Annotated in this window: 101 protein-coding genes, 3 tRNA genes, 1 other RNA gene, 2 pseudogenes and 1 CRISPR repeat array (1 of these 108 running past the window's edge); of the genes and pseudogenes, 81 read left to right on the top strand and 26 right to left on the bottom strand. The window is 46.1% G+C overall.

The window, feature by feature from the left end; all coding sequences use genetic code 11:
- From yidC to msrB, 22 genes are all read left to right on the top strand, one after another.
- On the top strand, positions 1 to 999 hold the 3' portion of the coding sequence (gene yidC, locus Q0380_RS07995; protein ID WP_298962395.1) for a membrane protein insertase YidC. The gene continues 645 nt to the left of window position 1, outside the view; 999 of the gene's 1,644 nt are visible here — the last part of the coding sequence; its start codon lies beyond the left edge, outside the window; it ends in the stop codon at positions 997 to 999.
- On the top strand, positions 996 to 1,751 hold the full coding sequence (locus Q0380_RS07990; protein WP_298962393.1) for a Jag N-terminal domain-containing protein: 756 nt from the start codon (positions 996 to 998) through the stop codon (positions 1,749 to 1,751). Before yidC ends, Q0380_RS07990 begins: the two co-directional genes overlap by 4 nt.
- A gap of 2 nt (positions 1,752 to 1,753) precedes the next feature.
- Complete coding sequence (gene mnmE / locus Q0380_RS07985) at positions 1,754 to 3,502, top strand: tRNA uridine-5-carboxymethylaminomethyl(34) synthesis GTPase MnmE (protein ID WP_298962391.1); 1,749 nt, start codon at positions 1,754 to 1,756, stop codon at positions 3,500 to 3,502.
- A 59-nt stretch (positions 3,503 to 3,561) separates the two neighbouring features.
- Positions 3,562 to 4,443, top strand: coding sequence for a lysophospholipid acyltransferase family protein (locus Q0380_RS07980; RefSeq protein WP_298962389.1), 882 nt, complete (start codon positions 3,562 to 3,564; stop codon positions 4,441 to 4,443).
- Positions 4,444 to 4,445: 2 nt separating this feature from the next.
- On the top strand, positions 4,446 to 5,822 hold the full coding sequence (locus tag Q0380_RS07975; RefSeq protein WP_298962387.1) for an ELM1/GtrOC1 family putative glycosyltransferase: 1,377 nt from the start codon (positions 4,446 to 4,448) through the stop codon (positions 5,820 to 5,822).
- Complete coding sequence (locus Q0380_RS07970) at positions 5,819 to 6,895, top strand: glycosyltransferase family 4 protein (RefSeq protein WP_298962385.1); 1,077 nt, start codon at positions 5,819 to 5,821, stop codon at positions 6,893 to 6,895. Before Q0380_RS07975 ends, Q0380_RS07970 begins: the two co-directional genes overlap by 4 nt.
- The gene (locus Q0380_RS07965; RefSeq protein ID WP_298962383.1) at positions 6,892 to 8,079 is read left to right on the top strand and encodes an O-antigen ligase family protein; all 1,188 of its coding nucleotides are present in this window, start codon (positions 6,892 to 6,894) and stop codon (positions 8,077 to 8,079) included. The genes Q0380_RS07970 and Q0380_RS07965 overlap by 4 nt, the downstream gene beginning before the upstream one ends.
- Entirely contained in the window at positions 8,076 to 8,891 is an 816-nt protein-coding gene (locus tag Q0380_RS07960; protein WP_298962381.1) for a polysaccharide deacetylase family protein, read from the top strand. Before Q0380_RS07965 ends, Q0380_RS07960 begins: the two co-directional genes overlap by 4 nt.
- Positions 8,888 to 10,120, top strand: coding sequence for a glycosyltransferase (locus Q0380_RS07955; protein WP_298962379.1), 1,233 nt, complete (start codon positions 8,888 to 8,890; stop codon positions 10,118 to 10,120). The genes Q0380_RS07960 and Q0380_RS07955 overlap by 4 nt, the downstream gene beginning before the upstream one ends.
- Complete coding sequence (locus tag Q0380_RS07950; protein WP_298962377.1) at positions 10,108 to 11,436, top strand: glycosyltransferase; 1,329 nt, start codon at positions 10,108 to 10,110, stop codon at positions 11,434 to 11,436. The genes Q0380_RS07955 and Q0380_RS07950 overlap by 13 nt, the downstream gene beginning before the upstream one ends.
- Positions 11,433 to 12,431, top strand: coding sequence for a glycosyltransferase (locus tag Q0380_RS07945; protein WP_298962375.1), 999 nt, complete (start codon positions 11,433 to 11,435; stop codon positions 12,429 to 12,431). The genes Q0380_RS07950 and Q0380_RS07945 overlap by 4 nt, the downstream gene beginning before the upstream one ends.
- Positions 12,428 to 13,219, top strand: a complete 792-nt coding sequence (locus tag Q0380_RS07940) for a polysaccharide deacetylase family protein (RefSeq protein ID WP_298962370.1) — start codon at positions 12,428 to 12,430, stop codon at positions 13,217 to 13,219. Before Q0380_RS07945 ends, Q0380_RS07940 begins: the two co-directional genes overlap by 4 nt.
- Complete coding sequence (locus Q0380_RS07935) at positions 13,216 to 13,971, top strand: glycosyltransferase family 2 protein (protein WP_298962367.1); 756 nt, start codon at positions 13,216 to 13,218, stop codon at positions 13,969 to 13,971. Before Q0380_RS07940 ends, Q0380_RS07935 begins: the two co-directional genes overlap by 4 nt.
- A 64-nt stretch (positions 13,972 to 14,035) precedes the next feature.
- On the top strand, positions 14,036 to 16,231 hold the full coding sequence (purL, locus tag Q0380_RS07930; protein ID WP_298962364.1) for a phosphoribosylformylglycinamidine synthase subunit PurL: 2,196 nt from the start codon (positions 14,036 to 14,038) through the stop codon (positions 16,229 to 16,231).
- 3 nt (positions 16,232 to 16,234) lie between these two features.
- Positions 16,235 to 17,212, top strand: coding sequence for a DnaJ domain-containing protein (locus tag Q0380_RS07925; protein WP_298962361.1), 978 nt, complete (start codon positions 16,235 to 16,237; stop codon positions 17,210 to 17,212).
- Between the two features lie 335 nt (positions 17,213 to 17,547).
- Positions 17,548 to 18,159 (top strand): hypothetical protein, encoded by a 612-nt coding sequence (locus Q0380_RS07920; protein ID WP_298962358.1) that lies wholly within the window; start codon positions 17,548 to 17,550, stop codon positions 18,157 to 18,159.
- A gap of 14 nt (positions 18,160 to 18,173) precedes the next feature.
- Positions 18,174 to 18,797: a hypothetical protein gene (locus Q0380_RS07915; protein ID WP_298962355.1), complete on the top strand. Its 624-nt coding sequence runs from the start codon at positions 18,174 to 18,176 to the stop codon at positions 18,795 to 18,797.
- Positions 18,798 to 18,823: 26 nt separating this feature from the next.
- Positions 18,824 to 19,855 (top strand): hypothetical protein, encoded by a 1,032-nt coding sequence (locus Q0380_RS07910; RefSeq protein WP_297882141.1) that lies wholly within the window; start codon positions 18,824 to 18,826, stop codon positions 19,853 to 19,855.
- A gap of 389 nt (positions 19,856 to 20,244) precedes the next feature.
- Entirely contained in the window at positions 20,245 to 20,835 is a 591-nt protein-coding gene (locus tag Q0380_RS07905) for a hypothetical protein (protein ID WP_298962352.1), read from the top strand.
- A 16-nt stretch (positions 20,836 to 20,851) separates the two neighbouring features.
- A complete protein-coding gene (gene purH / locus Q0380_RS07900; protein ID WP_298962349.1) occupies positions 20,852 to 22,390 on the top strand; it encodes a bifunctional phosphoribosylaminoimidazolecarboxamide formyltransferase/IMP cyclohydrolase in 1,539 nt (512 codons plus the stop codon).
- Positions 22,391 to 23,382: 992 nt separating this feature from the next.
- The gene (locus Q0380_RS07895) at positions 23,383 to 23,550 is read left to right on the top strand and encodes a hypothetical protein (RefSeq protein WP_298962346.1); all 168 of its coding nucleotides are present in this window, start codon (positions 23,383 to 23,385) and stop codon (positions 23,548 to 23,550) included.
- Positions 23,551 to 23,917: 367 nt separating this feature from the next.
- Complete coding sequence (gene msrB / locus Q0380_RS07890) at positions 23,918 to 24,985, top strand: peptide-methionine (R)-S-oxide reductase MsrB (RefSeq protein WP_298962343.1); 1,068 nt, start codon at positions 23,918 to 23,920, stop codon at positions 24,983 to 24,985.
- Between the two features lie 1,263 nt (positions 24,986 to 26,248).
- Here the strand turns inward: msrB and Q0380_RS07885 are convergent.
- The 4 genes from Q0380_RS07885 to Q0380_RS07870 all read right to left on the bottom strand — a co-directional run bounded on the left by Q0380_RS07885 (position 26,249) and on the right by Q0380_RS07870 (position 28,615).
- Positions 26,249 to 26,443 carry a hypothetical protein gene (locus Q0380_RS07885; RefSeq protein ID WP_298962341.1) on the bottom strand — a complete coding sequence of 65 codons (195 nt, stop codon included), beginning with the start codon at positions 26,441 to 26,443 and terminating at the stop codon, positions 26,249 to 26,251.
- The gene (locus Q0380_RS07880) at positions 26,421 to 26,600 is read right to left on the bottom strand and encodes a hypothetical protein (protein WP_298962338.1); all 180 of its coding nucleotides are present in this window, start codon (positions 26,598 to 26,600) and stop codon (positions 26,421 to 26,423) included. The genes Q0380_RS07885 and Q0380_RS07880 overlap by 23 nt, the downstream gene beginning before the upstream one ends.
- 228 nt (positions 26,601 to 26,828) lie before the next feature.
- Positions 26,829 to 27,236, bottom strand: coding sequence for a hypothetical protein (locus tag Q0380_RS07875; RefSeq protein ID WP_298962335.1), 408 nt, complete (start codon positions 27,234 to 27,236; stop codon positions 26,829 to 26,831).
- 65 nt (positions 27,237 to 27,301) lie between these two features.
- Positions 27,302 to 28,615, bottom strand: a complete 1,314-nt coding sequence (locus Q0380_RS07870) for a sodium-dependent transporter (RefSeq protein ID WP_298962332.1) — start codon at positions 28,613 to 28,615, stop codon at positions 27,302 to 27,304.
- Positions 28,616 to 29,387: 772 nt separating this feature from the next.
- Between Q0380_RS07870 and Q0380_RS07865 the strand changes: the two genes are divergently transcribed.
- From Q0380_RS07865 to Q0380_RS07840, 6 genes are all read left to right on the top strand, one after another.
- Positions 29,388 to 29,464, top strand: a tRNA-Arg gene (locus Q0380_RS07865).
- A gap of 53 nt (positions 29,465 to 29,517) precedes the next feature.
- Positions 29,518 to 30,510: an agmatine deiminase family protein gene (locus Q0380_RS07860; RefSeq protein WP_298962329.1), complete on the top strand. Its 993-nt coding sequence runs from the start codon at positions 29,518 to 29,520 to the stop codon at positions 30,508 to 30,510.
- 20 nt (positions 30,511 to 30,530) lie between these two features.
- Positions 30,531 to 31,703: a carbon-nitrogen hydrolase gene (locus Q0380_RS07855; protein WP_298962326.1), complete on the top strand. Its 1,173-nt coding sequence runs from the start codon at positions 30,531 to 30,533 to the stop codon at positions 31,701 to 31,703.
- Positions 31,704 to 31,979: 276 nt separating this feature from the next.
- On the top strand, positions 31,980 to 32,390 hold the full coding sequence (locus tag Q0380_RS07850; RefSeq protein WP_298962323.1) for a type II secretion system protein: 411 nt from the start codon (positions 31,980 to 31,982) through the stop codon (positions 32,388 to 32,390).
- Between the two features lie 172 nt (positions 32,391 to 32,562).
- Positions 32,563 to 32,637 (top strand) — tRNA-Gln (locus Q0380_RS07845).
- A 42-nt stretch (positions 32,638 to 32,679) separates the two neighbouring features.
- A tRNA-Met gene (locus Q0380_RS07840) sits at positions 32,680 to 32,754 on the top strand.
- Positions 32,755 to 33,160: 406 nt separating this feature from the next.
- Here the strand turns inward: Q0380_RS07840 and Q0380_RS07835 are convergent.
- The 4 genes from Q0380_RS07835 to ssrA form a co-directional block, all read right to left on the bottom strand.
- Complete coding sequence (locus Q0380_RS07835; protein WP_298962320.1) at positions 33,161 to 33,496, bottom strand: DUF3969 family protein; 336 nt, start codon at positions 33,494 to 33,496, stop codon at positions 33,161 to 33,163.
- On the bottom strand, positions 33,474 to 33,857 hold the full coding sequence (locus tag Q0380_RS07830; RefSeq protein WP_298962317.1) for a hypothetical protein: 384 nt from the start codon (positions 33,855 to 33,857) through the stop codon (positions 33,474 to 33,476). The genes Q0380_RS07835 and Q0380_RS07830 overlap by 23 nt, the downstream gene beginning before the upstream one ends.
- Before the next feature lie 211 nt (positions 33,858 to 34,068).
- Positions 34,069 to 34,413 (bottom strand): Imm40 family immunity protein, encoded by a 345-nt coding sequence (gene imm40, locus Q0380_RS07825; RefSeq protein ID WP_298962314.1) that lies wholly within the window; start codon positions 34,411 to 34,413, stop codon positions 34,069 to 34,071.
- A 225-nt stretch (positions 34,414 to 34,638) separates the two neighbouring features.
- Positions 34,639 to 35,000, bottom strand: a transfer-messenger RNA (tmRNA) gene (gene ssrA, locus Q0380_RS07820).
- 98 nt (positions 35,001 to 35,098) lie between these two features.
- Here ssrA and panB point away from each other — a divergent pair.
- The 3 genes from panB (at position 35,099) to Q0380_RS07805 (ending at position 36,972) form a co-directional block, all read left to right on the top strand.
- Positions 35,099 to 35,896 carry a 3-methyl-2-oxobutanoate hydroxymethyltransferase gene (gene panB / locus Q0380_RS07815; protein ID WP_298962311.1) on the top strand — a complete coding sequence of 266 codons (798 nt, stop codon included), beginning with the start codon at positions 35,099 to 35,101 and terminating at the stop codon, positions 35,894 to 35,896.
- A gap of 402 nt (positions 35,897 to 36,298) precedes the next feature.
- Positions 36,299 to 36,523, top strand: a complete 225-nt coding sequence (locus tag Q0380_RS07810) for a hypothetical protein (RefSeq protein ID WP_298962308.1) — start codon at positions 36,299 to 36,301, stop codon at positions 36,521 to 36,523.
- A complete protein-coding gene (locus Q0380_RS07805; protein WP_298962305.1) occupies positions 36,520 to 36,972 on the top strand; it encodes a hypothetical protein in 453 nt (150 codons plus the stop codon). Before Q0380_RS07810 ends, Q0380_RS07805 begins: the two co-directional genes overlap by 4 nt.
- Positions 36,973 to 37,545: 573 nt before the next feature.
- Here Q0380_RS07805 and Q0380_RS07800 read toward each other — a convergent pair.
- A complete protein-coding gene (locus tag Q0380_RS07800) occupies positions 37,546 to 37,785 on the bottom strand; it encodes a hypothetical protein (protein ID WP_298962302.1) in 240 nt (79 codons plus the stop codon).
- 57 nt (positions 37,786 to 37,842) lie between these two features.
- Here Q0380_RS07800 and ruvB point away from each other — a divergent pair, with 57 nt between their 5' ends.
- Positions 37,843 to 38,859 carry a Holliday junction branch migration DNA helicase RuvB gene (gene ruvB, locus Q0380_RS07795; RefSeq protein ID WP_298962299.1) on the top strand — a complete coding sequence of 339 codons (1,017 nt, stop codon included), beginning with the start codon at positions 37,843 to 37,845 and terminating at the stop codon, positions 38,857 to 38,859.
- Positions 38,860 to 39,067: 208 nt separating this feature from the next.
- Entirely contained in the window at positions 39,068 to 39,670 is a 603-nt protein-coding gene (locus tag Q0380_RS07790) for a hypothetical protein (protein ID WP_298962296.1), read from the top strand.
- Positions 39,671 to 40,158: 488 nt separating this feature from the next.
- Here the strand turns inward: Q0380_RS07790 and Q0380_RS07785 are convergent, their stop codons facing one another.
- A complete protein-coding gene (locus Q0380_RS07785; protein WP_366806666.1) occupies positions 40,159 to 40,311 on the bottom strand; it encodes a hypothetical protein in 153 nt (50 codons plus the stop codon).
- A 185-nt stretch (positions 40,312 to 40,496) separates the two neighbouring features.
- Here Q0380_RS07785 and Q0380_RS07780 point away from each other — a divergent pair, with 185 nt between their 5' ends.
- Positions 40,497 to 41,951, top strand: coding sequence for an AI-2E family transporter (locus Q0380_RS07780; RefSeq protein ID WP_298962293.1), 1,455 nt, complete (start codon positions 40,497 to 40,499; stop codon positions 41,949 to 41,951).
- A gap of 890 nt (positions 41,952 to 42,841) precedes the next feature.
- Here Q0380_RS07780 and Q0380_RS07775 read toward each other — a convergent pair.
- The 6 genes from Q0380_RS07775 to napA are packed head-to-tail and all read right to left on the bottom strand — an operon-like array spanning position 42,842 to position 49,279.
- Positions 42,842 to 43,177, bottom strand: coding sequence for a chaperone NapD (locus Q0380_RS07775; protein ID WP_298962290.1), 336 nt, complete (start codon positions 43,175 to 43,177; stop codon positions 42,842 to 42,844).
- Positions 43,174 to 44,388 carry a hypothetical protein gene (locus tag Q0380_RS07770; RefSeq protein ID WP_298962255.1) on the bottom strand — a complete coding sequence of 405 codons (1,215 nt, stop codon included), beginning with the start codon at positions 44,386 to 44,388 and terminating at the stop codon, positions 43,174 to 43,176. Before Q0380_RS07770 ends, Q0380_RS07775 begins: the two co-directional genes overlap by 4 nt.
- A 9-nt stretch (positions 44,389 to 44,397) precedes the next feature.
- Positions 44,398 to 44,931: a nitrate reductase cytochrome c-type subunit gene (locus tag Q0380_RS07765; RefSeq protein ID WP_297942089.1), complete on the bottom strand. Its 534-nt coding sequence runs from the start codon at positions 44,929 to 44,931 to the stop codon at positions 44,398 to 44,400.
- Entirely contained in the window at positions 44,928 to 45,737 is an 810-nt protein-coding gene (gene napH, locus Q0380_RS07760) for a quinol dehydrogenase ferredoxin subunit NapH (RefSeq protein ID WP_298962252.1), read from the bottom strand. Before napH ends, Q0380_RS07765 begins: the two co-directional genes overlap by 4 nt.
- The gene (gene napG, locus Q0380_RS07755) at positions 45,734 to 46,492 is read right to left on the bottom strand and encodes a ferredoxin-type protein NapG (protein ID WP_298962249.1); all 759 of its coding nucleotides are present in this window, start codon (positions 46,490 to 46,492) and stop codon (positions 45,734 to 45,736) included. Before napG ends, napH begins: the two co-directional genes overlap by 4 nt.
- Before the next feature lie 3 nt (positions 46,493 to 46,495).
- Complete coding sequence (napA, locus tag Q0380_RS07750; protein ID WP_298962247.1) at positions 46,496 to 49,279, bottom strand: nitrate reductase catalytic subunit NapA; 2,784 nt, start codon at positions 49,277 to 49,279, stop codon at positions 46,496 to 46,498.
- A gap of 533 nt (positions 49,280 to 49,812) precedes the next feature.
- Between napA and Q0380_RS07745 the strand changes: the two genes are divergently transcribed.
- From Q0380_RS07745 to Q0380_RS07720, 6 genes are all read left to right on the top strand, one after another.
- On the top strand, positions 49,813 to 52,065 hold the full coding sequence (locus Q0380_RS07745) for a molybdopterin-dependent oxidoreductase (protein ID WP_298962243.1): 2,253 nt from the start codon (positions 49,813 to 49,815) through the stop codon (positions 52,063 to 52,065).
- A gap of 274 nt (positions 52,066 to 52,339) precedes the next feature.
- Positions 52,340 to 53,122, top strand: a complete 783-nt coding sequence (gene fdhD, locus Q0380_RS07740; protein ID WP_298962241.1) for a formate dehydrogenase accessory sulfurtransferase FdhD — start codon at positions 52,340 to 52,342, stop codon at positions 53,120 to 53,122.
- Positions 53,123 to 53,131: 9 nt separating this feature from the next.
- A complete protein-coding gene (locus Q0380_RS07735; protein ID WP_298962238.1) occupies positions 53,132 to 53,923 on the top strand; it encodes a LysR family transcriptional regulator in 792 nt (263 codons plus the stop codon).
- 18 nt (positions 53,924 to 53,941) lie between these two features.
- Positions 53,942 to 54,130: a sodium-dependent tyrosine transporter gene (locus Q0380_RS07730; protein WP_177388229.1), complete on the top strand. Its 189-nt coding sequence runs from the start codon at positions 53,942 to 53,944 to the stop codon at positions 54,128 to 54,130.
- 389 nt (positions 54,131 to 54,519) lie between these two features.
- Positions 54,520 to 55,977, top strand: coding sequence for an ankyrin repeat domain-containing protein (locus Q0380_RS07725; protein WP_298962234.1), 1,458 nt, complete (start codon positions 54,520 to 54,522; stop codon positions 55,975 to 55,977).
- 156 nt (positions 55,978 to 56,133) lie between these two features.
- Positions 56,134 to 57,459, top strand: a complete 1,326-nt coding sequence (locus tag Q0380_RS07720) for an aminotransferase class V-fold PLP-dependent enzyme (protein WP_298962232.1) — start codon at positions 56,134 to 56,136, stop codon at positions 57,457 to 57,459.
- A 485-nt stretch (positions 57,460 to 57,944) separates the two neighbouring features.
- Here the strand turns inward: Q0380_RS07720 and tupC are convergent, their stop codons facing one another.
- Both tupC and tupB read right to left on the bottom strand, forming a co-directional pair.
- Positions 57,945 to 59,174, bottom strand: a complete 1,230-nt coding sequence (tupC, locus tag Q0380_RS07715) for a tungstate ABC transporter ATP-binding protein TupC (RefSeq protein ID WP_298962230.1) — start codon at positions 59,172 to 59,174, stop codon at positions 57,945 to 57,947.
- Positions 59,171 to 59,863, bottom strand: coding sequence for a tungstate ABC transporter permease TupB (tupB, locus tag Q0380_RS07710; RefSeq protein WP_298962227.1), 693 nt, complete (start codon positions 59,861 to 59,863; stop codon positions 59,171 to 59,173). Before tupB ends, tupC begins: the two co-directional genes overlap by 4 nt.
- A 70-nt stretch (positions 59,864 to 59,933) precedes the next feature.
- Between tupB and tupA the strand changes: the two genes are divergently transcribed.
- On the top strand, positions 59,934 to 60,752 hold the full coding sequence (tupA, locus tag Q0380_RS07705; RefSeq protein WP_298962224.1) for a tungstate ABC transporter substrate-binding protein TupA: 819 nt from the start codon (positions 59,934 to 59,936) through the stop codon (positions 60,750 to 60,752).
- 524 nt (positions 60,753 to 61,276) lie between these two features.
- Here tupA and dnaK read toward each other — a convergent pair.
- The 3 genes from dnaK to Q0380_RS07690 are packed head-to-tail and all read right to left on the bottom strand — an operon-like array spanning position 61,277 to position 64,559.
- Complete coding sequence (gene dnaK / locus Q0380_RS07700) at positions 61,277 to 63,154, bottom strand: molecular chaperone DnaK (protein WP_298962221.1); 1,878 nt, start codon at positions 63,152 to 63,154, stop codon at positions 61,277 to 61,279.
- 44 nt (positions 63,155 to 63,198) lie between these two features.
- Complete coding sequence (grpE, locus tag Q0380_RS07695; protein ID WP_298962218.1) at positions 63,199 to 63,774, bottom strand: nucleotide exchange factor GrpE; 576 nt, start codon at positions 63,772 to 63,774, stop codon at positions 63,199 to 63,201.
- Positions 63,771 to 64,559, bottom strand: a complete 789-nt coding sequence (locus Q0380_RS07690; RefSeq protein WP_298832548.1) for an HrcA family transcriptional regulator — start codon at positions 64,557 to 64,559, stop codon at positions 63,771 to 63,773. The genes grpE and Q0380_RS07690 overlap by 4 nt, the downstream gene beginning before the upstream one ends.
- A gap of 576 nt (positions 64,560 to 65,135) precedes the next feature.
- On the opposite strand from Q0380_RS07690, the gene Q0380_RS07685 reads away from it, so the two are divergent.
- The 4 genes from Q0380_RS07685 to Q0380_RS07670 all read left to right on the top strand — a co-directional run bounded on the left by Q0380_RS07685 (position 65,136) and on the right by Q0380_RS07670 (position 69,448).
- The gene (locus Q0380_RS07685; RefSeq protein ID WP_177387592.1) at positions 65,136 to 65,816 is read left to right on the top strand and encodes a F0F1 ATP synthase subunit A; all 681 of its coding nucleotides are present in this window, start codon (positions 65,136 to 65,138) and stop codon (positions 65,814 to 65,816) included.
- On the top strand, positions 65,806 to 66,030 hold the full coding sequence (locus tag Q0380_RS07680; RefSeq protein WP_297896069.1) for a hypothetical protein: 225 nt from the start codon (positions 65,806 to 65,808) through the stop codon (positions 66,028 to 66,030). The genes Q0380_RS07685 and Q0380_RS07680 overlap by 11 nt, the downstream gene beginning before the upstream one ends.
- 112 nt (positions 66,031 to 66,142) lie before the next feature.
- A complete protein-coding gene (gatB, locus tag Q0380_RS07675; RefSeq protein WP_298962213.1) occupies positions 66,143 to 67,564 on the top strand; it encodes an Asp-tRNA(Asn)/Glu-tRNA(Gln) amidotransferase subunit GatB in 1,422 nt (473 codons plus the stop codon).
- 990 nt (positions 67,565 to 68,554) lie between these two features.
- Positions 68,555 to 69,448: an NAD(P)H-dependent glycerol-3-phosphate dehydrogenase gene (locus tag Q0380_RS07670; protein WP_298962707.1), complete on the top strand. Its 894-nt coding sequence runs from the start codon at positions 68,555 to 68,557 to the stop codon at positions 69,446 to 69,448.
- A 61-nt stretch (positions 69,449 to 69,509) separates the two neighbouring features.
- On the opposite strand, the gene Q0380_RS07665 is transcribed toward Q0380_RS07670, so the two are convergent.
- Entirely contained in the window at positions 69,510 to 69,875 is a 366-nt protein-coding gene (locus tag Q0380_RS07665; protein WP_298962210.1) for a hypothetical protein, read from the bottom strand.
- Positions 69,876 to 70,333: 458 nt separating this feature from the next.
- Between Q0380_RS07665 and Q0380_RS07660 the strand changes: the two genes are divergently transcribed.
- On the top strand, positions 70,334 to 71,575 hold the full coding sequence (locus Q0380_RS07660; RefSeq protein ID WP_298962207.1) for a uracil-xanthine permease family protein: 1,242 nt from the start codon (positions 70,334 to 70,336) through the stop codon (positions 71,573 to 71,575).
- Positions 71,576 to 71,758: 183 nt separating this feature from the next.
- Positions 71,759 to 73,207, top strand: coding sequence for a DKNYY domain-containing protein (locus Q0380_RS07655; RefSeq protein ID WP_298962204.1), 1,449 nt, complete (start codon positions 71,759 to 71,761; stop codon positions 73,205 to 73,207).
- Positions 73,208 to 74,281: 1,074 nt separating this feature from the next.
- Here Q0380_RS07655 and rpoD read toward each other — a convergent pair.
- Complete coding sequence (gene rpoD, locus Q0380_RS07650; RefSeq protein ID WP_298962202.1) at positions 74,282 to 76,162, bottom strand: RNA polymerase sigma factor RpoD; 1,881 nt, start codon at positions 76,160 to 76,162, stop codon at positions 74,282 to 74,284.
- Between the two features lie 406 nt (positions 76,163 to 76,568).
- Between rpoD and Q0380_RS07645 the strand changes: the two genes are divergently transcribed.
- From Q0380_RS07645 to cas1, 18 genes are all read left to right on the top strand, one after another.
- Positions 76,569 to 77,051 carry a 3-isopropylmalate dehydratase small subunit gene (locus Q0380_RS07645; RefSeq protein ID WP_297913507.1) on the top strand — a complete coding sequence of 161 codons (483 nt, stop codon included), beginning with the start codon at positions 76,569 to 76,571 and terminating at the stop codon, positions 77,049 to 77,051.
- Between the two features lie 9 nt (positions 77,052 to 77,060).
- On the top strand, positions 77,061 to 78,131 hold the full coding sequence (gene leuB / locus Q0380_RS07640) for a 3-isopropylmalate dehydrogenase (protein WP_298962195.1): 1,071 nt from the start codon (positions 77,061 to 77,063) through the stop codon (positions 78,129 to 78,131).
- 9 nt (positions 78,132 to 78,140) lie between these two features.
- On the top strand, positions 78,141 to 78,383 hold the full coding sequence (locus Q0380_RS07635; RefSeq protein ID WP_298962191.1) for a hypothetical protein: 243 nt from the start codon (positions 78,141 to 78,143) through the stop codon (positions 78,381 to 78,383).
- Positions 78,376 to 79,725 (top strand): hypothetical protein, encoded by a 1,350-nt coding sequence (locus tag Q0380_RS07630; RefSeq protein ID WP_298962189.1) that lies wholly within the window; start codon positions 78,376 to 78,378, stop codon positions 79,723 to 79,725. Before Q0380_RS07635 ends, Q0380_RS07630 begins: the two co-directional genes overlap by 8 nt.
- The gene (locus Q0380_RS07625; RefSeq protein WP_298962186.1) at positions 79,685 to 80,806 is read left to right on the top strand and encodes a CCA tRNA nucleotidyltransferase; all 1,122 of its coding nucleotides are present in this window, start codon (positions 79,685 to 79,687) and stop codon (positions 80,804 to 80,806) included. Before Q0380_RS07630 ends, Q0380_RS07625 begins: the two co-directional genes overlap by 41 nt.
- 49 nt (positions 80,807 to 80,855) lie before the next feature.
- Positions 80,856 to 81,614 (top strand): hypothetical protein, encoded by a 759-nt coding sequence (locus Q0380_RS07620; protein ID WP_298962182.1) that lies wholly within the window; start codon positions 80,856 to 80,858, stop codon positions 81,612 to 81,614.
- Positions 81,607 to 82,095 carry a tRNA (cytidine(34)-2'-O)-methyltransferase gene (locus Q0380_RS07615; protein WP_298962704.1) on the top strand — a complete coding sequence of 163 codons (489 nt, stop codon included), beginning with the start codon at positions 81,607 to 81,609 and terminating at the stop codon, positions 82,093 to 82,095. Before Q0380_RS07620 ends, Q0380_RS07615 begins: the two co-directional genes overlap by 8 nt.
- Positions 82,083 to 83,444 (top strand): endonuclease/exonuclease/phosphatase family protein, encoded by a 1,362-nt coding sequence (locus tag Q0380_RS07610; protein WP_298962179.1) that lies wholly within the window; start codon positions 82,083 to 82,085, stop codon positions 83,442 to 83,444. The genes Q0380_RS07615 and Q0380_RS07610 overlap by 13 nt, the downstream gene beginning before the upstream one ends.
- Complete coding sequence (locus tag Q0380_RS07605; RefSeq protein ID WP_298962176.1) at positions 83,441 to 83,575, top strand: hypothetical protein; 135 nt, start codon at positions 83,441 to 83,443, stop codon at positions 83,573 to 83,575. The genes Q0380_RS07610 and Q0380_RS07605 overlap by 4 nt, the downstream gene beginning before the upstream one ends.
- Complete coding sequence (glyS, locus tag Q0380_RS07600) at positions 83,559 to 85,586, top strand: glycine--tRNA ligase subunit beta (RefSeq protein ID WP_298962173.1); 2,028 nt, start codon at positions 83,559 to 83,561, stop codon at positions 85,584 to 85,586. Before Q0380_RS07605 ends, glyS begins: the two co-directional genes overlap by 17 nt.
- Before the next feature lie 71 nt (positions 85,587 to 85,657).
- Positions 85,658 to 86,389, top strand: coding sequence for a CRISPR-associated endoribonuclease Cas6 (locus Q0380_RS07595; protein WP_298962170.1), 732 nt, complete (start codon positions 85,658 to 85,660; stop codon positions 86,387 to 86,389).
- A gap of 117 nt (positions 86,390 to 86,506) precedes the next feature.
- Positions 86,507 to 88,300, top strand: a complete 1,794-nt coding sequence (locus Q0380_RS07590) for a TM1802 family CRISPR-associated protein (protein WP_298962167.1) — start codon at positions 86,507 to 86,509, stop codon at positions 88,298 to 88,300.
- Positions 88,300 to 89,217: a type I-B CRISPR-associated protein Cas7/Csh2 gene (gene cas7b, locus Q0380_RS07585; RefSeq protein WP_298962163.1), complete on the top strand. Its 918-nt coding sequence runs from the start codon at positions 88,300 to 88,302 to the stop codon at positions 89,215 to 89,217. Before Q0380_RS07590 ends, cas7b begins: the two co-directional genes overlap by 1 nt.
- A complete protein-coding gene (gene cas5, locus Q0380_RS07580; RefSeq protein WP_298962160.1) occupies positions 89,218 to 89,931 on the top strand; it encodes a CRISPR-associated protein Cas5 in 714 nt (237 codons plus the stop codon).
- Between the two features lie 46 nt (positions 89,932 to 89,977).
- Positions 89,978 to 92,098 carry a CRISPR-associated helicase Cas3' gene (gene cas3 / locus Q0380_RS07575; protein WP_298962157.1) on the top strand — a complete coding sequence of 707 codons (2,121 nt, stop codon included), beginning with the start codon at positions 89,978 to 89,980 and terminating at the stop codon, positions 92,096 to 92,098.
- The gene (locus Q0380_RS07570) at positions 92,098 to 92,595 is read left to right on the top strand and encodes a CRISPR-associated protein Cas4 (protein ID WP_298962154.1); all 498 of its coding nucleotides are present in this window, start codon (positions 92,098 to 92,100) and stop codon (positions 92,593 to 92,595) included. The genes cas3 and Q0380_RS07570 overlap by 1 nt, the downstream gene beginning before the upstream one ends.
- Positions 92,596 to 92,603: 8 nt before the next feature.
- A complete protein-coding gene (cas2, locus tag Q0380_RS07565) occupies positions 92,604 to 92,882 on the top strand; it encodes a CRISPR-associated endonuclease Cas2 (protein WP_298027918.1) in 279 nt (92 codons plus the stop codon).
- Positions 92,883 to 92,898: 16 nt separating this feature from the next.
- Positions 92,899 to 93,897 carry a CRISPR-associated endonuclease Cas1 gene (gene cas1 / locus Q0380_RS07560; RefSeq protein WP_298962150.1) on the top strand — a complete coding sequence of 333 codons (999 nt, stop codon included), beginning with the start codon at positions 92,899 to 92,901 and terminating at the stop codon, positions 93,895 to 93,897.
- A 391-nt stretch (positions 93,898 to 94,288) separates the two neighbouring features.
- Positions 94,289 to 100,199: direct repeats of the CRISPR family, unit length 30 nt; unit sequence GTAGAATTCCATCCCGTTGGGAATTGAAAC.
- Between the two features lie 634 nt (positions 100,200 to 100,833).
- Here the strand turns inward: cas1 and Q0380_RS07555 are convergent.
- From Q0380_RS07555 to ppk2, 3 genes are all read right to left on the bottom strand, one after another.
- Complete coding sequence (locus Q0380_RS07555; protein ID WP_297881635.1) at positions 100,834 to 100,968, bottom strand: hypothetical protein; 135 nt, start codon at positions 100,966 to 100,968, stop codon at positions 100,834 to 100,836.
- A 1-nt stretch (position 100,969) separates the two neighbouring features.
- Positions 100,970 to 101,215 carry a helix-turn-helix transcriptional regulator gene (locus tag Q0380_RS07550; RefSeq protein ID WP_040303199.1) on the bottom strand — a complete coding sequence of 82 codons (246 nt, stop codon included), beginning with the start codon at positions 101,213 to 101,215 and terminating at the stop codon, positions 100,970 to 100,972.
- A 762-nt stretch (positions 101,216 to 101,977) separates the two neighbouring features.
- The gene (gene ppk2, locus Q0380_RS07545) at positions 101,978 to 102,880 is read right to left on the bottom strand and encodes a polyphosphate kinase 2 (protein WP_298962146.1); all 903 of its coding nucleotides are present in this window, start codon (positions 102,878 to 102,880) and stop codon (positions 101,978 to 101,980) included.
- 108 nt (positions 102,881 to 102,988) lie between these two features.
- On the opposite strand from ppk2, the gene dsbD reads away from it, so the two are divergent.
- From dsbD to Q0380_RS07465, 16 genes and pseudogenes are all read left to right on the top strand, one after another.
- A complete protein-coding gene (dsbD, locus tag Q0380_RS07540) occupies positions 102,989 to 104,959 on the top strand; it encodes a protein-disulfide reductase DsbD (RefSeq protein WP_298962143.1) in 1,971 nt (656 codons plus the stop codon).
- A gap of 48 nt (positions 104,960 to 105,007) precedes the next feature.
- Positions 105,008 to 105,586: an imidazoleglycerol-phosphate dehydratase HisB gene (gene hisB, locus Q0380_RS07535; RefSeq protein ID WP_298962140.1), complete on the top strand. Its 579-nt coding sequence runs from the start codon at positions 105,008 to 105,010 to the stop codon at positions 105,584 to 105,586.
- Positions 105,587 to 105,831: 245 nt separating this feature from the next.
- Positions 105,832 to 106,254, top strand: coding sequence for a hypothetical protein (locus Q0380_RS07530; RefSeq protein WP_298962137.1), 423 nt, complete (start codon positions 105,832 to 105,834; stop codon positions 106,252 to 106,254).
- A gap of 8 nt (positions 106,255 to 106,262) precedes the next feature.
- Positions 106,263 to 106,400 carry a hypothetical protein gene (locus Q0380_RS07525; protein WP_297881384.1) on the top strand — a complete coding sequence of 46 codons (138 nt, stop codon included), beginning with the start codon at positions 106,263 to 106,265 and terminating at the stop codon, positions 106,398 to 106,400.
- A 1-nt stretch (position 106,401) separates the two neighbouring features.
- Positions 106,402 to 107,349 (top strand): substrate-binding domain-containing protein, encoded by a 948-nt coding sequence (locus tag Q0380_RS07520; RefSeq protein ID WP_298962134.1) that lies wholly within the window; start codon positions 106,402 to 106,404, stop codon positions 107,347 to 107,349.
- Between the two features lie 86 nt (positions 107,350 to 107,435).
- On the top strand, positions 107,436 to 107,924 hold the full coding sequence (locus Q0380_RS07515; protein ID WP_298962131.1) for an HAD-IIIA family hydrolase: 489 nt from the start codon (positions 107,436 to 107,438) through the stop codon (positions 107,922 to 107,924).
- 67 nt (positions 107,925 to 107,991) lie between these two features.
- The gene (gene lptC, locus Q0380_RS07510; RefSeq protein WP_177389114.1) at positions 107,992 to 108,525 is read left to right on the top strand and encodes an LPS export ABC transporter periplasmic protein LptC; all 534 of its coding nucleotides are present in this window, start codon (positions 107,992 to 107,994) and stop codon (positions 108,523 to 108,525) included.
- Complete coding sequence (gene lptA, locus Q0380_RS07505) at positions 108,489 to 109,004, top strand: lipopolysaccharide transport periplasmic protein LptA (protein WP_298962126.1); 516 nt, start codon at positions 108,489 to 108,491, stop codon at positions 109,002 to 109,004. Before lptC ends, lptA begins: the two co-directional genes overlap by 37 nt.
- A pseudogene (locus tag Q0380_RS10505) lies at positions 109,001 to 109,300 on the top strand (GTPase); the annotation flags it as partial. The gene lptA and the pseudogene Q0380_RS10505, both read left to right, overlap by 4 nt.
- 237 nt (positions 109,301 to 109,537) lie before the next feature.
- Positions 109,538 to 109,900 (top strand): annotated as a pseudogene (locus Q0380_RS10500) (YihA family ribosome biogenesis GTP-binding protein); the annotation flags it as partial.
- Positions 109,901 to 110,012: 112 nt separating this feature from the next.
- A complete protein-coding gene (locus tag Q0380_RS07490; protein WP_366806662.1) occupies positions 110,013 to 110,852 on the top strand; it encodes a GNAT family N-acetyltransferase in 840 nt (279 codons plus the stop codon).
- Positions 110,819 to 111,307 carry a hypothetical protein gene (locus tag Q0380_RS07485; protein ID WP_298962120.1) on the top strand — a complete coding sequence of 163 codons (489 nt, stop codon included), beginning with the start codon at positions 110,819 to 110,821 and terminating at the stop codon, positions 111,305 to 111,307. The genes Q0380_RS07490 and Q0380_RS07485 overlap by 34 nt, the downstream gene beginning before the upstream one ends.
- Entirely contained in the window at positions 111,304 to 113,124 is a 1,821-nt protein-coding gene (gene mrdA, locus Q0380_RS07480) for a penicillin-binding protein 2 (protein WP_298962117.1), read from the top strand. Before Q0380_RS07485 ends, mrdA begins: the two co-directional genes overlap by 4 nt.
- Positions 113,125 to 113,544: 420 nt before the next feature.
- Complete coding sequence (locus Q0380_RS07475; RefSeq protein WP_298962114.1) at positions 113,545 to 114,003, top strand: hypothetical protein; 459 nt, start codon at positions 113,545 to 113,547, stop codon at positions 114,001 to 114,003.
- 1 nt (position 114,004) lies between these two features.
- A complete protein-coding gene (locus Q0380_RS07470; RefSeq protein WP_298962111.1) occupies positions 114,005 to 114,232 on the top strand; it encodes a hypothetical protein in 228 nt (75 codons plus the stop codon).
- Between the two features lie 409 nt (positions 114,233 to 114,641).
- Positions 114,642 to 115,343, top strand: a 702-nt coding sequence (locus Q0380_RS07465; protein WP_298962108.1) for a hypothetical protein, incomplete at its 3' end; no start/stop codon positions are given.

The following is a 115,343-nucleotide window of genomic DNA, read 5'->3' as shown; positions in this document are numbered from 1 at the left end:
GGCGTCATCGTAGGAAAACCTGGCGAAGCTGGAATTTCAGATAAAATCGCTTCATTTTTTACAGGCTCGCAGGCTATAAGCGAAAGCGTAGAAATTTTTAAAGATGGTGATGTGGATAAAAACGAGCGAATAAGTGGCGCAAATATCGCTGCGAGCTCCGATCGCTATTATACGACGCTATTTTATGGCAACAATATGGATGTGACCGTGACCGACGCGGATAAAATTTCGCAAGTTTTTATAGGCTCAGACGGCGATCTTAGTCTTACGGGCTATATCGGCGCGAAAGATCACGCAACGCTAAGCTCGATAAATCCTGCTCTTACGCACATTATCGAATACGGCTGGTTTACCTTCATCGCCCGCCCGATGTTTAAATTTCTAAACTGGTTGCACGGCTATATCGGTAACTGGGGCTGGTCGATCGTCGTGCTTACGCTCATCATCCGCCTAATCTTATTCCCGCTAAGCTACAAGGGAATGCTATCGATGAATAAGCTAAAAGATCTGGCGCCTAAGATGAAGGAGCTTCAGGAAAAATATAAGGACGATAAGCAAAAGCTGCAGATGCATATGATGGATCTGTATAAGAAAAACGGCGCCAACCCAATGGGTGGCTGCTTGCCGATCCTGCTTCAGATACCCGTATTTCTTGCGATCTATCGCGTGCTACTTAACGCGATCGAGCTAAAGGGCGCGGAATGGGCGCTTTGGATCCACGATCTGTCGCTTAAAGATCCATATTACATCCTGCCGATTACGATGGGAATTTTGATGTTTTTGCAGCAAAAGATCACGCCGACTACATTTACCGATCCGATGCAAGAGAAGATGATGAAATTCTTGCCTCTTATTTTTACGGTATTTTTCGTAATGTTTCCTGCGGGTCTTACGTTATACTGGACGGTAAATAATTTCTGCTCCATTATCCAGCAATACGTCATTAATAAAGCCTTTGCTAGGCATAAACAAGCTCAAATAGCGGAGAAAAAATCATGATAATTGAAGCAGAAAATTTAAAAGACGCATATAATAAAGCAGCAGCTGAGCTGGGATGCTCAGTAACGCAGCTTAACGTGCGCGTGCTGCAGCATCCAAGCGGTGGATTTTTGGGCTTTTTTAAAAAAAATGCCGTAATAGAAGCGGTTTTGGAGGGGGAAAAATTTAGCGAAAATCCGGAATTTAGCGCCTCTCAAAACAAAACCGGCAAAGCAGAAAAAAAGCAGGGCGACAAATCAGAGTCTCAAAGTCCGCGCACCACGCATTCTAAACATCGCAAAGAAAAGCAAAAGGGCGTTGTGACGGATGAAATTCTATCCGATATCAAAGAGAAGCTATCTGCACTTTTCAGATCAAGTGAGTTTAATATCGAAGTTAGCGATGTTAGCAAAATCGACGAAGATACCGTTTATATCAAGCTGCAAGGCGAGGATAGCGCGCTGCTTATCGGCAAAGAAGGACACCGCTACAAGGCACTTTCGTATATGATTTACAACTGGATCAGCATCAGATATGATCTTGCTGTGGTTTTTGAAATCGCGGAATTTTTACAAAATCAAGAACGATTTATCGAGTCTTACGTAAATGCGCTCGTAGAGCGCTCTGGAAATGAGCGTATCGTCACGAAAGCTTTTGACGGCGCATTTATCAAAATCGTAGCCGACAAGCTAAAACAAGCATATCCAGATCGTTTCGTAGGCATCAAATCCACGCGTAGCGGCAAAATCGTCATCGTAGACGAAAAAAGCTAATCGTGAGCGAGACTATCGCCGCTATCGCTACGGCTCACGGCATCGGCGGAATTTGCATAATTAGAATTTCAGGCGAGGAAGCGCTATCTATCGCTCTAAGCCTTTCACGTCGCAGTTCTTTGCGACCTCGCTATGCTACGCTTGTAAATCTTTTTGACGCGAGTGGCGAAGCGTTCGGCGAGGCGATTTTGATATATTTTAAAGCTCCGCATAGCTTTACCGGCGAGGATGTCATAGAAGTGCAAACTCACGGCGGCTTTACGGCTTCATCCTTGGCATTAGATGCCGTGCTAGCTCTGGGTGCGCGCATAGCAAATCCGGGCGAGTTCAGTAAGCGAGCGTTTTTAAACGGTAAAATGGATCTTAGTAAAGCCGAAGCCATAAGCGATCTGATTAATTCTCGCTCACAAAGTGCGGCTAAAATTTTAGCTAGAAACCTGCGCGGCGAGCTGGCAGACTTCGTCGCAAATCTGCGCGCAGCTCTGGTTAAGACGCTAGCTTTTGTCGAGGTTTGCATCGACTACGCGGAGGATGATCTGCCTTCTGATGTGCTGCAAAACTCGCAAGAAATGCTTAGCCAAAATATCGCTTCGCTAGAAAAAATCACTCACATCAGCCGCAGTCGCAAAGGGCTAATCGAGGGCTTTAAGGTGGCGATCGTAGGCAGGCCCAACGTCGGCAAATCAAGTATACTAAACGCGCTTTTAAATTTCGAGCGCGCCATCGTGAGCGACGAAGCGGGCACTACGCGCGATCTCATCGAAGAAAGCTTGCAAATAGGTACTCATCTAATCCGTATAGTCGATACCGCAGGTATCAGACACAGCGGCTCAAAGCTCGAAAGTATCGGCATTTCATATTCGCTTCGCGCTGCAAGCGAGGCAGACGTGATTTTGGCGGTGTTTGACGCAAGTCGCGAATGGGATGCTGAGGACGCGCAGATCCTAAAAATATTGCGCGAACAAAAAGACAAAAAAATCATCTACGTTTTAAATAAATGTGACCTGCCGCGTAAATTTCATCCTAGCGCGGAGGATCTTGACGAGGATTTAGAGGCTTTTTCTGCAGAGAATTTCGCAGCCGAAAATCCCATATCAGAGAATTTCACAGCCGAAAATTTAAAGCAAAGTCGGACCTGCGATGTTTTTTTAAATTCCTGCGCGCAGAATTTAAAAGCTAAAAATTTAAAGCGTGACTTAAGCGCGCAAAATTCTACTTCCACAAATTCCGCGCCTACAAGCCAAATAGCCCTTGCGAATTCCATAAATCTGATGGAACAGAATTCCACTGCAAAAGCCGGGCTAGCGTCGCCAAATACCGAGCGCACTACTGCAAGCTGTGCTGCGGAGAATTTCACGCAGGATGATTCCAAACAAAATTCTGCAAATTCCATCGCGCCTAATAGCTCTGCAATAAATTCCGCTAAGCAAAATACCCAAGCAAATTCCATTTTTACGCCACTTGAAATTTCTGCAAATGAGGGCGTAGATAAAATTTTAACCGCACTTGAGAGCTACTTAAATTCTCAAAATTTTGATGGTCTTATGCTAAGCAATGAGCGGCAAATTCTATCTTGCGAGAGCGCGCTTGCGGCTCTTAAAAATGCAAGCGAGCGCCTAGCTTGCGGCGAGCTTGAGCTTTTTGCATTTGAGATAAATCGCGCGATTGAGGCGATTGCACGTATTTCGCGTCCATTTGAGCGAGATGAAATTTTAGACGAAATGTTTAGCAATTTTTGCCTCGGCAAATAGCGTTTTAGCTACTAATTAGCCAAAATTCAATATAATCTCGCATTTAAAACGAGGTCTTTATGAAGGAAAAAATCCAATATTTTTTGGCGCTGGGTTTGATAAAATTTGCAAAATTCGCGCCGAAAAGCTTCATATTCGCATTTTTCGACAAGCTCGCACTTTTTGCATCGTGGAAGCTTAGTAGGCGCGTTAAAGTTGCGCAGGATAACCTTCGCGCCGCCTATCCGCAAAAAAGCGAAAGTGAGCTTCACGCTCTTGCGATCGAGAATTTTCGCAGTATCGCTAGGACGCTTACCGACACGCTTTTATTTTACAATGGTAGACTAAAATTTGATGATCTGATTTCAAACGGCGAGCAGGTGCTAGAGCGCGTCCGAGAGCTAAAAGGTGATAATCCGCACGGGATTTTATTTTTTACTGCGCATTTTGGAAATTGGGAAATTCTAGCTAATTTTTTCGGCGCCAATGGCTTTCCCGTCTCGGTAGTCGGGCGTCGCAGCGATAATGAGTTGATCGAGGAGCGGCTAGTGGCGCCGTTTCGCGAGCGCTACGGCAACGACCTCATTTACAAGGACGATGCGATGCGCAGGCTCGTGCAGGCGCTAAAGCAGGGGCGCAACGTAGGCATTTTGCCCGATCAAAAGCCAGGTCCTAAAAACAGCCTGATTACGACCTTTTTTGGACGACAGTGCTACACCACGAAGACTATCGCGTCGCTTTATTTGAAATTTCGCCCCGTGCTGATACCCATTTTTGCGCGCCGCGGAGAGGATGATCGCTACGAGATCGTGATCAAGGATTTCCCGCCGCTACCTGAGGGGTTAGATAAGGACGAGGCCGAGTTATTTATCACGCAAAAGTGCAACGACATTTTCGAAGAAGTCGTGCGAACCGCGCCGCAGCAGTGGTTTTGGATACATAAACGATGGAAGATGGACTAGCTATGGCGCGGCAAATTTCAAGAGGCGAGAACAAACACAGAGTCGTTGGGAATTTATCCGCGCTGCAGGGCTCGCGCTTTTTTGCAAAAGAGCAAAACGTCGTAAATTTAGGTAGTGCCGCGCGAGAAGGTAAAATTTTAAATCGCGAAAATTTCGTAGCGATCGCCGCCGCGCGAGCGAGCAAAAATTCGGATTTCAAAAATTTTATATCGTTTTGCGGCGGCTCCTCTTGTGCTTTGCGGCGTGAAAATTTTAAAGGTAAAAATTTAAGATCGGGTGCCTCAAGCTGCGTATGTCACGCAGATGGTGGGCCGCTAAATTTTAATGGCGAAAACTCCGCTGCAAATCCGTCCGCCCCAAAAAATCCACATCGAAAAGCGCTCATCTTAAGCGATGGCCGCAAGGGGCACGAGAATCAAAGCATCGCATTTTGCGAGCTAAGAGGGCTTGAGTTTTGCATTTGTAGGATCGCTTACGCAAACAAGTTTCTTAAACTCTGCTCCTACGTGCTTGATTTTTTAGGGCTTTATTTTAAAATTTTTAAGTGCGATCTCGGCGGGAGCGGCACGGCGGCGGATCCAAAAAACGGATCAAATTTAAATAGTTCCGCTCTAAACAGCTCCGCCTCGCAAAATAGCGCAAATTTAGATGCTCCGGCAGATCGCAATTTAAATTTCGCAGATTTCGATCTGTTCGTAGGCGCGGGCTCTACGACCTATTACGCGCTAAAATTTTACGCGCGCAGATACGCTAAGCCGAGTATAGCGCTAATGTATCCGAAGGGCTACCGCAAGGATTTTAGCGTCATCATCGCAGGCGCGCACGATCGCCCAAAGCCGCGCGCAAATCTTAAAATTTCGCCAGTCTCGCTTAGCTTTTCGCGCCCGCAGGGGCTGTACCGGCCGCAGCGCAAGGCGGTAGGATTTATCATCGGCGGGCCGAATTCCTGCTTTGAGATGGGGGATGAAATTTTAAAGCAGATCGAGGGCGTAAGAGCGCAGTTTGCGGACTGGGAGTTTGCGCTAACGACCTCTCCGCGCACGCCGAGGGCTACCGAGAGTGCGCTAGAAAAGCTCAGCTGGGATTACAGCGTGATTTATAGCCGCGAGCCCGTAAATCCGATCGGCGATTTTTTGGCGCAGTGCGAGTGGGTCTTTATCAGCGAGGACAGCGTCTCGATGATAAGCGAGGCCGTATCTAACGGGAGTGCGAGCGTAGCCATTTTGAGTTTAAAACGCAAAGTCGCTCATAATAAATTTAACGATTTTATAAGCGCTCTCGTTTCTACTGGGCATGCTAGGCGCTACAGCGAGGGCGTGAAGCCAAAAAAGACTGCGAAGTACAATCTTAAGGCGTTTGTGAGGGAGATAAAAATATGAGGGTCGTGCAAATCCTGCCCGAGCTGAACGAAGGCGGCGTCGAGCGCGGCGTAGTCGAGCTAAATAGGGAGTTCGCACGGCGCGGCATCGAAAATTTCGTCATCAGTAACGGCGGCAAATTGGCGCCAAAGATAGAAAAAGATGGCGGCGTGCACGTACAGCTCGACGTTTGCTCCAAAAATATCCTAAGCGTTGCGGCGCGCGTTTTAAAGCTGCGTAAAATTTTAAGCGAAATTTCTCCCGACATAGTGCATGTCCGCTCCCGCGTGCCGGCGTGGCTGGTTAAATTTGCCCGCCCGCGTGCAAAGATCGTAAGCACCGTGCACGGGATAAATTCCGTAAATTTCTACAGCAAAATCATGACGGATGCGGACGCGATCATCTGCCCAAGCGGCTATACGCGCGATCACGTGGTGCGAAGCTACGGCGCGGATGCGGCCAAGATCACGATTATTCCGCGCGGCATCGATCTAGAAAAATTTAATCCCAAAAATTTAGACGAGCGCTTCATCGCGGAATTTCGGCAGAATTTTAACCTCGCGCAAGATGATTTCATCGTCTCCGGCGTTGGGCGCATCACGCAGATTAAGGATTACAAAACCCTAATCCGCGCCGCGGCTTTAGCAAGCGAACAAAAGCTTAAAATTTTGATCGTAGGCGGCGTGGGGGCGGGTCGCGACGAGTATTTTTCGGAGCTAAAATCGCTCGTAGAGGGGCTTGGCCTCTGCGAGCGCGTAATTTTTGCAGGCTCGCAGAGCAAGGTGGCCGAGATTTACTCGCTCTCGTCGGTCACGGTAAGCGCTTCAAGCAAGCCCGAGAGCTTCGGGCGCTCGATGGCCGAGGCGATAGCGCTAAATTGCCCGGTGATCGCGACCCGCCACGGCGGCGCGCTGGATATTGTAAGAGAGGGCGAAAACGGTTATTTTTTTGACGTGGGCGACGCACAGGCGCTGGCGGGGCTGTTTGCCTCCGCGCGCGAGCTGAAATTTGACGGCTACGGCTACGTTTCGCAAAACTTCAGCCTAAAGCAGATGGTAGAAAAAACGATAAAGGTTTATGAGAGTTTAATATGAAAAAATTTTTTTATGAAAACGGCGCGCCTAACGGCTGGAGGATCACATTTTTAACGCTGCTACTTCTTTGGTGCGCGTCGCTGTTTTTTAAAAACGCGGTCTATCAGATCTCCTTTGCAGCGCTAAATTTATTCTTTTTGGCGCATCTATTGTATTTTAAAAGCTACGCAATCCTAAGCGAAATTTTGAAAAAAACGCGATTTATTGCGATCTGCTTTGTCTGTTTAGTGGCGACGCTAGCGATCTCAAACCTCCTAAACGAGGCGGTTATCTCAAAAAAAGCATGGCAGAGCACCATATTTTTCGTCCTTCGATACGGTGCTATATTTTTGGTGCTTTGTTATTTTTACAAGCTTAAATTTTTTGATCAAAACGCCGTTTTTGCCTTTCTGTTCGTGGGGCTTGGAATTTTATCGGTGAGCGTGGTCTATCAGCTTGTAAGTAGTCCCGATGCGATCGTCTTTTCAAGCAATTCCGCTCGCGGCGGTCTTAGCGGATCGCTTTCGAACCGCAATATCTTAGGGCTTTTTATGGGCTTTGGGCTCTGCCTTAGCGCGGCGGCGATACGGCGGCCTTTAGCGCTTAAATTTGCGGCTCTGCTTTTGTTTGCCTTTTTTATGATCTTTTCATTTTCCAGAGCGGCGTGGGTCGGTGCGTTTTGTGCGCTCGCGTTTTACGGCACGCTAAATTTAAAGAGCTTAAACAAAAAATACCTGCTTTTCACGGTAGGTTTCATCGCGCTTTTTGCCATTTTGCTTGCGCTTTCGCAGTCGTTTGAGCAAAGGCTAGCAGCGCTATTTAGCGGAGATTCTTCGGGTAGGACTGTGATTTGGAGCTATATTTTAGAGATGGCGCAAAAAAAGCCTATCTTGGGCTACGGACTGGGCTCATATATAAATTTGCCGGGCTCCCCGGTCCTTGAGCATCCTGAATATAACGCGCCGCATAATTTATTTTTAGAAATTTTGCTTTATAGCGGCGCGCTCGGTCTCATCTTTTATGGCGCGATCCTATTTAGCGTTTTTAAAGAGTGCATTCAAAGCAGGCAGTTTGGGGTTCTTGCGCTTCTGATCTATCTTTTGATAGATTGCCAGTTCGATCATGGCGCATATCTGTCGAAAGAAGCGCTAAGTCTGGCTACGATTTTGAGCTTTTTAGCTTATCGCATGAGGATCGAGCGATGATCTACGCAGCGGTTTTGGCTTTTGCGGCGGCGCTTTTTGCGTGGTTTTGCCTGCGCTTTGCGTGGTGGGCGAAGGATCTGCCTTACGAGTATCCGCGCGTGCTGATGTATCATATGATCCGCGAGCATCTGCCAAAGTGCGCCTCTAAATTTAACCGTCTGCGCGTAACCCCCGCCGCGTTTGAGAAACAGCTTGCATGGCTGAAGCGAAACGGTTTTACGAGCTACACTCTAAGCGAGCTTGCAAGCTTGGATAAAAAGCCCGCAAAGGCGGTTTGTATTACCTTTGACGACGGATACCGCGATAATCTCACAGGCGCTCTGCCGATACTTCAAAAATACGGCTTTAAGGCGACGATTTTCATCGTGAACCGGCGCTTTGACGGGGATTGGGCGACCGATAAGGATCTGAAAAAATCAAGCGATGAGCTAAATCGCGAGGAGATGCTAAGCGACGATGAGGTTCGCGAGCTTTTGCAAAACGGGCTTATCGAGATCGGCTCGCATACGCTCGATCACGCAAACTTGCCTAGCTTGGATGCGCAAGAGCAGCTGCGCCAGATGAGAGAATCAAAGCGCGAAATAGAGGCGAAATTTGACATCTCTTGCAGCGCTTTTGCCTATCCGTTCGGCTTTTACGACGAGATTAGCGTGCGCTGCGCGCGCGAGGCGGGCTTTAGCTGCGCGGTTACGACGCAAAACGACGTGTTGCGCCCGCACTACTCAAACTTTGAAATTCCGCGCATCATGGTTAGCGGCAGGCAGGGGCTTTTTAGCTTCATTTTGAAGATGAAGAAGGGCAGAAATAGATGAAAATCGCCTATCTTTGCTGCTCCAGATTTTACGGCGGCGTCGAAAAGATCGTGATCGACTCGCTAAATGAGCTTTGCAAAAGCGAGCAGGCGGCGCTCATCGTGCCCGATAAATGCGAGTTTTTGCAGCGCCTGGATGCGCGCGTGCAAATTTATCAGTACAAAAGCCGCGACAAGCGCTACAATCCGTTTTTGTTCGCTGAAATTTATCGGTTTTTACGCTCGGGTGGATTTGAAATTTTACATTCGCACGGCGCCAAAGCCGCACAGATCGGCTTTGTGGTCGAAAAATTTTTAAGCCTTAAGCTTGTCGCGACCAAACACAACGACCGCAAGGCGCCCGTTTTTGATCGCGTGCCAAACGTCATCGCAGCCTCTCGCAAGGTCGCAACCACGATAAATCACGCCGCGAAGGTGATATATTTCGGCATAGAGCCGCGGCTGGAGTTTGCAAATCATGAAATTTGCGCGCGCTGCAAGGACGCGGAGGGTGCCGCAAACGAAGCGCTCAAGGAAACAAAGGATGCGCGCGGCGACTCGGCTGGCGCTGCGGACACGTCGCAAAATATGACCGGCGTTGCATTTGCGTCGCAAGATACGCCTGATGGGGCAAGTGTATCGCAAGATAGGGCTTTTGATGCGGACGCATCGCAAAATAAAACTAGCAGCGTATTCGTATCGCAACAGGGCGCAAACGCGGCGGCAGGAAATTTTAAATTTAGTATCGTTGCAGTCGGCAGACTCGATAAGATCAAGGGTTTTGATCTTTTGATCCGCGCCGTAAGCGAGCTGAAATTTGATTTCGAGCTTAAAATTTACGGTCAGGGCGGCGAGAGGCAAAATTTACAAAATTTAATCGATTCGCTAAAATTGCAGGACTGCGTGCAGTTGTGCGGCTTTTGCGACGACGTTGCGGCAGCTCTGAGCGCATCGCACCTGCACGTCATCAGCTCGCGCAAGGAGGGCTTTCCGGTGATTTTGATCGAAGGTATTTTTTATTCGCCCGTGCTGATCTCTACCCGCGTGGGCGGAATTTCTGAAATTTTAAGCGAGGAGTTTTTATACGAGGCGGCGGATCTGGGCGCTAAAATCGATGAAATTTACCGCACTTACGGCAAATACGCCCGGGCTTTTGCGCAAAAACACGCTAAGTTCAAGCAAACTTTGACGCTGCAAAATTATATTAGCTCGCTTAAAAATTACTACGAGGAGCTGTTATGCAAAGCCTAAAGATCGTGCATTGCGGTATTTTCAACGAATACGACGACGGCAGTTTTTTCTATGGCATGGAGCGCAAGATCAGCCACGGGCTCATCCGCGGCGGGCACTTCGTCTATGATTTTAGCTACCGCGATTGGGAACGGAGCCTGCGCTTTTGCGGGCTGAAAAACAGCGGGCTAGCTAAAATGAACGCCAAGCTCGTGCGTATCTGCGAAAATATCGGCGCCGATCTGCTTCTAATCGGTAAGGGCGAAAAGATCAGTCTTGATGTGCTGCGGGCGATAAAATCGGCGCTTCCTAAGATCAAAATCGCGATCTGGTACGTCGATCATCTGCAAGAAAAACGGGAATTTTTCGAAAAATTAAGCTTCATCGACGTGTTTTTTTGGGCGAATGCGCTGAGGCTGCGCGATCTTTCAACGAGATACGGCGCGAAATTCGCCTTTTTCCCAAACATCTCCGACGCGGCGTTTGATAGATGCCTAGACGCCGCTAAAACGACCGATGTGATCTACATAGCGCGCGATTATCAAGAGGACGTGAGGTATAAATTTGCGCTTTTGTTGCGCGATTTTTGCGAAAAAGAAGGGCTTAGGCTTAAAATTTTTGCGAGCCTCGGCGCGCCTGCCGTATTCGGCGATAAATTTCATCGCGAGATCGCGGCTGCGAAGATTGCGATAAATTTTAATCGCGACGACGAGCTTGAGTGCGCGCACGCTCATAAATTGCTCGGCGCGAGCGACCGCATGGCGCAGTTTTTGGGCTGTGGCGTCTGCACTTTTAGCCCTAAGATCGCGGGGTTTGAGCGGCTTTACGAGGACGGCTCGGAGATAGTTTATTTTGACAGTCCTGCGGATTGCTTTTCAAAGATCAAATGCCTTCTTTCTAGCGGCGAATACGCGCGCATCGCGCGGCGCGGCAGAGCTAAGACGCTAAGGATCGCAAACGCCGCCCGAGTGGCAAAATTTATGCTTGAGACGATCTTTGAAGAGAGCTTCGGCACGGATTTAAAAAATGCGGATAGCGACGACTGCAGTAAAGTTGGTGGCGAGCTTGGAGAGAGATATGATAGCCGTAGCGAAGGCGGAAAAATTTACGGTAAAAAGGGCGATGAAAAACTAAAATTTAATGACGAGGCTCACGCAGTAGGTTGCGAAGACAATGATAAGGACGATAAAATTGGTGCCAAAATTTGCGATGAAATTTACGGAGACGGCAAATATCGCGACGGCCGCGGCGAAAAGGATAAAAGCGATCGGAACGATTTTTACAGCGAGCCTTACGAATGGCGTGAGTTTATTTATAAGAAAGGGCGAGCGATATGAAAATTCTACATACGCTACAATGGAAGCAGTTCGCTGGAACAGAGAAAGTCTGCGTCGATCTGTGTAATGAAATGGCAAAAACTAATGAGGTATTTTTGCTAAGCGACGAAAAGATTGCACCATATTTGAGTGAACGCGTAAATTTAATCAAATTTAATTTCGAGCATAATAGATATAATCCATTGTTTTTACTACAGACAGCACAGCTTTTAATTAAAATTTCACCAGACATAATTCATTGTCACAATACAAAAGAAATTGAAATAATGTATCGCGCACGGAATTTAGCACGATTTTTAGGCTCTAGAAGAATCGGAGTGGTGGCTACGAAGCATACTTTGCAGGTGAAGAAAAATTATAAACTAGCTGATCTATGCGTGGCGGTGTTAGAGGATACGAAAGAAATTTTGCCTGCAAACTCCATAATCATCAAAAATGCGATGGCGTATAAAAAACCAAAGGAGGGAGAATATAGAAGTAATAAATTTAGTATCATTTCAGCCGCCAGATTATCTGCGCCCAAGGGTATGGATATAATAATAAAGGCTTTAGCGGACGTAAATTTTGACTTTGAATGCACAATATTCGGTAGTGGTGAAGAAGAGGAGAATTTAAAGGATTTAATAAAAGAATTAGGCTTGGAAGAAAAGATAAATATTGCAGGCTTTACGGATCATTTACAAGATTATTTAAGTGCTTGTAATCTACAAATCATTGCGTCTGCATTTGAGGCTTATGGGTTAACGGCAATCGATGACGTATATTATTCGCCACTTTTAATCTCTACTGCAGTGGGTATTTGCACCGAAATTTTACCCAAAGAGCTGCTATTTGAAAGAGATATTTTGTCACTACGGCGTAAACTAAACGAAGTATATGAGAATTATGAAGAATTTAAGGCGATTTTTTCTAAAGTAAAGGAAAAATGCAAAGGAGAATTCGATATGTCTAACGTCGTAAATCAATACATCAAAGCTTACAAGAGCTTGCTATGACCTATTTTGCGGTTTTTCTGATCTTTGCCGCCGCGGCGGGCGTTTCGCTGCGGTATAACTGGTGGCGGATCCCGCAGGGCTGGCATAAGGCGCGGGTGCTGATGTATCATAGCGTAGAGGAGCATAAGGGCGATAAATTCGACAAATGGCGGCTAAGACCCGCTGATTTTGAAAGACAGATCGCGTGGCTTGCGAAAAACGGCTTTAAAAGCTTTAAGCTTAGCGAGCTTATCGCGCTAGAGCGGCTGCCTAAAAAGGCGGTTTGCATCACATTCGACGATGGGTTTGAAAATAACTTTACCGACGCCTTTGAAATTTTGAAAAAATACGATTTTAAAGCGAGCATATTTTTGGTGCCGGACGCCGTGCAAAACGACTGGGAGCGCGCCAACACCGCTCATCTTGCACGGATGCTAAACGAGGAGCAAATTTTAAAAATGCAAGCAAGCGGGCTGGTGGAGTTTGGCGCGCATACGATGCACCACGTAAATTTAGACCTTACCTACGCGAGCGATCCGCAGCTCGCAGCAGATGAGATCATCGCGTCCAAAGCTCGCGTAGCAGGTATTTGCGGACAGCCTTGCGAGGTGTTTGCCTACCCCTACGGTAAATTTAACGACGAAATTTTAAATATCGCTAGATCAAATTTTAAAGGCGCGGTGGTCGTCAAGCGTGGACTTTACGAGGTAGGCGACGACAAATACGCCGTAAAGCGCATCGGCATTTTGGGTACGGAGGGGTTTTTTGATTTTTGGCTGAAATTTACGAGGATAAGGAATAAACTATGATTAAAGCATCCGTTTATGCGATAGTGATGAATGAGGAGCGCCACATCGAGCGTATGCTGCGTAGCGTGGCGGATTTCGCCGAGATCATAATCGTCGATAGCGGCAGCACCGATGCCACGCTGCAAATAGCGCGTAAATTTACCGATAAAATTTACCATCACGACTGGCAGGGCGAGGGGGTGCAGAAAAACTACGCGTTTTCGCTATGTAGCAACGAATGGGCGCTCAATCTCGACGGCGACGAGGAGGTAAGTCCTGAGCTAAAGGGCGAGATAGAGAAGTTTATGAGCCGGAGCGATTACTCGGCGCTGGATATTAAATTTCACGAATACTCGCTAGGGCGCAAGTGCTCGGATCTAGTGCGCAAAAATACTCACATCCGCTTCTTTCGTAAGGAGTGCGGCGAGTATAAAAATATGGGCGTGCACGCGCAAATTTCGATCGTAAAGGGCGCTGTAAAAAAGAGCAAATTTTGCATCAACCATTTTAGCGAAAAGCCGATCGCCGAGCTCGTTACGAAAAACAACAACTACTCCACGCTGCGCGCGCAGGGGGATTTTGAGAAGGGCAAGAAGCCGAGCCTTGCGAAGCTTCTGCTGATCTATCCGTTTGCGTTTTTTAAATCATACATTTTGCGCAGATCGCTTTTTGACGGGCGCAAGGGATTTATCACGGCAAACATTAACGCATTTTACGCGTTTTTAAAAGAGGCGAAACTTTACGAGAAGTATCTTAAAAAGGGCGAAGATTAATCGAAATGATAGAAAATTTTAGCTATCATAAGGGCCTAAATTTAACGGCGAAAAGGGCGAAAAAATGGACAAAAAAGTAGTAGCGGCACATAAAATTTCAGACGAAGAATATGAAAAAATTTTAAAAATTTTAGGTCGCGAGCCGAATCTGCTCGAGCTTGGGATTTTTAGCGCGATGTGGAGCGAGCACTGCAGTTACAAATCGAGCAAAAAATACTTAAGCGGCTTTCCGACCAAGGCGCCTTGGGTTATCCAAGGTCCGGGCGAAAACGCAGGCGTCATCGACATCGGCGGCGGCATGGCTGCGGTTTTTAAGATGGAAAGCCACAATCACCCTAGCTTCATCGAGCCGTTTCAGGGCGCTGCGACCGGCGTGGGTGGGATACTGCGCGATATCTTTACGATGGGCGCGCGCGTCGAGGCCAATATGAACTCGCTTCGTTTCGGCGATGTACGAGGAAGAAGCGAGAATGCGCGAAAACAGCGCTATCTACTAAAAGGAGCGGTCGCAGGCATCGCGCACTACGGCAACTGCATGGGTATCCCTACGATAGGCGGCGAGACGACGTTCGACGCTAGCTTTGACGGCAACATTTTAGTTAATGCTTTTGCTCTGGGTATAGTTAAAAAGGATGAAATTTTCTACGGCAGAGCCGAAGGCGTGGGCAATAGTGTGATCTACGTGGGCTCTAAGACGGGCCGTGACGGGCTCGGAGGAGCCGTGATGGCGAGCGATAGCTTTAATGACGCGAACAAATCCCTGCGCCCGACCGTGCAGGTGGGCGATCCGTTCGCCGAAAAGCTGCTGATGGAAGCGTGCTTGGAGCTTTTTAAGACAGACTACGTCGTGGGTATCCAGGATATGGGCGCGGCGGGGCTTACTTCAAGCAGCTTTGAGATGGCGGGGCGCAGCGGCAGCGGCATGAGGTTAAATTTGGATCGCGTACCGATGCGCGAGGCAGGGATGAGCCCGTATGAGCTGATGCTAAGCGAGAGTCAGGAGCGTATGCTGATCTGCGCCAAAAAGGGCTGCGAGGAGAAAATCAAAGAAATTTTTGCCAAATGGGATCTCGACGCCGCCGTCATCGGCGAGGTGACGGATAGCGGCAAGATGGAGCTTTTTTGGCACGGCGAGCTGGCGGGCGTCATTCCGATCGAGCCGCTTAGCGAGGCTGCGCCCGTGCTGGATCGTCCGATAAAAGAGCCTGCATATATGGCGCAGATCGCGCGGCAAAATTTATGCGGCTGTGGTGCGAGCGAGCGCGAGCTGGACGCGGCGTTTGATAAAATTTTTGGGGACCCCGAAGTGCTAAATAAATCCTACATCTACGATCAATACGACGCCAACGTAGGGTTAAACTCCGCCAAGCGTCCCGGCATGCTGGGCGCTGCGGTGATGCGCGTTAAAGAAAACGGCGTAAAGCTCGCGATGGCTGCGGATTGCAACACGCGGATGAATTACGTCCATCCTCGCATAGGCGCGGCGCTCGCGGTAGCGTCGGCGGGACGAAAGGTCGCTATGAGCGGCGCGACGCCTTTAGCCATCACCGATTGCCTAAACTACGGCAATCCGCAAAATCCCGAGGTTATGTGGCAGTTCGCGCAGGGCTGCGAGGGAATCAAGCAGGCTTGCGCCGCGCTAAATACCCCAGTCATCAGCGGCAACGTAAGCCTTTATAACGAAACGGGCGGCGTTAGCATTCAGCCCACTCCCGCGATCGTGTGCGTGGGTACAAACGAGGGCGAGATCATCCCTAGCGATTTTTGCGCTAGCGGCGTGAGCGTCTATTTGGTAGGCGATACGAAGGGCGTTTTTGCGGGCTCGCTTTATATGAAAGCGGTGGAAAATCGCGTCGCAGGCAGCCTGCCTGAGTTAAATTTAAAGGCAGAGCGCGCGCTGTGGGACTTCGCGATAGAGGCGGGCAAGAGCGGGATTTTGGAATTTGCAAATTCCGTAGGAATCGGCGGCGTGGCGATCACGCTTGCGAAGATGGCGTGCGTGGGCGGCGTAGGCGGCGAGTTTGAGATGAGCTGCGACGATAGCAGAGATATTTTCGACGAGAGCTTTTCGCGCGCGATTTTCGGCGTCCGCGACGAGGCAAAATTTAAAGAGCTGGCCGCAAAATACGGGCTAAGCTTAATGCGCCTAGGCATCAGCGGCGGCGAAGTGTTTCGCATAAATTCCGTCCGTAAAAATCTAAAGGCGCTAAAAGAAATTTACTTCGGCGAGTTTGCCAAGATCGTAAAGAGCGAAGACTAGCGCGTGCTTAGCATCATATTTCTTTTAATCGCGCTGTATATTTTCGCGCAGATCGGCGGGGCTCTCGGCAACTCCGGCTATCGCGGCAAGGCGCAAATGCAGCTAGCAGAGGCTAAAATTTTAGTAGCGCTTCTGGCCAAGGTCGCCAAAAGCGACGGGTACGTAAGCGAGTCCGAAGCCGCGATGATAAGCGAAATTTTAGACGATTTGGTGCGCCAAATGGGCGCCGGTGAACGTGAACGCCAGGCGCTGAAGCTCGTTTATAAGCTCGAAAAAGAAAGCCTCGCAAATGTGCGCGAGCTCGCCGAAAAATATAACCAAACCTACCGTCCGAGTCCGAGTCGCAAAACGGGGCTAATCTATTTCTTTTTAAATTTAGCCTACGTCGATCGCGGTTTTAGCGCGGCAGAGCGGCGCACGATCTCGCAGATCTGCGACGGATTGGGCATTGCAGAGCATATCCAAAGCCAGATTTTCGCGACCTTTGAGCGCAGCTTTTACGGCACATATTACGAAAACGGCGGCGCTCAAAGCGATACGGCTTACGACGAATACGACGACTATAGCACAAGAAGCGGCGGGTATTGGGACAAATACGGCGGCAGAAGCACTGGCGGCTACGGAAGCAGCAGTTACGGCGGCGGCACCGGCTATGGATATGGCGGCACGGCGGGTTCGGACTATGGAGGCTCGCAAAGCTCAGGCGCTTACGGCGGGTATTCGAGTGGATATGGCGGCTATTCGGGCGGCTCGCAAGGCTCCGCCAAAAGCAAAAGAGATCCGCATGAAATTTTGGGGCTCTCCAAGGACGCTACGTTTAACGAGATCAAGAAAAAATATCGCGAGCTCGTGAAAAAATACCATCCCGACATTCTGATGGGCAAGGGCGCGGACGAGGAGATCATCCAAGAGGGCACGAAGAAGCTTCAGGAGATCAACGAGGCGTATAAAATTTTAAAGGAGCGCTTCGGCGAGAAGTAGGGCGAAATTTTAAAATTTGAGGGCGCAAAACGCCTTGAAATTTTGAGGTAGGGCTCGCGATACGGCGACAAGGTGCGGCAAAGGAATTTTAAGGCGTGATATCGCAATATGCGCGGCGTGCGAAAATTTCAGGTCGCGAGAGATTGGGTGCGGCGCGGCAGTGAAATGTCAAAGCGTGCTATACGGAAATTTAAGGTGCAGGCGTGCTAAGGTCGCTTCGCTAAAATTTCAATGTGCTGCGGCGAGCGTGGTAAAATTTCACGCTAGAGCTTTAAGGCGCGTGGATGAAACCAGATAAAATTTACGGCGTCGGATTAGAATTTAAGGAGTAATAAATGAAAAATTTTATAATTTTTGCCGTTTTGGCGGCACTACTTGGAGGATGCGGGATATTGCGTCCGGCTAAGAGCGACAAGGAGTTTAAATTTTACGACGGCAACAAAACCATGATCTATAAATTTGTCGGCGAGGATCTGTATGAAAACGGCAGAAATTTAGGCTCCTATTCTATGGATAGAGGCGAGTTTAGGATGCTTGTGCTCGACGAGGCGGGCAAGTCTTACGGCAACAATTACAAGTCCGCGCTGAATGCCAAGAGGATGAAATTTTATCTTTTTAACGACGAAAGGGCAATGGTATTTAGCATTTGGCACAAAGATGGGATTTGCAGCGTCTATAATGCAGGCAGATACGTAAATTTCGACTATACTTCAAATATGTTTAAAGACGGCGATTGGCTTTATGCGGACGGTAGAATTTCAAAAAGCGAGAGCTCGGTGCAAAATATGAGCTCGAAAGGACTAAGCGCATATAAAAATATGAATTTTGAAAAAGCGGTCGATCGCAAAGATACGAAATATATCGCGGAGGACTTGGCTGTGGCTGGTTTTTTCAAAAAGACGATCGATGGCCTTAAAACCATGATCTTAGATGATTTTTGCAGATAAACTTCGGGGGAGTTATGGATAAAATTAAAATTTTAGTGCTGCTTGCGGCGGTCGCGCTGCTTGCGGGTTGTATGAAGGTAAAGTATTCGCAAGCCGAGCTACATCCGGAAAATTCCGTGATGATGAGCTACGACGGGCAGACCGTCACCGAGTATAAAATTTCAGGCGGCATGCTTTTTAAAGATGACGCGATCTTAGGAAGATATGAAGAGGAGGGCTCCAATCTCTATCTATTTACGGACGAAAGAGGAGTCGGCGTAGCTAAGGATCAAATTTCGCAAAGAGCTCTAAATAAATTTACGATCTACGTTTTTACGCCCAATAAAGAGCTGCGAATCGCCGAGTATTCCGCAAGCGGCGGCGTTTGCAAGGCATTTGCGGAGGACAAATTCGTAAGCCTGAAAGAGCACTTTAGCGGCTACGCTTCCTCTGCGCCGCTTTATTCATACTCATTTTTGGCTTCGGTGTCGCAAAGCGCCAGTGCAAACGTGATCTCACGCTATGAATACGTGGGCTCAAGTCTAAAAAATAGTAGAGCGTTTTTGCAAAGCCCGCATACGGCTCTAGGCAATACGGTTAAAGAGAGCATTGAGTGGCACCGGGACAGATTGCGCGATATTTGTAAGTTAAAATTTTAAAACCAAACCAACACGAAAGGAAAAACATGGGATTTTTATCCAAAGACGAAGAGCCGCAGAAGCAGGGTGCCAAAAAGGCGGCGAAGCAACCGCCGATCTTGATGAAGCAAACGCAAGAGGTGATCACCAATATCGAGAAATATCTGGGCGCGCCGCTGCTTACCTATTTTAACTCGGGCGCGGGCAGCGTCTGCGGCAACGACGCGATCAGTATCAACGACCACCTCAAGGGCAAGCATTTCGAAAAGCTCTACCTTTACATCAAAAGCGACGGCGGCAGCGGCATCGCCTCGCTTAAGATCGTCTCGATCCTACGCAACCACTGCGACGAGCTGATCGCGCTGGTGCCTGCAAACTGCGCTTCGGCGGCTACGATGATGGCGCTTGGGGCGAATAAAATTTTAATGGGGCCGCTAGGTTATCTCACGTCGGTCGATACTTCGCTGCGCCACGAGCTTTCGCCGGTTACGAACACAAACGATCAAGCCAACGTTTCGATGGACGAGCTAAGTCGCGTGGTGAAGCTTTGGAAAAATAACGAGCGCCCGAACGACGAGAACCCGTACAAGGAGCTTTACAAATATATCCATCCGCTCGTTTTTGGCGCCGTCGATCGCGCAAGCAGCCTGTCGCTTAAAATTTGCCGCGAAATTCTGCGCTATCACTTCGACGATGAGCAAAAGATCGCCTTTATCAGCGACAAGCTAAACAGCGGCTATCCGTCGCACGACTATCCGATCTTATTCAGAGAGGCTAACGAGCTTGGGCTTCAGGTCGAGAAGATGGATACGCGCCTAAGCGAGATGCTTCAAATTTTAAACGAGCTCTACGCCGAGATGGGGCAGCGCACATTCACCGACTTCGACGAGAACAACTACCACGACAATAACATCGCCAACATCATCGAAATTTCGGGATGTCAGATCTACTATCAGATCGACAAGGACTGGTTTTATCGCGAGGAGGAGAAGCGCTGGATTGTGCTAAACGACGAGAGCTCGTGGCGCAAAAACGAGATCGACGGCAAAAATATCAAAAACAGCATCTATTATATTTAGTGCTGTTTGGATTTCGTGCCGCTTTAAATTTACGGCTTGTAAAATTTAAAGCGGCGCGTAAAATTTAAACAGGTTGCGGCGGCAAGAGTAAGCGTAACCTAGCTTGGGGTAAAAGCTGCGCCGTGAAATTTTAAATTTAGCCGGTTCGCGCCGATCTTTTCGGCTAAGCTTACGCTGCGGTTTAAATTTACGTTTTGCGCGCGGCTTTTAATTTAGCCTTTGCAAGCGGCGCAAAATTTTAAAATTTGCGTCCGCGCGAGCAAAGCGGCGGCATTTGAGAAGCAAAATTAAAATTTGCGCGCGGTAAATGCGGTAAATTTAGCAAATTTCGCTTTGCCGATCCCGCTTCATAAATTCGGCAAAATTTTAAAATTTAAAGGGTTATTGCGATGAAATTTTTTATCTCGTCTCTGTTTTTGGCTCTGTCGCTGCTCGGCTGCGCAGGCAAAAACTCGCTCGCAACCGATAAAACCTACATTCTTTCGGACGAGCTTAGGGGTACGAAATACGCTTTTTACGGCGGTAATCTCTACGAAAACGGCGCGATTTTAGGTCCTTACGAAACGCGAGGCGATGCGAAGCTTGCGATTTTAGGCGGTAGCGGCGCAAATTTAGACAAAAACGCAAAGCTCATAAAACTATATTTTTTCGAGCGTAGATACGGCGCGATCTACGCCGTAAGCCACAAAAACGGGGTCTGCGCCGAGTACAATAAGGGAAATTTCGTAGATTTTCAAATTTTATTTAATATTTTTCAAAGCAAAGAGTGGTTTAATTATAGCGGCGGTATTTCCCTGGGCGGCGAGAAGCTAAAAGAGCTGGGTTCGGCGCGTATGGCGAAATTTAAAGACGCAAAGCTCGGCGCGGCAGATGAAAAGACGAGGCGCGAGTATCAAAAGGCTCGCCGCGAGGCGATTTTGTATTTTCAGCTTAACGCAAACGACATGCGCGAGCTGATTTTTAAAAAACTATGCGAATAAATTAAAAGGAGAAAAGATGAGAGCGTTAATCAGCGTAAGCGATAAAGAGGGTGTCGTAGAGTTTGCTCGCGGGCTACAGAAGCTCGGATTTGAAATTTTAAGCACGGGCGGCACGTTTAAGCTTTTGCGCGAAAACGGCGTCGCGGTGCTCGAGGTTAGCCAATACTCGGGCTCGCCCGAGATGTTTGAGGGGCGGGTTAAGACCCTGCATCCAAAGATCCACGGCGGAATTTTGTATAAGCGAAACGATGCAAATCACGTAAGCCAAGCCGCGCAGCACGGCATCAGTGGCATCGATCTCGTGTGCGTAAATTTATATCCTTTTAAAGCGACCGTAGCCCGCACCGACGATTTTTCCGAGATCATCGAAAATATCGACATTGGCGGACCTGCGATGGTTCGAAGCGCGGCTAAGAATTTTGAGAGCGTCTATATCGTTACCAGCCCGCTTGATTACGACGCGGTTTTGCAAAATTTAAGCAGCGCGGACGAGGGCGAGAAGCTGAAATTTAGGCAAAATTTAATGATTAAAGCTTATGAACACACCGCAGTCTACGACGCGATGATCGCAAACTATATGAACGAGCGCTTTAACGGCGGCTTCGGCGCGAAAAAATTTATCACGGGCAGCAAGGTCTTCGATACTCGCTACGGTGAAAATCCGCACCAAAAGGGCGCGCTGTACGAGTTCGAGGAGTTTTTTAGCAACCATTTTAAGAGCCTAAAGGGAGAGGCGAGCTTTAACAATATGACCGATATGCACGGCGCGCTGATGCTCGCTAGCAGCTTCGGAGAGGCGCCTGCGGTAGCGATCTGCAAGCACGCCAATCCATGCGGTTTTGCCGTGAAATATAGCCTGCTTGAAAGCTACGTAGAGGCGCTAAAATGCGACCCAGTCTCGGCATACGGCGGCGTCGTGGCGATAAACGGCGTTTTGGACGAGGAGCTAGCAAATAAAATTAACGAAATTTTTGTCGAGGTTATCCTTGCCGCTCGCGTTACGCCTGCGGCGCTTGCGGTATTTGAAAAGAAAAAGCGTATTAAAATTTTCGAGCAGGGCGGGGAGTTTTTAATTCGCGAAAACGACAAATATGATTTTAAATTCATTGACGGCGGCTTCGTATATCAGCAGCGCGACTACGTGGGCGCGGACGAGGTCGCAAACGCCCGCTGCGTCACTAAACGCGCGGCTAGCGAGAGCGAGCTTGATGATCTAAAAATCGCGTGGCAGATCGCCGCACTTACGAAGAGCAACTGCGTGGTTTACGTCAAAGCTCGCGCGATGGTCGCGATCGGCATGGGTATGACGAGCCGCGTGGACGCCGCACGTGCGGCAGTAGCGAAGGCTCGCGACGTGGGCGTCGATCTGCGCGGCTGCGCGCTTGCTAGCGAGGCGTTTTTCCCGTTTAAAGACAGCATCGAGATCGCCGATGCTGCGGGCGTCGCGGCGGTGGTGCAGCCGGGCGGCAGCATTCGCGACGATGAGGTGATCGCAAGCGCCGACGAGTTCGGCATGGCGATGTATTTTACGGGAGTGCGCCACTTTTTGCACTAAATTTTGCTCACTACAAAGCGCGCGCGATATAAATTGACTACGCTCCGATACGCGGCGAGCGTGATGCGAATCGGACTACTCGCGCTTTGCCATACGGCTTGTGCGGCGACGATTTAGCTGTGCGGTATATCGTTTTGTAGCGGGCGCGGTGCGGATCTAATGCACGGTGCTTTGTTGCGCGTCAACGCAGTGCGGACCCAGCTGCCTTCACTACGCGGTCGTGCGCGATGTAAATGGCTGCGCTCCGCTACGTGGCGGAGGCAGTGCAAATCCGACTGTTCGCGCTTCGTTATACTACTGCACGGCGTGGGTTTGGCTGCACGGCACATCGCTTCGTAACGGTGCGGCGTAACTAAATTTAATCACTCACCGCTCCTGAGTAGTCGCTTTTAAAATTTATCTTGCGGTCGCGGTGCGTAAATTTTAAATTTAATCGCGTACGCAGCGGATGGGTTTACGCCTTGCCGTCGTATAACGACGCATAAATTTTTATCTCGCGGCGCCTATTTTGCGTCGAAATTTAAATGCTAAAGTCGTGTCATAATAGCAGCTTTTCAGCTTTGTGTCCATTTTACGTCGAAATTTTGACGCTTCTTTGCGGTAGATACGGCTTCATAGTAAAATTAATAAGGCGCCTCGTCGCGATCGGTGCGCCGTATAGACAAATTTTAATCGCGCGGCGAGCGGATGGACGCCATGCCGCAACCTAAGCGTCGTGTAGAAAATTTAGCCGTGCGGTGGATAAGTGCTGCGCCGCGATCGCAGCGGTGCGTAGATAAAATTTAATCTCGTAGCGTAGTAGCGGGAGCACCGTTACGGTGCAAAACTCCCGTCCCGCGAGTAGCCCGTGCCCTAATAAAACGATGCCCGTCGCTAAATCTCGCCTTTTGAGCAAAGCCTGCAAAGGCGTTAGCCCGGCTCGAAGCGCGGCTGCGCGGAGATAAAATTTTAATTATCGCGACGGTGGTAAAATCTAGCCGCGCGGTGCGATAATGAAATTTCGAGCTGCAGTCGGGCGCATCGAAATTTCTAAAACTTTCGCAGGCTGCTGGATAAATTTCATACTAGCCGTAGCGCAGGCGAATGGACGTCACGAGGGTCTCGCTCGTAAAAGGGATAAATTTCATACGCGTCGTAGCGTAGGAATGATGAAATTTTAATCCTACGACGGTAGTAAAATTTTAATTCTTGCCGCGGCGATAAAATCCAACTGCTTGCCGCGCTATCGAAATCTGCCGCCCCTGCTGAAGTGGTAAAATTTCAGCCCTCGTTATAGCATAGAATTTTAACCGCTTGCGAGGAGGTAAAATTCCGATGCTGCAGCGCGCTGCGAGGATAAGATAAAATTTTGATCTTGCGCTGCCGCGGTAAAATTCTAATTCTGCGGCGACGGCGAGCCGAAAGCCCCGATCCTGCGGCGATAAAATTTGGGTAGCGATCCGCCGTAAGCGATAAAATTTCTCTCTTTCACTTTCGCTTCATTTAGAGATTGTAAAATTGCGCAAAATTCAAAACGAAAGGATCAAAATGAAAATTTCTAAAGTTTTAATCTGCCTCTTTGTTTTGGCGGCAGGTTATTTAGTCGCGCTTAATGCCGCAGGCGGCGGTAGCTCGGCGGACGCAAATTTTAAAGTTAAAGGAGGCGGCGTGAACGCAAACGTAAAAGAAATTTATCTAGCAGGCGGCTGCTTCTGGGGCATGGAGGCTTATTACAAACAGCTCGACGGTATAGTCGCGACGCAGGTGGGCTACGCCAACGGCAAGAGCGATAAAGCAAGCTACGAGGGCTTACATAGCAGCGATCATGCCGAGACGCTACACTTAAAATACGACGCCAACGTCATCAGCGAGCCTGAAATTTTGGCGCATTATTTCCGCATTATCGATCCGTTCTCTATCGATAAGCAAGGCAACGACCGCGGTCGCCAGTATCGCACGGGGATCTACTACACCGACGAGGCGAGCGGCGAGACGGCGCGTAAATTCGTAGCCTTTAAGCAGAGTAAATATGATGAAAAGATAGCGGTCGAGGTTATGCCGCTTAAAAACTACGTTAAGGCGGAGGATTACCACCAAGACTATCTAGACAAAAACCCGGGCGGCTACTGCCATATCGATCTGCGCCTCGCTAAAAAGCCGCTTTACGATGACAAAGCCTTCAAAGCGCAGAGCAAAGAGGAGCTTAAAAGAACTCTGAGCGACCTGCAATACAGCGTCACGCAGGAAAAAGATACCGAGCGACCGTTTTCGAGCGAATACGACAAGAATTATAAAAAGGGCATCTACATCGACATCGTGTCGAAAAAGCCGCTCTTTTCCTCTACCGACAAATACAACTCCGGCACCGGCTGGCCGAGCTTTTCAAAGCCGATAACGACCGATGCGATCGCCTATGCGCGAGACGACAGCCACGGTATGCAGCGCGTCGAGGTCTCCAGCCGCGTAGGAGGCAGCCATTTAGGACACGTCTTTGAGGACGGACCGAGAGATAAGGGCGGTATGAGATACTGCATCAACGGCGCGAGCTTGGAATTTATACCGCTTGAGGAGATGGACGCGCGCGGCTACGGCGAGTATAAAATTTACGTAGAGTAAGCGGCGGTTTCGGGACTAGCCCGCTTATTGGGCGGCTTCTAGTTTAGCTTGCGACCGAGCAGTTTCGGGATCGGCTTGCGGCTTGAGCGATTCCGAGGCTAGCCCGCTTGCTGGGCGGCTTTGGGATCGGCTTACGACCGGGCGGCTTTGGGTTATGCTTACGGCTTGGATAGGTTCAGGACTAGCCTGTGGCGGGGCGGCTTGGAGGCCGGTCTGTGACCGAGCGGTTTAGCGGCTCGGCTCGCTCAGCTCGCAATTAGTCGGCAATTTGCGGCTATATCGTCTAACTCGTTAGTCCGTCTACTCATTTGCGGATCAGCCCACTCGGATTGCAATCGGTCGGGGATTTACGGCTTGGATTGTTAATCGGCCTGCCGATTTGGCGTACCAAGCGGTTTTGAAACCAAACCGACGACCGATCTGGTGCTTCGGCGGTCCCTTGGTTTGACGACAAGTTTGTCTGCGGCCGTTCTCGTCGGTTTTGCTAGATCGTTTGCTCTGGCGAGCTGCTTCGGTTTTGCGCGATCGGTCCTACAACTGAGCCGGTAACCGATCCTGCGGCTGGTCGGCGATCGGTCGGTCGGTGCGGCGGAATTTAAACAAAGTAGAGGCGGTTCGTCCTCTGCCTTAGGACTCGGCAAAATTTGTGCGATAGAATTTAAACAAGGCGAGGGCGGCTCCGAATAGAATTTTAATAGAGTGCGGCTGCGGTCGCACTACTGCCAAAATGAACGCGCCGCGGAGAAGCCGCGCTGTGGATGAAATTTGAGCTCGCATTGCTTAAATTCCATCGCCGCAAGCCGTTTCGGTTTTGCGGTCGGTCGGCGGTTTGACGATTTATCGGCGGATAAATTGGCTTGGCGGCTACGGATGGAATTTTAAAATTTCAAATACGATAAAATTTACCTCTAAAGAATTTCATGCGGCGTAGCTGCAATAGAAAGAATTTAACGCGAGCGCGGCTCGCCCATATAGCGTTGTAGGGGGTTGGGCAGGGTTTGCGGGCGAGCAGAGCAATGCAGTGCTGCGGAGGCGGCACCCGCAAGAAATGTGACATCGCAATTGGGGCCCCTTCCCGCCCTGATAGAAACGGAAATCACGGCATAAATTCCACAAGCCGTGGATTCGGCGATAAAATTTTGAAATTTTACTTTTAAGACGCGGAAGCGGTGTATGCTTGGTAAGAGATGCAGCGTAAAATTTGAAATTCTGCAACGAAAACGGCGTCTATGCAATGCCCGTTCTGCATCCGCATCGCAAATTTTAAATTTGAGATAAAATTTTAATGGCTAGCCCCGCGCAAAATAGAAAAATCCACGCATAGATCACTAAAAACGGCCCGATTATCGCATAGTGGATGATGAGCTCGAAGAAATTGTAGATTATGTGCTTACTTTTGGGCTCTTTAAATTTTAATTCTAGCGGCTCGTTCGAATCAAACGGCGTGTTGGAGCGCAAAATGTGCCTCGGTCCAGCGCACGAAATCTATTTTATTGCGCTGCATATAGTCTTTGCCGATCCCGCATACGCCGTTTATATAGCATACAAAGCCAAAGCCGCCGAAAAACAAAATGAGCCAGATATCGATCAGCCTATCGCTTATAAGGTATCCCATTCTTCAAATCTTTTGATTAATATTTTTTCAAATTTTTAAAACCACAGATTGTAAAGATCAAACCCCAAGAACCAACGCCGCAACCGGCAATAAACCATAGAGAGAAAAATGTAATCCAAAAATACATCTTAATTTTCGAGGCAAAATATAGGTTAAAGCTTTTTAGTCCGAAGCTTATTTCTCCGGTAGCCATTTCGCCTAGATAATAATACGTAGTTCCCAGATATCCTAAGAAAAACGTAAATATAATAGCATTCCTTTTGGAAAAACTTTTAAATCATAGATATTTGGCATATTGTAAAAACTAAGATAAATCATCAAAGCCGAGCAAACAATTACCCAAATCCACATAAAACTTACGTAAAAAGCCGTAACCTGGGGCATTGCGCTAATAGCTTCAAAGGCTTCGATATTCGGAAAAATTCCTTTCATAAATTTAACGAAACTAGCGCAGGCTTCGCTTTTATCTAAAACTTTTATCGGTATAAAAAACACCGATAAAGATATAAGCGTATAAATAGGCATCGAATATTCTGCAAATTTAGAAAGCTTGGATTTTTCGTGGATTTTCGTAGGTCTCGAATCCCATTCGCGCAATTTGGGCTTTGGCGAATTTTCGTTTTCTAAATCGCTCATACAATCGATCCTTTGATTCACTACAGATTAAATTTTAATCTCATGCTTCGATGATAAAATTTAACTCAAAACGAAATATGTATGCTTAGCGCGATTATGCAAAGTAACATCGCCAGTGGTACGTATAAAAAGCGCCCCGTGTTGTACCAAAACGCGCCGTACCGCTTGGATGCGCCCGAATTTACTTCATCTAAAATTTCATCTTTTTTAATCACCCAAAACCACGAAACCGCGCCGATGACCGCGCCGATCGGGATGATGTAGATCGAGACGAAGTCCATCCATGGCCCCCATTTGACGATCGCCTCCATATTCACGCCCACGCCGAAGCAGATCACGCACAAAAGCACGAGCGTGCAGGTGCGGTTCAGGCGCGGAAATTTATGCATTAAGGACTCGGCGACGACTTCAAACATATTTTGAAGCGATGAAATTCCGCCGAAGATCACCGCCGTAAAGAGGATGATCGCAAAAATTTGCCCGCCGATCATATCTTGTAAAATTTTAGGCAGCGTCACAAAAAGCAGCCCCGGACCCGCGGCGGGATCGGTGTGATACGCAAAGACCGCAGGGATCATCACTAGCGCGGCCACCATCGCCGCAAGCGTGTCGAAAAACGCCGTATTTTTCGCAGCCGAGACGACATCTTCGTTTTTAGGCAGATACGCGCCGTAAACGATCATGCCCGAGCCCGTGATCGAAAGCGAGAAAAACGCCTGTCCCATCGCAGATATCCACACCATAGGATCGCCAAGCTTGCCGAAATCGGGCGTGAATAGAAATTTATACCCCGCGCCCGCGCCCGGTAGCGTGGCGACCTTGACTGCGAGCGCTGCAAAAAGGATGAAAAATAGCGGCATCATGATTTTGTTGGTTTTTTCGATACTGTGCGCGCCGAAAAACAGCGTAAAAAGCGTGCCCGCAACGACGATGAAGTGAAACGGCACGACCGAATACGGCGTTAGCGCGAAGGATTCGAACCAGGTGTTCGTATCCACGCTCATCAAAGAGCCGTCTATGGCCTGCGCTAGGGCTTTAAGCACGTATGAGATGATGACTGCGTAGCCGATAGCGATACACAGCGAGCCCGCAAGCGGCAGCCAGCCGATGATCTTGCCGATGGTGCCCAGGCTGCGGCTTTTCCACGCGTATTCGTAAGAGCCCAGAGTGCCCGTTTTAGCGCGGCGTCCGATGGCGTACTCGGCGCTAAGCCCTGCGTAGGAGAACAGCGCGATAAAAAATAGATAGATCAGCAAAAACGCGCCGCCGCCGTTCGTGCCGAGTTTGTAGGGGAAGCCCCAGACGTTTGCCATACCCACGGCAGAGCCCACACAGGCGATGATGAAAGCCCAGCGCGACGAGAAACTTCGTTTGTTCATTTGCGTATCCGTTTTTGAAATTTGCGTTATGGTAGCAAAAAAGTATTTAAATTTTATTTATTGTGCGTGGGATTCGGCTTATTTTTCGTGATTTCGTGGTTTCGTGATTTCGTGATTTCGTGATTTCGTGATTTCGTGATTTCGTGATTTTACATTCGCGCGCGAGGCGACCGCAGGTCTTTTAAATTTTGAATCTTTTAGCGGGGCGAATTTCTTAAATTTAGATGTTTTTGGCGAAATGGATTTTTTAAATTTTAGCGTTTTGCGAAGCGAATTTAAATTTATGCGCTGCTTACGGAGTAGCTTTTAGCTGTTGCCGAGTATATTGCGCTAATGTCGTGCCCGTGCATTTTAAATAATAGTATCTCGCACTGCCGATCTTTACGGCGACGGATCTCGTTTGAGCGTATCAAGGCGCGGTTTTAGCTCGATAATACCGGCGCCGCTTCAGTTGCAAATTTTATTTATCGTGACGGGCGCATGGAGCTTGCGATTTCTGGTCGCGCCAGCCGCCTCGCGTCGTCGCTGTGTCGCCGCATAAAATTTAAAAGTAAGAATGCAAAATTCTAAAATTTAATAGCCACTTCGTATCGCGAATGATACGGCGATCCGCAGCAGATGTCTGATTTAAAATTTTGCTATCTCGCAGCCGTTTTACTATCGCGCCGAAGCCGTTGCGCTTATGCCGGATTTGCTGCCGCGTTAAAATTTACTTCGATTTTTGGCTAAATTTAAGCTAAAAACGCTATAATCTCGTTTTCTTTTATTTCGTGCGCTCGTAGCTCAGCTGGATAGAGCATTTGATTGCGGTTCAAAAGGTCGGGGATTCAAATTCCTCCGGGCGCACCATCTACAAATATTTTTTTCGCTATAATCCGTGAAATTTTAATCTTGGAGCAAAAATGAGAGCATTCGCCGAATGGGAAGAACAAGAGGCGCTTTTGGCGTCTTTGCCGCACGCAGGTACCGATTGGGCGCCGTATTTAGGCGAGATACGAGCGGCTTATCGCGACTTTATCGCCGTCGCAGCGAGGTTTGAGCCTGTCATCGCGATCGCGCCGAGCCGCGAGGATTTTGAGCAAATTTGCGGTGGCTTAGCAAACGCGAGCTTCGCGCAAATCGACACCAACGATACGTGGATCCGCGATTACGGCGCAATCGACATAGAGGAGGGCGGCAAAATCACGGGGCTAAATTTTCGTTTCAACGCCTGGGGCGGTAAGTTTGCAAGCGCCAAGGACGATGCGTTAAATTCAAAATTTTACGCCGCGAGCGCCCGCCCGCTGCGAGACGTGGATCTGATCTTAGAGGGCGGCAGCGTCGATTTTGACGGCGCGGGCATGATGCTGACTACTAGCGCATGTTTGCTAAACGGAAATCGCAACTCTCTAAGTAAGACCGAGCTGGACGCGCGGCTGCGTGAAATTTTCGGACTAAAAAACATAATCTGGTTGGGGCACGGCTTCATAAAAGGCGACGATACCGATAGTCACGTCGATACTCTCGCACGCTTTCTAAGCCCGCGCGTCGTGGCGATAAGCTCATGCGACGATCCGAGCGATCTGCACTATGCGGAGCTTGGCGCGATGAAGGATGAAATTTCATCGCTCGGATACGACGTGATCGAACTGCCGATCCCGCGCGCGATCTTTTATCAGGGGCGCAGGCTGCCCGCGACTTACGCAAATTTCGTCTTTTTAAACGGCGCGCTCATCGTGCCTACATATGCAGACCCCGCAGATCCGCATGATCCAAACCGCGCGGCAGACGAGCTGGCGCTCTCGCGTCTGCGAGCAGCGTGTGCGGATCGCGAAGTAGTGGGGGTGAACGCGCGCGTTTTCATCCGTCAAAACGGCTCGTTGCACTGTTCGTGCATGAATAAATTCAGGCTTTAAATTTAGATCGAAGGAAAAATATGAAAATTTTAAAAGTTGGGCTGATTTCACATAAATTTGAAGGTACCAAGGCGCGCACGATAGCGCGTAGTATCGAGCTCATTGCGCGCACAGCGGCGAAGGGCGCACAGTTAATCGTTTTGCAAGAGTTTCATCAGACGCATTATTTTTGTCAGCGCGAAAATACTGAAAATTTCGACTATGCGCATGATTTCGAGCGCGATTTGCGGCTGTGGAGCGAGGTAGCGAAGAGATTTGGCGTCGTGCTGGTAAGCTCGCTTTTCGAGCGCCGCGCCGCGGGGCTGTATCACAACACTGCCGTCGTATTCGAGCGCGATGGCTCTATCGCGGGGCGGTATCGCAAGATGCATATTCCCGACGATCCGCAGTTTTACGAAAAATTTTATTTCACGCCGGGCGATCTGGGCTTTGAGCCCATAGATACGAGCGTGGGACGGCTCGGCGTACTCGTGTGCTGGGATCAGTGGTATCCCGAAGCGGCACGCGCGATGGCGCTACGCGGTGCCGAGCTGCTCATATATCCGACCGCTATCGGGTGGTTTGACGGCGACGACGAGGACGAGAAGGCGCGCCAGCTGGAGGCTTGGGTGGCGGTACAGCGCGGGCATGCGGTGGCAAACTCCCTGCCCGTAATCGCCGTAAATCGCGTGGGCTTTGAAAGCACTGCGCTTAGCGAAGTCTCGCCGGATGAAATTTTATCAGGGGGCGAAGCAAATTTGAATATGCGCGATAAAATTGCGCGCTCCACGGATGCGAGCGGCGAGAGTAAAATTTTAAGCGAGGGCGGAATTTTATCCTTTAATAACGAGGCGCTAACGGGTGACGGCAAAATGGCGATCGGCGGCGAAATTTTGCCCGCGAAGGATGAGGCGGCGCGAGAAAATTTAAAAATTTCGATAGAGATTAAATTCAACGGCGAAACTTTAGAGGTGCTGCCGAATAAACAGCGCGTAGATCAGCTTGTCAGCGAAGAGGGGATTAGGTTTTGGGGCAATAGCTTTGTTTTTGGCGCGCAGGGCGAGCAGTTGTTTCGCGCAAACAGCACCGACGAGCTATGCGAAGTTGTAACCATCGATATGCAAAGATGCGAAAACGTGCGTCGCTGGTGGCCGTTTTTGCGCGATAGACGCGTGGGAGAGTATGGAATTCTTACGAAGAGATACGGGCTGTAGCATCCTGTATCTCGAATAAACATATGGTTTATCGCGTGATGCACGAGAATCAAAGCAAATGATTTTTATGGTATCAATGTGCAGAGGCGCCACTACAATACATTAATAGACAAATGGATTTAAAATTTTGATTTTACAATGCCCGTAAAATCGGACTTTGTAAATAAATTGTAAAAAATTTACTAAAAACTATTGACAATTTTTAAATTTTTCTCTATAATTACGCCAAGTTTCGCATATAGGTATGCGGGATGAATTTTATATAAGGAGTAAACCATGAAAAAAGGTTTTACTATGATCGAGTTGATCTTCGTTATCGTTATTTTAGGTATCTTGGCAGCTGTTGCTATTCCAAGACTTGCAGCCACTCGTGATGATGCTGAGGTTTCGAAAGCAGCTTCTAACATTCAAACTATGGTAACAGATTTAGGTGCTTATTATACATCTCAAGGTAATTTTTCGACCGATGTTAGTGCTATGACAAATGTTGCTAACCCAGTAAAGGTCAAAGCACAACCATGCTTTCAGGCTGTTGGTCCTACAGGGAATAATACGATGTCTGTAACTGTTACTACAACTGGATTATGTGATCAAGTGTGGAGTATGCCAGGTCTATCACAAATTAAAACTAGAATTGATGCAGATACTGGTCTTAAATTCGGTGGTAAAAACGTTAACTATAACTAATATTTTAGTATAGATATTTTTTTAAGGCTCTAGCTAAAGCTAGAGCCTTTTTTTGTTTATATAAATATAATTTATTTGTTGAGTATTACTGATTTTCATTAATCCACTAATAGAGCTTGAGATTAATCTTGACTTTTGGTTAAAGTTTTTATATAATTAAAGTCTTTTTTGTTGGGGTATAGCCAAGCGGCAAGGCAATTGGTTTTGGTCCAATCATTCGGAGGTTCGAATCCTCCTACCCCATCCACTTTCGTGAATGCTATTTAAAATTCATTTGCGCTTCTCATATCGCAGAGTAGAGCAGTGGTAGCTCGTCGGGCTCATAACCCGAAGGTCGGTGGTTCAAATCCACCCTCTGCAACCAATATCTTTAAATTTATATCACAGCATCGTGGCTTTAAAATTTTACTCTTGTCTTCATTGCGGTATAAGAAAAATGTGTTTTATCTAAATCAGAGGATTTTATCTACTAAATTTATTTTTAAACTAATAGCTTAAAATTCATAAAGTCATCAAATAAGATACATTAAACTCTTTAAACTGTAAAATTTGCCGATTCATCTAAAATCTATGATTTATATTGTGTCGCCGATCTTGTTAATAGCATTATAAAGTATTGAAAGGACTTAAATTTACACAGAGTTTCTATCGTGACGTTAAAATTTTAAAGGTTCAAGAAAAGTTAAAAATTCCTTGAAAGTTTTTAACTTATCTTGAGTCAAATTTTATTTATCCGCTCGCCTGCTCGCAAAGACGGAAGTTATGGATGCTTATTCTTCATCTATAATTATCCATCTTTTTCTAGATTCTTCATCGTATTGCTTTAAAATTTCTATTATTCTATTCTGCAATATTTGCAAAGTTTCCATATATTTTGTAGGAATTAGTTCAAAAATATCCTCCAATTCGCAGCACTCGATTATTATATCTATAATGCGTTCATCGACCTTATTTTTTTCCAAGTGCGTTGAGATATAGGGTGAAAATAAAATTCTTTGGCTTTCATCTATGGTGATCGCTTTGTGCTCCAATGCCCATAATGAGCCTAGTGCCATTAGCAAAACAGCCCTCTCGCCCACAATATCAATATTTTTCTCTAATATCATTTGAATCGCTCCGTTTACATTTAATTTCATCTAAAATCATACAAATCTTCTCTTCGTCTATCTCTCCATAAAGACAAGGGTTTGCCAGTTCGAATATGATCTCTTGCAAAATTTCATCCTCATATCCTATATCCTCGCGACACTCTATTAAATTTGCCCATTCCTCAAGGAGATCATATGAAATTTCTTTATCGATGACCCTATTTAAGATATTTGCGATGGTATTTTTTGTTATTGTTACAAGCTCTGATTCGCTATTAAAGCCTATCTTTGCCAAGTCGCTTTTTATCGCGCTTATATCTTTAGCAAAATTTATCAAATTTAATAAAATATCTATTTTGGCCATCAATGCTGTATTCACCCTTTCGTCCTCACGCATCTATAACCATATCCTTATATTTTTCATAAAGCTTCGGTTTCAAAATTTTAAATTTCACAGCGATTCTCCTTAGTCCTTTCCAAATTTAAAGTTTTACCCAATCCTCTTCTTTGCGCCGAATTCAAATTCGACCTGCTTAAATGCGCTCTCTATATTTTTATGAAATTCCCTATACACAATCCAATTAAAATTTTCATTTGGATACCCGTCCGGGACCAATGGCTGGGCAGTATGCAAAATCATCTCCGTTTCTAGCGCGATACTTAGTGATATATTCGATCGCCACTTCGAATGCATCGTCATCTTCCGCTTTAATACTCCAGCCGTCGTATGTGATTATGGGCTTATTGTCGCTTAGGCGATATACATCCCCTCCGACGATAAGCATATCTCTATCTCTTGCGATTTTTAGCACCTCCATTACATCGTCAAATTTCCAAGCTATTTCATAAAATCCGAGCTCCTCTCTTAGGCGTATGCCGCGCTCTAGCAGATCCTGCGGCACGATATTTACATAATCTTCATCTATAAACAACATAATTCGCTCCTTTTAAGTATAAGGTTATTGCCATTGCCATTTTTCTATATCGTCTTTTTTACAAAAACCCATAATGCGAAAAAAGCTCCTAATAAAACCCCTATTTTTTCAGAAGTAATTATACGACAAACAAAAATAAAAGGAAAGAAAAATAATCGTAATCTAAAATAAGCACCTATATACGGGAAGTGAAAAGAAGTGATTAAAACTTAAAAATAGCTTAATTGGTGGAGGTGTGCGGGATTGAACCGCAGTCCGAAAATAAACGACCAAAGCCTCTACATGTTTAGCAAAAGTGAAGTTCTCGCGCAGGCTCGCTCACTTTCCAAAACGACCCGCCTGCGCAAAGACTAGAGTTTCACTCTACGGCTCGTCACGCCGCAGAGCTACGCTATCGCAGATTACCCGCCGCCGCGCTTAGATAGTATCGGCGCGGAGCAGGGCTCGACTGGACTTACGCAGCTTTAGCGTAAGCAGGAGCAAATTTAACGTTGTTTGCGTTTAAATTTAGTTTGGATTTTATACGCTGTATCCAAAGCGACATGCAGCCTTGACCCATCCGTTCCCGTCGAAGCCAAGTCACCCCCGAAAGAATGCGCGCGCATTTTACTTCAAAATTTTATAAATGTCAAATTCGGCTTATGCTAGAATTGCGTTTAAATTTTAACTAAATCAAGGATCCAAAATGTCAAAAATCACGCTTTCTAAATTATATGAGATGAAAAAATCCGGCGAAAAGATCGTGATGATCACCGCCTATGACGCACTTTTTGCTAAAATTTTCGACGACGAGGTCGATATGGTGCTCGTAGGCGACAGCCTAAATATGAGCTTCGGCGGGCACTCTGAGACCCTGGGCGCAAGCGTGGAGCAGATGATCTATCACGCGTGCGCCGTAAGACGGGGACTAAAGCGAGCGTATATGGTCGTAGATATGCCGTTTTGCTCGTGCGCGACGCCAGAGCTCGCACTGCAAAATTGCGCCAAAGTCTATGAGAGCACCGGCTGCGACGCCGTCAAGATCGAAGGCGGCGCGCATATGGCAGATACCGTGGCGCTGCTTAATCGAAACGGTATCGCCGTGATGAGCCACATCGGGTTAAAGCCGCAGTTTTCGCGCTTTACGGGCGGTTACAAAGTAAGCGGGTGCGGCGAAGAGGGCGCGCGCGAAGTCTTAAGCGACGCTAGAGCGCTTGTCGAGGCGGGCGCGGTGCTGCTGCTAGTGGAGGGGACGATCTCCACAGTCGCAAATCAAGTAGCACTCGGCACCGACGTGCCCGTCATCGGCATCGGCGCGGGCACCGGCGTGGACGGACAGGTGCTCGTGTGGAGCGATATGTGCGGGTTTTTCACGGAGTTTCGGCCGAAATTCGTTAAGCGCTATTTAGACGGCGCTGCGCTGGTAAAAGGCGCGGTGCGCGAATACGCGCGCGAAGTCAAGGAGGAGAGCTTCCCAAGCGAGGAGTTTGAATACAAGCAGTAGCGAGATTTGGGCTAAATTTTAAAATTTACGCGCCGAAACTGGCAATAAAGCCTCGCTTGCCTTAAATTAATGCTTCGTTTTCGCGCGCCGCAGGCTATACAAACAACTCGCCAGCTTGCGAAGCTTGAAATTTATTCGGCGCGGGCGCTTGTAAGTGCTTTGGGTTGGGTGGATACTCTGCGCGGTATTTTATATGGGCGGCGCCGTGCGAGAGTTTGCGCGCTTCTGCATGCGGGCGCCTATTTCTGTCGCTGAGCGCAATGTGCGAGCGCTTTTCATGAACACTCCCACGCCGCAGCTCTAAAATATGCTACGAGCGCTAAATTTTATGCACGCAGCCGTATAACTCGAACATAAACCAGCCGTCACGCCTAAACGGCTTATAAAATTTAAGGAGAAAATTTGGCTAAAGCTTTAAAAATCGTCATAGCCGCGGCTCTGGGCTTACTCTTTTGCGTAAAGGTGCTGCCGATTTTGGCGGCATTTTTCGCGTTTAATTCTTTCTTTGATAAAGATGATATGGAACTGGATAAAGCCCCGCCGATGCAAAACTACGAGCAAAATCGCGAGAAATTTTTGGATCTGTTAGCTTTTGCAGGTCGCACCCTAAAAATTCGCGCGTTATGATCGAAAGTGCCTACGGCGATGAGTATATTTGGATCTATATGGACGGCAATAAGACGAAATTTTATTCAAATTTCATTTTTAGAGATAATGCGCCGAGTATCGGCGATGGGCTAAAGCTCATCGGCTGGGACAAAAAGACGTTTGCAGAGCTAAAATCAAAGCTTGCGGCGATAAACGCCAGAACCATCGTGCTAAATAGAAGCGGCGATAGCGGGGTGCCTTGGGCGGAGATCACCTACCGATACGTGGAGCACTTCACCGATAGCTATCAGTTTTATGCCCCTGATAGCCCGAAGCTCGCCAAGCTGCACGCCAAGGGCTGCTCGAAAAAATTTGAAAGCGACGGCGTAGTATTTTTATTCGAAAGCACAACGTCCGGCTCATATAGAGCGTTCTGCGATGGCAACGACGATAATAAGAGCGTTTTGATCGAAGAGCATGATTTGTAGAACTAGGCTCGCGCAGGAAAAATTTAGCGTCTTAATTTGGGGTGCGATCGATAAGGCGTCGTGAGATTTACGGCTAAATTTAATCGCCCGAGCCCGCGTTGAGCTTGGCGCAAATTTTAAAATTCACGCTAAATTCTAAGTCGTCTTGAAAAACGAAATTTCGCGCGAAATTTTACCTAGCTGCGCAAGTGCGCAAGGCAAAATTCTGCATAAAATTCTACACAGAATTTCTTGCAAAATTTTAACCGACTATGCGAGATGGAATTCTGACTAGCTGCGTGCCGCGAAGCTTGAAGCGCGGAATTTAAAGCCTCGTTGCTGCAAAACAAAATCCGCAGCAAAGCTCTACGAGACAAAATTACGTTGCAAAATTTTGCTGCAAAATTCCAGGCGCCGAATTTAATATCATAAAATTCTAAGCGCCAAATTTCACGTCGTAAAATTCTGCGCGTATTTTTCAAGCGGCTAAATTTCGCCACTAAATTCTACGCGTTCAAATTTCGCGCTATCGCCCTGCAATCGCTGCTCGCGAACGCCCAAAGTCTTAAATTCTACGCGGTCAAATTCTACGCATTAAAATTTAGCGCAGTTACCGTTCGGCGCGCTGTTTGAAAACCGCCACAATAAAATTCCGCACTTAAGGCATAGCGGGCGTAGCGGCATGAGCGTAGTCTTAAAACGTCGCGCTAAAATTTCGCAGTCTTTCGCGACGGGTGCTCTGCTTTTTAGCCCCAGCCCTAAGCGCGTACCGTAAAATTCCGCGCTGCAAATTTTATCTCGCTCGCAAAAACCATGCCTTGCTAAAATTGTCAAAATTTAGCCATTTTTCGCTACACTTGCTAAAATTTTAAAAACGATTAAAGAGAGATTATGGACAGAATTGTAGAGATCGAAAAGATGCAGCTCGATGAGAGCGTGGAGAGCTCGCTGCGCCCGTCGAGCTTCGAGGATTACGTGGGGCAGGAGAAGATCAAATCAAACCTCGCCATCGCGATCGCTGCGGCGAAAAAGCGCGCCGACGTGCTCGATCACGTGCTTTTCTACGGGCCGCCGGGGCTCGGTAAAACCACGCTAGCGCACATCATCGCCGCTCAAATGGGCGCCGCCATCAAGGTCACCGCCGCGCCGATGATCGAAAAGGCAGGCGATCTGGCGGCGATTTTAACGAACCTGCAAAGCGGCGACGTGCTTTTCATCGACGAGATACACCGCCTAAGCCCGGCGATTGAGGAGGTGCTGTATTCGGCGATGGAGGACTTCCGCCTCGACATCATTATCGGCTCCGGGCCCGCTGCGCAGACTATCAAGATCGATATTCCGCACTTCACGCTCATCGGCGCCACGACGCGAGCGGGCATGATCTCCGCGCCGCTGCGGGATCGCTTCGGCATGCAGTTTCGCTTGCAGTTTTACACGCACGCCGAGCTTGCGCGGATAGTGCAGATCGCTTCTGTTAAACTCGGAAAAGAGAGCGCGGCAGATGCCAGCGCCGAGATCGCGCGTCGCTCTCGCGGTACTCCGCGTATTGCGCTGAGGCTACTGCGCCGCATACGCGATTTTGCCGAGGTGCGCGACGAGGGCGCTATCTCGCACGATCGCGCACGCGAAGGGCTCGAGGCGCTGGGCGTGGACGAGCAGGGCTTTGACGAGATGGATATAAAATATTTGGAAATTTTATTTGACGCTAAGCGCCGTGCCTTGGGGCTTAGCACGATCGCGGCGGCGCTTAGCGAGGACGAGGGTACGATCGAGGACGTCATCGAGCCCTATCTACTCGCCAACGGCTACATCGAAAAGACTGCTAAAGGCCGCATCGCAACCGATAAGGCGCGCGAGGCGTTCGGTCGCGTGCTAAAGACCGCGGAGAGAAATCTGTTTGAGGGGTAGGGCAGATAAAAATTTATACTTCACGGCGCTGAGCCAATAGCTACGCAGGCGGAGACCCTACCGTGGCGATTTTGCATGTTTGGTCTTTGAATTTTGCTTGGTTTTAAAGTTTCTTTAGATTTAAAATTTAAAGTGGGAAATTTTGTAAATTTAGAGCAAATTTATTATCACTCAATAAAACATCCAAAAGAATATGAAAGGAAATTTTATGAAATTCATAACAAAATATATAAAAAGGCTCTTATATTATTTTTACGATGTATTTTATAGACGTGTTTTTATCAGGGGAGTTTCGCATCCGCCGGCACAGGTGGCTAGCATAGGCTGTTATGGTTTGCTTTTTGCCCTATGCGGGATGCTTCTTACTATTTATAGAACGGATACGGCGCCCAAACGATTGAATGAGCTTGAGATAGATACCGGAATTTTAAGAAGCGTTTATTATGATTTTCGCGGAAGCGGCGGACGAATACATATAGAACTAGAAAACGGCAAGAAAAAAGTTTATGAAATAAGCAAAAGTGATAGCGATATTTACGAAAAGCTAAAAGGGCAAAAAATCAAAATTTACGGCGAGCCGAGCCCAGATATATTAGGCAATAATGAAATTTTACAGCTTGAAGATAAAGATGGAAAAATATATAAGGCATATAATTTCGATCATAGATTGTTAAGACCATATTTGATGACCGCACAGTTTAAATTCTTTTTAAAAGGGGTAGTTTTTCTACTTTTATTGATATTTTTTATAAATTTTTCAGATAGAAATTTGATTAAAAACAATCCAGAAGAAGGAGTAAAAGATGAGTAACGGATTGGGTATTATTAGAAATACGTTTTCGCATGGTCTCGCTAATGCGGCTGCAGCGCAAGCTGGAGCGAAGTTCTGCTTTCATATGCCTATAGGGGCGGCTATTATTCTCACTCTACATTGAAAGTTAAAATTTAGTCTATTCGCGCATCCGTTGTGCTCATTATTTTATAAATTCGTATTCTTTTATCCTACGTGGATTGTTGTTTGCGATTATTAAGGTACATTGATTTTCTAAAAAATAGCCTGCTGCCCGTTCAACCTTCGCTATACTCTCGTTTATCGTACCGATTTTACTTCGCTTCTAGCAGACGCATTCGCTATACATTTTTCTTTTCCGTGTGAAGTTGTCATTGGGCTTATTGTAAGAGTTGCAGCGCGAGCGGATCCAAACATCGGGTGCGCGCGGCTTTAGGTTTTGCGGCGCGGCACGCACGTCTAGCGCCGACATATCGGCTCTGCCTGCCAAAGTGCTAATTTCATCAAATTTAGCCGCACGCAGCCTGCGCGTTCGTATCGCGCGCGCCGATTATCACGCGCGATAGTCCGAGCTCCGCCAAAAGCTCGGCGCAAGACGGCGTCTTGCCGCGGTGCGCGCAGGGCTCGAATGCGGCATAGGAGCACACATCTGGTTTTGACATATGTTCGAGCTATGCGCTATTTTCATAAATTAGGCACGATCCGTGTACATGTCGTATAGCGCGCCGTATGCGAAAACGTGTGAGAACGCCGCTCGTAAATTTTATGAAATTTCAAAATTTAATCGAAATCTGATAAAAAAATTTATAAAATAGCTCATCAAATTTCAAAAGGATAAAATTTGCCGATGCCAAAAGACAACGCCGCAAGCCGCAATGAAAACCTGGCTGAAAAGATAGCTCAAAATAACGCTGAGAATAACGCTAAAGGCGAGGCTCAAAATTTCACTGAAAATCAGACTGTAAATAACGCCGAGATTAAAATCAAAGCTGCCGCCGAAAGCGAAGCGGTCGTCAAAAACAAAGCCGAAGCCGCTGCCGAAAATCAAAGTGAAAGCATAGTCGAAACGGGCAAAGCCGCCAGGGCAAATACCGCCGCCGATGAAGCTGATGCAGCTGCGTTAGGCGCTGAAAATCAAAGCAAAAACCGGACCGAAACCGACAAAGTCTCATCTGCTGGTACCTCCGCGCTAGGCGCCGCCGCCGCTTCGGGAGCCGCTGCGGGTATGAAGGCGGGCCTTGCCAAGGCTAGCGGGCGCGCGAAAACGAACAAGATATTTTTTATCGGCGCAACCTTGCTGATGTTTTGCTGCGTGATCTATCTGTTTTCGCCGTTTTTGATGGTGATCGCAATCGGCGTACTGATGGCGGTGGCGACCTCGGGTCTGCACGCTAAAGTAACGAAGCTGTGCCGCGGCAGGCGCACGCTAGCCTCGGTGCTTAGCCTGTTTTTGCTCTGCGCGCTTTTTTTCGTACCCTTCATCTATGCAGTGATCGAGATCGCCAAAAACGCCGCGAACTTCGATATGGCGCGCCTAAACGATGCGCTTAGCTACGTTCAGAGTCTAAACATCAAGCTGCCCGGGCCTTTTGAAAAATTTGATACGCAGTTTCGCTCGTTTTTGGTAAACCTAGACGTCGCGGGCGTGGCGAAGCAGATCATCTCCTACCTCTCGGTCGTCGGGAAATCCAGCGCAAAATTTATCGTCGATATGGTGCTTATCGTCGTGTTTTGCTTTTTTGCATACCTCTACGGTGAGAGCTTCAAGCGCTTTTTTAAAAAAATTCTACCTGTAGAGCCCGCGCAGATCGATTATATCTTTTCCGAGACGGCAAATACGATGAGCGTCGTGTTTTACTCGACCATCTTCAACGCCGTATTGCAGGGCTTTTTATTTTCGATCATCGCGGGGATCTTCGGCTTTGACGCGCTGCTGATGGGGGTGCTTTTCGCCTTCTGCTCGCTCATCCCTGCAGTCGGCGGCGCGCTCATCTACGTGCCCACCGCGCTATACGTACTAGCGGGAGGCAGCACCTCGGGCGCGATCGTGATAATGGCGTATTGCGTGATACTGATCTCGACGCTCGCGGACAGCTTCGTAAAGCCGCTCGTGATAAAATTTATCAACTCGCGTCTAGTCGAAAACCCCGCAAACATCAACGAGATGCTGATCTTCTTCTCGATGCTTTCGGGCATCAGCACGTTTGGGTTCTGGGGCGTGATCTTGGGGCCCGCGATTTTAACGCTATTTATCGCGGTGCTAAATTTATACGATTATCTAAAAAAGATAGAATTCGAGTAGGGCTTGCGCCGCTTGGCGCTTTTAAATTTATGAAAATTTCGCCCGTAAAGCGCAATGCCCAGCACGTCCTTGCAGCTCTCTCGTCCTTGCGATTTTGTCCGCTCGCGCCTTTATGTGGACTTAAAAGCTTTAAATTTAATTTCGGCTGCCGCTCGCACTCTTTAGGCGCCTGTGCTATAAAATTTTAAAATTTAGTTTCGGTGCAAGATTTTTACGCCTAGGAATTTTAAAATTTATGCTCTTATTTTGAAATTTAAAAAATTCTTATCTGCGCCGCAAGGACCGTGCGCCTAACGAAGGGCCGCAATACTAGGGAGTAAATGCGCGCTAAATTTAGCGTGTTTGACGGCGGCGGAGCTCGCTCGATGTTTTACTGCGGCGCATCTTAAGCTACGCGCGGAAGTAGTTTCTGCCGGCGGCTGGCGCCCCGGTCGCCGTATTTTTATAGCGGCACCTCAAGCAGACTAGCCGTCGCGGGGGCGCTTTATTTATAGGCTGCGGCGTCGGACGGCAGTTGCGGCATCTTTTTATGTGGCGTTTGATTTTGATACGGTATGTTTTTTATGCGGCGTAAGGCATCGTCCTGCGCAAAAATTTCATAAATTTAATCCGTCCGCCGTTTTTAAAATTCCGTATCGTCATAGGACTAATTGTAGATTTAAATTTTGCGGCTAAACGTAAGGCAGCGGATCAAAAGCGCAAAAGTCAGTTGGGAGTGCAAAAGCGACGTCGGGCTAGAAAAAACAGGCTAGAAGCGGTAAAGATGAGTTGGAAAAAATTTCAAATTCCGTGGGTGCGGATAAAATTTATACAAAAAATTTTACCGAGTGACACAGAGATTGTCGAAAATATAAAATTTAGACAAAAAGCGCGAATATGGCGGCGGCGGTTTAGACCCGCACCTTGCCGCCGTATTTGATCTGGCTCGGGTCTTTTTCGTCCAGCTCGCGCATTATCTGCTCGCCGTTGTCGGAGTTTGCCGCGGCGATATCTGCGTCCAGATCGGAGTATGAGTAGATCATCATTGCCTCGCTTACGCCTTCTATGGCTTCTATCGCGCGAAATGCGGCGATCTCGTCCTCGAAGCTCTTCGCGCTAATCGTGGCTACTGCCTTGCCGTCCTCGCACGCGACGAACTCGCAGCCGCCGATACTTTGCAGCTCCTTGCGAAACGCCGCTACGTCGGTATTTGCGCCCAGATAAATCACGACGCTTGAAATATTCATTTTAGCCTCCAAAAGTAGATATATCTATTGTACCCCGAGCCTACGAGATAATCTCCTGCGAAAAGCAGATAGTTGATGATATCGTTATCTAGCTCGATGCTGCGGACGATCTCGCCTGCTTTATCGATTACGCGCACGCCGTTATTAACGGTAAAAGCGCCCAGCTCTGGGCTTAACGCCACGGCAAAAACTGCAAAATGGGCGTTATAAAATTTAGCGAAATCGCCGTTTTCGTAGTAGCACGATCTTTCTTTGTCGTTCGAGCCGCTCATCATACGATCGCCAAGCAGCGCCACGGAGTAGATCCCGTCCTTGTGCAGGGATTTTTGGCTCATAAGTTTTTTCGCTTTCGCGTCGAAATAAAATACGATGCCGCCTTCGCACGAGATTAGCAGCGTTCCGCTGGAGCGGTCGTAGGCGCTACCGCCCAAAGACGCGATGGTGAGCTTTTGCTCGAAGCTTACCTTGCCGCTAGGTAGGTCGAAGTATAAAATTTCGCTACCAAGACCTAGCAAAATCACGGTATTTTCGTCGTAGAAATAGACGTTTTTAATCCCCGTCATCGGTAGCTTGTAGTGCGTGATCTTGCCGCCCGCAAACACGCCCAGCATCTTTTCAAACGCGTCGCCGTTATACAAAAATGTGTACTTTTCACCTAGTTTATCGACGTCGAATATGGTAGCGCCCATCGGCTCGTCTAGGTAATTTTTGGACGAGGGCAGGGCGAAAATTAGCGTCTTGGAGATTGCGCTCGATGCGGAATTTAATGCCGTAGAATTTTCAGCAGAATTTTGCTTCGTAGAATTTGCTGCGGTTGAATTTGCTAAAGAATTTACGGCAGCGGAATTTGCGGTGGAATCTCCCGTGGAATTTACGCTCGCTTTTGCATTCAAATTCTGCGCCGCATCGGAATTTATGCTTGCGTTTGCCGCGGAATTTCGATCTGCGAAATTTTGTCCGGCGGCAGAATTTCGCGCGAAATTCTCTGCGGAGCTAATGGTGATTTTATAGAGCTTGCCGTTGTCAAGCCCTGCGTAAATTTCGCCGTTTAGATTTTTTAGCACCGCGACATTTGCGTCAAGCTCTAGTATTAAGCTAGCGTGTTTGATCTTTGCAGGCGCATCTATGCCCACAGCGTCACTAGGTATTGCAACGCCGTTGCCGGCATAGATGAAGCAGGCGCAAAGTAGCAGCGGTGGTAAAAATTTCATCGCGCGCTCCTACTCAACCTCGGCGCCTTGATTTAGCGTATCTATGAGATTAGAAGTGGAATTTGCGTCGCTAAACCTGCTAAAATCGGCTTTGAAATTATTTTTCACTAGCGGATTGGTTTGGGCTTGCGGTACGTGGCATTGAGTGCAGTTGAATCTCTGCTCGGCTAGCGTGCCGTTTAGATCTGCGCCTGTGCGAAAGTCCACCAAGTGGCTTTTTGGAATCGGCGTAGAACCTACATCCTTAGCGACATCGGGCATATGGCAGGTTACGCACATATTGTTATCCTTTGTGATCGGCACGAGCCCCTCTAGGCTGTGCGGTATGAGCGGCGGAGCGTTTTCGAAGCTGCGCTCGATTTTCGAAGCGGCGCCCGGAGCGTCCTCGCTATATTTGAAATCGGGCAGAGAATTTTTATTTTGTGCCGATTCGTCCACGCTTTTTATAAAGCCCAAGCTGTCGGCATCTATAGAAGCCGTCTTGTCCGCGGCAAAGAGCGCCGCACAGCATGCAAGAGCCAAGCCTAAAACCATTTTTTTCATTTTTTCACTCCTAATATACTAAAATTTAACGCATCGTCGTCGCATATGTCGATGCAGCGCCCGCAGCTGATACACTCGCTGTTAACGCGCCCGTTTTCGCGCCCGACCATCTTAAGCACCTGAACTTCGGGACAGACCATTTTGCATTTGCCGCACATCGTGCATTTATCAACCTCGTGGCGAATGCGAATGATGCTAAAATAGCTAAGCGCCGCCCAAAATCCGCCGAGCGGGCATAGCCGCGAGCAGATCGTGCGATCGCCTGCGAAAATTTCAAAAACTACGATTAGTAGCGCGATTGCAAACGCACTAGCACTCAGCGATATGACGGCGCGCGCGAAAAGCGAGATAAAGCTTACGCTCTCAAACGCCGCAAAGCCGAAAGCTCCGCTGCAAATGAGCGCTAGCGCCGCTAGGACGTAGCGAGCCTTGCGGTTTACGCTAACGATCTTAGTCGTTATGCCGAGTCTTTTACGAAGCCACGCGGCAAAATCGGTCAGCAAATTTATCGGGCAAACCCATGAGCAATATACTCGCGGTGCTATAAGCGCATAAAATGCGCCTACGATAACCGCTCCGATAACCGCCGTAGCGCCCAAAGAAAAGCTAGCTAGCAGCATCTGCGCCGTCGCAAACGGATCGCTTAGATTAATCGTGCCGAAAAGTTTCGACGAGCTTAGATTGCCTTTTAGAATTCCGGATAAAATTCCGTTTTCGCTCGCGGCTTTGAAGGCAAAATTATTTCCTAAAATAAAAAGGACTAGAATAGAAATTTGGCTCAAACGCCTTAAAATAGTGTATTTCATTGTCTAGCCCCCTCCATTAGATCCTCCTCGTTTAAGTAGTCCTTGCTCTTTTGCGGATCGAGCTTGATTTTGGTGTCTGCGTCCTTTAGCTTCGCGTCGTCGCCCTTGATCCAGCCTTTGACGTAGTTATCGCTGGAAATTCCTATGACGCGCTCGCGTTCCACGACGCTGATAGCAGCCTTTTTCGTGACGCAGGCATGCTCGCACTTACCGCAACCCGTGCAGTAGTCGCTATCTACGACGGGCACGAGTAGGGCGTGCTTTTCGGTGCGGTTGTTGTGACGGTAATCGATCCTAAGCGCCTTGTCCATTACGGGGCAGTTTCGCACGCACGCGTCGCATTGAATACCGGCATAAGCGATGCAATGTTCGGTATCTATGACCGCAACGCCCATTTTGGATAGACGCACGTTAAGCTTGGAGCCTTCGCTTACTAAGCTTTTATCTAGTGCGTCGCTAGGACAGGCCGCGACGCAAGGTATGTCGTCGCACATATAGCATGGAATTTCGCGCGGGATAAAAAACGGCGTGCCGTTTGCAATAGCATGATCGCAAAAGCTCGCAAGCTTAAGCGTATCAAATGGGCACGCCTCGACACAAAGTCCGCACTTTAGGCATTTGCTAAGAAATTCTTTCTCGCTTATAGCTCCGGGCGGGCGGAGTCTGGCGTGCTCGCTGGAGTTTGCGACTCCGAGCCCCAAAACGCCTACGCCTGCAGCTAAAGAAAGAATACCTAAGACCTCACGCCTATTCATAATTTACGCCTTGTAAATTTTAACCGCGCATTTTTTGTAGTCGGTCTCTTTTGAAAGCGGGCAGGTATGATCGAGCGTGACGCGGTTGATATAAACCTTCTCGTCAAAAAACGGCACAAAGATAAGCCCTTTCGGCGGAATGTTACGTCCGTGGAAGTCCACGCGCGCTTTTACCTTGCCGCGGCGCGACTCGATCCAGACGATCTCGTTTTGTTGCACGCCGATTTTGGCGCCGTCGGCTTCGTTCATATAGCATCTTGCTTCAGGCACCGCGCGATAAAGCTCTGGCACGCGCATAGTCATAGTGCCCGTATGCCAGTGCTCTAGCACGCGACCCGTACATAGCCAGAAAGGATACTCCTCGCTTGGCACTTCTACAGGATCCATATATGGACGGAAGAAAATTTTAGCTTTATTGGCAAGGCTTGTTTTTTCTTCGCCTGAAGTAGCAGATTTCAGATCGCCGCTAGGAAGCGCCGCTTTGGCGTTGCCATAGAAGGCGAAGTCACTATCCGGAGCCGCTTTTTTAGCATAAGGATCGTATTGGGCGTTAAAGCGCCAAAGTGTTTCTTTACCGTCTACGACCGGCCATCTAAGACCGCGCACTCGGTGATATGTATCGAAATCGGCTAGGTCGTGTCCGTGACCGGTGCCGAATTTTCGGTATTCTTCCCATAGATATTTTTGGATGAAAAAGCCATATCCTTTAAATTCTTTGCCGTCGCTGCCGATGACGCCGCGAGAGTCGCCGTTTACTTCGGAGTTGTCGAAGCTTGCCATAATCGGATCTTTTGCCGCGAAAGCTTGAGCGTCTTTGTTTGCAAAAAGCACTTCAAATAGTGTAGTCTCTGGCGTATAGCCGAATTCTGAAATTTTATCCAATACGTTTGGAAGCGTAAGCTTATCATTCACTTTAATCTCGCCCCAGAAATCCTTGAGTTTGAAGCGCTTGGAAAACTCTAGCATCTGCCACGTATCGCTCATCGCGTCGCCCACAGGAAGTACCTGCTGTCTCCACCACTGAGTTCTGCGCTCGGCATTGCCGTATGCGCCCCATTTTTCGTAGATCATCGCCGTAGGCAGGATCAGATCGGCTACCTTCGCGCTTAGTCCCGGATATGGCTCGCTTACTACGATGAAGTTATCCATCTCACGTGCCGCTGCGATCCAATGGTTTGCGTTGGCGATCTGCTGCCACGGGTTGTTGACCTGTACCCATATCCATTTTATCTTGCCGTCTTCGAGATTGCGTAGAGCCTGCACGTAGTGCGCACCCGGTTTTGGGTTTATCGTGCCCTCGGGAAGCTTCCAAATTTTTTCGGAAACCTTTCTGTGAGCCGGATTTGCCACGACCATATCAGCAGGTAGACGGTGAGAAAACGTGCCCACCTCTCTAGCTGTGCCGCAAGCGCTAGGCTGACCGGTAAGCGAAAACGCTCCGCAGCCGGGCTTGGCTTGCTTGCCAAGAAGGAAATGCACCATGTAGCTTTGCTCATTAACCCAGGTTCCCCTTGAGTGCTGATTAAAGCCCATCGTCCAAAAGCTTACTACTTTGCGATTTTTTTCGATGTAATAATCTGCCAGCTGCTTAAGTTTGGTTTTGAATGCTTCTAAATCCTCATCCTCGTTGCCCTTGGCCAAAGGCGCTACGAAATCTAGCGTGTAAGGCTCTAGCGCTTTTTTAAATTCTTCGAAGCTTATGAGCCAGTGAGCATCTGATTTGTCAGAGTGTTTGTTTTCGAGTACGTCGCCCTCTTTCATACCCAGATATGCTAACGTAACGCCCTCGGATTTGCTTAAAATTTTGGATTTTTGCTTAGCCGCGGTGTCAAGCTCGGTCTTGCGGTATTTTTTATGATTTATATCTTCTCGCAAGCCGTAACCGATATCCACAGGGCCGGTAGCGAATACACAGTGCTCTTTAATAAATTTCTCGTCTATCATATCCGGGTGGTTGTAGACGATCTCCCTTGCTATGTAGTTCCATATCGCAAGATCGGTATTTGGACGGAATATAATTTCGATATCGGCGATGTTTGAAGTACGGCTAGAGTAGGTCGAGAGATTTATAACTTTTACGCGGTCCGGGTTGCGAAGCTTGTGGTCGGAGACGCGAGACCAAAGAATCGGGTGCATCTCAGCCATATTCGCGCCCCAAGCGATGATGGTATCGGTTAGCTCGATATCGTCGAAAACACCCGCAGGCTCGTCAATACCGAAGGTTTGCATAAAGCCTACGACGGCGCTGGCCATGCACTGGCGAGCATTAGGATCGAGATTATTGGAGCGAAAGCCCGCCTTTACTAGCTTTGCTGCGGCGTAACCTTCCGGGATCGTGTATTGACCGCTACCAAGTACGGCAAAGCCCTCGGGACCGCCTTCGTTATAAGCTCGCCTAAAATGCTTCTCCATTTCGTCGAACGCTCGTTGCCAGCTGATCTCGATAAATTTTCCCTTTTTGTCGAATTCGCCTTTGGAATTTACGCGTAAAAGAGGCTTGGTAATGCGATCGGCGCCGTACATGATCTTGGCGTTGAAATAGCCTTTGATGCAGTTTAGACCGCGATTTACGGGCGCCAACGGATCGCCTTTGACCGCTACGATCTTACCGTCTTTAGTGGCTACCATAATGCCGCAGCCGGTGCCGCAGAAGCGACAGGCCGCCTTGTCCCAGCGCCAGCCTTTTTCGGCTTCTTCCGCAGCACTAAGACTGCTAGGCAAGCTGATGCCCGCAACGCTACAGGCAGCCGCTGCTGCAGAGCTTTTTATAAAGTCTCGTCTATCCATGAGATTAACCTTTCGTTTAGAATTAATTTCTACTAAGATTTTGAATAATAGCATAAAAAAACAGCTTAGTCTAGATTAAAATCAAAGTTTTTTCTACATAGATTTCAGATATAAGATAATAATTTTATAAATTTTAAATTTAGTGGCTCAAATTTTATCAGGATAGCGAGTTTTTGATAAATTTTAATATAGATTTTCATTTAATTAAATTAATATATTATACCGATAAATTAGCATTAAAATTTCATAAAAATTTAATTGTGCTTTGAAATAAAACGGAGCGTAATAGAATTTCAAAATTCTATTAAAATTATAAAACTTAGCTTAAAAAGCGTCTTTTACGATAAGCGATAAATTTTACACTAAAACGCCGCCATTACCGAAGTAAAAGCGTAAAATTTAACTATTCAATTTAATATGCGATATTTGCATATTGCTTAAATTTTGCTTAAAAAAATTCACTAATTTAAAATTTCTTTTATAATCTAGAAAGTATAATAGCCGTGCAAACCAAAATTCTTGAAAGGAATATTATGCAGTCCAGAGAAAAGATTGTCAAAACGACTTGTCCTTACTGCGGCACCGGCTGTGGTATCGATCTTATCGTAAAAGACGGCAGGATCGTAAACGCACGCCCTACGCAGGCCCACCACGTAAATGACGGCGAGCTATGCTTAAAAGGTATGTTCGGCTGGGAGTTCGTAAACTCTCCGAAACGCCTTGCCAAACCTATGATCCGTAAGAAAAACGGAGTATTTGATAGAAGCGGCAAACTTGAGGAGGTAAGCTTCGAGGAGGCTTATGATTTCGTAGCGTCTAAATTTAAAGAGACCGTCGAAAAACATGGCTCAAACTCGATAATGGGTTTTAGCTCGGCGCGCTCAAACAACGAAGATAACTACATTTTTCAGAAATTTTTCCGCGCTCAGGGCAGTAATAACGTCGATCACTGCGCCCGTCTTTGACACGCTCCTACAGTGGCAGGTCTTGCCAACACGCTAGGAAACGGCACAATGACGAACGATTTGGTAGAATTTGCTACCGATACGGACGTATTTTTGCTCATCGGCACCAACACGAGCGAGTGCCATCCGATCATCGCTATGCAGATGCAGCGAGGCTTGCAGCGCGGCGCTAAGATGATCGTCGTAGATCCGAAGCGCACCGATATGGCGAAAAAAGCGGACATCTATCTGCAAATCCCGGTGGGTGCGAACATTAAGACGCTAAATACCATTATGCACGTTATCATCGCCGAAAATTTGCAAGACGACGAGTTTATCAAAAACTACGCTCACGGCTATGAATATTTAAAAGAAGCGGTTAAGGACTTTACTCCCGAACGCTTCGAGGCTGAGACGGGCGTGAAAAAAGAGCTCATCGTAGAGGCTGCTAGACTTTACGGCAAAGCAGGCACCGCGGCGATCTGCTACACTATGGGTATCACGCAGTTTAGCGACGGTACCTCAAACGTCTTTTCGCTTTCAAATTTAGCTATTTTGACGGGAAATTTAGGTAAAAGAGGCGCAGGCGTAAATCCTTTGCGCGGTCAAAATAACGTCCAGGGCGCATGCGACATGGGCGCGCTACCTAATGTCATCCCGGCAGGCGCGGTAAATTCCGCTTACGCTCAGGAGCAGGCGCGCAGAGTATGGCACTTCGAGCTAAATCCAACTCCAGGCTTTAAGCTTACGATTGCTCCCGATAAGATGGATAGCGGCGAGCTGAAGCTGCTCTACGTTTACGGCGAGAACCCCGTAATGAGCGATCCTTGGACGGAGCACTTCGTGCATGCAACGCACCATCTGGATTGCTTTATCGTGCAGGATCTTTTCTTTACCGAGAGCGCACAGAAGGCCGACGTCGTACTACCTGCTGCCGGCTGGGGCGAGAAGGATGGCACCTTTTTAAACACTTCCCGCCGCGTTCAGCGCACGCGCAAGGCAAGCGAGCCGGCTCCTGGCGTAGAGCCTGATTGGAAGGTCGTTTGCAATATCGCACAAAGAATGGGACTTGAAGGGTTTGATTTTTTAAGCGCGGAAGAAATTTGGAACGAAGTGCGTGCGTTAATGCCTAAATTTTTCGGCGGTATTAGCTACTATAGGCTAGATAAGCTAGGCGGCATAAGCTGGCCATGTCCAGATGAAGATCATCCGGGCACACCGGTGCTTTACGCAGATCATAAATCGATGCTGCCTGACGGTAAATTTAGAATGGTGCCGGTACTTTACGTGGATGATAAAGAGGAGCGCGCTAAAGCTGAGGCGGATTTTAGAGCCAAGATGAAGATCCCGGATGATTATCCGGTAGGAAGCGGCGCGCTTAGCGAGATACCGGATGAAATTTATCCGTGCTTGTTTACGACCGGGCGCAAAGTCTATCACTACCACACCGGCACGATGACGAGAGAGTGCCGCGCGCTGGAATACGGTGCGGGCGCGGAAGGCGCGCTCATCGAGGTAAGCCCCGATATCGCACGCGAACGCGAGCTTACCGAAGGTTGCTACGCGCTCGTCAAAAATAAGCGCGGTCAGATCGCTGCGAAGCTTCGCATAAATCCGGATCTGAAAGAGGGCACGATCTTTACGACCTTCCATTACAGCGAGGCCGACGGCAACGAGCTCGTGCATGCGGGCGATCTGGATCCGCTATCGGGCATCCCGCCGCTAAAAATGACGATCGCAAATATCAGAAAGCTTAGCGAGAGCGAGTTTATCGAGTTCAGAAGACAAAACGAGATGTCGATGCACTCTGAAAAACCTTATCTATCGCCGGTTCATAAGTAGTTTGGGCGGCAAGCTCCGCCCGCTTTGCAAGGATGAAATTTAATCGCGGCTGCACGTAGCGGCAAAATTTGATGAAATTTTATCTTTGCGGGCGCTTCATGGCCGCTTGTGCTCACGGTGCAAGCGGCTCGTGGAATTTTCCACGCGATTTTTTAAATACAAAACTGCGAGTGCTTTAAATTTACGCACGCCGCTTCGGCTTTACTTCGGCGAATTAAGGCTATTTAAGCAAAATTTCACTACGATACGGGCGAAATTAAAATAAGGAAGGTCTATGGAGCCGATTTATAGGGCGGAGATAGTTAAATTTAAAGGAGATGAAAGAAGGATCGTAAGCGATATCTTGGTGCGCGAGATCAAGCTTGAAATTTTACTAAACAGCAAGCGTTTCGGCGCGCTAATGGCGACTCCGAGCGATCAGAAAGCGCTTGCGGTAGGCTATTTGCTTAGCGAAAATTTGATCTCGGACGCAAGCGGTATAAAAAGCATCGAGCTCGCGCCTGACGGACTTAGCGTGAATGTATGCGGCGAGATAAACGAAAAGCGGATAAATAGCTTCGATACCGAAAAAGTCATCATCAGCGGCTGCGGGCGCAGCTCTACCGCAAATATCGATCCTGCAGCTATGGCGGCGCGCAAAGTCCGCTCGGACGCTAAATTTCATAAGAATGAAATTTTAAATTTGATGAGCGAGTTTTACACGCAGTGCGAGCTTTATGAGATGACGGGCTGCGTGCACACCGCAAAGCTCTTTACCGCGGGCGGCGAGTATTTTATCGGCGAGGATATCGCCCAGCACAATACCATCGATAAATCCGTCGGCAAGGCGGTCTTGGCGGGGTGCGATACGCAGGGCTCGCTTCTTTTGGTAAGCGGCAGGCTAAGCTCTGAAATGGTCGCCAAAGCCGTGATGAGCGGCATTAGCGCGCTTGTTTCGCGCACGGCTCCTACGAGCCTCGGCGTCGTGATCGCGCGTAAATTTGATCTTACCCTTTGCGGCTTCGCGCGCGGCGAAAATTTAAACGTCTATAGCGGCGAAGAGAGAATTTTGAGTTAAGAGGGCGGCATGGAGATAGATATCAAGATAGACGATAAAAAAGCAAGCGAGATCAAAAGGCTGATTTTAAATTTACTAAATCCGAGCGGCAAGCTCGATTGCGGCGCGGCGTTTAAGATCGCTGCCAAATTAGGCGTAGATGCAAGCGTCGTAGGAGATCTCGCGGCGCGCGAAGGGATACGGATAGATCGCTGCGAACTCGGTCAATTCGGCAAGCTGCAATGTAGCGGAGGTAGCATAAAAGCGCTGCAAAAGCTAGATCCGCTTTTGGATGAGAAAAGACGGATTTTTTGCCGTGACGCCCGAGCCGTAGCTAGCGGCGGAGTGGGGTTTGATACAGTGCGCTCTACGCTTAAGGAGCACGGCATAGACGTGAAATATTGTCAGCTGGGCTGCTTTAAGGAGAAGAAAGGCAAAAGAATGAGGGTAAAAACAAAAACTTGGATCGAAAATGCGCAGGGCGAGCTCATTTTCGGCAAGGGCAAAACCGAAGTGCTGGACGTGATCGCCCAAACGGGCTCCATCTCTAAGGCCGCCGAGGTTTTGGGGATGAACTATAAAAAGTGCTGGAGCCATCTGCAAATTTTACAAAAAAATCTGCAAGAGGAGCTCTTTAGCACTAAGCAAGGCGGCGGCAATGCCGCAGGCACGACACTAAATGCGCGCGCCTATGAGCTGATCGCCGCGTATAAACAGCTGCAAAGCGATATAGAAAACTACGCAAACGAGCGCTTTAAGGAGCTTTTTTTGAAAAAAGAGGGCGAGAAAGACGCAAGTAAAGCGAAAGATAAAAACCATTAAATTTTAAAGGAGAGAACGATGTTTGTAAAGCTAAACGAACGAACCTATCTAAACAAAGACAGGATCACGCGCATCAAGGTAGATAGCGTCCAAGACGGTATCAGAATTCGCTTCTACGAGGGGCAGTTTCAAGTCGCCAAAAGCGGCAGATTTGAAAGCGAAGAAAAAGCGATGGAGTGGTTGCAGAAAAATTTTATCGGCAAATAGGCGCAAAGCGCGCTTTATGACCGCGCGAGCAGCTTGCGAACAGATCCGCAAAATACGCTCTTCGTGATACGGTAGCGACTTGCCGCTCATTAGCACTACGATGATTTTCGGGTTTGTGCTTTTAAGAAGAGCCTACGCAAAGATGTTGCAGTAAATTTACGGCGAACGAGCTTCGGATATAGAGCCTAGCGTAGTGTGTAAATAGAGGATGTAGCTACGCAAATAAGGTCTATGACGGCATTCGTTCGCCAAATTTACTTGAAAGATTCATCATTTTAACCCTGTCAACGGCATTTTTCGGTCAGTTTTGCTTATCGTGCCTATATAGTATTTATATTTTATTAAGTACTCATTGGATATAGTCGCGAGCAAAATTTTAAGGGGAAATTTTGAAAAGCTTCAAACTTCGGTTTATTTACGCTATCTGCGTGGTGGTCGTATGTGCGCTGTATCTATTAGCCGAAAGATCGGGTCTTGTGGAGCGCAAACAAACCCATTTTACCGTTACTTCAGATACAAACGTCTCAAAAGTGCCGGGTCTTAGCAAATACGTAACTCAAGAAGAGGTCGATAGCTTTGCGTTTCGCTACTGGGATATAGATTACAATTCAAATCCGAAAAACGTATTTAAAGAACCCACCATTGACGTAGAGCTAAAAAGACTTTTAAAAAGCAAGCAAACTGATAAAATTTTAAAATTTATGAAAGATAATAATTTATCTGTCGATCATACTATGCACGGAGGGGTAACACCCGTAATGTATTCTAGCTTTTGGGATGATACAAATACCACTCAAGAGCTTATAAAGCTAGGTGCGGATATACATAAAAAAGATGAATACAAGCTATCCGCTATGGCTTATGCGATAGAAAACAATGCTACTAAAGCAGTAAGACTACTTTTGGATAACGGCGTTAAATTTGAAGAAGTCAAAATGGTGCAGGGCTATATAGTTTGCCCTAGATATTCTGACGACACCGAAATCATAGTTGGCAACAATATAGATATAAAATTACGTACTGAGTGTCTAATCAATCATGATCACTCAAAAGATCCTGTTTATCCATTAAACTATGCAATATATAGTAACCTTATAGAAATTGCCGATATGATGCTACAAAGAGGTATGAAACCGAAAGCATATGAAGGTCCTTTGTATTATTTAAGTAATAGCAGCATTCCATTTCAGCGAAAAGAAATATTTAAAAGATCTATTTATACTTTTCTTCCGCGGGATATGATGTATAAAGATAAATTAAAATTATTAATAAAACATAATATAGATGGCTTGCCTGATAAAGATGACTTTATTGTAGCCCGCAACAATTGTCTGAATAATACAGCCATGTCTATAAAAGAGAAGGAGTCTTACATAAACCATATGAATGATTACTGCTATGGAGAGAAGATTTTAGAATCATACGATTGGGCTCTTCGAGGCAGATGGGAAGTTAAAAATAACGAAGAAAAAGATAAAGGAACCGATAGATACTGGAAAGAAAAAGATTTTATAAAATTTTTCGGCTATATGCCAAATGATAAAAAATGTACTAAGCTAGAACCGGATATTAAAATATTAAATTTCTACAATATGAAAATAGATAGATATAAAGCTCTTTGCGGCAATGGGCTAAGTGATGAAGAGATTTTGCAAAAAAACAGCCTTAAAGATAAAAATAGTACCGAGGCATTCGACATTGAGACATTTTTTAAATATTTAAATTTTGAGGAAATGCTAGAGGAAGCGAAAGTGAAAATTCTACATAACGGCGAGAAAATAGATATAAAAGATTATGCCGAAATTCTAAGACAAGAAGCGGCTAAAAAACTAGATAGTAATCAATAAATTTGAAGGAGTAAAACTATATAGCATCAGAAATTAAGTGATATAGTGGGCAAAGCTTTTCTAAATTCTCATTAAAATTCCTTCCTGCCAGGCCGTAAAGCTTTAAATTAATCCAAATTTCACTATAATTAATCACTTAAATTTTAAAGGCCGCAAATGCTAAGCTTAGACGAAATTCGAAAAAATATCATCCTAAAACAAGGCGTGCACTATTTTGATTTCGCGGCTTCGGGGCTTGCTTATGAGCCCGTAGAGCGCGAGATAGCGGACGTCCTCAAAACCTACGCCAACACCCACTCCGACAGTAGCTCTAGCGCCATCATCACGCAGCGGCGCTACGAGGGCGCGCGAGAGAGCCTGAAAAAGCTGCTGGGGCTTGACGAGCGGTTTTGTCTCATCGCCTGCGGGCAGGGCGCGACGGCCGCGATCAAGAAATTTCAGGAGCTGCTCGGCATCTACCTGCCGCCTGCGACCAGAGGCGCGATCGGCGAGGCAAATTTACGCGCCGCGCAGCTTCCGCTCGTACTCGTTTCGCCCTACGAACACCACTCAAACGAGCTTAGCTTTCGCGAGGGGCTTTGCGACTACCTGCGCGTGCCGCTTAGCGAGTCCGGCGAGATCGATCTGCTTGCACTCGAGCGCATACTGAAGCTAAACGCCGGACGCCGTATCATCGGCTCGTTTAGCGCCGCCTCAAACGTCACGGGCGTCGTCAGCGACTACAAAAAAATCAGCGAGCTAATCAGAGCCGCGGGCGGCATCGTCGCCTTTGACTGCGCGGCGCTGAGCTCGCACGCAAATTTAGACTGCGATTACTTCGACGCGATTTTCCTATCGCCGCATAAGCTATTAGGAGGACCTGCTAGCTGCGGGCTTTTGGCGATCAAAAAGGAGCTTCTAAATAGCGATGTGCCGACATTTGCCGCGGGTGGGACGGTCGCCTACGCCAGCCGCGAAGGGCACGTGTTTTTGAAAAATCCTGAGCAGCTAGAGGAAGGCGGTACGCCGCCTATCATCGGGCTTGTGCGGGCAAATTTGGCCTACGCGCTGCGAAACGAGGTGGGTTTTGAGAGGATAAAAAGCATCGAGGACGAGCTAGCGCGGCTTTTTGAGAGCGAGCTAGCAGGCATTGACGAGATCATAAACTACGCTCCAAAGGGCGCGCCGCGGCTGCCGATTTTTTCCTTTAACGTGCGCGGCGTTTCGGCGTATGATTTTGCCGCAAGCCTTAGCAACGACTTCGGCATCCAGACGCGCGCGGGCGTGATGTGCGCAGGCCCGTACGCTCACGATCTGCTGGGTATCAAGGAGGGTCGCATGCCAGAAGCCAAGCCCGGCTTCGTGCGCGTGAGCCTGCACTATACGCACACCGAGCAAGACGTGCTATATCTAGTTGGCGCGATAAAATCCTGCATCAAAAATCACCGCGAGCTTTGGGGCGAGGAAAAGGCGATGTATGAGATGTTTGGCGGGAAGATTTAAGCAGCGAGAGGCTAGGGCTCTGCCGCTTTTTTTAGCTCGTGAAATTTTATAAAATCCCGCGCCGTTTTTAAAATTTATCGGAATTCTACGCCGTCTGCTTGGAATTTTACGCGGGTTTTGCGCCGCAGAATTCTTACCATCGTTCCGCCTTTGCGCTGCAGGCAAAATAAACGACACGCTCTGTGGAATTAAAATTTAGAATTTGAAATTCCGCGCCTAGAAATTGTGGAATTTCAAAATCCTGTTAGCTGCATTCGCGGCTAAGTTTTAAAATTTCTTAGCAATGGAATTTCAAAATTTCACGCCGCGCCGCTAGGTAAAGCCATGCCTGTAAATTTCAAAATTTCAAGGCGCAAATTTTTATGCTCTGTTTCGCCAGATGCGCCGCGCTAGATGGTTCGCAGTAAAAATTTGAAGAAATAATATTAGTGCCGCGCGAATAAAATTCTAAAGCAAAATAAAGCTTATCCGCACTTCGCGCAGAATTACTCCAGCCCTAAAAACGCGCCGTTTTCAAATCCGAAATAGATCCTCTCGCCCGCGCTCCAGCGCCGCTTATCCTGTGCCGTGACGCATTTTAGTAGCACGTCGCCCGCCTTGATCTTGATGAGCAGCGAGGAGCCGTACTGAAGCGAAACCGAGTGCAAAATCCCCGCAAAGCAGCGCTCAAACGGGCTTTGGGATAATAAAATTTTACTCGGATTTATCGCGATTTTGCGGGCGCGTGCGAGCTCCTCTTCAAGGCGCAGCGAAATTTCATCCGAAAATTTTAAAACTCCGTTTTGCACGTCAAAGATATTTTTGTATTCAAACTCGCATATCTTGCCGCGATGCAGAAATACGCTTCTTTGCGCGATTGCGCTGAGCCATTTCTCATCGTGGCTGGCGATGATAAAGCCGCAGCCGTAGCGACTCCGCATAAATAAAATCGCGCGCGCAAAGAGCTTGGAGGCGGCAAGATCGAGGCTGTTGGTCGGCTCGTCGAGCAGATAGAGCTTCGCGCGCTGCGCCAGAGCAAGCGCAAACGCGATGCGCTGCGTCTGCCCCGAGCTAAGCTCGAAATGCTTCTTTGATAAAAAACTTCTATCAAGCCCCGTTAGGCCGAGCGCTTCATCCACTCGCTCGTCAAATTCCGCAAGCGCACCGCGGCTTTTGAGCGCAAATTTAAAATTTTGCTCCACGCTGCGTTTTAAAAGCACGGGCTCGGGCAGCAGTAGGCAGATCTGCCGCAACGTCTGCAAAGAGGGCGTCTGCTGCCCCCAAAGCTCCACGCTGCCGCCGTTCGGACGCTGCAAAAAAGCCAAAATCCGCAGCAGCGTGGATTTGCCGCTGCCGTTGGAGCCCAAAAGCGCCGTGATGCCGCTCGTATTTAGATCGAGGCTGGGGATATTTAAAATTTCGCTCCGTCCGTAGCGCAGCACCAGATCTCGTACCGAGATCAGCTCGCTATTGGGTACAGATCGCGCGGCGGCGGAATTCTTATCCGTAAATTTCTCGCTCTTGGAATTCTCACCCGTGGAATTTGCACTAATGGAATTCTCGGTCGGAGAATTTTTACTCGTAGAATTTTCTGAAGTAAAATTTTTACTCGTAGAATTCTCGCCTGCAGAATTTACGTCTGTGGAATTTTTGCTCATAAAATTTTCGCGCTCCCGCTCCGCCCGGTTTTTGTCCGCGAAATTCTTGCTCGGACGCGTTTGCTTATCTGCATTCATCGATCTAGTCTTTTTAGCGCGTGGATGGCTAAATTTACCGCAAACGCTATTAAAATCAGCACCAGCGCGAGCGCTATACCCATCGCAAACTCGCCCTTGTTGGTCTCAAGTGAGATCGCCGTGGTGATCGTGCGAGTGAAATATTTGATATTGCCGCCGATCATCATCGCTACGCCTACCTCGGCGACTATCCGCCCGTAAGCGGTGGCGATGACGACCAGCAGGGCGTAGCGCAGCTCGTAAAGCACGCAAAGAATTAAATTTAGCGGGCTTAGGCGGTAGTTCATAATGTTTAGATAGTGCTTCTTATCCATATTTTCGATGACGCTGGCGCTTAGCGAGACGATGATGGGAAGCGCCAGCACAAACTGCCCGAGCATTACGGCCTTGAGCGTAAAAAGCAACCCCAGCTCGCCAAAAGGGCCGTTTCTGGAGATGAAAGCGTAAAGGATCAGTCCTATCGCCACCGTGGGCATCGCAAGCGCTACGTCGCTTAAAAGCCTAAGCGTTCTGCGAGCGCGAAATTCGTAAAATCCGAGGATAAATCCTATCGGAAAGCCGATTAAAATCGCAAAAAATATCGAGATGCTCGAAGTATAAAGCGTCGCTTTAATCGCCGAAAATGTCTCCGCGTCGCCGCTAAAAAGCAGTCCGAATGCGCTTAAAATTCCTTCTAAAATAAAGTCCAAGATTGTGTCCTAAATGTTCTATTCTGGCAAATTTATATGCTATAATAGCATATTTTTTAAAGGAGATAACATGAAAAAAATATTTTTTGTTTCGCTCGCTCTTAGTGCGAGCCTTTTTGCCGCCGATAACGATTTGGTGATGGCAACTACAACGAGCACCGATAATACGGGCTTGCTAGACGCTATCTATCCTGCGTATAAGGCGGAAACCGGCGTCGATGTCAAATGGACGGCGGTAGGTACGGGTGCTGCTTTAAAGCTTGGCGAAAACTGCGATGCGGACATACTTTTCGTGCATTCGCCGAAGGTCGAGAAAGAATTTGTAGAAAAAGGCTTCGGCGTTGATCGCACGCCCGTTATGTATAATGATTTTATCCTCATCGCCGATAAATCCATCGCGCCTAAATTTAAAGGCAAGGACCTTAAAGGTTCATTCGAGCTAATCAAGGCGGAGAAGATTAAATTTTTCTCTCGCGGCGACAAATCTGGCACCGATAACAAAGAGAAAGGAATTTGGAAAAAGGTCGATGGCGCCGTGCCTGAAAACGAGGCGTGGTATAACCAAACCGGTCAAGGTATGATCGCCACGATCAACGCAGCCGCCGAGCAAAAGGGCGTGACCTTCACCGATCGCGGCACCTACATCAAATACGAGGATAATAAAAAGGGAAATCCGGATATGGTCATCATCAACGAAGGCGATAACGATCTGAAGAATTTTTACTCCGTAATCGCGGTCAATCCGAAGCACTGCCCAAAAGCCGACTACGAAAACGCGCAGCGCTTCATCAAATGGATCACTAGCGAGAAGGGGCAGAAGTTCGTAGGCGATTTCAAGCTGCTAAATAAGCCGCTTTTCACTCCTGATGCGAATACTCGCAAGAATTAGCTCTAGCTAAATAAGGCTAAATTTAAAGCCCAAAGGCGAAGCGCCGTCTTTGGGCTTTTGCTTTTTCATAAATCAATCCGCGTGCCTTTAAATTTAGCTCTTTTGCTTCTAAATTTAGCGGGCGTTTTTTACCGCGTCTTTTTACGATACATTTTTTACTTTCTCGCCATACGTTTAAATTTATCGCAGCTTCGTTTGTCTGTAATAGGCTTAAAATTTCAGCTATATTTGGGATCAGTGGGGATAAATTTCAGTCGCGTTCGGATATGTTTTAATGTCTAGCGATATTTATACAGCGCAAAATTTAGTAGTATTTATGTGTGACTCTAAATTTTAGTTTGTTGGGAATTTAATTTGAAGTTGCGGTTAAGCTCGGGCGTATGAAAAACGCCCGAGCGTGTGAAGCTATGAAATTTTATGCCCGGTTACAAAGCCTGCTTTGTCACGCGCTGATAAAATTGCCTTTCAAGCTCTAGCAAAACTACCGAGCGCGCGGCTATAAAATTTCACTTTGCGTTAGCGAGCTATTCGACTTCGGCGTCGATGACGTCGTCGTCTTTTTTGCCGCCGTTTGAGCTGGAGCTTTGCGATCCGCCCTGATTTGCGCTGGCAGCCTTGTATAGATCCTCGGCGACCTTGCTTAGGGCTTCTACTTTAGAGTTTATCGCTTCCTTGCTCGCGTTTTTATCCTTTAGCACGGCTTTTAGATCATTTAGCGCGCCCTCGATCTTAGCGCGTAGATCGCCCGGCACCTTCTCGCCCATCTCGCTTAGGCTCTTTTCGGTTTGATGTGCGATGCTATCGGCTTGGTTGCGCGCTTCGACGGTCTCTTTGCGCTTGTTGTCTTCCTCTTTGTGAAGCTCGGCATCCTTGACCATCTTATCGATCTCGGCGTCGCTTAAGCCGCTTGAGCCAGTGATGCGGATGTCGGTTGCTTTACCGGTGGCTTTGTCTTTTGCCGAAACGGTTAAAATTCCGTTCGCATCGATGTTAAATTCCACCTCGATCTGCGGTACGCCGCGAGGAGCTGGCATGATGCCTTCAAGATTGAAATTTCCTAGCGATTTGTTGTCCTTCGCGAACTCGCGCTCGCCCTGCAAGACGTTGATCGTAACGGCGCTTTGATTATCCTCTGCTGTCGAGAAGGTTTGAGATTTTTTCGTAGGTATCGTAGTTCCCTTTTCGATGATCTTGGTCATAACGCCGCCCAGGGTTTCGATGCCGAGGCTTAGCGGAGTCACGTCGAGTAGTAGCACATCTTTTACGTCGCCTTTGATGACCGCGCCTTGGATTGCAGCGCCGATCGCTACGACTTCATCAGGGTTTACGCTCTTATTTAGCTCCTTGCCGAAAGCCTTTTTGACCTCCTCTTGCACGAGTGGCACGCGCGTCGAGCCGCCAACCATGACGACCTCTTTTATGTCGTTCATGCTAAGACCCGCATCGCTTACTACCTTTTTGAGAGTGCTTATGGTCTCATCTACCAAAGAATCGATCATACTTTCAAATTTAGCTCTAGTGATGGTTTTCATCAGGTGTTTAGGACCTGTGGCATCAGCGGTAATGAAAGGTAAATTTACCGTAGTTTCCATCGCGCTGCTTAGCTCTTTTTTGGCGTTTTCCGCAGCCTCTTTTAGACGCTGCATAGCCATGACATCGCCACGCAAGTCGATGCCTGTTTCAGATTGAAATTCCGAGGTTAAAAAGTCGATCAGCTTGTTATCGAAATCATCGCCGCCCAAAAATGCATTACCGCCGGTAGCTAAAACTTCTACGACGCTATCGCCGGTTTCTAGCACGGTTACGTCGAATGTACCGCCGCCCAGATCGTAAACGACGATCTTTTCGGATTCTTTTTTATCCAGTCCATACGCAAGCGCTGCTGCGGTAGGTTCATTGATGATACGAAGCACGTTTAAGCCTGCGATTGTTCCTGCTTCTTTCGTCGCCTTTCTTTGGCTGTCGTTGAAATACGCAGGCACGGTGATGACCGCATCGACAACCGGCTCGCCCAGAAACGCCTCAGCATCCTCTTTTAGCTTGATTAGCACCTTGGCTGAAATTTCTTGCGGCGTATAAACCTTGCCCGCGATCTCTACCGCGCACGCGCCATTTCGGTCGATAATCTTATACGGTAGGCGCTTTTTGGCCTCCTGCGCATTTTTTTCATTCATCATAAGACCCATGATGCGCTTGATCGAGTAGATCGTCTTTTCCGGGTTAGTGACTGCTTGGCGCTTGGCGCTGTCGCCTACTAAAACCTCGCCTTTGTCGGTGAAAGCGACTACCGACGGAGTGGTGTTTTTACCCTCTTTATTCGGTATGATCTTGCTCTCGCCACGCTCGAATATGCTTACGCACGAGTTTGTTGTTCCTAGGTCGATGCCTATGACTTTTGCCATTTTTTATCCTTTGTATTGAATTTAAAATTTTAAAATTTGAGCGATTATTTCGCCACTACTACCATAGCAGCGCGTAAAACGCGCTGCTTATACATATAGCCTTTTTGATATACTTGAACGATATCGCCCGAGTTTGCACCCTCCGCCTCGATCATCGAGATCGCGTTATGCACGCTAGGATCAAATCCCGCATCCGTCGCTATCGGAACGATACCGTATTTTTCAAAAGTCTTTGTAAAAAGGCTTAGACATTGTTTTACGCCTACTTCAATTTTATCTGCAAGCTCATTACCTTCCACATCAATTTTGGCGGCCTCCTCAAGCGCATCGATTATCGGCAGCAGATCCTTAGCAAAGCTCTCGCTAGCGTAAGCAACAGCGCTATCTTTTTCTTTTTCCAAACGTTTTTTGAGATTTTCAAAATCCGCATTGGCGCGGTAAAATTTATCAGTGATCTCACTCAGCTCGTTTTGAAGCTTTTGTATCTGCGCGTCAGTATCGTCGCATGTCTGCGCCTCTTGTGGCTCGCTCGCCTCTGACGCGCACTGCTTGCAAACCTCTTTTTCTTCACTATCGCACGCTGCATTTTTATCGCCGTGCTCTTTAAATTTATGGCTCATGCTACTCCTTTAGCGTAGTTAAAAAATTTCTCGTAATTCTCGTAAACGCTGCCTGCGCAGATCATCGTAGCGTCCTCGCCTTCGAATTTTACGGGGCGTTTGATCCCCATAAATCCGTGCTCGAAGTAGGGCGCGAAGATCAAATTTTTAGTAAAATTTACGGCGATCGAGGGGTTGAGTAAAATTTTAAACCGCTCGTCTTTGAAAATTTTATATGCTACGACCTCGTTACAAAGAAATTCGATTTTAGAATTTTTTAGCTCTTTAATTTTGGTGCTAAGCTCGCGCAGACCGATCTGTATCGAAGCTAGCTCCAAATCTCCGAGTGAAATTCCTATTAAATTTGATAGGAATTTAAAAACTCTAAAATCGTATTTTAAGATAATCTCGTCCGTTCTAAATGTAAGGATTATGAAACGATCATCATGATTGATGACCTCGCTTAGGGCTTCGTTTTCGGCGTTGAAAATCATACAGTAAATTTCAAAATCCTCAAGCACCGCTTCTAGCTCGCGAGCATCGTCTATTTTTAACTCATCGTCGAAGCTAAGTCTAGCGCGCCAGTAATCCTGCATCGTCGCAACCGTCGGAATTCTACCACCACTTACATGAAGCTGCGTCAAAGCCCCCTCGTCGCTTAAGCGCTTAAAATAAATTCGAATGCTAGACGCGGACATCGCTACGCCCATACGCTCACCCAGCTCTGAAGATCCGATCGGGGTATTGCTATCGAGATAGGCGGAAATGATGGATTCCAGGATCATATCACGTTTATTCGTTTTCACTTTTAGCACTCTTTCGGTAAGATTGCCAGTATTATACAACATTGAGTGGTAGGATGTCAAGGTTTTTATATAAATTTTATAAAATTTTAGCAATCGGGTCCTGAGTTTGCTAAATTTTAACTATGATTTTTTGAGCTGAGTGGAATTCTTGGAATTCTTGGAATTCTTGGAATTCTTGGAATTCTTGGAATTCTTGGAATTTATCGCGGTGCCGTCGCGGTAAATTTTATCGTATTTTTTGTATCTGTAAACACAAATTTTATCGCATAGCTGATTTAGAGTTTCGTCGTATACGCTAGATTAAATTCTATTTTGCAAAAATAGCGAATTGGCAGTGTAGCCGTAAATTTCGTGCTTACCAGCTAAAATTTTGTCATTTGCTGAAAATGTGAAGTTAAATGCCAAAAAACGCAAAATTCCCGCATAAATGGCGCGCAAGCTAGACAAAAGTGCTAGGCAAGTAAGCGGTACAAGAATTCGCAAAGCTCAAAATTTCACTAGCTGGCGCAAATTTAAATATACTTTAACGAATAGAAGTGTAAAATACGCCTCAAATTTCAACGATCAAGGGTTTTTATGCTAAAAGACATCTTCCTTTTCGGCGGTTTAATTTCTTACGACCACACTTTTATCTACCTTTTTTACTTCTTTTTGGTCGTCGCTATCATCGTAGCCGTCGCGCTTTGCTCCACTCGCTCGCTTCAGCTTGTGCCCCACGGCATGCAAAACATCGCCGAAGCCTACCTAAGCGGCGTACTAACGATCGGTAAGGATGCGATGGGCAGCGAGGAACAAGCCAAAAAATATCTTCCGCTAATCGCAACATTGGGATTTGTGATATTTTTTAGTAACGTTATCGGCTTGGTGCCGGGCTTTGAGTCGCCGAGCGCGAGTCTAAATTTAACCCTTTCGCTTACGCTTTGCGTTTGGTTGTATTACCATTTTGAGGGTGTTCGCGAGCACGGCGTGATCAACTACCTAAAGCACTTTATGGGCCCGGTGAAAATCCTAGCGCCGTTTATGTTCGTCATAGAGATCGTCTCGCATTTTTCGCGCGTCGTATCGCTTTCTTTCCGACTTTTCGGAAACATCAAAGGCGACGATACCTTCCTGCTCGTTATGCTTACTCTCGCTCCTGCGCTAGTGCCGATGGTGCCGTTTGCGCTGCTTACTTTTATGGCGATTTTGCAGACTTTTATTTTCATGGTTTTAAGCTACGTTTATCTAGCGGGCGCCGTGATCGTCGATGAGCATTAACTTTAAGCGAAATTTCTTATACTTCCTCGTGGGTGCGTCGTTCGGATTGATTTTCGTCGGCGCATTCGTCTTTTTTGCCTATCCGTCATTTTATTTTTTGGGGTTAAAATTCCTCTTCATCTGCACCGCTCCAGGCGTGATATGCGTAATCATCACCTGCTTGATGGTTGATGTTTTCGATCTGAAAGAAAAGCTCCTTAGCGGCGGCGAGTAGAATCTATCCGATTAAATTTTAAAATTTAGCCACGCCGTGTGCCGCTACAAGCGAGTATTAAAGCAAAAAATTGTAAAATTACGCGAAATTTTTATTCTAAAAGGTTAAGTTTATGTTTGAAACTGTGATCGGCCTGGAGGTACACTGCCAGCTAAATACCAAAACAAAAATTTTCTGCTCCTGCCCCACGAGCTTCGGCGATGAGGCGAATTCGCACGTATGCCCGACCTGCTTGGCGCTTCCGGGCGCTCTTCCTGTGCTAAACGAGGAAGCGGTTAAAAAAGCTATCAGCTTCGGCACCGCCGTCAATGCGACGATCAATCGCAAGTCGGTATTCGACCGCAAAAACTACTTCTATCCCGACCTCCCCAAGGCGTATCAAATTTCGCAGTGGACGATCCCGATCGTCGAGCACGGCGAGCTTTTTATAGCCTCGGACGGACAGAGCAAGCGCATCGGTATCACGCGTGCGCACCTAGAGGAGGACGCGGGCAAGAATAACCACGAAAGCTCGCGCAGCCTAGTCGATCTAAACCGCGCCGGCACGCCGCTTTTGGAGATCGTAAGCGAGCCTGATATGCGCTCTGCCGATGAAGCGGTCGCGTATCTAAAAAAACTCCACAGCATTTTGCGCTTTTTAAATATTAGCGACGCAAATATGCAGGAAGGCTCGTTTCGCTGCGACGTAAATGTCAGCATCCGTCCGCAAGGCGAGCAAAAGCTCTACACGCGCGTTGAGATTAAAAATTTAAACTCCTTTAAATTTATCCAAAAAGCGATCGAGTTTGAGATCGAGCGTCAGATCGAAGCGTGGCAGGACGGCAAATATGAGCAAGAGGTCGTGCAAGAAACCCGCCTTTTCGACACTGCTAAGTTTATCACCAAGCCGATGCGCAGCAAAGAAGACAGCGCCGAGTACCGCTACTTCCCCGATCCGGACCTGCTAACCGTGATCGTAGATGACGAGATGCTGGCTGCTGCGCAGCAGATCCCCGAGCTACCCGATCAGAAAAAAGCACGCTACGTCCGCGAGCTGGGCGTTAAAGAGAAGGATGCCGAGATCATAATCTCGACCTACGAAAACGCGCGATTTTTCGAGGATCTGATCGCGGCGGGGCACGAGCCGAAACTCTGCGTCAGCTGGCTTACCGTCGAGCTTGCGGGCAGGCTCAAAAACGGCGTTACGATCGAGGATTCGCCCGTAGGTAGCGCGAAGATGAACGAGCTTTTAGGCGCGATCGAAGGCGGCGCAGTGTCGCAAAAGGCCGCCAAAGAGGTGCTTGATTATCTAATGGAGCACGACGAGGCCGTAAGCTCGGTCATCGACAAGCTAGGCTTGAGGCAGGTAAGCGACGACGGCGCAATTTTGGAGATCATAGCGCGCGTGATGAGCGCAAACGAGGACAAAGTCGCAGACTATCGCGGCGGCAAGGACAAGCTATTCGGCTTCTTCGTAGGCCAAGTGATGAAAGAGGGCAAGGGCGCGTTTAACCCCGCGAAGGTGAACGAGCTTCTTAAACAGAAGCTAGGCTGATTTCGCAGCTTGCGCGGCGGCAAACGGCGAATTAAAAGCGGCGCGATGTATGCGATAGATGAAGCCTCTGGGATAAAATTTTAAATCCGCCCGTAGCGTTTTGCTTCGAGCTAAAGCTTTCAGGCGCCAATGACGAGGGCTTTTGTGTGTTATAATTTCATTCGGTGCGATCTCGGCGGCTACCCGCTCTCCTCGCGCACGTTTTGTTCTTTTGAGCTCGTTTTTTCTCGTGCGGGTCGTTTGCGTCGAGTGTCGGTCTGCGACGGAGGGGTTTAAGAAACGCGTCCGTTAGGAATTTTACTCACGGTTACCGTCAAAGCGCGGTAAAGCTTGTAGGGAATGCGTAAAATTGCTTTGCTTGCGAGAGCGAGAACGGAAGCTCGGGGTGCGCGGATAGGATCGAATACGTAGGGTCGAATTTGAGCGGCGAGTCGATGTGCAGGCTAAATTTAATCAATCGCTGCGTCGGATACGCGTGCCCCAAACCTTGCGCCAAACGATAACGTGGTGAGCGAGACCGCAAGATCATCTAGGCTCAAAGCACGCCTTGATAGATTTAAGCGGATTTAAAAGCGCGATTTGCGATCGGGCGTCTGAGTAAAATTTTTAAAAATTTGATTTGCTTCGGCGATGCACGAGTGAAATTTAAAACGTATAATGAAGTTTCAAAATTCTCATTCGTTCACTGCCGCGCCTTTTGTGAAAGTGTTTTTTGACGGAAGAGCAAAAACTTAAAAGTATGAAATTTTAGTAAGGTAAATTTTAAAAAAAGCGAAGTTCTGGCTGAGTAAATTTCAAAAGTGCAGAATTTTAACGAGACGAAATTTTGACGAGATGAAATTTCGAAAAGTGAATTTTAAAGCGTAGCTTCGGCTAGCGTTTGTGCAGGCTCATGTCGGCGCTTTTGGGCTAAATTTTCAAAGAGCGGGAATTTCAAGAGAATGAAATTTGAAAAACCGCAAATTTGCGAATAAATTTTTAAAAAGGAACATAATGAAAATCGCGGTTATAGGCGCTGGCAAATGGGGTAGCGCGCTTTTTGACGCGCTTAGTGCGAAAAACGAATGCGTCATCACTTCGCGCACGCCAAGGCAAATTCCGCATTTTGTAAGCGTGAGCGAGGCATTGGAGTGCGAAGCGCTCGTTTTCGCGCTCGCAGCGCAGCAAACCGCGCAGTGGCTGGATCAAAATTTCACCTACAAAAATCAAAAAATTCTAGTCGCTTCTAAGGGCATCGACGCGGCAAGCGGCAGGTTTTTGAACGAAATTTTTGAAGCGTATGTCGCGCGCGGCAATCTCGCTTATCTATCAGGTCCGTCGTTTGCCACCGAAGTTATGCAGAAGCTGCCTTGTGCGCTCGTCGTAAGCTCGTGTAACGAAAATCTAGCCGAACTTTTCGCAAGCGTCTTCCCTGCCTACATCAAGACCTATACGAGTGGCGATATCATCGGCGCAGAGGTATGCGGCGCGTATAAAAATGTCATCGCCATAGCTAGCGGTGTTTGCGATGGACTTGAGCTCGGAAATAACGCTAGAGCGAGCTTGATCGCGCGCGGCATCGTAGAGATCGCGCGCTTCGGCAAGTTTTTCGGCGCGCGAGACGAGACTTTTTTGGGCTTAAGCGGTGTGGGCGATCTGTTTTTGACCGCCTCGAGCGCACTATCGCGAAACTATCGCGTGGGACTAGGGCTTGCGCGCGGCAAAGGGCTCGAAGAAATTCTGCGCGAGTTGGGCGAGGTCGCCGAGGGTGTGGCTACAACCGAAGCGGTCGTAAATATCGCGACAAAGCACAAGATCTACGCTCCGATCGCTACCGAGGTCGCGCAAATTCTGCGTGGCAAGGACGTAAGAGCGAGTCTAAAAGACCTGCTTCGCAAAAAATGAGCCGTACGACGGAATTCTCTCGCTAAATTTTAGTGGTAAATTCGGTCTGTATAGTTTTGATTTATCCGCTATGTTTGTGAAATTTAGTTGCTGGTTTGCGGATTTTGGTCGTTGTTTGTTTGGATCTGCTTACGCGGCTTTGCCCGATAATTTTATGGGCTTGATTTTCGCCTTGCGGCTTCGCGCATCTGATACGACGCAAAATCGCAGCAAAATGGCGCTTGTATATGATGTGGCGTAGCGGCTTTGATTTGAAATTTAGCTTTAAGCTTGAGCGCGAAATTTTAAAGCGAGGTCGTAAAATTTTAAAACATTTAAGATGGATCGCAGGTAGTTTAGAAGCGCTATTGCTTCGTTTTGCTTGCAGCCGCCGATGGTCGGCAGTGGAGGGTGGAGCGGACTGCCCGTCTGCGACTGGGTAGGTCAAAATTTTTGATGTGTCAGATTTAAAAATTAAGGCGTGGTATTTTTTCTTTAGACGAGGCGGAAATGAGCCGAATAAAGGAGCGCAATCGTGGGCTTTGGATGGAATTCGCGGTAAAATAAGGCGGAAAGGCATAAATTTTGAAAATATTCAAGACAGATGATATGTAGTTTCGATAAATTTTTAGTGCTTGCAAAGGAGCGGACTATTCGTCCGCGACTGCGGCGAGTTAAAATTTTACAGAATGTCGGTGTATTATAAATTTTAATACAGGAGCCAAGGCGAAGTATTTTGTAGAAACATTTTGCTTCGCAAAAACGCTATGCTTGTTTTGAGATGATTTTTGGGGTTGCGCAGCGAAAATTTTGCGTAGGCTAGACGGAGTAGTCTGCCGAGCAAAATTTTAGCAAACTCCGCAAAAAGCGCTCAAAAGACAAGCCGCAAAGATAAAAGAGGAAAAAATGGAAAAATACGAAGGCTACAATCTCAGGTTCAAAGACGCTCTCGTCGGCGTGCAGTTTTTATTCGTCGCGTTTGGCGCGCTCGTGCTGGTGCCGATCTTAACGGGGCTTGATACGTCCGTGGCGCTGTTTACAGCGGGCATCGGCACGCTGCTGTTTCAGCTCATCACGCGTAAACACGTCCCGCCGATCTTTCTCGCGTCCAGTTTCGCGTTCATCGCGCCGCTAAGCTTCGGCGTGAAAGAGTGGGGCGTCGCCGCAACGATGAGCGGGGTTATCGCGGCGGGGCTTTTTTACGTAGTTTTGAGCCTGCTCATTAGGCTCAAAGGCGATGGATTTTTGCACAAAATTTTACCGCCCGTAGTCGTCGGTCCCGTCATCATGACGATCGGTCTCATCCTCTCGCCAGCAGCCGTAAATATGGTCATGGGCAAGGGCAAAGAGGCGCTCTATACGCAGGGACAGTCGCTTACTATCGCGCTCATCTCGCTCTCGGCGGTTATCGTTGTGATGATGTTTGGTCGCGGCATGCTGCGCCTTGTGCCGATACTTTGCGGCATCGCGGCGGGATACTGCGCGTCGCTGTTTGTCGGGATCGTGGATTTTACGCCGATTTTAACTGCGCCGTGGTTTACGCTGCCAAATTTCACCGCACCGGTTTTTAAGCTCGAAGCCGTGATCTACATGGTGCCTATCGCGATTGCGCCCGCGATCGAGCACATCGGCGATATGCTTGCTATCAGCAACGTCACGAAGGAAAATTTCCTCAAAAACCCGGGGCTTAAAAGCACGCTACTTGGCGACGGACTCGCGACGTCGCTGGCAGGCTGCTTCGGCGGGCCGCCAAACACTACCTACTCCGAGGTCACGGGCGCGGTCAGCATCACGAAGGCCTACAATCCCGCCATCATGACCTTTGCCGCGCTTACAGCGATACTGCTAGCTTTTGTGGGTAAGCTCGGCGCCGCGCTCTCCACGATCCCCGCTCCCGTCATCGGCGGCATTATGTTGTTGCTTTTCGGTATCATCGCTAGCGTGGGCATGGAAACGCTCATAAAAAACAGCGTGGATCTGGCCGAGCCGCGCAATATGATCATCGTCGCGCTCATCTTCGTCTGCGCGATCGGCGGCATGGTGCTGGATTTTGGCGCGATGAGTTTTAGCGGAGTGGGACTCGGCGCGCTCATCGGAATTACGTTAAATTTGGTGCTACCTAAGACCAAGCATTTTGACGGCTACTAAGTAAAATTTGCGCGGAGATTGCGTCGTTTCGCGCGGTTGCGGGTAAATTTGAGCTTGGACTTTGCCGTCAAATTTACCCGCAGTTTTCGCCATCAAATTTACCACGCCCTAAATTTTAAAATTTCCCCCGCAAACGCTTTCAAATTTCAAACGTTTTAAACTAGCAAGATATATAATTGCCTTATGAAAAAGACGAATAATTTAAGCAAATTTGATAAAAAGGCGCTAAGGCTGCTATTTGCGGTACTTTTCGTGCCGCTCTTCGTCTCGCTCGTTTTTATCTATGAGTTATCGGTGTATGATAGCTCGCGCGAGCTGCCCGCGGACGCACAAAAGATCGGCGGCAGCGATTATTACAACATCAGCGGCAAAATTTATCTACGCTCTTGGAACCTCGCTCCTTACGAGCTGGAGGGCGGCGCGGACGCGGCGAGTTTTCGCGCGCTTGATACCGGCAGATACTCCTACGCAAACGTCGGTATGGATGCTAGTAGCGTATTTTGCGGCGCTCGCAAGATGTCGGGGCTGGATCCCGCTCGCACGCAAAAGATCGGCTCTCGCTACTACAGCGACGGACGCGTGAGCTACTTTTGCTCGGACGTCACGCAGCGCACGGGCGGCGCTATAAGCTATATTTATAAAGTATTTTTCCATGCGTTCGGGCTCTCCAAATGGCCGCAGGAGTACAACTACCCATACGCTAGACTTGATACTAGCGCGCCTATCTCGCCGCTGACCGAGAGCCCTTACGTCGCCACGGACGGCGAGCGGGTATTTTACGAGGGTGAAATTTTAGCGGGTGCGGATGCAAAAAATCTAAAACAGATAAGGCTAAAAACCGTATACGAAGACGGCCCAGGCTCGCCCGCGCACTTTCGCCCGGTCGATCGGTGGCTAAGCGACGGACGCAGCGTCTATGCGGACGGCGAGAGGCTAAATTTAACGCCTAGCGAGCAGATGTATCTCGTGGAGCCAAACGCCGGTATAGAGTTTCTTTACGATCCGAAGGCGGGCGCAGTGCTTATGAACGGCGAGAGATTTGACCCCGCAAACGAGCCCTATACGCCGCTAAATTTTCAGAGCGGACATCAAGAATACATGCTGTTTGCGAGCAAAAACGGCATATTTTATCTAAGCAAGGATAAAATTTTAAATCGCCCGCGCGGCAGCGGCATTGAGGGTCGGCTCAAGGACGCTCTTTGGTACATTTATTATAAATTTGGCGGAGACGCTAGCAGGCTAAGCGCGCTAAAAAGGGCGGGCGACAATCCGTTTAAAGGCGCCGTGCGGCAGATCTCGGAAAGGCTGTTTAAGGACGACGCGGGATTTTATTATCTAAATTTCTACTCGCATAGCGTTTATGTCACGGGTCGCAGCGGCAGGCATCTGGATAAGCGGACGAATTTCATCGATCTGCGAAAGATCACGCTAGACGTGCATGATGATGAGGTGATGGCGCAGATCGCGGACGAGGCGGCGCGAAATCCAGAGATGTCGCAGCCGGTCTTTACCGCGCAGGACGTGGAGTATGAAAACGGCGCGGCCTTTTATATGTATTGCCTCGCGGCGGTTTTATTGCTCGGAGCTTGGATTTACAGCTACCTTAGAAAACGCAGCTTGCGACGCGGCTAAATTTGGCGGTGCGACGGAAGGTAAATTTAGAGCAAAACAAAAATACCGATGTCGTGTTATCCAGCGCACCCTTGGCTACAGAAGGTAAATTTAAGAGTAAGACGACGACGCGGCGGAGCAGTAAATTTAAGATAGTATTGCGGTTATCGGTACGGCAATGCGGCAAAATTTATGGGCGCTGTGATTGTGGGTACGGTAGCGTGGCGGCGGGATGCGATTGAACGTGTGTAAAAGTTTGCCGGTGCCGAATTGCCGGTTTATCAGCGCGTAGTAAGCTAGCTAGATAGTGCGAGGCGGAATGACAGCGCGGCAAAACGGCAACGACTTTTGCGCCGTTAAATCGCGCTATCAATTTGCGGTTGGAATTTTGCAAATATACCGATAAGGCTTTGGCTGAGATTTGCAAAACACCGCAAATACGGTGTTTTACTTTAAACAGCCTTTGCCGCTTATATAAATTTAAGGAACAGGAATATAAACTTCAATATTCATAGCCTAGAAAAATAGAATTCCTAACGCTGTGTAAATTCTCTCCGCTGGAGTTTGAAACGCATCATTCGCTTATGTATTTCAAAAGAATACAAAGTGTAAATTTCCTCCATTGGAGTTTGAAACTTTTTGACATCTGCAATGTTTCTTTCTATGGCGGGGTGTAAATTTCCTCCACTAGAGTTTGAAACCACGATGAAGAATCGCAAAATGGGAATAGAAATGACATGTAAATTCTCTCCGCTGGAGTTTGAAACAAAACGCTGAAGCGCTTGGGTATAGCCGATCTGCAGTGTAAATCTACTCCGCTGGAGTTTGTGGAACCTACGGACTTAAAACCTTAAGCCCATAAAAATCGAGGTTTTAAGCACTGATGGACTTTACTGTGCCTTGATTTGCGTCCTATTTGATAAATTTAGACTAAAAATACACTATTGACGGCTTCGGCTTGGATCTTAGCGGATTTAAATTTTTGTCGTGCGTCAGGATCAATCATATCGATGTCAAAGCCCGGTTATCTAATGGATTTTTGAATTTGCCGGGCGTTCAAAGAGTAAAAAGAGTAAATTATATCGGCGTTTTGTTCTAGCTCTCGATATAGGTTTTGAGTTTGCGGCCGATTTTTGGGTGCTTTAGCTTTTTGATCGCTGAGCTTTCGATCTGGCGGACGCGCTCGCGAGTGATGTTGAGCTCTTTGCCGATCTCTTCGAGCGTGCGGTCGCTCTCGTCGTCAAGCAGTCCGAATCTCATGCGGATCACCGTGCGCTCGCGATCGTTGAGCTGTTCTAAGATATCGTCGATCTGCTCTTTTAGGTCGGATTTTAAAATTTGCTCGATCGGCGAAACCGAGCTTTTATCCTCGACGAAATCGCCGAATTTACCGTCGTCCTCGTTTCCGATCGGCGCTTCTAGGCTGATCGGCTCCTTTGTGATTTTGATGACCTGCTTTACTTTATCGACGCTAAGGCCTACTTCTTGCGCGATGACGTTGATATCGGGCTCCTTGCCGCCTTCTTGCATATATTTGCGCGTGATTTTATTAATTCGATTTATCGTCTCGATCATATGGATTGGGATGCGGATCGTGCGCGCTTGATCGGCGATGGCGCGGCTGATCGCCTGGCGGATCCACCACGTCGCGTATGTCGAAAATTTATAGCCGCGCTTGTATTCAAATTTATCCACCGCCTTCATAAGCCCGATATTGCCCTCCTGGATGAGGTCTAAAAACGGCAACCCGCGGTTGGTGTAGCGCTTAGCGATAGAGACTACCAGGCGCAGATTGGACTTCGCCATGCGTGCCTTTGCATTGTCGCTGATGCGCTTGCCGCGCTTAATTTGCTCTAAAATTTCTTTCAGCCGCTCGGGCTCGAGGTTGAAGCTTTTTTTGCTAGCTTCTTTTGTCAAAAAGAGCTTTTTTATATCGACATAGGTCGAGACCATCGTAGCTTCCGGCACGCGCGCGATGATGTCGTCTTTGCTAAGCCTCGTGATCTCTTTTAGAATTTTTTTGTGATTTTCGCGCAGTTCGGCGCTAAACATCGGTAGCTTATATTCTAGGCGTTTGAGCTCCTTCTCAAAGCCCTCGTCGCTTTTTAGCGCGGTCTCCATCGATTTTACGATCTCGGTGATGAGCTTGCTCGTAGGCCCCAGATCCATGAGCTTTTCTTTTAAAATTTTCTTTTTAAACGCCAAGTTTAGCTTCGATAAAATTCCCTTGCTCTGCTTAATCGCCTCGGCGTTTTTCTCGGCAAATTTCATCCAGTCCTTTTTGGCTTTTTCAAGAGCCTTGAAGCTTTCGATGACCTTTAGAGCGCGCTTATCGTTCTTTCTAGAGCGCCTTTGCTTCGCCTCGTCCGCACTTTCCTCATCCTCCTCGTCGTCGTAATCCTCCTCCGATAGTTCCTCTTCGTCCTCCTCTTCACCCTCTTCGTCGCTGTCGTCAAAGCTCTTGAAAAGTTCCTTTACGCGGCGCTCGCGGTTGATAAGCGGCTCTTTATAGTCTAAAATAAAGTCTATTAAGTACGGCACCGAGCAAAACGCGTCGATGATGATGTCCTCGCCGAGCTCAATTTTTTTGCTGATCTCGATCTCCTCTTCTTTCGTCAGCAGCGGGATCTGTCCCATTTCGCGCAGATACATCCGCACAGGGCTGTCCGAACGGCTCCACTCCAAAAGCTCGACGTCGCTGGATAGATCAAACTCCTCGTCCCAGCCCTCATCCAGCAGCTTTTTTTGCGTCGCTTCTTTGAGTTTTGCGTCCTCTAAATTTTTGATTTTAGAGATTTCTGCGGCGGAGATCAGCTCGACGTCGAATTTTTTCGTAAGCGCTTCGACCTTCTTAACGGCCGTCGCAGTGGGGGCTTTGTCGAAAAATTTTATCAGTCTTTCGTAGGTGATGTAGCTTTTTTGATTATCGTCGAAAAATTGCTCGATGGGGCTTAAGGCGTCTTTTGGGCTCGCCATAAAATCTCCTTGTGTCGTTGTGTATTTGGTTTTGGAAAATTGGATTATACCGAAACGCTCTTTATTTTTGCTTATATACGGCGCGAACCATCTAAATTTAATGATTTTTCAAATTCTAGAAATTGGGCTAAATTTTAAAATTTAGGTTATATTTTTAGCTAAATTTAAGATTACTCTCTAAATTTCGCACTACCTAAATGTAAAACCGATGCGCCAAAATTCCGTATCCTTTATGCCGCCGATTTAAAATTTAACGCCTACGTACTTCCTATCTCTGCGCTCTTGCGTTTAAATTTAGCCCTAAATTTTAAGTGAGGAATTCCACCCTCATATCGGAGCGATTGAGCGGATTTTAATAAATTTGTCGGTAAAATCGCGCATCTATTTTAAAATTTAAGGCGGAAATATGGCAAAAGTATGGAAATTCGGCGACGATATCGACACCGACATCATTATCGCGGCGCGCTACCTAAATACCTCCGACGCAGCGGTGCTTGCGACGCACATCATGGAGGATGCGGACAGGGATTTTTCGTCCAAAATAGCTCGCGGCGATATCATCGTAGCGGGGAAAAATTTCGGCTGCGGCAGCTCGCGAGAGCACGCTCCGATGGCGCTTAAGGCTGCTGGAATTTCATGCGTGATCGCAAAAAACTTCGCTAGGATTTTTTATCGAAACAGCTTCAATACGGGCTTTTTGATCCTCGAATGCGACGAGACGGATAAGATCGCGCAGGGCGACGAGCTTAGCATCGATCTAAAGGGCGGCGTAATTAAAAATTTAACTCAAAAAACTGAGTATAAATTCGGCGCGATACCGGAGTTTATGCAAAAGCTACTTGACGCGGGCGGAGCGATAAATTACGCAAAAACAAAGATAAACTTGTAAGGAATTTGGATGAAAAAATACGACGTATGCGTGATAAAAGGCGATGGAATCGGCCCTGAGATCATCGAAGAAGCGATCAAGGTCCTGGATGCCGTAAGCCATAAATTTAATTTTGAGCTAAATTTTGACTATCGCTTGATGGGCGGCGCGGCGATCGATATTATGGGCGTTCCGCTTCCGGATGAGACGCTAAATGCCGCTAAATCAAGCGACGCGGTGCTTTTCGGTGCGATCGGTGGCGCGAAATGGGACGGCCTGCCGCGCGAACTGCGCCCCGAAAGCGGGCTACTGAAAATTCGCAAAGAGCTTGGAGCGTTTGCAAACCTGCGCCCTGCGATGATTTTTGATGAGCTGATAAACGCTTCGACGCTAAAACCGGAGATCATCAAAGGCGTCGATATAATGGTGGTGCGCGAGCTTACGGGCGGGATTTATTTCGGGCAGCCGCGCGCAAAAAACGAAAAGGATGCGCTAAATACGATGTGCTACAACGCCGCCGAGATCGAGCGCGTCGCAAAAGTTGCCTTTGAGGCTGCGCTTTTGCGAAACAAAAAGATAACGCTCGTGGATAAGGCCAACGTGCTTGAAACAAGCCAGCTGTGGCGCGAGGTCGTAAGCGAGCTAGCCAAAGATTATGCGGGGATAAATTTGGAGTTTATGTACGTTGATAACGCCGCAATGCAGCTCGTGCGGGCGCCTGCGCAGTTTGATGTGATTTTGACGGAGAATTTGTTCGGCGATATTTTAAGCGATGAGGCGAGCATGATCTGCGGCTCGATCGGATTGCTTCCGAGTGCGAGTATCGGCGGTAAGGTAGGCATCTACGAGCCGATCCACGGCAGCGCGCCCGACATCGCGGGGCAGGGTATCGCAAACCCGATCGCTACGATCTTAAGCGCTGCGATGATGCTGAAATACGCATTCGGCGAAAATGAGGCCGCAGCCGCGATCGAAAGCGCCGTGCGCGCTGTGCTTCGCGACGGATACCGCACTAAGGATATAGCGCAGTACGACGCCAAAGAAATTTGCTCGACCGCAGAGATCGGCTCGATCATCGCAGATTACGCGGCTAAGGCTTAGGAGCTAGCTTTGAATGGTGCGCTAGCATACGCTATGGAGCTTGAGAAAAAAGGCGATATCTACGGCGCAATGCGGATTTGTCGCAGTATTTTACGCGATAATCCGCAAGATGGCGATGCAGCGGTGCTTTTTGCGCGGCTAAATTTAAATCATCGGGTAAGCTCAGGCGTCAATATGGCGATGTTAGAGCGCTTTTTTAGCATAGATGCGCGCAAACAAGCGGAATTTAAGAGGTGGCTAATTGATGTATGAAAATGAACTGGAAGATATCATCGAAGCGGTAAATGAGATGAAAGCACAAAAGCGCGCGCAAGATTTGACGGCGCAGCAAGAGGGGGTTACAAATGCAAACAGCGCTGAAGCAGAAGCGCAGGATGCTTTAAGCCCCGCTTCTTTTACGCCAGATCCTATTGCATCTAGCACCTTAAATTCCGCATCTGCGCCGGATATCGCTTCATCAAACGCGCAAAATTTCACTTCCTTAGATACTAAAAATTTCACTTCGCGCTTTGTTTCATCGGACGCTTTAAATTCCGCCTTCGATCATTCAAATTCCATGGCGAGTAAGAGCTCTGCGCCTAGCAGCGCAGAATTTGCAGCGGACGCTACTTTAAAAAAATCTGCTGTAAAAGATGAAAATTTTACTTTTTCCAGCGAGGAGAATTTTAAAAATTCTGATCTTACAGGCGGTCAAAATTCTGCGGCTTCCGCCTCCCCAAACGGAGAGAATTTTAAAAATTCTGCTTCTGCAAGCGGCAAAAATTCCGCAAATTCAACCTTTGCAAACGATAAAATTTTAAAAAGCTCCGCCGCAAAATTTGACGAAAGCTTTCGTGATTTATCGGGCATCGCAGGCGAAATTTACGATAGTCTAGGCAGCGATATGAATGGGTTTGTTTCGCCGCAAAGCAGGGACACAAGCATACCGCGAAGCTCTGCCGAAAGTAAAGATTTTGAATTAGCGCTAAATTCTACGAATGACGACTCCCAAAGTGAGCAAGATTTGACGCCTCGTATTTTAGGCGCGCATTTTAAGGAGCTAAGCAATGACGATTTTGGGTCTGGCTCTGATTTCAAAGAAAACGAAGTTGACGATTATTTCGGTACGGCGTATTCTAAAAAGCAGGATTTTGCGTCGCTTCAAGCTCAAAATTCCGCCGCACTAAATATCCGCAATGCTGCCGCGCAGCAGCAAAATTTCGTTTCACAGCCACAGAATTTTACGACGCCTGGGGTGCGAGGTGATGAGCTCGCCACGCCGCAGCTTCGCAATTCTGCCGCACAGGATATGCAAGCGGAAAGTTTTGCCTCTTATGGTGCTCAAAATTCCGCCGTGCGCCAGCCAGAGGAAGCGCGACATCTCGGGGCCGCGAGACAAGCGGGCGATAAATCAAAATATCTCGCAAATACAGATTTTAAAATTTCAAGCGAAGCGGAGTTTTTGAGCGCAATAAAAGAGCGAATTTTAGTGCTTTTTGAGGGGCTGAACGCTTTTGAGAAGGGCGATTTGAACGCGCGTGTGGAGCTAAATTTAAAATTTATGGAATTTTTGCTTGCAAGTATCGAAAACCGACTTGAAAATCTATCAAAATGACGATTTTATCGCGCTTTTAGATTATCTTAAAAAATTTAGCTCACGCATCTATCTGGTGGGCGGCTGCGTGCGCGATCATTTTTTAGGTCGGGCGAGTGCTGATGTGGATGTGGAGCTTTACGATGTGGGTCCGCACCGCTTCGAGCAAATTATGCAAGACTTCGGCGCACAGGGCGTCGGCAAAAGCTACTTCGTCTATAAATATAAAAATTTCGACATCTCGCTTCCGCGCACCGAGAGCAAGACGGGCATCGGACACAAGGGCTTCAGTGTCGCTTTGGCTACGGATGAACATGAGGCTAGCAGGCGGCGCGATTTTACGATCAATGCGATGATGATAGACGCTATAAGCGGCAAAGTGCTCGATTTTTACGGCGGGCTTGCGGATTTGCATGCGAGGATTTTGCGAGTGGTTGATCCGCACACTTTCGTGGAGGATAGCTTGCGCGTGTATCGCGCAGTGCAGTTTGCTGCGAGATTTGAGCTTCGCGCCGAGCCTCGCACCTTAGAACTTATGCACGGCATCGACGTTAGCGATCTTAGTTGCGAGCGCGTTAAAGCGGAGCTGATTAAATTTTTCCGTGCACCTGCGCACCGATATGGGATGATGCTAATGCAAGAGCTAGGGCTTTATGAGCGGGTTTTTGGATTGCGGATTGATCCGCGCGCGCACGAGCGGCTGATAAAATTCATAGAGCACGGCGAATCTTTCGTGAGAAATGAAATGTTTTTTTTATACGCGTTTTTGAATTTTTTAGGATTAGATAAAAATAAAATTTTAAAGAATTTAGGGCTAAATTCTCTTTATAAAAGGCTACTTAGCGAGCCGTTTTTTAAGCGGGTAAGCGACGAGCAGCTATGCAAAATCGCTCTAAAAATGCCGCTTAAGCAGTGGCTCGGGCTGTATGATAAAGGTAGGATGCAAGCATCAAAGCGGCTTGGGATTTGGGATAAGAAATTTAAGAGCTTGATTTGCGCTGCGGATGTCGCTCGCAACCTGCGCGGCGCTGCGATCGGCAAGGAGATTGAGAGGCTGCAAGAAGCGGAGATTAGGGCGTTTGTAGCGGCTTTAAAAGCGTAAATTTAGAGAGATTTTTGTAAAATCGCCGTTTTATTTAGGAGCTAGTTTTATGAAAAAATTCTATCGTCGCGATGAAATTTACGCGTTTTGCAAGAATGCCGCGTCTTTGCAAAAGCACGCTTTTTGCTTTGATCGCAGGCAAAATCTCGTGATTTTTACTGCGCGAAATTTTATCTTTTGCGGCGAGCGAAATTTAAATTTTTGCGGCGTAAAATTTCATAGCAAAAAGCTTAGCTCGGTAGGATTTCACGACGCGGAATTTTACCTATTAAAATTCCATCCGTCGTGCTGCCACACGGAGAAAATCCACGAGGCGAAGTTTTATGGATCGCGGGAATTCCGCAGATCACATCGCTGCGGCGATAAATTATACGAGCCGTGCAGCAACGAGACGGAATTTCACGGCTCGCATTGCAGCAAGATGAAATTTTGCGGATTAGGACATCTTGGCACAAAATCTCACAGCCTGCGTCGTATTAAACGCATTAAAGCAAAATTTATCGAGCCGTATCGCGTGTCCTGTGGCATGGGAGCAGCTCTCGCGCCGCACCGCAGAAGGACGCAAGAGCCGTGTCGCTGCAAGGAGAGATCTGACGTCCTGCAGCGTCGCAAAATCACGGACCTAAATTTTATTTCACATAATTTCAAATTATGGAATTTTGCCCATTCAAATTTGCAAGGCTTTACCGTGCGAAATTCCAAGCTGCGTAATTTAGCTTTGCAAAATTCTAAATCTCAAAACTTTGCCTTGTGGAATTTTAAATCACAGAATTTCGCCCGTGCAAAATCGGCGGTTTTTGATGTTTAATATCGTGTTAGTATATCCACAGATCCACACAAACACCGGCTCCATCGGGCGCATGTGCGTCAATGCGGGGTGTCCTTTGCATCTGATCAAGCCGCTAGGATTTGTCATCGACGATAAGCATCTGCGCCGTGCGGGGCTTGATTATTGGGCGAGCTTGGATCTTAAAATTTGGGAAAATTGGGGCGAGTTTATGGCGGCGAACGAGAAATTTAAGCAACGCTTCTTTTTTGCGACGACGAAGACGAACAAGCTCTACTGCGAAGCGAAATTCAAGCCGGGCGATTTTTTGATTTTCGGCTCGGAGGGGCACGGGCTGCCGCTTGAGATCATGCGCACAAATCGCGAAAACTGCATCACGATCCCGATGAGTGGGGCGGGCCGCAGTTTAAATTTAGCCACCAGCGTGGGCATCGTAACCTACGAAGCGATCCGCCAAAACATCGATAAATTTGACTTTAGGAGCGCGGTTTGCGAGTTTTAGCGCTACTTTTTGCGATGTTTTTCTGCGGCGCGAGTGCGGCGGAGCTGAAAATCGCATCGTTTAACGTGCAAAATTTATTCGATGGCAAGGATGACGGCACGGAATACGCGGATTTTGAGATCGGGCGCGGCTCATGGAGCGAGCAAAAATACGAGCGCAAGCTGCAAGAGATAGCGAATGAGATAAGCGCGCTTAATGCCGATATTTTGGGGCTGCAAGAGATCGAAAACGAAGCGGTGCTAAAAGCGCTTGCGCAGAAGGCAGGCTATAAATTCTACGCTTTTTCGCGCGCGCAGACTGCACCTGCGGGCGTGGCGGTGATGTCGCGCATACCGATAAAATTTCAAAAAACCTACCGCCCGATAGAGCTTAAAACACGAGATATTTTGCGCGCTGATTTTGCGCTTAACGGCGCTGATTTTAGCTTTTATGTCGTACATATGCTCTCTGCACGCAATCCGCTTAGCGAGCGCAAGCGCAATTTCGCCTTTTTACGCGAGGTTTTGCAAGGGCACCAACGCGCTATCGTAGCGGGAGATTTTAATACGAATTTTGGACGAAATTCTTTATTAAACGAGCTTATCGAGCGCGATGGATTTAGCGATTTATGGGCACTACATCCCTGCTCGCAGTTAAAGCATTTTAGCTCTTGTAAGTCTCATGAAAGTGGCGCGGTGCTCGATCATATCTTGCTTAGCGACGATTTTTTTAGTAGCGAGCCGGGATATAAAAAGGACAGCTTCGCGGTTGCTAAATTCTCTACCGCTTCCGATCATTTTCCGATTAGCTTCATTCTGACGAACGAAAGCGCTTTAAAATCTATGCCGAAAAAGCAAGAATTTTTAGCTAAAAATACCGCTAGTGCCGCAAAGACCACCACGATAGAGAAGCTTTACGGGCGCATTATAAGCGAGCCTGTGTTGATAAAAGGCGTAGTCGTGAGCTTTACAAACCGCCATGGCTTTGCGATCTCCCAAGATGGAAGCGGAGTTTTTGTCTACGGCGGCGGCGGGCTGCAGCTAGGCGATAAACTCGATTTGCTAGTAAAAAAGACGAAATTTTATAAGCAAAGCTTTGAGATCGACGATTTTGAGATCGTAGCTAGAAACGGCAACGTAGGCTCTATCGCACCATACGTTTTGCCTAGCGCATCGGTGCGGCAGCTGCGCGCAGGAGATGTGATAAGCACGATCAAAGGCGACGTTAAGGACGGCATAATTGATCTAAAAAGCACGGGAGAGTTTAGAATTTTTCGCAAAAGCGCTCCTGTACAAAACGGCAAAAATTTAGAATTTAAAAATGCCTATTTTACGATTTATAAAGGGCAAAAGGAATTTATAGTAGAATGATACACGCCGTTATAACCGCACTTTTCGTGCTTTTTATGATATTTATGATCGTAGGATTTAACCGCGAAATGATGGAGAAAAACGAAAAACGAAATCAACGAAAAAAGGATAAAGATGGAACTACTAATTGAGATTGGGGTCGAGGAGCTGCCTGCGATCCCGTTTTTAAAAGAGCGTGCGAATATCGTGCCAAAATGGCGCGCAGTGCTTGAGGCCAACCGCATAAATAGCGACTTTCGCTTCGAATTTAGCCCGCGTAGATTTGTGCTATTTCACGAGGATTTTCCGCAACGCGGCGATGATGCGCAGATCGTAAGCACGGGCGCACCAAAATCTGTCGCGCTCAAAGACGGCGCGTGGAGCCCTGCGGCGCTAAGTTTTGCTAAAAAATGTGGCATAAGCGAAAGCGAGCTGGAATTTCGGCAGATAGGTGGCAAAGAGGTGCTCTACCACGCTGCGGTGCAAAAGGGGCGTGATAGTCGTGAAATTCTAGGTGAAATGATAGAGGAGTTTTTGCGATCACTAAATTTTGGACGCACGATGCGCTGGGGTAGCGGCAAGTTTGAGTTTATCCGTCCGATAAGAAGCATAGCCTGCGTTTTGGGCGGTCAAAACGTAGATTTTGAAATTTATGGCGTGCGAAGCGCGGCTGCATTTTTTCCGCATAGAAAATTTGGCTATGAAGCGATTAAATTTAAAGACGCCGCAGATTATTTCGCACTGCTGGAGCGTAACGGCGTAATTTTAAGCGAGCAAAAAAGAAAAGATAAAATTCTAAGCGAGTTTGCAAAGCTCGAGAAAAAGCATGGCTTTAAGATCGAGGTCGATCCTGCATTGCTGGATGAAGTAACGGCGATCACCGAGTATCCGACGGCGCTGTTAGGCAGCTTTGAGCGAGATTTTTTAAGCGTGCCAAAAGAGGTCATCATCACTTCGATGAAGGAGAATCAGCGCTATTTTCCCGTTTTCGAGGGTAAAAACTTAAGCAATCACTTCGTTGTCGTTAGTAATGCAATCACCGATGATGACGAGCTTGTAGTACGCGGCAATGAAAAAGTTTTACGCGCGCGCCTAAGCGATGCTATGTTTTTTTGGAAAAGCGATTTGCAAGCGGAATTTAGCCCTGAAAAACTTAAGCAAATTTCCTATATGCAAGCTCTTGGCTCGGTTTATGATAAGCAAGTGCGCGAGCTAGCGGTAGCAAGGGCACTGAGCGCGGATTATGCTACGCAGATCGAGGCGGAGATCGGCAAAAAGGATTTTGCGCAGGATGTGGAAAATGCCGTAATGTTTAGTAAAGCAGACCTTAGCAGCACGATGGTGGGCGAATTTAGCGAGCTTCAAGGCATTATGGGCAGCTACTATGCCGCACACGCTGGATTGGCAGATCATGTATGCCGCGCGATACGCGAGCAGTATCTGCCTAGCGGCGAGGATAGCGAGCTGCCAAGCGGTGTATTTAGTAGCGTAATTGCTGTAGCGATGAAATTTGAAACACTCCTGGGACTTTTTAGTATCAATAAAGTCCCAAGCGGCAATAAAGATCCGTATGCGCTTCGCCGCGCAGCTACTGGGCTAATTAAAATTTTACTAAATCAAGGATTGAGCTTTGATGCGAATGCGCTGGCGCAGAAGCTGGCGCCAAATTATAAGAAATTTGACATTTCTAAGCTGCTGGATTTTATAAAAGATAGGTTATACGGAATTTTTGACGAGATAAATCCATCCGTGATCAAGGCGTGCATCGCAAGCGGCGAAAACGATCTATTACGACTAAGCAAGGCCATAAAGGCACTGGGCGAGATCGCAGCAGCAGCGGACTTTGCAGAAAATTTCGCGACTTTTAAGCGCCTAGCCAATATCATCAAGGACGAAAAAATAGGCGCGGTGGACGAAAACCTATTCGAACACGACGCTGAGCGTGCGCTAAATGCGGCGTTCAGGGCGATTAAGCTCAATGAAAACGACGTGAGTGGGTATCTGCGCTCACTATTTGGGCTTAAAGGCGTGATTGATGATTTTTTCGATAACGTAATGATAAATGCCGAGGATGCCGTAGTGCGCGCAAACCGCATCGCAAATATCGGTCAAATTTATCGCGCGTTTTTGCAGTTTGCCGATATCAAAGAGATAGGATTTTAATTTCACTTAGAACTCATTTGCCCAAGGTTGCACGAATCTTGGGTAAAATTTTACCACGCAAAGGAGCGTAAATGCTAATAATCAACGCAAAATTACCAACTAAAAATCTAAAAATCACAAAATCTCTCTCGCAGCTGATTCAGGGCTTTCTTTATCGCTATTTGCCGGCTTCAGAGCACGTAGGATACAGGCACGAATCAAGCGGTAAAATTTTTAAACGCACGGTGTTTGATTTTATCCTGCGAGGAGAGGATTTGCGCGTGCGATTTGCTTCATGCGAGCCGGAGTTTGAACGCAAAATCGCGCTAGCAGTGCTAAAAGACGGGCTAAGCTTGGGTGAAATTCTATTTACGCAAACTACCGTCGAAGCGAAAAATCATAAAATTTGCGAGAACGAAGCTATTGTGCAAGGCTACGTGGCGTGCGCAGTAAGCGGGCTTTTGGGACATAAGGTCTATTTACAGCCGCAAGATAGCAGGCATTTAGAGATGATGAAGACGAATATTTTACAGCGATTTGAAACGATTATGGGGCGAAAATATGATAGCGAAATGGAATTAAATTTATTATGGCAAAAGCCGGGTGAGTCTGTGAAATTCTATTACGGCAACAACCGCGAGCCGGTATACGCGTGGCAGGCAAGATGGAAAATTTTAGCTAGGGCTGAACTAATAAATTTGATCCTTGGCACGGGCGCTGGAAGTGGGTGCATGAACTACGGAGTAGGGGTTTTGGAGGTTGTAAAGCAAGACCTTATTAAAGTACAAATTTCTAATCCTAAAAAGGATAATTGCTTGCTTTGAAATCGATTGTATAATAAAAATCTAAAAAAGGCAAATCATTCTTCTAAAATACAACAACTATTGACAATATAATTAAAATTTAGTTATAATTCACCTATATTTTAGAAAGGATAAATTTTGGGCGATATAGTTAAAATTTTTTCTAGTATCGGCGAAATTTATGATAAACAGAAAACCAAAATTAACAACAAGAGCTACGAATACGATGCTATTAAAATTTATCTTTGTGATATTAAAAGTAAAGAAATATCGGTAAATAATAATATTTCAAGAGACGATTTAATAGTTTGTAGATTTGGCATAGGCGCGAATTCTGGCAATTTGTTCCCTAATGTCCAATTCATTAGCAAAGCCGTAAAAGACGATACTTCTAAATTTATAAAAGGAATTTCAAAAGCCATAAAAAATATGCTCTCTTGCTTCAATCCTGACGATATCAAAAATGATAAAATATTGACGGATTTATCTAGTTTAAACGAGAGCTTTTTTGATGATATTTTAAGTGAAATTGTAGCTCTACAAGAAGAGTCTAAGAAAAAGGGCATGAAAGTAGCTACTTTTTTTGCATTATCTTGGGAAGGTAGGCCGATTTCAGCGTATTTCAAAAATATTTTTACGAGTCATTTAAGTGATAGCGATAATGGTAAAACTGTCAAAATTTATGGTTATGATATGCTTACAAATAGTATGGGTATCGGCGGAGATGCGAATTTGGCGTTTTGTTCCGTAAATGAGCTACCGACTGCTTTACAAGACATTAAAGTTAGATTACTACCTCTAAATAGTGCTAATGCAAATTTGGTTAAAAACGGTTTTATGGCAATTGATAAGGAATTATCTTTTAATTTTTACGGGGATAAAATGGCGGTCTTACCGACGTTAATGGTAAATGATGCAAATTTATTAGAAAAAATAGTGGAAATTTTAAAAGATCCGAGCGAAAAGAAAAAAGATCTGCAAGGCATACAAAATATTGAAGAAAGTATTAATTATGAGTTGGAATCCGTAGCTAAAGCGCAAGCAAATATGCCCGTGCTAAATACAATTTTATTTTATAAAAAAAGCAATGCTGCGGTTAATGTATTATTGCAAATAGATGATGTATTGCCGTCTTATATTTCTAAAATTTCCGATTTAATGGGTAAATATAATATTAGGGCGATTAGGCGAAAAGATAGTAAAGATCAACAAGATGATACTATTTACATGCAAAATTTATTTCTTAAAAACATCGACATTATGAATTTTTTATTATCGCAAAATAGGATGAATTTGGACGATATAATGGAAAAATATGCTACTTTGATTTATAAAGGCAATATTAACTCTAGCTATGCGTCAAAAATAGAATGGGGATTTTATTTTAATCGCATTAAGACATATCAAAATAGAAGTATAGAAAGTATCGAAAAATATCAAAATTTCTTTAATGAAATAGGTGCTTTAAATGAAAAAATATCATTTGCAAGGGAGGTTAATTTGCAAGGCTTAAGCGATAAAAAAGAGCTAATAAGCTCGATTTTGAAAAATAGCGAATTTCTAAAAGATAATGAAGTATTGCAGAGTGCATATTTGCTAGGAATGATGTCCGCAGGGTTGATAAATCGTCAATTTGCTATTAGCAAAAATAGTTCATTCGAAAAATGGCTGAATAATGCGGGACTAATTACGAAAGAGCTTTTAGAACGGATTTGGACCAAGTGCGATGAAACCAATAAAAAACTCTCCAATGTATCGCGAGGAAAAAGAAGCGCTAATATAGAAATCATGCGCGATATTTTGATTGGAATTTTACCAAGTGCGTTTTTATCTCAAAAGCGAGTTAAGGGCGCTTATGTAACGCTAGCTTTTGCTATGGGCGGAAGTGATTTTACGAAATATATTAAAGATAACACTCAAGGAGACGAGTAATGAAAAAGAAGGAAATTCTATTTCTTTGGGACGGCGAAAATTTTAATCCAAACGGCGATATGCTAAGAGATAACGCTCCTAGGATAGACGATGAGACGGGTATAGCAGAAGTTACTGATGTACGTATAAAGCGAACAATTAGAGATGAAATTATGAAAAAAGACGAAAGTACGATTTTCATTAAAGAGTATAAAAGAGATGAAAATATCTTAGATTGCAAAAGCGCGATACGTGAAGTAATTAACGTTAAGCAAGAAAAAATCGAGATAGAAAAAGAAATTTTATCTAAATTTATTGATATTCGCGCATTTGGTGGAGTTTTGCCGATATCGGATAAAGACGAGATGAAAAAAGAAGGCATAAAAACAGCCGGAATTCAATTTGTCGGACCCATTCAGTTTAGAATGAGCAGATCACTTCATAGAGTTGCGGTAGAGCATATAAAAGGCACCGGCGCATTTGCAAGCGGTAGCGATAAGGCAAATAAAACGTTTAGAGAAGAAGATTTTTTAAATTATGCAATGTTTGCAACTTACGGAATAGTGGATAATCATAGTGCAAAGATTACAAATTTAAGTGAAGATGATGTAAAAGTGATTTTAGGCGCGCTCTGGAGCGGGACTAAAAATTTAATTACTCGCACGAAAATGGGTCAAATGCCTAGATTTATGCTAGTAATTACATATAAAAATGATACTTTCGCTGGAGATTTAAATAACTGTGTGGCTATAAATAGTAGCAAAGAAGATGTGGAGATAAGAAGTATAAATGATTTTACAATTGATTTTTCTAGATTAAAAGCTAAACTTACTAGATACGCGCAAGAGATCGAAAAAATAGAGTATATGAGCGATTTTGACTTCGAGCAAAATAACAGATCACAATTTGATAGTAATTGGATAAAAATAGGATTTTAAATGGATATAATAGCTTTTGAGCTATCGGGAGATTATGCGCATTTTTCTCATCCGGCTACTATCTACTCGTCTCTTACATACCCGGTGCCGCCAAAGACTGCCGTCATGGGGCTTTTGGGATCGATTATAGGTGAAATGAATTATTTTAAACTTAACGATATAGGTTATAGCGTTATTTTAAGTTCGCAATTTCGCAAAAAAACTATGATTTTTAACGGTATAAAATTTGCTCTATCGTCAAATATGCATATCGAACAAGGCTATCAAGATTCTAGCGAGAAAAAGCAGTTTTATAAAGAGCTAATAAAAGATCCTAGATATGTCATATTCGTTGATTTAAGTGCTTTAAATGCTTCTTATAAAGAAAAGATAATCGACAGCTTAAAAGCTCATAGATGTGTCTTTACGCCATATTTAGGTATAAATTTTTGTATAGCGGATTTTAAATATATCGAGATAAAAAATTGTGAATTGGTGCATGAAAAGGAAAGTTTTATAGATACGTTCGTTTTGATGGACGATTTTATATTTGATGCACAAAGCTTTGATATCAGACTTACTACGGCTAGAATGGCTTGCGGATGCGAAGAGGGTCGAATTTTTAAGGATTTTAAAGATTTCGTTATTAAGTTAAGCGGCAATAGTCAAATCAAAGCAAAGAATAGAGGAAATATTTATCAAATAAATGACTACAAGGTCTACTTTGCAAAGTGAGCTGCTATCGCATCCTAATAAACCATTAATAAAGCATATAACAAATATGCTTGCTGAAGCGGATAGTAGGCTTTTGCAATGCGTTAAAATTTATCACGATATAGCCAAGCTAAAAACTAATTTTCAAATTTATATCAAAAATCCTACCGAAAAAATTGCAGATAAAAATCATGCTTTATTATCCGCTTACATATTTTTACTAAATTCAGAATTTAATGAGCTAGATACGGCTTTTGGGTTTTTATCCATCGTATCACACCATGGAAATGTAGAAAATTTTTGCGAGCTTACAACGCAAAATAAAAATTTCGGCAAATATTTTGAGAGCTCGAAGGAACTAGGTTTTTGGGATGAAGTCTTATATAAAGCTTTAGGTTTAGAAATTTACAAAGATATTAAAAGGGATAAAAATGAGCTTTTAATTAAAGCTAAACATTTAAGAGAATACTTCAAATTTGCGAAAAAGAAGTTTGATTACGATGACTTTTTAAATTTCAAAGACATATTTTCGTCGCTTATTTATAGTGATAAATATGAAGCTATTTTTAATCAAAGAATTCCTGTTTCTAAACCGGCGAATTCTAATACGATCGAAAAATATATCAAAGCCCTGGAAAATCGTAAGCCAAATGCGAAAAGAAGCGAGTTTAGAAAATTCGTTTTAAATAATTTCGATGTAAATCATAATCTTTTTACTTTAACCGCGCCTACTGGCTACGGCAAGACTTTGACTGCGCTAAATTTTGCCGCTAAATTTAATAAAGAACGTATTATTTATGTGCTGCCGTTTACGGCTATCATAGATCAAGTTTATAATGAGATAAAAGAGATTTTCAAAGACGATAAAAATATATTAATTCATAAAATTCATCACAAAACTACGATAGATGAAAGCACTCCGCAAGATCGCTATTCTAAAGTTAAATTTTTGATGGATTCCTTTAGCGGAGATATTAACGTAACTACGCTATATCAATTTATATTTGCACTCTTTGGAAACAAAAATAAAGATAGCGTAAAATTTAACCGATTAAAAAATAGTGTAATAATAATCGATGAGGCGCAGGCGGTACCGTATAAGTTCAGGGCAGATTTTATGAAACTTTGCGAGATGATGGCGGAAAGATTTGGCTGTATTTTTATCTTTATGTCCGCCACGATGCCTATTGTTGATGCGACTAAATTTAAAGAAATTTCAAATTTAGATTATTTCAAAGATCAAAATAGATACGTTTTAAAGTGGTTTGATGGTGACGAGAGTGCTTTAAAAGACAAGATTAGACAATTAGCAAAAAGCAAAAATACACTAGTCGTCGTAAATACCATTAAAAAAGCGCAAGAGCTATTTTTGGAATTTTACGATGAATTTAAAGTTTTTTGCCTAAACGGATATATGTGCGACGATCACAAACGAAAAAATATCGAAAATATAAAAGATGCAATTGCAAAAAATAAAAGTGGGCACGGTGATCCGATCTTGCTAATTTCTACACAGTCTATCGAAGCTGGCGTGGATTTGGATTTTGATGTTGGATTTAGAGAGATAGCGCCCATTAGCTCGATTATCCAAACTGCCGGTCGTATAAATAGAAATTTCGCAGCTCTGGGAGAATTATACGTATTTAACGATATTCGCGACTATTCCGATCTCATTTACGGTGATTTAAAACGCATTAGCGATAATATTTTGGTAAAAATTCTAAAGCAAAGGGATATCATCGAAAGCGAAATTTTAGATATTTCCACTAGGTATTTCAGCGCCATAAAGCAAAGCCTAGAGAGCTTATTTTTAGCGGAGCAGATGCGAGAGCTCGGATTTTACGATATAAACGAAAAGATTAGCGAGGCGATGGATGATAGGCTTAAAATTTTAGTAATAATTGAGCCAAAAGAAGATTATATTAAAGAATTTCAAAATGAAATTTTTGAAATCAATAGGCTTGATATGGACAAATTTAATAAGAAAGATATATTTACGAATACTATTAAGAAAATTAATAGATTTGGTGTAAATATCACAGAATTTGATGCAAAGCGTTTAAATATAAAGCGTATTGATGGGCTAAAAGATGTCTATTATTTACCATTCGGCGATACTTCATACAATAATAATTTCGGGATTAAAAAGGATGCCGCCTTAAATCTCAAGAATGAGTTTTTCGACTAATGTTTTGCAAAGACCAAATCACCGGCACGCTTGTGAATTATTACATCATCTGTAAGCGTGAGGCGTGGCTTTACGGACACAATATTCACGCCAATCAGGAAGATGAAAACATGCTAATGGGCAAGGCGCTAGCAGACATCAAAGAGAACGGTTTGCAGGAATTCGCATTTTCAAATTTGAAATTTGACAAGCTTTCTAAGCAGCGCGGACATTATCTCATCACCGAATATAAAAAGAGCCTAAAAAATCCAGAAGCAGGCAAGATGCAGCTACTTTTTTATATCTATCTTTTAAAAATGGGCTTAAATTTAAAAGAGGTGAAAGGCAAGCTAATTAGCGGCAAAACCGTCATAGCCATTGAGGATAACGCCGAAAATTTCACTAAAATTGAAACAATTCTAAACGGCATTACCGCCCTTGTGAACGAGCCAAAGCCGCCTAAATTTAGCCCGCAAAAGATTTGCGAGAGTTGCGCTTATTGTGATTATTGCATTTAGGAGATAGGATGTACGCTATTTTATTTTACGATATTTCAAGCAGCGACGAAAAGGAGAAAAATAACGCCGCGCACGTCCGAAAGGCGGTCGAGAAGTTTCTGCCTCGCGTGCAATTCAGCGTTTTCGAGGGTGAAATCAGAGCGAGCGATCTTAAAAAATTAATGGCGATTTTGCAAAAAGAGTGCGCCAGCAAGCTTGATTCCGTGGTAATTTATACTTTTAATTCGCTAAAATATTCACAGCGCCTCGTCATCGGACGCGATAAAAACGAAGCAATATTCAGCTAAAATTTAAGGATAAAGTATGCAAAAATCGGATCGCACGCATTTTATTTTAAGCCCAGGCCGATTGCGCCGCAAAGATAATAATCTATACTTCGATAAATTTAACGACGAGGGAGGAATTCTAACTAGTAAAATTTTGCCGATTAACGCAATTGATGAAATTTATATTTTGGCGCGGGTAGAGCTTGATACCTATGCTATGGCGTTTTTGGCTGATAATAACATTTTGCTGCATATTTTTAGCGCCTATCAGAGCTTTCGCGGCAGTTTTTTTCCGAATACTTCAAATTCCGTAAACAAAAGTGGCTTTGTGCTTTTGGCGCAGCTGCGGGCTTTTGACGATCTTTCTAAGCGCCTTTTTATCGCTCGCGAAATTACTCGCGCTCGCATCTTAAATGCAGCCATTAATTGCAAGGTTTACGGCGTCTCGCTCGATACTGCGCCGCATCTGGATGCTCTAGCGCGCGCCTGCGACATGGCAGCGGTAATGGCGGTGGAAGGCAGCTTTGCCAAGCAATATTTCGCAGCTTGGAACGAAATCATCGAGGATCAGCGCAGTTTTAAATTTACGACGCGCTCCAAACGCCCGCCGGCGGATAAAATTAATGCCCTCATTAGCTATGTAAATACGCGCATTTATAACATCTGCCTCAGCGAAATTTACAAAACCGAGCTTGATCCGCGCATCGGCTTTTTACACGAGCCAAACTACCGCGCGTTAAGCCTACATCTAGATCTTGCAGAGATTTTTAAGCCTATTTTAGGCGATAGGTTAATTTTTGGAATGTTAAATAAACGCGAGATTACGGCAAAAGATTTTGAAACGGATGCGGGGCGTATTAGATTCGGTCGAGAAGCGGTGCAAAAGATCGAACTAAAAATAATTGAGAAACTATCATCTTGCGCGAACGTAGCGGGACAGAGCTTAACCTGGCGTCAAATCATCCGTCGCGAGGCCAATCAGATTAAAAAATACGTCTGTGAAGGCGTGCCTTACGAGGGGTTGGTATGGCGGTAGGTCTCAGGGCTTCAAGCTTAATTTATGCTTTTTTAATCTTAACTAGAATCATTTGTGCCTATAGATTGTGCCCTCTTAAGATGCATGTCTTTTGAAATAAATTTGATCTGAAGCACGGAACGACGAACGAATTGGCTTTAAAAACGCATATGCTTTTAAAATTTCAGCTTTTTTTGTTGTTCATACTTCGATTTTTTGAATATCTTATATTGAGATTTTAACATTTGCACTCACAATACATATAGATAGCGATAAAGTTGCTTTTAAGATTTTGAAATGCCGAAATCTTGGGCATTGAGCAATCGGCGCTTTTTTAAATTTAGTCCATTTTAAGGCATAAAAATATATACTCCTAACACTTTCTACCTAGAAAAATGGCAAAATTCGTGCTGTAGAATTCCATCCCGTTGGGAATTGAAACGAATTTATTTTACTTTCAAAGGCGATACGTTGATGTAGAATTCCATCCCGTTGGGAATTGAAACTTTTTTCTCAATCATAGTGTGGTTTTTGCTTATATGTAGAATTCCATCCCGTTGGGAATTGAAACTTGCAAATTCTCTACGGGAATTATTGCAAATTCTGTAGAATTCCATCCCGTTGGGAATTGAAACACTTTCGCTAGCCTACAAGCCAAAGAAAGCGTAGGTAGAATTCCATCCCGTTGGGAATTGAAACATTTTTTTATCGCCCTCGCCGTGGGAGCAAACGCAGTAGAATTCCATCCCGTTGGGAATTGAAACGGTAGTATCTCTTTTCTATTTCCTTGAGTTGCCTAAAGTAGAATTCCATCCCGTTGGGAATTGAAACAGTCCATTCAAAAGGCTTATAACAGCGGTATTAAGGTAGAATTCCATCCCGTTGGGAATTGAAACCTCTCTATAGCTTTGCGAAAGTGCTTGATAGTGAGTAGAATTCCATCCCGTTGGGAATTGAAACTTTTTCAGGGAATAATTTGCTATCTCTCAGGAATAAAAGTAGAATTCCATCCCGTTGGGAATTGAAACAATTTCAAAACACCTTTATTCTTGAAAAACTGATTAAGTAGAATTCCATCCCGTTGGGAATTGAAACTTTGGTAATACCATATATGTAAAATACTCAGTATCTGTAGAATTCCATCCCGTTGGGAATTGAAACGAATGAGCTTTAAGCCTTTGCTTTCTATGGCTTTGGTAGAATTCCATCCCGTTGGGAATTGAAACGTATTTTTGAAGAACTAACTTTTGAGCCCTCAATAATGTAGAATTCCATCCCGTTGGGAATTGAAACGCATGGAGGTGATGGCACATGGCTGAAAGAACGAGTAGAATTCCATCCCGTTGGGAATTGAAACTCCGAGTCGAAAGCGGCTATAACGAGCTTGCGATCGTAGAATTCCATCCCGTTGGGAATTGAAACTATCTTTTGTAGCGACTGCATGCATTTCTTATAGCTTGTAGAATTCCATCCCGTTGGGAATTGAAACCTTTCAGGAATAGCATAGATGTCTCTCCAAATACCGTAGAATTCCATCCCGTTGGGAATTGAAACAAGCTTGTGTCAGCCTCTCCTCTTCGCTCAGATTACGTAGAATTCCATCCCGTTGGGAATTGAAACAATCTTGATGACTTCACTCAGATTGATTTAGATTCGTAGAATTCCATCCCGTTGGGAATTGAAACAGTTTATGAATGAAAGACGTCGAATTGTTTCTACTGTAGAATTCCATCCCGTTGGGAATTGAAACAATTTACATCACTCCAACGCAAGCTTAAAACCTCAGTAGAATTCCATCCCGTTGGGAATTGAAACCAGCATTGCAACTAACACAATCAAGAAGAACACCGTAGAATTCCATCCCGTTGGGAATTGAAACGCAGTTCACTCTCACAGCTCTTATCCTTGATGGTAGAATTCCATCCCGTTGGGAATTGAAACAATTTCTGCAGAATGGATATAACCCGTCCATCTGCGTAGAATTCCATCCCGTTGGGAATTGAAACAGAACAAATTCCGCAAGTTTTCCAAAAGAAAGCTTTCGTAGAATTCCATCCCGTTGGGAATTGAAACGCTCTTGGCATAATCCTGCACGTTATATTGCGGAGCGTAGAATTCCATCCCGTTGGGAATTGAAACTTATCTTTGAAATACGCGAATGTTAGGTAAGTGTTAAGTAGAATTACATCCCGTTGGGAATTGAAACTTTGGATTTTTAGAAAAGACAGAAGCCTCACAAGAGTAGAATTCCATCCCGTTGGGAATTGAAACGACATGACAATCAAGGTGTATGCGCGGTTTCTACAGTAGAATTCCATCCCGTTGGGAATTGAAACTATGGCGGCGTGTCCTAAATTTTATAAACTCGCGTAGAATTCCATCCCGTTGGGAATTGAAACTAACGTCGCGAGCAATGCCGTGCTGGCGTTTTTGGTAGAATTCCATCCCGTTGGGAATTGAAACTCCTATATTTTGGCTCTATCATTGTCCTGCCTCCAAGTAGAATTCCATCCCGTTGGGAATTGAAACTCGTTGTTCTGCGGCACAAAGGGGAGGGATTTGGGTAGAATTCCATCCCGTTGGGAATTGAAACGTTTTTTAATCTCGCCCAAAAGCTCTTTATTTTTGGTAGAATTCCATCCCGTTGGGAATTGAAACAAAATGATGAAGCGCGGGGTAAACTCCCATTTGCGTAGAATTCCATCCCGTTGGGAATTGAAACTTCCTTATCTTTCTTACTACGTCGTTTTGATTATCGTAGAATTCCATTCCGTTGGGAATTGAAACTCCTTTTCTCGCGGTAATCTAAATCCGAGCGCATAAGTAGAATTCCATCCCGTTGGGAATTTAAACAGGTCAATGGTCGGCAGATAACTGTCCTGACTGGAGTAGAATTCCATCCCGTTGGGAATTGAAACGCTCCTTTTGCTGATTAAAGCGGCGCGCGCCCACGGTAGAATTCCATCCCGTTGGGAATTGAAACAGATGCTATCCTCGTGCAGGATTGTGCCCAATACCACGTAGAATTCCATCCCGTTGGGAATTGAAACTTGAAAATCATTTCGTCGAAGCTTCGTCCGATATGGGTAGAATTCCATCCCGTTGGGAATTGAAACTGCTTGCCATAGTGGCGGTCTCTTTCCGCACGGTGTAGAATTCCATCCCGTTGGGAATTGAAACAGATTTTATCAAATGCCCTTGTAATGGGTGTTTGGGTAGAATTCCATCCCGTTGGGAATTGAAACCAAAACCTAGAAAAAACCCTAGAAATAGAAACAAGAAGTAGAATTCCATCCCGTTGGGAATTGAAACGTTCTCTTGGGCGTTATGTTCGGCGTAAAAAAAGGGTAGAATTCCATCCCGTTGGGAATTGAAACGCTAACTAATAGCGGATTTAGAAAGGTCGGAGTGTAGAATTCCATCCCGTTGGGAATTGAAACCCAATATTGAAGCTCTCTACCGGGCGTAGATAGCGTAGAATTCCATCCCGTTGGGAATTGAAACTTTCGCACCGCATGGAAAGATATGAGCGACGAGCGTAGAATTCCATCCCGTTGGGAATTGAAACGAGATGAGAATGAGTTAAGTTTCGATTAAGAAAACCGGGTAGAATTCCATCCCGTTGGGAATTGAAACAGCGATGACGACAAATCAAAAGATGATATTTCAGAGTAGAATTCCATCCCGTTGGGAATTGAAACTCTGGTTTGACTCCTGTAGTCGTTCCTCATCTTTCGTAGAATTCCATCCCGTTGGGAATTGAAACTTGCTACCTTATCACCAATCTCGACAGAGTTAAATGCGTAGAATTCCATCCCGTTGGGAATTGAAACGGATTTTTTCCGCCACTTCGTGGCTCATCGGCTCGTAGAATTCCATCCCGTTGGGAATTGAAACTCGGAGTGAGGACATCCTTGTATTCCGTCCTTACGTAGAATTCCATCCCGTTGGGAATTGAAACTCAAGATACCTCGCCGTAGTGCGAGCCTGCGCATTGTAGAATTCCATCCCGTTGGGAATTGAAACGCCCCTTGATCGCGCCCTCCAGATCGTCCATAGCGTAGAATTCCATCCCGTTGGGAATTGAAACTTATTGTAGGTCACGTTGTAGATGCCGCGCTTTTCTTGTAGAATTCCATCCCGTTGGGAATTGAAACAAGCTACAGCTGGGATTCGGCTTGTTGCAAATCCCGGTAGAATTCCATCCCGTTGGGAATTGAAACTTCGTGGGCTAAGCTATTTAAGCAAAGCGAAGTAGAGTAGAATTCCATCCCGTTGGGAATTGAAACCTCATAGGGCTTTTGACAAAATAGAGGCTCTCTGCTGTAGAATTCCATCCCGTTGGGAATTGAAACGATAAGGTAATTGCCTCTAATGCTCCCAAAAAAGAGGGTAGAATTCCATCCCGTTGGGAATTGAAACGAGGATGAGGAAATTTCTAAAAATCCGCTCGTTCACGTAGAATTCCATCCCGTTGGGAATTGAAACAAGGTTTGCGTGATCTCGGCAACCTAAATATCCTAAGTAGAATTCCATCCCGTTGGGAATTGAAACGTAATAAGACGACGAGCAGGTTCTACGGCTTTATAGTAGAATTCCATCCCGTTGGGAATTGAAACTACCTCTGTAAGAATCCGCGCTCGATCATCTCATGTAGAATTCCATCCCGTTGGGAATTGAAACTATGCCAAGAACGGCTGATTAAAGTCAAAGCAGAGTAGAATTCCATCCCGTTGGGAATTGAAACATCCCCTTTGCATATTCCTCTTCGCTAAGCCCTAAAGTAGAATTCCATCCCGTTGGGAATTGAAACAATTTAACCTGCGCGAATATGGAGGCAGAATTTAGCCGCCGTAGAATTCCATCCCGTTGGGAATTGAAACCATCAGCCATAGCGCTCACGGCACTAAAACCAAGGTAGAATTCCATCCCGTTGGGAATTGAAACAACGGCAAAACCCCCTATGCTTTTCCTTAAAGTTTGCGTAGAATTCCATCCCGTTGGGAATTGAAACGAAAGTTTAGCGACCCTAGCACTAGGCTTCCCGGGAGTAGAATTCCATCCCGTTGGGAATTGAAACCGCTTTGCACGGCTCAAAATCTATCAAAAAGCTGTGGTAGAATTCCATCCCGTTGGGAATTGAAACTCCCAAAACAGGCGAAATTTTAAACGCTCTTATAAGGTAGAATTCCATCCCGTTGGGAATTGAAACATAGGAAATATATTATGCCAAAGAAAAGGTTAAAGTAGAATTCCATCCCGTTGGGAATTGAAACAAACCTAGCGGATTTTTTGCAAGTATCTCATAAGGTAGAATTCCATCCCGTTGGGAATTGAAACGTGCCACCCTCAACAGCTTCATTAAGTTCATTTAGTAGAATTCCATCCCGTTGGGAATTGAAACGCGATAGCGGTCGCTTTCTCATAAGCTTCGGCGTCGTAGAATTCCATCCCGTTGGGAATTGAAACTTTTCCCTGAAAGAATTGAAAAATTTAGACAAATTGTAGAATTCCATCCCGTTGGGAATTGAAACAGTATCTCTGATCGAAGTGATCGTAACTGCCGTTTTGGTAGAATTCCATCCCGTTGGGAATTGAAACTACTCATAGCTGTTTTGAGTGGCGGTGCCGTTTTGTAGAATTCCATCCCGTTGGGAATTGAAACACGAAAAGCATCTGTTTTGGATAAAAAGGAGATTTGGTAGAATTCCATCCCGTTGGGAATTGAAACTACTCTCGGCATAATGATCAATCGCCGCCTGCCATTGTAGAATTCCATCCCGTTGGGAATTGAAACTGCCGTCACGTTCTATAAAACGCACGTCTGAATCGTGTAGAATTCCATCCCGTTGGGAATTGAAACAATAAAAATGATAGTGAAGTTACTATTGAAGATGTAGGTAGAATTCCATCCCGTTGGGAATTGAAACACACACAAACGCCTACTATATCGCTTTATGAGGCAGTAGAATTCCATCCCGTTGGGAATTGAAACCCTGATTTTAGAGATGTCGATTGTCAAACCGAAAGAGTAGAATTCCATCCCGTTGGGAATTGAAACAATTTCGGATTCTTTCGCCTCATTCCCGCAATCGGTAGAATTCCATCCCGTTGGGAATTGAAACAATCCATTCAAAAGGTTTATAATGGTGATATTAAACGTAGAATTCCATCCCGTTGGGAATTGAAACGTGAAGCTAGACACCATATCATTGATTTCACTTGTGTAGAATTCCATCCCGTTGGGAATTGAAACTTCTGCCACTGCATTTTATAGCGTCCCGCAGGAATGTGGAATAATTCTATCCTTTGGGAATTGAAACGCCTAAATGGGCTTATTGCACGATTTGCGTAGGCGGTAGAATTATCTTGTTGAAATCAAAACGGATTTACGCGATATACCTTTTGCGGCAGGAATGGGTAGAATTCTCATCTCGCTAGAAAATTTAAAAGATTAGTTGTGGCTGGGATAAGATACAGCATGGGGTACTTATGTGAAATTTCATTCGGTTTCAATTTGCCCACCAAATATATTAAATTTATAGGTTACGAATAAAATTTTGAAGTTACTTATAGATTAAAATTTTAACGAACTGTATATTTGCCACAATATAAATAGATTTAAATGCAACTCATTTAATAGCAAATTCAAAATATTTGTAAAAATGCATACTAGGGATATTAAAAGCTAATTTAAAGTAAGAATTCCGCATTAATTTCAATTAAATTTACGCTACAAATTTAAGATCATGTGTCAAAGTTAGAATTTAAAATTAAATTAGATGATGTCAAAGAGGCAGAAAGATGGAAAAAATTTTATAAAGCAGAATTTGGTAGCATCCTCTGAAACTGCAAAACAAAGAATATCGGCGTGGTCGTCATAAAAAGGAAAAATCATCTAAATTTAATGGATGTTACCGCCTTTGCCACATAAAGTATAATAAATGCCTCCGCCAATTATTTTTTAAAATTTTTAAAAAATTTCTTCAAAAACGCCTTGTAAAAGATCGCGAATTTCGACTCTTTTTTCTCATAAATCACGCGAAAGACGCCCTGTAGATCCAGCTTTTCTTGCAAAGTAATGTTTTGCACTCTACTCTCCTATAAGTTTTTTTATCTTATGCAGCACAAACGCAGCGTCGTCGCTATCGAGCTCACACAACATCTGGCATATCGCGGTCGCGGCTTGCGGCTTGGTCGTGCCCAAGCGCCAGTCCTGATACGTCCGCATCGATACGCCTAACCTCTGCGCCATCGCAGCGTGCGAGATCTTTTTGCCGTTGTTTTTAGCTTCGACGGCATTGTGCAAAATGTTGAATATATCGCTCGTTTCTAACATATGAAAATTATACAAATTTATTCGTTAATTATACATAAAATCGTATAAAATGAATAAAAATCGTGTTATTCATAAGTAAAAATAGCAAAACACTTCGTTTATCCGTATGAATTATACAGAATACTGCATAAAATAAACATAAAATTTTATAAAATTTTGCATATTATGCCGTAAAGATGAACCGGCTTGCACAAACAGGCATCTTATAGAACGGCACATTAAATTTTAAACCGGGATAGAATGAAATTTTACATATCGAAGCTTTCGGGATTTGATTTTTTTGATCGGTTCCGGCAGCTATTACAAACAAGATGGAATTTTACCCTATGCCGAGCCATATCTGCCAGTACAAAGAGCTTTTCAACTCCTAGTGGAATAGAATTCTACGGAAAGGCGGTGGATGCGGGATATGTGAGTTTCGCATTTCAATTCTCGTTGGAGTTTGAAACATTTCAATTTGCTCTTTAAGTTCTTTTATCTTTTCGTGTAAATTTCCTCCGTTGGGAATTGAAACTATGGGCGACAACCGCAGAGAAAAGCAAGCGACGAGGTAGAATTCTATTCCATTAGGAATTGAAACGTGATATACTTCATCACGTAGCCCGTAGCGTTGTGTAGAATTCCATCCCATTAGATAGAATTTCAAAGAATCTTGAGGTGCACAATCATAGAATTTAATGCGTTTCTATATATTAGGAAATAAATCCCTAATGAAGCAATTCCTAGCAAGCCTCCCTAGCGAGTAATCTCCATTGGCAAGATTCAACCCTTTTTCTTATCCTTCTTGTTCTTGCGAGAGGGGCTTTCCAGCTTGCGCCAAGCCTCGCTTTTTTGGCTATCCTCCATTAGCACTATCTCCCTGGTGCCGTTTCGCACGAGGTTTGGATCCACCGCAAGCTCCTTTGCATCGATCTTTTCGGGATAGTCTATGCGCGAGAGTATGCAGCGGAAGGCGTTTAGCCGCGCGATCTTTTTGTCGTTGCTATCAAGGATCGTCCACGGCGCAAACTCGGTATTTGAAGCTAGTAGCATCGAGTATTTTGCGAGCGTGTATTGATTCCACAGCTCTTGCGATCTCGCATCCACCGGCGAGAGTTTGTATTGCTTCAGCGGGTCGGTACGGCGCGATTCAAAGCGCCTTTTTTGCTCCTCTTTGGAGACCGAAAAGTAAAATTTAAACAAAATTATCCCCGCGCTTACCAAAAGCTCCTCAAATTTAGGCACTTGGCGCAGGAAATCTTTATGCTCGGCGTGGGTGCAAAAGCCCATCACCGGCTCGACCATCGCGCGGTTGTACCAGCTGCGGTCAAAGATCGCAATCTCGCCGCCGCTGGGTAGGTGCGCGACGTAGCGCTGGAAATACCACTGCGTCTTTTCGACATTGCTCGGCTTTTCGAGCGCTACGATGCGGCATCCGCGCGGGTTTAGGTGCTCGGTTAAACGCTTGATCGTGCCGCCTTTGCCCGCCGCGTCGCGCCCCTCCATCAAAATCAAAATTTTTAAGCCTTTTTCTTTTACGAATTTTTGCAGCTTCAAAAGCTCGATCTGGTATCTTTGCAGCAGCATCTCGTAGTCTTTGAACGAGATTTTTTCGTACTTTGAGCTTTTAAATTCTATCTCTTTCAGCGCTATTTCGCCCGTTTCGGTTTTGATCTCTTTGCTCATATAGCCTCCTAAAAATTTTAAGGAATTTTACAAAAAAGTTCTTTAGATTACACTATAAATTCATACTTATTACGTTAGAATGTAGGAAAAAATTTCAAAGGATAAAATTTGATCAGATCACTGATTTTGGCAGCGTTTTTTCTCTTAGGTTTGGGCGCCGAGCCCCTGAAACCCTCCGATGCGTTCAAGCTTAACGCGGCGGCGCAAAGCGATAGCGTAACGCTAAGCTTTGATATCGCGGACGGGGTTTATCTCTATCAAAACGAGATAAAAATTTTCATCGGCAGTGCGGAGGTCACAAATTTAATAAATCTGCCCGCCGCGACCGAATATAAGGATTATAAAATTTACGAGGGCAATTTTAGTGTTACCGTGCCTTTAGGCCTCGTGCTCGCAAATGCCGCAGACAGCGATGATTTCGTGCTTAACGGCGATTTTTTGGGTTGCACGAAATCCGGCTTTTGCTACCAACCGCAGCAGTTCGGCTTTAGCTTCAAGCGCGTGGTGGAGGGCTATCAGATCAGCAAAATTTCAAACTCCGAGCTGAAAAAATATCGAAAAGGCGCAAATTCCGCGCATATTTCTGACACGTTCAGCGCACAAGGCGGGGCTGTAAATTTTAAAAGCAATACTACAGCAGCGGGCGCAGAGACAGATTCCGTGGCGGACTCGCACGCAGCGGGAAATTCCGCGGCAAGCTCGGCAGAAAACGCCGCTGTAAATTCCCATCAAACTTCTGCGCACAAAAATCCGCACGCAAATTCCATCTCCGAGCAGGATAAAATTTTAAACGTTCTTGGCAGCAAGAGCTTCATCGCGGCGATCGCGCTGTTTTTCGGCTATGGCGTGCTGCTCTCGCTAAGCCCTTGCGTCTATCCGCTCATCCCGATCCTCTCGTCGATCATAGTGGCGAAAACCTCCTCTAAGCCGAGCGCGAAAACGAGCCTCGCCGTAAGCCTCGCGTATATTTTTGGGATGGCGAGCTCGTATGCGATTTTAGGAGCTTTCGTAGCGATTTTTGGGCAAAATTTACAAGGTCTGCTGCAAACTCCGCTCGCGCTGATCCTAACCTCGCTAATATTCGCCGCGCTCGCGCTTTCGATGTTCGGATTTTACGAGATCCGCCTGCCTGCGCGTTTTCAAAGCTTCTTAAACAGCAAAAGCGAAAAGAGCGGCGGTCTGATCGGAGTTTTTTCGATGGGGCTTATCTCGGCTCTTGTCGTATCGCCGTGCATCTCCGCTCCGCTTGCGGGTGCGCTCGTTTATATCGCGGGCAGCGGCGACGTCTTGCTGGGTGCGGCGGCTCTTTTTGCGCTTGGGCTCGGAAGCGGCGCGCTGCTGCTTGTGGTGGGGCTTGGCGGCGCACTACCGAGGCCCGGAGCTTGGATGGAGGCGGTGCCTAAAATTTTCGGCTTTTTGCTGCTTTTTACGGCGGTGTGGATTTCGCGCGCGCTCATCGGCGAAAATTTAAGCCTGCTGATTTATGCGGTTTTGGGCGCGATTTTCGCAGGATTTTTGGGGCTGTTTGACGGCGGCGCGAGCGGGATAAAGCGCGCTTTGGCCCTTGTAATCGCGCTATATTCGGCGCTGCTGCTTGCAGGCTTTGCCAGCGGCGCGAAAGATTTTTCCAGACCGCTTGGTAATCTAATCCCGCAAAGCACGAGATATTCCAGCGGCGGCCCCGGCGGCGAGAGCTTGCAAGCAGGCGAAATTTTTCGCGTTAAAAATTTAAGCGGCGCGCATTTTTCGTTTGTGCACGATCTGGCGCAGCTGCAGGGCGAAATAGAAAATTCCAAAAAGCCCGTGATAGTGGATTTTTGGGCTAGCTGGTGTAAAAATTGCGAGCAGAGCGAGCGAGCGTTCGCAGATCCCGCTCTTGCGGACGCTCTTGATAAATTTAGCCTTTTTAAGATCGATCTTAGCGAAGATAGCGAGCAAAACAGAGCGATAAAAGCTCATTTCAACGTATTCGGCCCGCCTACGATTCTGTTTTTTCAAGAGGGCGCCGAGATTACGAACCTGCGCCAGATCGGCAGCGTAAATTCCGAAAAGCTGGCTGAGATTTTAAGCGAAATTTAGTGAAATTTAGATAGATTTCAAACAAAATTTAGTTTTAAGGATTGCGCGATGATAAGCAAAAATAGGGCTACGAAAGAGACCAAAATCGAGCTTGAGCTGGAGCTTTACGGGCGCGGCGCGGCGCAGATACAAACTGGCATCGGTTTTTTCGATCATATGCTTAGCGCGTTTGCCAAGCACGCGTGGATCGATCTGAGCTTGCGCTGTGAGGGCGATTTGCAGGTCGATTTTCACCACAGCGTCGAGGACTGCGGCATCGTGCTCGGAAGCGCGATCAAAGAGACGATCTATCCCGCGCAAAACATCGAGCGCTTCGGTGATAGCGTCGTGGTGATGGACGAAGCCGCCGTAAGCGCCGCGCTTGATTTTTCCAACCGCGCGTTTTTGGTATTTGACTGCCCGAGCCTGAAGCGCGGCAAGATCGGCGAATTCGATGCCGAACTCGTGGAGGAATTTTTTCGCGCTCTGGCTTTCAACGCAAATTTTACGCTGCATCTAAGCCAGATCCGCGGCGAAAATCTACATCACGTCGCAGAGGCCGCGTTTAAGGCGTTTGCCGTCGCATTCCGTCGCGCGATAAGTATCAACGAGCGCGCCGGCGTGCCTAGCACCAAGGGCGTTTTATAACGGCAAATGCGCGCTAAATTTAGCAAAATTAGCAATTCGCGGTTTTGTAATTTTATCGATGTTTGAAATTTTACTATCGCCGCTGCTTGAAATTTGCAAAATTTCGCTTTTGCTTGGGCGAGGATCGCCGCTTTATTAAGAGTTTGCTTTAAGCGCATTTGCGCTTGCGCTCTTGCTTGACTGGCGCGTAAATTTAATCGGAGCGCTAAAATGCCGCTTTGCATATTAAAATTTAAAGGTAAAAGATGAATAACCTGGAATCGTTTATGGAGATTTTAAATGTGCTGTTTTTGATCTGCTTTGTTTGGCTTGTCGCGTGTTTGATTAAATTTATCAGATCAAAAGACGAGCCGGAGCGCCATAAAAGAGATAGAAAATTTCTAATTATTTCGACGATTGCGTTTTTGTGCACCCTTACTCCGCTGGTATATTTTGAGTGGCTGCCGGATCTATTCATCTCGATCTCGGTTTTGATCGCGCTGCCGATAATTTCGTTTATTTTCCTCATCGTGTATTTGGTAAAATTTATTAAATCTGCTAAAAGCGAGCCCGAGCGCCGCAGGAGGATTAGAAATCTCCTGATCCTTTCCGCGTTTTTATTCATAATCTTTTCGGCGGTCTTAACCGGCTTTTTATGGCTGCTTAATAGCGCGCTTGCGCATATGTGAGGCACAAAATGAGCGATGAAATTTTTCAAAAAACGATCGCCGTAATATTGACGGCTTGGGCGATCAGCGTTTGTGCGCTAACCGCAGCGGCGCTGTATCTGCAGAGCAAATGCTCGATCATCTCCTATATTGCAAACGGAAACTAAGATGAAGCGTGCAATTATCGCCATTTTGCTGGTGTTTATCTTGATGGCTTTCGATTTTACATTTTACAGCCTCGTCGTGAAGCGATACGTAAATCAAAGCAGCGCCGAGATGCAGACCAAATCGATCGAGCTGCATAAATTTCTGCCGTTTGAGCAGGGCTCGCAGATCGTGCGCGTTAGCTCCAGCTTAAAACTTAGCGGCAATCTGCCCATAATCGACGGAGCAGCGGCTTTGTATCCCGTCTTTTCGGCGTTCGTCGCGGCGAGCTATCCGAAGGAAAGCGTGGAATTTGACGGGCAAAATTTCACGAATGCTAGCAGGCTTAAATTTAGCAATACCCGCGGCGCGTACAGGGCCATAAGCGACGGCAAGGCGGATCTCATTTTCGTCGCCGCCCCTTCGAAGCAGCAGCTTGATTATGCGCAGGAAAAGGGCGTGCGCTTGCGCTTCGTGCCGATCGGGCTGGAGGCGTTCGTCTTTATCATAAATGCAAATAATAAAGTTTCAAATTTAACCGTGGATCAGGTGCGAGGGATCTATTCTGGGGAGTTTGACGATTGGTCGCAGCTCGGCGGCGAGCGCATGCGAATAGATGCCGTGCAGCGAAACGCGGGCAGCGGCAGCCAGAGCGCGTTTTTGAAATTTATGGGCGAGACACAACCTAAGCGCAAGATCACTGGCTTTTTCGGCAGCGCGATCGGCTTTTCGTTTCGATACTACGTCGAGGGGATCGTGCAAAACGGCGGCGTGAAGATGCTTAGCCTAAACGGCGCGTATCCGAACAAAGAAAATATCTCTAGCCGTAAATACCCGCTCGTAGCCGAAATTTACGCGGTTTACGACGAAAACAACAAAAACGAAAATATCCGCATCTTGATAGATTGGATCCTTTCGCCGCAGGGGCAAAGCATCATCGAAAATAGCGGCTACGTGCCGATTAAAGGCTAAGATCGCAGCTTAAATTTATACGGCGTTTGCCAAAAATTCAGCCAAATTTCGTTAAAATCACAAAATTTCAAAAAACGGAAAACGAAGTGATAAAGATCATATTTTTAGACGTAGACGGCTGCCTTAGCGACGGCGGGCTGTACCATTCAAACGGCGGCGAAGAGATGAAGAAATTTAATGTAAAAGACGGGTTTGGCATCCAGGAGTGGCAGCGGCTGGGGCTAAAGGTCGCGATCATCACCGGCAAAAGCTCGCAGATCGTCGCAAACCGCGCGCGCGAGCTAAAGATCGATACGCTCTTTCAAGGCGAAAAAGACAAGCTCTCAAGGGCGGAGCAAATTTTAAAAAATTTCAACCTAAGCTTCGATGAGGCCGCTGCAATTGGCGATGATATAAACGACGCGAAGCTTTTAAATGCGGTCGCGATCAGCTTCAAGCCCGCCGATGCGCTAAGCTCGCTAAAAGCGGACGTCGCGCTAAGCAAAAACGGCGGCTGCGGCGCGGTGCGCGAGATGATCGAAATGCTCGTCGATAAAAACGGCATGCGCAAAGAGTGGAATAGCAAATGGCTGTAGTTTCGCAAGCGCGCGTGAGAATGCCTGCGAGGGGCGAAATTCCGCGCAGATCAAAAGGAGCCGAGCGATGGTGATAAAAATTTTCTACGTCGCGATTGCGATCTTTTGCGTCGCGATGGTGTTTTTAAGCGTGCAGACGCCTTATTTTAGCGATATGTTTAGGCAAGATCTAAGCATTGCGAATATGGAGATGAAAAAGATCGTCGATTATCAGATCGGCGAGCGCGTGGATGCTAAATTTACCGCGGACGGCGGCACTCGCTATAAGGATCGCGACGAGTTTGTAAATTTTAAAGCCGAGGAGATTGGCGCAGATCTAAATCACACTTTGGTTTCAAAGACCGCGACGCGCGCAGGCGAGCTGATAAAATTTAACGGCGACGCGCACTATGTAAATAGCAGAGGCTTTGATTACACGGCGCAAGAGATCATCTACGATACGAGCAGCAAGATCGTCCGCTCAGACGTGCCGTACGTGCTGCGCCAAGGCGGCGACCGTATCACGGGCGCAAGCATAAGCTACGACACCAAAACCAAACAAACAAACTCAAAAGGAATCCACGCATGGTATTTAATAAAAGATCAAAACTCCACAAACTAATACTTTCAGCTGCGCTAATTTCGGGCTTTAGCGCGACTACTCTTAGCGCCGCGCAGGAGCAGGTCGAGGTCACGGCGGATAATTTTTTCGCCGACGAGATCAAGCAGATCAGCGTGCTGACGGGCAACGTTCGCATCAAAAAGGGCGCTTATGATACGCTAAATTCCGATAAAGTGACGATCTATTTCGACGCCAAGCGCCAACCTACAAAATATGTCGCGACGGGAAACGCAAATTTTAAAATTTTACTCAATCAGAAGCATTACGACGGCAAGGGCGGCGTGCTGACCTACGATCCGACTATCGAGGCTTACACGCTTGAAAACAACGCCTATCTGCACGAGGCCGAGACCAAAAAGGAGGTTTACGGCGATAAGATCATCGTAAATCGCCAAAAGGGCACCTACGAAGTAAAAAGTGGCGGCGGCGAGAAAAAGCCCGTGCGTCTGATCTTTCAGGTCGAAGATCAAAACAAATGATCTATCCTAGCAGCGCGCAGTTTATCACCTCCGCCGCAAATATCGGCGGTGCGCCCGAGTTTGCGATGAGCGAAGTGGCGTTTTTGGGGCGTTCCAACGTCGGCAAAAGCAGCCTGATAAACGCGCTTACTGGGCGCAAAAATCTAGCCAAATCAAGCTCGACGCCGGGCAAAACGCAGCTGATAAATTTTTTCGAAGTTAAATTTAAACAAAAGCTTGCCGCAGACTCGGACGGCTCGCAAAATGAAACATCGCCCGATCTAGCGAGCAAAGAGGCTTTAAGCTCGGCTGCAAATTGCGCGCAAGATCACGCGGAGGCTGCGGCGTCTGAGCGAAATTTGAAGCAAGATTGCGTTTTAAATTTAAAAAGTGCCTCGGCGGATTTTAGATCGGATCGCGAGACAGATCTTGCGGCGGGCTTTGCGCCGAATTCAGCGCAAAGCCCCGAATTAAATTTTAAGGGCATATCCGCGCTAAGCTTAGCGGGCAACCCCGCCTTTTCGGATCTTGCTAGCTTGGGTGAAAATATCTCTTTGATCTTCGTGGATCTGCCGGGGTTTGGATACGCTAAGGTTTCTAAAAAACTGCATTATATCTGGCAAAAAAATCTCGACGAATTTATCAAAGAGCGCCTAAATATCAAGCTTTTCGTCCATCTCATCGACGCGAGGCAGTTTGATCTTACGATAGATAAAAATTTGCAAAGCTATCTCGCTAGTTTTCTGCGCGGCGATCAAAAGGTCGTGAGGCTCTACACCAAAGCCGACAAGCTCAACCAAAGCGAGCGCGCAAAGCTTTTGAGGCACGATCCGCAGGCGATTTTGGTCTCTACGCTAAAAGGCAGCGGGCTTGCGAAAGCGCGCGAGATTATTGTGCGCAGGGCGTTTGGATTATGAAATTTCTAAATTTAAATACGCAAAATTTCGCGGCGCAGAATTTCAAAATAATTAAATTTAGCGGATATAAAATGCACCGCGAAAATTGCGCGAAGATTAGGGAAAATTTTAGATGATACGGCTAAAAAAAGCGCGCCTTTGCGACATTTCGCGCATGCAGGAGCTCGTAAAAGAGGAGGTGCAAAACGGCGTGATCTTGCCGCTTGAAAGCGATGAAATTGCGGCGAATATCCGCTCATACGTGCTGGCGTTCGGCTGCGATTTTAAGGCGGATACGAGTTTTGATTCCAAGGAAAATTTGAGTTTTGATTCTAAAGAAAATTCCGATTTAAATTTAGTCAGGAATTTTGATTCAAATTTAGCGCGCAATGCCGATTTAAATTTAATCCAAAGCTCCGCCGAAAATTTTGCCGAAAATATTTCTGAAAATTCCGCCGAAGATGCCGCGGGTAATTTTGCGCCGCAACTAGCTACGTCTCAAAATAGCGCGCCACGAAATAGCGCAGCGCAAGTCGTATCCGGGGCGAGCCGCGCGCAAGCGGGCAAAGGGCAAAATTTACGGAGCGAATATTCGCAAAGCGCGGGCGTTTTGCAAACCGAACGTTCGCGGCTTTGCGAATCGCAGTCCGCAAAAAATGCCGAAATCTTGGCGGGCTTTGCTTCGCTTAAAATTTTTAACGCCGATCTTGCCGAGGTGCGCTCGCTCATCGTCGCTCCGCAGTTTCGCAGGCGCGGCATTGCCAGAGCTATCGTAAACGAGCTGCTAGACGAAGCGAAATTTTATGGGCTAAAAAGCGTATTTACGCTCACCTATCAAAAGGAATTTTTCGAGCGGCTCGGTTTTACCGAAATCCCAAAGGACGAGCTGCCCGCGCAAAAAATTTGGGCCGATTGTATTAAATGCAAAAAGTTTCCGGTATGCAACGAAATCGCACTTATCTATACCTTATAGCGGACACTCTTTTTAGCGCGGGGGTTCTTTTCTACCTACTTCTAAGTGCGGTGTATAGGTGGTTGCCGCCGCTGATCGGATTTTTTTTCACGGCGATGGTGGTACAAAAATATGAAAACGACGTGAAATTTAAAAAGTTCGGCTTTACCTGGTTTTTCTCTATTTTTTATCTGTTTTGCGCCGAGCAGATCCACGGATTTAACCTATTTAGCGTGGCTATCGCGTATTGTATATTTTATTTCGTGGTCTATGAAAACTCATTTAAATATATTAAATTTAGAAATTTTTTGATCTGCTTTTACGTGATGATCAGCTATGTTTTGGTCTTTGTGGTGAGCAACGCGATCTCTGCGATCAAAAAGAGCGAGTATCTGCCCCTAAGCGGCGAGTATTTAAATTATATCGTGATTGAAATTTTGCTTGCTCTGCTCTTTTTTAAGGGGCGGCTGGTATGAGGCTAAAGTTCGTATTCGTATTCGTGATACTATTTTTTAGCATGCTTTTGGTTAGAATTTATTATCTTTCGATCAAATCAAACGAATTCTACGAGCAGGTCGCTAAAAACAACGTCATCTCTACCGAATACATCCCGCCGGTGCGCGGTCAAATTTTAGATGCCAAAGGCCGTCCGCTTGCGATAAATAATCTCGGCTTTTCGCTATCCATCGCGCCGCATCTAAAAGACGCCGCGCTGCAAAGCGAGCTGAATAATATCTCGCGCTACTTCAAAGATCTCAATGTCACCGCGATGAGCAAGAGCTACAAGGACGCAAATTCCGCTTACAATCAAGATTTTATCGAAGTCGTGCCGTTTTTGGACTACAACGCCACGATACAGCATTTCGCAAGCTTGAGCCTGCACGAAAATATTAAAATTTCGCCCGCTTCGCAGCGCTTCTACCCTTACGGCGCGCTTGCTTCTCATATCATCGGCTACGTAGGCCGCGCCAATAAAAAAGATATCCAAAACAACCCCCTAAGCGCGCTTACCGGATACAACGGCAGAAGCGGCGTCGAGGGGTATTATAACGAGCTTTTGCAGGGCAGCAAGGGCGAGCGCAAGACGAAGGTTACGGCGCTAAATCAGGTCGTGGAGGAGATCTCGATGCAAGAGCCCAGCAGTAGCGAAATTTCGCTCACCATCGATCTTGAGCTGCAAAAATACCTCGAGGAAATTTTTAAAGATAAAGACGGCGTAGCGATCGTGATGGATCTGCGCGACGGCGCTATCATCGCGGCGGGCAGCTTCCCCGAGTACGATCTGAACACCTTCGTGGGCGGAATTTCGCAGGCGCAGTGGGACGAGCTGATAAAAGATCCGCGCCATCCGTTTACGAATAAGCTCGTAAACGGCCTCTATCCGCCGGGCTCTGTCATTAAGATGGCTGTGGGGATGAGCTTTTTAAACAGCGGCAAGATCAACGAAAACTGGAGCGTGTTTTGCAGCGGTGCGATAGAGCTTGGAGGGCGTAAATTTCGCTGCTGGAAGAGCTGGGGTCATGGCCGCGTGAGCCTAGTAGAGGCGATTAAAGGCAGCTGCGACGTATATTTTTACGAAGGCTCACTGCTGGTGGGGATCGACTATATGTCCGCGTATCTACAGCGTCTGGGATTTGGTAGTAAAACGGGCGTCGATCTACCCAATGAGTTTGTAGGCACGATGCCTAATAAGGCCTGGAAAATGCAGAAATTTAAGCGCGCGTGGTATCAGGGCGAGACGGTCAATGCCTCGATCGGCCAGGGCGACGTGCTCGTCACCCCTATGCAGGTGGCGAAAAACACCGCGCAGATCGCCTCGGGCAAGGCTATCATGCCGCATTTTTTAAAAAGCATCGACGGCAAGCCGGTGGAATTTACCCCTACCGAGCTTTTCACGCCGAAAGAAAAGGCGCAGCTGCCCCTCGTGCGACGCGGCATGTATGAGGTCGGCAACAACCCAGACGGAGGCACCGCCTACAAGCTCATCCATACCGCAGTAGTGCCTCTAGCGGTCAAGACGGGAACCGCGCAGGTCGTAGGCATCTCGCAGACCACCAAAAAGCGAATGAAAGAGGCCGATATGGACTACTTCCACCGCTCGCACGCCTGGATGACGAGCTTCGGTCCGTATGACAAGCCGCAATATGCCGTAACAGTACTAGTTGAACACGGCGGCGGAGGCGGAAGCGCGGCAGGCCCCGTGATAATGCAAATCTACGAAAAACTCGCCCAGATGGGCTACATCGACGCCAACGCAACGACCATCAAAGACAGCGCAAAGAAAACGAAGTAGAGCGGAATTTAAAATTATAAAATTTTAGAATTTTGCCCGTGCTTCGCGGGCTTGGAATTTTATCTAGCCTCCATAGGTTTAAAATTTTAAAATTTATCCGCTTTCGTAAGTCTGAAATTTTAAAATTTAGTTTGGAGCATCGATGCATAATTTTAAAATTTTATAAAACTTGGAGGAGATAGAATTTTATCTCGCCTTTGCCTGTTTGAAATTTTAAAATTTAGCGTAGCACAGAGACTTTGAAATTTAGAATTTTACCCGTCCTTTGCAGACTTGAAATTTTAAAATTTAGAACAGCAAAAGACCCTAAAATTTGGTAGGTAAAGCGGTTTTAAATTTTAAATGCATTATATATTAGCGCATAGGCGGATATAAACATATCGCGGTATAATCCGAGAATTAAATTTTAAGGAGTGAAGAATGGCGTTTGAAAATGCAATCATCACAAAAAAGGATGATGAGAAGTATGGACTTAGCGAGATTTGGTTAAAGTATAATTCAAAGTACGATACTTTTATTAATAGGTTGGAGTGGACTATAGATAGAGATAGAAATTGTTGGTTATGGAAAATGTATAATTTTGAGGATCCGAATTACGATAGAGCGTTGCTTGCAAAAGCCGTATGGATCTTATGTTGCGATAGCACTCAAATATATGTAGTGTTGGATCAAAAGGTAGCGGATACGCGATCGGACGAATTCCACAGAATCTGGGGGCTTCTAGATTTAAAACCAAATCATACGCAAAATCTTAGTAAGCAAGATATTTTATGCCTGTTAAAAGAAATTTTAGAAGTATATAGGGACTGTGATTTGTGGAAACCGGAGTCGAATTATACTATGGAACTACAAAACTTAACTGATAAAGGGGAGAAATAAAATGGCAAATTTAACACTAGAACAAGCAAACGCAAGATTGGCTTTAGCTAATTCACTGGATGACATTATAGGTATTTTAAAAGAAATAGATATAAACTCGTCTGGATCAACAACTGTATTTTATAGTGGCATAAAAAATGATATAATTGATGTGATTAGTACAGCTGGTATGGTAACGCATGGTATTGCAATAATGGCAGGTGTTGCTTTCAGGGAAGGGAAAAGGTAAATATGAAATTTAAAACTTATACGCATGTAATTTTACAAAGTATTATTTTGATTAGCACTATTTTCATCGTTTATATTGTTTATAAAATTAATTTTAAGAAACAGGACGAGATTGTTAAAATTTCAGTAGAGGCTTTGCCTAATAGAAAATGTATTTCCAAAGGAATCGATATAACAAAAAAGCTTAGTTTATATCTTCAGTCGAAACAAGATACAGAAAATCTTGACGTAATACGATTGTTTGAAGACAATGGTTTTATCTGCCAAACAAAGACGAAGTGCCATTTTGAAGATTATGTAATGGGGCGAAAAAGAGGATTGGTGTTGATTTTGACGAAAATCTTACAATAACATACGCTTATATTTTAAACGGCGATTGCTAATGAAATTTTTAAGGATTTATTATGATAATGGAAAGAATTGAGATAGGTTACATAGACTTAGGATTATTTTGGCATTCTTTTTTATTATATACTGATAAAAATGGCAAGCAAAGTTATTTGCGTGCGGGTCCAGCGGAGAAATATGGTGTAGGTGATGGTGTATTCTATAAAGTTGATGAGCTATCGATAAGCAGGGGCGAATACATTGAAGGCACTGTTGACTATCCACTGGACGGACATCCATATCCAACTGAAGTACTGTTACAAGGCGAAGATTTGTCTGGTGTATGGAATAATGTAAATAAAAGTGCAGATAAATATGAAGCAGGTTATGCATACATTGGCACGAGACAAAATTGCAATACTTTTACTGTATCTTTATTGAAAGAGAATGACATACCACTTCCAAAATTCAATACATATACTGGTTATTGGACACTTGGATTTAATGATGACTTAAATAAAATATACGGTGGTCTTAAATATGAATATTATCTGGAGATTAAAGACTTACTAGGCGAATATATTGACGATATCAAGAAATTCTTCGGCTTTACCTCTATCAATATCGTCGACCCTCTCGCCATTGATCTCAACGGTGACGGCAAGATCGGTATCAATCCTATATCCATAACGGCTTCGGATAAAAAATCAGGCTCGGATAATAATGAAAGCGGCGGAGCCTACTTCGATCATAACGGCGACGGAGTATCTCACAGATCTTCTTGG

The sequence above is a fragment of the uncultured Campylobacter sp. genome, from assembly GCF_937959485.1.
GTDB lineage: Bacteria > Campylobacterota > Campylobacteria > Campylobacterales > Campylobacteraceae > Campylobacter_B.
The sequence above is the reverse complement of the archived record's forward strand: the minus strand, read 5'-3'. Positions and strand labels throughout refer to the sequence as shown.

Bases quoted from the DNA above. Each gene is read 5' to 3' on its own strand.
- Q0380_RS07990 (WP_298962393.1), top strand. From the start codon at position 996: ATGATAATTGAAGCAGAAAATTTAAAAGACGCATATAATAAAGCAGCA.
- cas7b (WP_298962163.1), top strand. From the start codon at position 88,300: ATGAAAAAGAAGGAAATTCTATTTCTTTGGGACGGCGAAAATTTTAAT.
- tupA (WP_298962224.1), top strand. From the start codon at position 59,934: ATGAAAAAAATATTTTTTGTTTCGCTCGCTCTTAGTGCGAGCCTTTTT.
- Q0380_RS07935 (WP_298962367.1), top strand. From the start codon at position 13,216: ATGATTAAAGCATCCGTTTATGCGATAGTGATGAATGAGGAGCGCCAC.
- Q0380_RS07615 (WP_298962704.1), top strand. From the start codon at position 81,607: ATGTTTAATATCGTGTTAGTATATCCACAGATCCACACAAACACCGGC.
- Q0380_RS07605 (WP_298962176.1), top strand. From the start codon at position 83,441: ATGATACACGCCGTTATAACCGCACTTTTCGTGCTTTTTATGATATTT.
- cas1 (WP_298962150.1), top strand. From the start codon at position 92,899: ATGCAAAAATCGGATCGCACGCATTTTATTTTAAGCCCAGGCCGATTG.
- Q0380_RS07780 (WP_298962293.1), top strand. From the start codon at position 40,497: ATGCCAAAAGACAACGCCGCAAGCCGCAATGAAAACCTGGCTGAAAAG.
- Q0380_RS07965 (WP_298962383.1), top strand. From the start codon at position 6,892: ATGAAAAAATTTTTTTATGAAAACGGCGCGCCTAACGGCTGGAGGATC.
- Q0380_RS07765 (WP_297942089.1), bottom strand. From the start codon at position 44,931: ATGAAAAAAATGGTTTTAGGCTTGGCTCTTGCATGCTGTGCGGCGCTC.
- purH (WP_298962349.1), top strand. From the start codon at position 20,852: ATGAGAGCGTTAATCAGCGTAAGCGATAAAGAGGGTGTCGTAGAGTTT.
- Q0380_RS07595 (WP_298962170.1), top strand. From the start codon at position 85,658: ATGCTAATAATCAACGCAAAATTACCAACTAAAAATCTAAAAATCACA.
- Q0380_RS07655 (WP_298962204.1), top strand. From the start codon at position 71,759: ATGAAAAAGACGAATAATTTAAGCAAATTTGATAAAAAGGCGCTAAGG.
- Q0380_RS07730 (WP_177388229.1), top strand. From the start codon at position 53,942: ATGTTTGTAAAGCTAAACGAACGAACCTATCTAAACAAAGACAGGATC.
- Q0380_RS07910 (WP_297882141.1), top strand. From the start codon at position 18,824: ATGGGATTTTTATCCAAAGACGAAGAGCCGCAGAAGCAGGGTGCCAAA.
- cas2 (WP_298027918.1), top strand. From the start codon at position 92,604: ATGTACGCTATTTTATTTTACGATATTTCAAGCAGCGACGAAAAGGAG.
- ruvB (WP_298962299.1), top strand. From the start codon at position 37,843: ATGGACAGAATTGTAGAGATCGAAAAGATGCAGCTCGATGAGAGCGTG.
- Q0380_RS07685 (WP_177387592.1), top strand. From the start codon at position 65,136: ATGCTAAAAGACATCTTCCTTTTCGGCGGTTTAATTTCTTACGACCAC.
- Q0380_RS07835 (WP_298962320.1), bottom strand. From the start codon at position 33,496: ATGATATTAGAGAAAAATATTGATATTGTGGGCGAGAGGGCTGTTTTG.
- Q0380_RS07940 (WP_298962370.1), top strand. From the start codon at position 12,428: ATGACCTATTTTGCGGTTTTTCTGATCTTTGCCGCCGCGGCGGGCGTT.
- lptC (WP_177389114.1), top strand. From the start codon at position 107,992: ATGGTGATAAAAATTTTCTACGTCGCGATTGCGATCTTTTGCGTCGCG.
- rpoD (WP_298962202.1), bottom strand. From the start codon at position 76,162: ATGGCGAGCCCAAAAGACGCCTTAAGCCCCATCGAGCAATTTTTCGAC.
- hisB (WP_298962140.1), top strand. From the start codon at position 105,008: ATGATAAGCAAAAATAGGGCTACGAAAGAGACCAAAATCGAGCTTGAG.
- ppk2 (WP_298962146.1), bottom strand. From the start codon at position 102,880: ATGAGCAAAGAGATCAAAACCGAAACGGGCGAAATAGCGCTGAAAGAG.
- Q0380_RS07980 (WP_298962389.1), top strand. From the start codon at position 3,562: ATGAAGGAAAAAATCCAATATTTTTTGGCGCTGGGTTTGATAAAATTT.
- Q0380_RS07520 (WP_298962134.1), top strand. From the start codon at position 106,402: ATGAAGCGTGCAATTATCGCCATTTTGCTGGTGTTTATCTTGATGGCT.
- Q0380_RS07680 (WP_297896069.1), top strand. From the start codon at position 65,806: ATGAGCATTAACTTTAAGCGAAATTTCTTATACTTCCTCGTGGGTGCG.
- Q0380_RS07970 (WP_298962385.1), top strand. From the start codon at position 5,819: ATGAGGGTCGTGCAAATCCTGCCCGAGCTGAACGAAGGCGGCGTCGAG.
- Q0380_RS07645 (WP_297913507.1), top strand. From the start codon at position 76,569: ATGGCAAAAGTATGGAAATTCGGCGACGATATCGACACCGACATCATT.
- Q0380_RS07875 (WP_298962335.1), bottom strand. From the start codon at position 27,236: ATGAGCGATTTAGAAAACGAAAATTCGCCAAAGCCCAAATTGCGCGAA.
- Q0380_RS07870 (WP_298962332.1), bottom strand. From the start codon at position 28,615: ATGAACAAACGAAGTTTCTCGTCGCGCTGGGCTTTCATCATCGCCTGT.
- purL (WP_298962364.1), top strand. From the start codon at position 14,036: ATGGACAAAAAAGTAGTAGCGGCACATAAAATTTCAGACGAAGAATAT.
- napA (WP_298962247.1), bottom strand. From the start codon at position 49,279: ATGGATAGACGAGACTTTATAAAAAGCTCTGCAGCAGCGGCTGCCTGT.
- grpE (WP_298962218.1), bottom strand. From the start codon at position 63,774: ATGAGCCATAAATTTAAAGAGCACGGCGATAAAAATGCAGCGTGCGAT.
- Q0380_RS07770 (WP_298962255.1), bottom strand. From the start codon at position 44,388: ATGAAATTTTTACCACCGCTGCTACTTTGCGCCTGCTTCATCTATGCC.
- Q0380_RS07630 (WP_298962189.1), top strand. From the start codon at position 78,376: ATGTATGAAAATGAACTGGAAGATATCATCGAAGCGGTAAATGAGATG.
- Q0380_RS07530 (WP_298962137.1), top strand. From the start codon at position 105,832: ATGAATAACCTGGAATCGTTTATGGAGATTTTAAATGTGCTGTTTTTG.
- Q0380_RS07805 (WP_298962305.1), top strand. From the start codon at position 36,520: ATGATCGAAAGTGCCTACGGCGATGAGTATATTTGGATCTATATGGAC.
- Q0380_RS07850 (WP_298962323.1), top strand. From the start codon at position 31,980: ATGAAAAAAGGTTTTACTATGATCGAGTTGATCTTCGTTATCGTTATT.
- panB (WP_298962311.1), top strand. From the start codon at position 35,099: ATGTCAAAAATCACGCTTTCTAAATTATATGAGATGAAAAAATCCGGC.
- gatB (WP_298962213.1), top strand. From the start codon at position 66,143: ATGTTTGAAACTGTGATCGGCCTGGAGGTACACTGCCAGCTAAATACC.
- Q0380_RS07785 (WP_366806666.1), bottom strand. From the start codon at position 40,311: ATGTCAAAACCAGATGTGTGCTCCTATGCCGCATTCGAGCCCTGCGCG.
- lptA (WP_298962126.1), top strand. From the start codon at position 108,489: ATGGTATTTAATAAAAGATCAAAACTCCACAAACTAATACTTTCAGCT.
- Q0380_RS07955 (WP_298962379.1), top strand. From the start codon at position 8,888: ATGAAAATCGCCTATCTTTGCTGCTCCAGATTTTACGGCGGCGTCGAA.
- Q0380_RS07620 (WP_298962182.1), top strand. From the start codon at position 80,856: ATGAAAAAATTCTATCGTCGCGATGAAATTTACGCGTTTTGCAAGAAT.
- Q0380_RS07485 (WP_298962120.1), top strand. From the start codon at position 110,819: ATGCAACGAAATCGCACTTATCTATACCTTATAGCGGACACTCTTTTT.
- Q0380_RS07975 (WP_298962387.1), top strand. From the start codon at position 4,446: ATGGCGCGGCAAATTTCAAGAGGCGAGAACAAACACAGAGTCGTTGGG.
- tupC (WP_298962230.1), bottom strand. From the start codon at position 59,174: ATGAATGCAGATAAGCAAACGCGTCCGAGCAAGAATTTCGCGGACAAA.
- msrB (WP_298962343.1), top strand. From the start codon at position 23,918: ATGAAAATTTCTAAAGTTTTAATCTGCCTCTTTGTTTTGGCGGCAGGT.
- Q0380_RS07950 (WP_298962377.1), top strand. From the start codon at position 10,108: ATGCAAAGCCTAAAGATCGTGCATTGCGGTATTTTCAACGAATACGAC.
- fdhD (WP_298962241.1), top strand. From the start codon at position 52,340: ATGGAGCCGATTTATAGGGCGGAGATAGTTAAATTTAAAGGAGATGAA.
- dnaK (WP_298962221.1), bottom strand. From the start codon at position 63,154: ATGGCAAAAGTCATAGGCATCGACCTAGGAACAACAAACTCGTGCGTA.
- Q0380_RS07920 (WP_298962358.1), top strand. From the start codon at position 17,548: ATGAAAAATTTTATAATTTTTGCCGTTTTGGCGGCACTACTTGGAGGA.
- Q0380_RS07470 (WP_298962111.1), top strand. From the start codon at position 114,005: ATGGCAAATTTAACACTAGAACAAGCAAACGCAAGATTGGCTTTAGCT.
- Q0380_RS07475 (WP_298962114.1), top strand. From the start codon at position 113,545: ATGGCGTTTGAAAATGCAATCATCACAAAAAAGGATGATGAGAAGTAT.
- cas3 (WP_298962157.1), top strand. From the start codon at position 89,978: ATGCTTGCTGAAGCGGATAGTAGGCTTTTGCAATGCGTTAAAATTTAT.
- leuB (WP_298962195.1), top strand. From the start codon at position 77,061: ATGAAAAAATACGACGTATGCGTGATAAAAGGCGATGGAATCGGCCCT.
- Q0380_RS07775 (WP_298962290.1), bottom strand. From the start codon at position 43,177: ATGAATATTTCAAGCGTCGTGATTTATCTGGGCGCAAATACCGACGTA.
- napH (WP_298962252.1), bottom strand. From the start codon at position 45,737: ATGAAATACACTATTTTAAGGCGTTTGAGCCAAATTTCTATTCTAGTC.
- Q0380_RS07880 (WP_298962338.1), bottom strand. From the start codon at position 26,600: ATGGGATACCTTATAAGCGATAGGCTGATCGATATCTGGCTCATTTTG.
- Q0380_RS07945 (WP_298962375.1), top strand. From the start codon at position 11,433: ATGAAAATTCTACATACGCTACAATGGAAGCAGTTCGCTGGAACAGAG.
- Q0380_RS07895 (WP_298962346.1), top strand. From the start codon at position 23,383: ATGAAATTTCGAGCTGCAGTCGGGCGCATCGAAATTTCTAAAACTTTC.
- Q0380_RS07490 (WP_366806662.1), top strand. From the start codon at position 110,013: ATGATACGGCTAAAAAAAGCGCGCCTTTGCGACATTTCGCGCATGCAG.
- Q0380_RS07915 (WP_298962355.1), top strand. From the start codon at position 18,174: ATGGATAAAATTAAAATTTTAGTGCTGCTTGCGGCGGTCGCGCTGCTT.
- Q0380_RS07550 (WP_040303199.1), bottom strand. From the start codon at position 101,215: ATGTTAGAAACGAGCGATATATTCAACATTTTGCACAATGCCGTCGAA.
- mrdA (WP_298962117.1), top strand. From the start codon at position 111,304: ATGAGGCTAAAGTTCGTATTCGTATTCGTGATACTATTTTTTAGCATG.
- Q0380_RS07720 (WP_298962232.1), top strand. From the start codon at position 56,134: ATGCTAAGCTTAGACGAAATTCGAAAAAATATCATCCTAAAACAAGGC.
- napG (WP_298962249.1), bottom strand. From the start codon at position 46,492: ATGAATAGGCGTGAGGTCTTAGGTATTCTTTCTTTAGCTGCAGGCGTA.
- Q0380_RS07735 (WP_298962238.1), top strand. From the start codon at position 53,132: ATGGAGATAGATATCAAGATAGACGATAAAAAAGCAAGCGAGATCAAA.
- Q0380_RS07790 (WP_298962296.1), top strand. From the start codon at position 39,068: ATGAAATTCATAACAAAATATATAAAAAGGCTCTTATATTATTTTTAC.
- glyS (WP_298962173.1), top strand. From the start codon at position 83,559: ATGGAACTACTAATTGAGATTGGGGTCGAGGAGCTGCCTGCGATCCCG.
- cas5 (WP_298962160.1), top strand. From the start codon at position 89,218: ATGGATATAATAGCTTTTGAGCTATCGGGAGATTATGCGCATTTTTCT.
- Q0380_RS07960 (WP_298962381.1), top strand. From the start codon at position 8,076: ATGATCTACGCAGCGGTTTTGGCTTTTGCGGCGGCGCTTTTTGCGTGG.
- imm40 (WP_298962314.1), bottom strand. From the start codon at position 34,413: ATGTTGTTTATAGATGAAGATTATGTAAATATCGTGCCGCAGGATCTG.
- Q0380_RS07570 (WP_298962154.1), top strand. From the start codon at position 92,098: ATGTTTTGCAAAGACCAAATCACCGGCACGCTTGTGAATTATTACATC.
- Q0380_RS07525 (WP_297881384.1), top strand. From the start codon at position 106,263: ATGAGCGATGAAATTTTTCAAAAAACGATCGCCGTAATATTGACGGCT.
- Q0380_RS07860 (WP_298962329.1), top strand. From the start codon at position 29,518: ATGAGAGCATTCGCCGAATGGGAAGAACAAGAGGCGCTTTTGGCGTCT.
- Q0380_RS07905 (WP_298962352.1), top strand. From the start codon at position 20,245: ATGAAATTTTTTATCTCGTCTCTGTTTTTGGCTCTGTCGCTGCTCGGC.
- Q0380_RS07660 (WP_298962207.1), top strand. From the start codon at position 70,334: ATGGAAAAATACGAAGGCTACAATCTCAGGTTCAAAGACGCTCTCGTC.
- Q0380_RS07855 (WP_298962326.1), top strand. From the start codon at position 30,531: ATGAAAATTTTAAAAGTTGGGCTGATTTCACATAAATTTGAAGGTACC.